Annotated in this window: 101 protein-coding genes and 2 pseudogenes (1 of these 103 only partly in view); 63 read left to right on the top strand and 40 right to left on the bottom strand. The window is 62.1% G+C overall.

Going from position 1 to position 114,390, the window contains the following annotated elements; genetic code table 11:
• Positions 1-384 carry the beginning of a GlxA family transcriptional regulator gene (locus AC1ECK_RS27095; RefSeq protein WP_480324651.1) on the bottom strand. Its footprint begins 576 nt before the window's first position, so 384 of the gene's 960 nt are visible here — the first part of the coding sequence; its start codon is at positions 382-384; its stop codon lies off the left edge, out of view.
• A gap of 238 nt (positions 385-622) precedes the next feature.
• Here AC1ECK_RS27095 and AC1ECK_RS27090 point away from each other — a divergent pair, with 238 nt between their 5' ends.
• Positions 623-1,261, top strand: coding sequence for an HD domain-containing protein (locus AC1ECK_RS27090; RefSeq protein ID WP_480324649.1), 639 nt, complete (start codon positions 623-625; stop codon positions 1,259-1,261).
• 383 nt (positions 1,262-1,644) lie between these two features.
• The gene (locus tag AC1ECK_RS27085; protein WP_480324647.1) at positions 1,645-1,938 is read left to right on the top strand and encodes a hypothetical protein; all 294 of its coding nucleotides are present in this window, start codon (positions 1,645-1,647) and stop codon (positions 1,936-1,938) included.
• 152 nt (positions 1,939-2,090) lie between these two features.
• Here the strand turns inward: AC1ECK_RS27085 and AC1ECK_RS27080 are convergent, their stop codons facing one another.
• The gene (locus tag AC1ECK_RS27080) at positions 2,091-2,816 is read right to left on the bottom strand and encodes a GntR family transcriptional regulator (RefSeq protein WP_480324645.1); all 726 of its coding nucleotides are present in this window, start codon (positions 2,814-2,816) and stop codon (positions 2,091-2,093) included.
• A 160-nt stretch (positions 2,817-2,976) separates the two neighbouring features.
• On the opposite strand from AC1ECK_RS27080, the gene AC1ECK_RS27075 reads away from it, so the two are divergent.
• The 4 genes from AC1ECK_RS27075 (at position 2,977) to AC1ECK_RS27060 (ending at position 9,543) form a co-directional block, all read left to right on the top strand.
• The gene (locus AC1ECK_RS27075) at positions 2,977-4,197 is read left to right on the top strand and encodes a pyridoxal-phosphate-dependent aminotransferase family protein (protein WP_480324643.1); all 1,221 of its coding nucleotides are present in this window, start codon (positions 2,977-2,979) and stop codon (positions 4,195-4,197) included.
• 162 nt (positions 4,198-4,359) lie between these two features.
• Positions 4,360-5,646, top strand: a complete 1,287-nt coding sequence (locus AC1ECK_RS27070; RefSeq protein WP_480324641.1) for an MFS transporter — start codon at positions 4,360-4,362, stop codon at positions 5,644-5,646.
• 51 nt (positions 5,647-5,697) lie between these two features.
• Positions 5,698-6,462 carry a 2-keto-4-pentenoate hydratase gene (locus AC1ECK_RS27065; RefSeq protein ID WP_480324639.1) on the top strand — a complete coding sequence of 255 codons (765 nt, stop codon included), beginning with the start codon at positions 5,698-5,700 and terminating at the stop codon, positions 6,460-6,462.
• Positions 6,463-6,483: 21 nt separating this feature from the next.
• Positions 6,484-9,543: an FAD-binding and (Fe-S)-binding domain-containing protein gene (locus AC1ECK_RS27060; RefSeq protein WP_480324637.1), complete on the top strand. Its 3,060-nt coding sequence runs from the start codon at positions 6,484-6,486 to the stop codon at positions 9,541-9,543.
• Between the two features lie 6 nt (positions 9,544-9,549).
• Here the strand turns inward: AC1ECK_RS27060 and AC1ECK_RS27055 are convergent, their stop codons facing one another.
• A complete protein-coding gene (locus AC1ECK_RS27055; protein WP_480324751.1) occupies positions 9,550-10,446 on the bottom strand; it encodes a helix-turn-helix domain-containing protein in 897 nt (298 codons plus the stop codon).
• 186 nt (positions 10,447-10,632) lie between these two features.
• Between AC1ECK_RS27055 and AC1ECK_RS27050 the strand changes: the two genes are divergently transcribed.
• From AC1ECK_RS27050 to AC1ECK_RS27040, 3 genes are all read left to right on the top strand, one after another.
• The gene (locus tag AC1ECK_RS27050; RefSeq protein WP_480324635.1) at positions 10,633-11,529 is read left to right on the top strand and encodes a DMT family transporter; all 897 of its coding nucleotides are present in this window, start codon (positions 10,633-10,635) and stop codon (positions 11,527-11,529) included.
• Positions 11,530-11,856: 327 nt separating this feature from the next.
• Complete coding sequence (locus AC1ECK_RS27045) at positions 11,857-14,046, top strand: NHL repeat-containing protein (RefSeq protein ID WP_480324633.1); 2,190 nt, start codon at positions 11,857-11,859, stop codon at positions 14,044-14,046.
• Positions 14,047-14,178: 132 nt separating this feature from the next.
• Positions 14,179-14,436, top strand: coding sequence for a hypothetical protein (locus tag AC1ECK_RS27040; protein ID WP_480324631.1), 258 nt, complete (start codon positions 14,179-14,181; stop codon positions 14,434-14,436).
• 15 nt (positions 14,437-14,451) lie between these two features.
• Here AC1ECK_RS27040 and AC1ECK_RS27035 read toward each other — a convergent pair whose 3' ends face one another.
• The 5 genes from AC1ECK_RS27035 to AC1ECK_RS27015 form a co-directional block, all read right to left on the bottom strand.
• A complete protein-coding gene (locus tag AC1ECK_RS27035; RefSeq protein WP_480324629.1) occupies positions 14,452-15,675 on the bottom strand; it encodes a winged helix-turn-helix domain-containing protein in 1,224 nt (407 codons plus the stop codon).
• The gene (locus tag AC1ECK_RS27030) at positions 15,672-17,381 is read right to left on the bottom strand and encodes an FAD-dependent oxidoreductase (RefSeq protein ID WP_480324627.1); all 1,710 of its coding nucleotides are present in this window, start codon (positions 17,379-17,381) and stop codon (positions 15,672-15,674) included. Before AC1ECK_RS27030 ends, AC1ECK_RS27035 begins: the two co-directional genes overlap by 4 nt.
• An 84-nt stretch (positions 17,382-17,465) precedes the next feature.
• Positions 17,466-18,452 (bottom strand): DedA family protein/thiosulfate sulfurtransferase GlpE, encoded by a 987-nt coding sequence (locus tag AC1ECK_RS27025; protein WP_480324625.1) that lies wholly within the window; start codon positions 18,450-18,452, stop codon positions 17,466-17,468.
• A gap of 244 nt (positions 18,453-18,696) precedes the next feature.
• Entirely contained in the window at positions 18,697-18,948 is a 252-nt protein-coding gene (locus AC1ECK_RS27020) for a hypothetical protein (protein WP_074266701.1), read from the bottom strand.
• Positions 18,949-19,571: 623 nt separating this feature from the next.
• Entirely contained in the window at positions 19,572-21,215 is a 1,644-nt protein-coding gene (locus tag AC1ECK_RS27015; protein WP_480324623.1) for a methyl-accepting chemotaxis protein, read from the bottom strand.
• Positions 21,216-21,898: 683 nt separating this feature from the next.
• On the opposite strand from AC1ECK_RS27015, the gene AC1ECK_RS27010 reads away from it, so the two are divergent.
• The 3 genes from AC1ECK_RS27010 to AC1ECK_RS27000 all read left to right on the top strand — a co-directional run bounded on the left by AC1ECK_RS27010 (position 21,899) and on the right by AC1ECK_RS27000 (position 23,851).
• Positions 21,899-22,552 carry a hypothetical protein gene (locus AC1ECK_RS27010; protein ID WP_480324621.1) on the top strand — a complete coding sequence of 218 codons (654 nt, stop codon included), beginning with the start codon at positions 21,899-21,901 and terminating at the stop codon, positions 22,550-22,552.
• Positions 22,553-22,654: 102 nt separating this feature from the next.
• Positions 22,655-23,269, top strand: coding sequence for a J domain-containing protein (locus tag AC1ECK_RS27005; RefSeq protein WP_480324619.1), 615 nt, complete (start codon positions 22,655-22,657; stop codon positions 23,267-23,269).
• A 243-nt stretch (positions 23,270-23,512) separates the two neighbouring features.
• Entirely contained in the window at positions 23,513-23,851 is a 339-nt protein-coding gene (locus tag AC1ECK_RS27000; RefSeq protein WP_480324617.1) for a hypothetical protein, read from the top strand.
• Positions 23,852-23,974: 123 nt separating this feature from the next.
• Here the strand turns inward: AC1ECK_RS27000 and phaP are convergent, their stop codons facing one another.
• Positions 23,975-24,469 carry a TIGR01841 family phasin gene (gene phaP, locus AC1ECK_RS26995; protein ID WP_480324615.1) on the bottom strand — a complete coding sequence of 165 codons (495 nt, stop codon included), beginning with the start codon at positions 24,467-24,469 and terminating at the stop codon, positions 23,975-23,977.
• Positions 24,470-24,718: 249 nt separating this feature from the next.
• Here phaP and AC1ECK_RS26990 point away from each other — a divergent pair, with 249 nt between their 5' ends.
• On the top strand, positions 24,719-25,792 hold the full coding sequence (locus AC1ECK_RS26990) for a DUF6765 family protein (protein ID WP_480324613.1): 1,074 nt from the start codon (positions 24,719-24,721) through the stop codon (positions 25,790-25,792).
• 133 nt (positions 25,793-25,925) lie between these two features.
• A complete protein-coding gene (locus AC1ECK_RS26985; protein WP_480324611.1) occupies positions 25,926-26,408 on the top strand; it encodes a hypothetical protein in 483 nt (160 codons plus the stop codon).
• A 244-nt stretch (positions 26,409-26,652) separates the two neighbouring features.
• Here AC1ECK_RS26985 and AC1ECK_RS26980 read toward each other — a convergent pair whose 3' ends face one another.
• Positions 26,653-28,053: a GntP family permease gene (locus AC1ECK_RS26980; protein WP_480324609.1), complete on the bottom strand. Its 1,401-nt coding sequence runs from the start codon at positions 28,051-28,053 to the stop codon at positions 26,653-26,655.
• 313 nt (positions 28,054-28,366) lie between these two features.
• Between AC1ECK_RS26980 and AC1ECK_RS26975 the strand changes: the two genes are divergently transcribed.
• The 10 genes from AC1ECK_RS26975 (at position 28,367) to AC1ECK_RS26930 (ending at position 39,300) form a co-directional block, all read left to right on the top strand.
• On the top strand, positions 28,367-29,890 hold the full coding sequence (locus AC1ECK_RS26975; RefSeq protein WP_480324607.1) for a sigma-54 interaction domain-containing protein: 1,524 nt from the start codon (positions 28,367-28,369) through the stop codon (positions 29,888-29,890).
• 86 nt (positions 29,891-29,976) lie between these two features.
• Positions 29,977-30,537 (top strand): BON domain-containing protein, encoded by a 561-nt coding sequence (locus AC1ECK_RS26970; protein ID WP_480324605.1) that lies wholly within the window; start codon positions 29,977-29,979, stop codon positions 30,535-30,537.
• 65 nt (positions 30,538-30,602) lie between these two features.
• Positions 30,603-30,914, top strand: a complete 312-nt coding sequence (locus tag AC1ECK_RS26965; RefSeq protein ID WP_480324603.1) for a hypothetical protein — start codon at positions 30,603-30,605, stop codon at positions 30,912-30,914.
• Between the two features lie 565 nt (positions 30,915-31,479).
• The gene (locus AC1ECK_RS26960) at positions 31,480-31,707 is read left to right on the top strand and encodes a hypothetical protein (RefSeq protein WP_480324601.1); all 228 of its coding nucleotides are present in this window, start codon (positions 31,480-31,482) and stop codon (positions 31,705-31,707) included.
• 146 nt (positions 31,708-31,853) lie between these two features.
• On the top strand, positions 31,854-33,053 hold the full coding sequence (locus AC1ECK_RS26955; protein WP_480324599.1) for a serine hydrolase domain-containing protein: 1,200 nt from the start codon (positions 31,854-31,856) through the stop codon (positions 33,051-33,053).
• Between the two features lie 117 nt (positions 33,054-33,170).
• Positions 33,171-33,461, top strand: coding sequence for an H-NS histone family protein (locus AC1ECK_RS26950; RefSeq protein ID WP_480324597.1), 291 nt, complete (start codon positions 33,171-33,173; stop codon positions 33,459-33,461).
• 609 nt (positions 33,462-34,070) lie between these two features.
• On the top strand, positions 34,071-34,595 hold the full coding sequence (gene fae, locus AC1ECK_RS26945) for a formaldehyde-activating enzyme (protein ID WP_480324595.1): 525 nt from the start codon (positions 34,071-34,073) through the stop codon (positions 34,593-34,595).
• A 185-nt stretch (positions 34,596-34,780) separates the two neighbouring features.
• A complete protein-coding gene (locus AC1ECK_RS26940; protein WP_480324593.1) occupies positions 34,781-35,818 on the top strand; it encodes an aldo/keto reductase in 1,038 nt (345 codons plus the stop codon).
• Positions 35,815-37,254 carry an NAD-dependent succinate-semialdehyde dehydrogenase gene (locus tag AC1ECK_RS26935; protein WP_480324591.1) on the top strand — a complete coding sequence of 480 codons (1,440 nt, stop codon included), beginning with the start codon at positions 35,815-35,817 and terminating at the stop codon, positions 37,252-37,254. The genes AC1ECK_RS26940 and AC1ECK_RS26935 overlap by 4 nt, the downstream gene beginning before the upstream one ends.
• Positions 37,255-37,698: 444 nt before the next feature.
• Positions 37,699-39,300, top strand: a complete 1,602-nt coding sequence (locus tag AC1ECK_RS26930) for a peptide chain release factor 3 (protein ID WP_480324589.1) — start codon at positions 37,699-37,701, stop codon at positions 39,298-39,300.
• Between the two features lie 527 nt (positions 39,301-39,827).
• Here the strand turns inward: AC1ECK_RS26930 and AC1ECK_RS26925 are convergent.
• The 4 genes from AC1ECK_RS26925 to AC1ECK_RS26910 form a co-directional block, all read right to left on the bottom strand.
• Entirely contained in the window at positions 39,828-41,027 is a 1,200-nt protein-coding gene (locus tag AC1ECK_RS26925; protein ID WP_480324587.1) for an MFS transporter, read from the bottom strand.
• A 105-nt stretch (positions 41,028-41,132) separates the two neighbouring features.
• Positions 41,133-44,177, bottom strand: coding sequence for an efflux RND transporter permease subunit (locus tag AC1ECK_RS26920; RefSeq protein ID WP_480324585.1), 3,045 nt, complete (start codon positions 44,175-44,177; stop codon positions 41,133-41,135).
• Between the two features lie 20 nt (positions 44,178-44,197).
• Positions 44,198-45,235: an efflux RND transporter periplasmic adaptor subunit gene (locus AC1ECK_RS26915; RefSeq protein ID WP_480324583.1), complete on the bottom strand. Its 1,038-nt coding sequence runs from the start codon at positions 45,233-45,235 to the stop codon at positions 44,198-44,200.
• Positions 45,232-46,608, bottom strand: coding sequence for a TolC family protein (locus AC1ECK_RS26910; protein ID WP_480324581.1), 1,377 nt, complete (start codon positions 46,606-46,608; stop codon positions 45,232-45,234). The genes AC1ECK_RS26915 and AC1ECK_RS26910 overlap by 4 nt, the downstream gene beginning before the upstream one ends.
• Before the next feature lie 90 nt (positions 46,609-46,698).
• On the opposite strand from AC1ECK_RS26910, the gene AC1ECK_RS26905 reads away from it, so the two are divergent.
• Complete coding sequence (locus AC1ECK_RS26905) at positions 46,699-47,373, top strand: response regulator (protein WP_480324579.1); 675 nt, start codon at positions 46,699-46,701, stop codon at positions 47,371-47,373.
• 29 nt (positions 47,374-47,402) lie between these two features.
• Positions 47,403-48,713, top strand: coding sequence for an ATP-binding protein (locus AC1ECK_RS26900; RefSeq protein WP_480324577.1), 1,311 nt, complete (start codon positions 47,403-47,405; stop codon positions 48,711-48,713).
• Between the two features lie 40 nt (positions 48,714-48,753).
• Here AC1ECK_RS26900 and AC1ECK_RS26895 read toward each other — a convergent pair whose 3' ends face one another.
• On the bottom strand, positions 48,754-49,215 hold the full coding sequence (locus tag AC1ECK_RS26895; protein WP_480324575.1) for a hypothetical protein: 462 nt from the start codon (positions 49,213-49,215) through the stop codon (positions 48,754-48,756).
• A 75-nt stretch (positions 49,216-49,290) separates the two neighbouring features.
• Entirely contained in the window at positions 49,291-50,160 is an 870-nt protein-coding gene (locus AC1ECK_RS26890; RefSeq protein ID WP_480324573.1) for a LysR family transcriptional regulator, read from the bottom strand.
• A gap of 448 nt (positions 50,161-50,608) precedes the next feature.
• Between AC1ECK_RS26890 and AC1ECK_RS26885 the strand changes: the two genes are divergently transcribed.
• Entirely contained in the window at positions 50,609-52,975 is a 2,367-nt protein-coding gene (locus AC1ECK_RS26885; protein ID WP_480324571.1) for a bifunctional acetate--CoA ligase family protein/GNAT family N-acetyltransferase, read from the top strand.
• Between the two features lie 177 nt (positions 52,976-53,152).
• On the opposite strand, the gene AC1ECK_RS26880 is transcribed toward AC1ECK_RS26885, so the two are convergent.
• The 4 genes from AC1ECK_RS26880 to AC1ECK_RS26865 all read right to left on the bottom strand — a co-directional run bounded on the left by AC1ECK_RS26880 (position 53,153) and on the right by AC1ECK_RS26865 (position 55,655).
• Complete coding sequence (locus AC1ECK_RS26880; RefSeq protein WP_480324569.1) at positions 53,153-53,695, bottom strand: hypothetical protein; 543 nt, start codon at positions 53,693-53,695, stop codon at positions 53,153-53,155.
• 153 nt (positions 53,696-53,848) lie between these two features.
• Positions 53,849-54,094, bottom strand: a complete 246-nt coding sequence (locus AC1ECK_RS26875) for a hypothetical protein (protein ID WP_480324567.1) — start codon at positions 54,092-54,094, stop codon at positions 53,849-53,851.
• Positions 54,095-54,201: 107 nt separating this feature from the next.
• On the bottom strand, positions 54,202-54,657 hold the full coding sequence (locus AC1ECK_RS26870) for a DUF3761 domain-containing protein (RefSeq protein ID WP_480324565.1): 456 nt from the start codon (positions 54,655-54,657) through the stop codon (positions 54,202-54,204).
• A gap of 209 nt (positions 54,658-54,866) precedes the next feature.
• Entirely contained in the window at positions 54,867-55,655 is a 789-nt protein-coding gene (locus AC1ECK_RS26865) for an IclR family transcriptional regulator (RefSeq protein WP_480324749.1), read from the bottom strand.
• Positions 55,656-56,035: 380 nt separating this feature from the next.
• On the opposite strand from AC1ECK_RS26865, the gene AC1ECK_RS26860 reads away from it, so the two are divergent.
• The 9 genes from AC1ECK_RS26860 (at position 56,036) to AC1ECK_RS26820 (ending at position 65,131) form a co-directional block, all read left to right on the top strand.
• The gene (locus AC1ECK_RS26860; RefSeq protein ID WP_480324563.1) at positions 56,036-57,085 is read left to right on the top strand and encodes a sugar ABC transporter substrate-binding protein; all 1,050 of its coding nucleotides are present in this window, start codon (positions 56,036-56,038) and stop codon (positions 57,083-57,085) included.
• A gap of 8 nt (positions 57,086-57,093) precedes the next feature.
• Positions 57,094-58,620: a sugar ABC transporter ATP-binding protein gene (locus tag AC1ECK_RS26855; protein WP_480324561.1), complete on the top strand. Its 1,527-nt coding sequence runs from the start codon at positions 57,094-57,096 to the stop codon at positions 58,618-58,620.
• The gene (locus tag AC1ECK_RS26850; protein ID WP_480324559.1) at positions 58,610-59,653 is read left to right on the top strand and encodes an ABC transporter permease; all 1,044 of its coding nucleotides are present in this window, start codon (positions 58,610-58,612) and stop codon (positions 59,651-59,653) included. Before AC1ECK_RS26855 ends, AC1ECK_RS26850 begins: the two co-directional genes overlap by 11 nt.
• Positions 59,654-59,678: 25 nt before the next feature.
• Positions 59,679-60,002, top strand: coding sequence for a UxaA family hydrolase (locus tag AC1ECK_RS26845; RefSeq protein ID WP_480324557.1), 324 nt, complete (start codon positions 59,679-59,681; stop codon positions 60,000-60,002).
• Positions 60,003-60,030: 28 nt separating this feature from the next.
• Positions 60,031-61,356, top strand: coding sequence for a UxaA family hydrolase (locus tag AC1ECK_RS26840; protein ID WP_480324555.1), 1,326 nt, complete (start codon positions 60,031-60,033; stop codon positions 61,354-61,356).
• Positions 61,357-61,514: 158 nt separating this feature from the next.
• A complete protein-coding gene (locus AC1ECK_RS26835) occupies positions 61,515-62,555 on the top strand; it encodes an aldo/keto reductase (protein WP_480324553.1) in 1,041 nt (346 codons plus the stop codon).
• Between the two features lie 6 nt (positions 62,556-62,561).
• The gene (locus AC1ECK_RS26830) at positions 62,562-63,392 is read left to right on the top strand and encodes an amidohydrolase family protein (RefSeq protein WP_480324551.1); all 831 of its coding nucleotides are present in this window, start codon (positions 62,562-62,564) and stop codon (positions 63,390-63,392) included.
• Between the two features lie 52 nt (positions 63,393-63,444).
• Positions 63,445-64,188, top strand: a complete 744-nt coding sequence (locus AC1ECK_RS26825; protein WP_480324549.1) for an SDR family oxidoreductase — start codon at positions 63,445-63,447, stop codon at positions 64,186-64,188.
• Between the two features lie 94 nt (positions 64,189-64,282).
• A complete protein-coding gene (locus AC1ECK_RS26820; RefSeq protein ID WP_480324547.1) occupies positions 64,283-65,131 on the top strand; it encodes an ureidoglycolate lyase in 849 nt (282 codons plus the stop codon).
• 4 nt (positions 65,132-65,135) lie between these two features.
• Here the strand turns inward: AC1ECK_RS26820 and AC1ECK_RS26815 are convergent, their stop codons facing one another.
• Complete coding sequence (locus tag AC1ECK_RS26815; protein ID WP_480324545.1) at positions 65,136-65,570, bottom strand: PaaI family thioesterase; 435 nt, start codon at positions 65,568-65,570, stop codon at positions 65,136-65,138.
• Positions 65,571-65,912: 342 nt separating this feature from the next.
• Here AC1ECK_RS26815 and AC1ECK_RS26810 point away from each other — a divergent pair, with 342 nt between their 5' ends.
• The 4 genes from AC1ECK_RS26810 to AC1ECK_RS26795 all read left to right on the top strand — a co-directional run bounded on the left by AC1ECK_RS26810 (position 65,913) and on the right by AC1ECK_RS26795 (position 69,168).
• A complete protein-coding gene (locus AC1ECK_RS26810) occupies positions 65,913-66,509 on the top strand; it encodes a hypothetical protein (RefSeq protein WP_480324543.1) in 597 nt (198 codons plus the stop codon).
• A 32-nt stretch (positions 66,510-66,541) separates the two neighbouring features.
• Positions 66,542-67,021 carry a hypothetical protein gene (locus AC1ECK_RS26805; RefSeq protein ID WP_480324541.1) on the top strand — a complete coding sequence of 160 codons (480 nt, stop codon included), beginning with the start codon at positions 66,542-66,544 and terminating at the stop codon, positions 67,019-67,021.
• Between the two features lie 242 nt (positions 67,022-67,263).
• Positions 67,264-67,959, top strand: a complete 696-nt coding sequence (locus tag AC1ECK_RS26800; protein ID WP_480324539.1) for a hypothetical protein — start codon at positions 67,264-67,266, stop codon at positions 67,957-67,959.
• A 72-nt stretch (positions 67,960-68,031) separates the two neighbouring features.
• On the top strand, positions 68,032-69,168 hold the full coding sequence (locus AC1ECK_RS26795) for an FRG domain-containing protein (protein WP_480324537.1): 1,137 nt from the start codon (positions 68,032-68,034) through the stop codon (positions 69,166-69,168).
• 10 nt (positions 69,169-69,178) lie between these two features.
• Here the strand turns inward: AC1ECK_RS26795 and AC1ECK_RS26790 are convergent, their stop codons facing one another.
• The 7 genes from AC1ECK_RS26790 to AC1ECK_RS26760 all read right to left on the bottom strand — a co-directional run bounded on the left by AC1ECK_RS26790 (position 69,179) and on the right by AC1ECK_RS26760 (position 72,262).
• Positions 69,179-69,433, bottom strand: coding sequence for a hypothetical protein (locus tag AC1ECK_RS26790; protein WP_480324535.1), 255 nt, complete (start codon positions 69,431-69,433; stop codon positions 69,179-69,181).
• A 160-nt stretch (positions 69,434-69,593) separates the two neighbouring features.
• A complete protein-coding gene (locus AC1ECK_RS26785) occupies positions 69,594-70,154 on the bottom strand; it encodes a hypothetical protein (RefSeq protein ID WP_480324533.1) in 561 nt (186 codons plus the stop codon).
• A 37-nt stretch (positions 70,155-70,191) separates the two neighbouring features.
• A complete protein-coding gene (locus AC1ECK_RS26780; protein ID WP_480324531.1) occupies positions 70,192-70,380 on the bottom strand; it encodes a hypothetical protein in 189 nt (62 codons plus the stop codon).
• Positions 70,381-70,432: 52 nt separating this feature from the next.
• The gene (locus AC1ECK_RS26775; protein ID WP_480324529.1) at positions 70,433-71,161 is read right to left on the bottom strand and encodes a hypothetical protein; all 729 of its coding nucleotides are present in this window, start codon (positions 71,159-71,161) and stop codon (positions 70,433-70,435) included.
• Between the two features lie 80 nt (positions 71,162-71,241).
• A complete protein-coding gene (locus AC1ECK_RS26770; RefSeq protein WP_480324527.1) occupies positions 71,242-71,475 on the bottom strand; it encodes a baseplate hub protein in 234 nt (77 codons plus the stop codon).
• Positions 71,472-71,759, bottom strand: coding sequence for a hypothetical protein (locus tag AC1ECK_RS26765; RefSeq protein ID WP_480324525.1), 288 nt, complete (start codon positions 71,757-71,759; stop codon positions 71,472-71,474). Before AC1ECK_RS26765 ends, AC1ECK_RS26770 begins: the two co-directional genes overlap by 4 nt.
• Positions 71,760-71,770: 11 nt before the next feature.
• Entirely contained in the window at positions 71,771-72,262 is a 492-nt protein-coding gene (locus AC1ECK_RS26760; protein WP_480324523.1) for a hypothetical protein, read from the bottom strand.
• 423 nt (positions 72,263-72,685) lie between these two features.
• Here AC1ECK_RS26760 and AC1ECK_RS26755 point away from each other — a divergent pair, with 423 nt between their 5' ends.
• The 7 genes from AC1ECK_RS26755 (at position 72,686) to AC1ECK_RS26725 (ending at position 79,999) form a co-directional block, all read left to right on the top strand.
• A complete protein-coding gene (locus AC1ECK_RS26755) occupies positions 72,686-73,270 on the top strand; it encodes a hypothetical protein (protein WP_480324521.1) in 585 nt (194 codons plus the stop codon).
• Positions 73,267-73,794, top strand: coding sequence for a hypothetical protein (locus AC1ECK_RS26750; RefSeq protein WP_480324519.1), 528 nt, complete (start codon positions 73,267-73,269; stop codon positions 73,792-73,794). The genes AC1ECK_RS26755 and AC1ECK_RS26750 overlap by 4 nt, the downstream gene beginning before the upstream one ends.
• Before the next feature lie 402 nt (positions 73,795-74,196).
• Positions 74,197-76,095 (top strand): VapE domain-containing protein, encoded by a 1,899-nt coding sequence (locus tag AC1ECK_RS26745; RefSeq protein WP_480324517.1) that lies wholly within the window; start codon positions 74,197-74,199, stop codon positions 76,093-76,095.
• A 754-nt stretch (positions 76,096-76,849) separates the two neighbouring features.
• The gene (locus AC1ECK_RS26740; RefSeq protein ID WP_480324515.1) at positions 76,850-77,290 is read left to right on the top strand and encodes a hypothetical protein; all 441 of its coding nucleotides are present in this window, start codon (positions 76,850-76,852) and stop codon (positions 77,288-77,290) included.
• Positions 77,287-77,877 carry a hypothetical protein gene (locus tag AC1ECK_RS26735; protein ID WP_480324513.1) on the top strand — a complete coding sequence of 197 codons (591 nt, stop codon included), beginning with the start codon at positions 77,287-77,289 and terminating at the stop codon, positions 77,875-77,877. The genes AC1ECK_RS26740 and AC1ECK_RS26735 overlap by 4 nt, the downstream gene beginning before the upstream one ends.
• A gap of 47 nt (positions 77,878-77,924) precedes the next feature.
• Positions 77,925-78,383 (top strand): hypothetical protein, encoded by a 459-nt coding sequence (locus tag AC1ECK_RS26730; RefSeq protein ID WP_480324511.1) that lies wholly within the window; start codon positions 77,925-77,927, stop codon positions 78,381-78,383.
• 65 nt (positions 78,384-78,448) lie between these two features.
• Complete coding sequence (locus AC1ECK_RS26725) at positions 78,449-79,999, top strand: phage terminase large subunit (protein WP_480324509.1); 1,551 nt, start codon at positions 78,449-78,451, stop codon at positions 79,997-79,999.
• Positions 80,000-80,068: 69 nt separating this feature from the next.
• Here the strand turns inward: AC1ECK_RS26725 and AC1ECK_RS26720 are convergent, their stop codons facing one another.
• Positions 80,069-81,103 (bottom strand): tyrosine-type recombinase/integrase, encoded by a 1,035-nt coding sequence (locus tag AC1ECK_RS26720; protein WP_480324507.1) that lies wholly within the window; start codon positions 81,101-81,103, stop codon positions 80,069-80,071.
• An 82-nt stretch (positions 81,104-81,185) separates the two neighbouring features.
• A pseudogene (locus AC1ECK_RS26715) lies at positions 81,186-81,269 on the bottom strand (PaaI family thioesterase); the annotation flags it as partial.
• A gap of 247 nt (positions 81,270-81,516) precedes the next feature.
• Between AC1ECK_RS26715 and AC1ECK_RS26710 the strand changes: the two are divergent.
• Entirely contained in the window at positions 81,517-83,133 is a 1,617-nt protein-coding gene (locus AC1ECK_RS26710; protein ID WP_480324505.1) for a methyl-accepting chemotaxis protein, read from the top strand.
• 172 nt (positions 83,134-83,305) lie between these two features.
• On the opposite strand, the gene AC1ECK_RS26705 is transcribed toward AC1ECK_RS26710, so the two are convergent.
• Positions 83,306-84,403, bottom strand: a complete 1,098-nt coding sequence (locus AC1ECK_RS26705) for an AGE family epimerase/isomerase (RefSeq protein WP_480324503.1) — start codon at positions 84,401-84,403, stop codon at positions 83,306-83,308.
• Between the two features lie 322 nt (positions 84,404-84,725).
• On the opposite strand from AC1ECK_RS26705, the gene AC1ECK_RS26700 reads away from it, so the two are divergent.
• From AC1ECK_RS26700 to AC1ECK_RS26675, 6 genes are all read left to right on the top strand, one after another.
• Positions 84,726-86,477 carry a hypothetical protein gene (locus tag AC1ECK_RS26700; protein ID WP_480324501.1) on the top strand — a complete coding sequence of 584 codons (1,752 nt, stop codon included), beginning with the start codon at positions 84,726-84,728 and terminating at the stop codon, positions 86,475-86,477.
• Positions 86,478-86,744: 267 nt separating this feature from the next.
• Positions 86,745-87,053, top strand: a complete 309-nt coding sequence (locus AC1ECK_RS26695) for a hypothetical protein (RefSeq protein WP_480324500.1) — start codon at positions 86,745-86,747, stop codon at positions 87,051-87,053.
• Positions 87,054-87,265: 212 nt separating this feature from the next.
• Complete coding sequence (locus tag AC1ECK_RS26690; protein ID WP_480324498.1) at positions 87,266-87,424, top strand: hypothetical protein; 159 nt, start codon at positions 87,266-87,268, stop codon at positions 87,422-87,424.
• Between the two features lie 454 nt (positions 87,425-87,878).
• Positions 87,879-88,190 carry a hypothetical protein gene (locus tag AC1ECK_RS26685; protein ID WP_480324496.1) on the top strand — a complete coding sequence of 104 codons (312 nt, stop codon included), beginning with the start codon at positions 87,879-87,881 and terminating at the stop codon, positions 88,188-88,190.
• Positions 88,191-88,319: 129 nt separating this feature from the next.
• Entirely contained in the window at positions 88,320-89,255 is a 936-nt protein-coding gene (locus tag AC1ECK_RS26680; RefSeq protein WP_480324494.1) for a 3-hydroxyacyl-CoA dehydrogenase family protein, read from the top strand.
• A 249-nt stretch (positions 89,256-89,504) separates the two neighbouring features.
• On the top strand, positions 89,505-89,939 hold the full coding sequence (locus tag AC1ECK_RS26675; RefSeq protein ID WP_480324492.1) for a cupin domain-containing protein: 435 nt from the start codon (positions 89,505-89,507) through the stop codon (positions 89,937-89,939).
• A gap of 21 nt (positions 89,940-89,960) precedes the next feature.
• Here the strand turns inward: AC1ECK_RS26675 and AC1ECK_RS26670 are convergent, their stop codons facing one another.
• Positions 89,961-91,340, bottom strand: coding sequence for a polyhydroxyalkanoate depolymerase (locus AC1ECK_RS26670; protein WP_480324490.1), 1,380 nt, complete (start codon positions 91,338-91,340; stop codon positions 89,961-89,963).
• Positions 91,341-91,568: 228 nt separating this feature from the next.
• Between AC1ECK_RS26670 and AC1ECK_RS26665 the strand changes: the two genes are divergently transcribed.
• A complete protein-coding gene (locus AC1ECK_RS26665) occupies positions 91,569-92,222 on the top strand; it encodes a glutathione S-transferase family protein (protein ID WP_480324488.1) in 654 nt (217 codons plus the stop codon).
• A gap of 31 nt (positions 92,223-92,253) precedes the next feature.
• Here the strand turns inward: AC1ECK_RS26665 and AC1ECK_RS26660 are convergent, their stop codons facing one another.
• Entirely contained in the window at positions 92,254-94,230 is a 1,977-nt protein-coding gene (locus AC1ECK_RS26660; RefSeq protein WP_480324486.1) for a methyl-accepting chemotaxis protein, read from the bottom strand.
• Positions 94,231-94,557: 327 nt separating this feature from the next.
• Between AC1ECK_RS26660 and AC1ECK_RS26655 the strand changes: the two genes are divergently transcribed.
• Positions 94,558-94,899, top strand: a complete 342-nt coding sequence (locus AC1ECK_RS26655) for a helix-turn-helix domain-containing protein (protein WP_480324484.1) — start codon at positions 94,558-94,560, stop codon at positions 94,897-94,899.
• Positions 94,880-96,187 (top strand): type II toxin-antitoxin system HipA family toxin, encoded by a 1,308-nt coding sequence (locus tag AC1ECK_RS26650; protein WP_480324482.1) that lies wholly within the window; start codon positions 94,880-94,882, stop codon positions 96,185-96,187. The genes AC1ECK_RS26655 and AC1ECK_RS26650 overlap by 20 nt, the downstream gene beginning before the upstream one ends.
• Here the strand turns inward: AC1ECK_RS26650 and AC1ECK_RS26645 are convergent.
• Together AC1ECK_RS26645 and AC1ECK_RS26640 are read right to left on the bottom strand one after the other, a co-directional pair.
• The gene (locus tag AC1ECK_RS26645) at positions 96,180-98,573 is read right to left on the bottom strand and encodes a heavy metal translocating P-type ATPase (RefSeq protein ID WP_480324480.1); all 2,394 of its coding nucleotides are present in this window, start codon (positions 98,571-98,573) and stop codon (positions 96,180-96,182) included. The genes AC1ECK_RS26650 and AC1ECK_RS26645 overlap by 8 nt on opposite strands.
• Before the next feature lie 240 nt (positions 98,574-98,813).
• Positions 98,814-99,455: an FMN-binding negative transcriptional regulator gene (locus tag AC1ECK_RS26640; protein ID WP_480324478.1), complete on the bottom strand. Its 642-nt coding sequence runs from the start codon at positions 99,453-99,455 to the stop codon at positions 98,814-98,816.
• Positions 99,456-99,661: 206 nt separating this feature from the next.
• Here AC1ECK_RS26640 and AC1ECK_RS26635 point away from each other — a divergent pair, with 206 nt between their 5' ends.
• Together AC1ECK_RS26635 and AC1ECK_RS26630 are read left to right on the top strand one after the other, a co-directional pair.
• On the top strand, positions 99,662-101,080 hold the full coding sequence (locus AC1ECK_RS26635) for a DUF1254 domain-containing protein (protein ID WP_480324476.1): 1,419 nt from the start codon (positions 99,662-99,664) through the stop codon (positions 101,078-101,080).
• A gap of 278 nt (positions 101,081-101,358) precedes the next feature.
• The gene (locus AC1ECK_RS26630) at positions 101,359-105,186 is read left to right on the top strand and encodes a DUF748 domain-containing protein (RefSeq protein ID WP_480324474.1); all 3,828 of its coding nucleotides are present in this window, start codon (positions 101,359-101,361) and stop codon (positions 105,184-105,186) included.
• 24 nt (positions 105,187-105,210) lie between these two features.
• Here the strand turns inward: AC1ECK_RS26630 and AC1ECK_RS26625 are convergent, their stop codons facing one another.
• The 5 genes from AC1ECK_RS26625 to AC1ECK_RS26605 are packed head-to-tail and all read right to left on the bottom strand — an operon-like array spanning position 105,211 to position 110,430.
• Entirely contained in the window at positions 105,211-106,671 is a 1,461-nt protein-coding gene (locus tag AC1ECK_RS26625) for an efflux transporter outer membrane subunit (RefSeq protein WP_480324472.1), read from the bottom strand.
• 12 nt (positions 106,672-106,683) lie between these two features.
• Positions 106,684-107,826 (bottom strand): ABC transporter permease, encoded by a 1,143-nt coding sequence (locus AC1ECK_RS26620; protein WP_480324470.1) that lies wholly within the window; start codon positions 107,824-107,826, stop codon positions 106,684-106,686.
• The gene (locus AC1ECK_RS26615) at positions 107,823-108,776 is read right to left on the bottom strand and encodes an ABC transporter ATP-binding protein (RefSeq protein ID WP_480324468.1); all 954 of its coding nucleotides are present in this window, start codon (positions 108,774-108,776) and stop codon (positions 107,823-107,825) included. Before AC1ECK_RS26615 ends, AC1ECK_RS26620 begins: the two co-directional genes overlap by 4 nt.
• Positions 108,773-109,732, bottom strand: coding sequence for an HlyD family secretion protein (locus tag AC1ECK_RS26610; protein ID WP_480324466.1), 960 nt, complete (start codon positions 109,730-109,732; stop codon positions 108,773-108,775). The genes AC1ECK_RS26615 and AC1ECK_RS26610 overlap by 4 nt, the downstream gene beginning before the upstream one ends.
• Positions 109,729-110,430 carry a TetR/AcrR family transcriptional regulator gene (locus AC1ECK_RS26605; RefSeq protein ID WP_480324464.1) on the bottom strand — a complete coding sequence of 234 codons (702 nt, stop codon included), beginning with the start codon at positions 110,428-110,430 and terminating at the stop codon, positions 109,729-109,731. Before AC1ECK_RS26605 ends, AC1ECK_RS26610 begins: the two co-directional genes overlap by 4 nt.
• Before the next feature lie 285 nt (positions 110,431-110,715).
• Here AC1ECK_RS26605 and AC1ECK_RS26600 point away from each other — a divergent pair, with 285 nt between their 5' ends.
• The 4 genes and pseudogenes from AC1ECK_RS26600 to AC1ECK_RS26585 form a co-directional block, all read left to right on the top strand.
• Positions 110,716-111,357, top strand: a complete 642-nt coding sequence (locus tag AC1ECK_RS26600; RefSeq protein WP_480324462.1) for a response regulator — start codon at positions 110,716-110,718, stop codon at positions 111,355-111,357.
• Between the two features lie 203 nt (positions 111,358-111,560).
• Positions 111,561-112,085, top strand: a complete 525-nt coding sequence (locus AC1ECK_RS26595; RefSeq protein ID WP_480324460.1) for an Hpt domain-containing protein — start codon at positions 111,561-111,563, stop codon at positions 112,083-112,085.
• 403 nt (positions 112,086-112,488) lie between these two features.
• Positions 112,489-112,560 (top strand): annotated as a pseudogene (locus tag AC1ECK_RS26590) (ESPR-type extended signal peptide-containing protein); the annotation flags it as partial.
• Between the two features lie 216 nt (positions 112,561-112,776).
• Positions 112,777-114,390: YadA family autotransporter adhesin (locus tag AC1ECK_RS26585; RefSeq protein ID WP_480324747.1), on the top strand; the 1,614-nt coding region annotated here is incomplete at its 3' end.

The following is a 114,390-nucleotide window of genomic DNA, read 5'->3' as shown; positions in this document are numbered from 1 at the left end:
GTGGGTCGTGACACTGCGCTCATTTAGCAAGCCTGCATGGCCGAGTGCGAAAGCGCCGGTACAGATCGACCCGTAGCGCTGGCAATGCGCGGCGGCGTTCGTGAGCCAGCGAGTCAGCCGCGGGTCGGGCTCGCTCTCCGGCAAGCTGGGACCGCCTGCTACCAGCGCCAGGTCGAAGGAGCGGCGTGCGCTCTCGAAGGTTTCGTCGGCGACCAGCGTCATGCCATTGGACGCGCGCAATGCGCCCGGTTCGGCGCTCAGCAAGGTCACGCTGTAGTGTGCCTCGGGGGCGAGAAACAGATTGGCTTCCGAAAACACGTCCACGGGTCCCGCGACGTCCAGCGCCTGCACTCCGGGAAAGATCGCGACGGCGACGGTTGGCATTCAATGACCTCATTGAGAACAGACTGCACCGACATCCAGTGGGCGGCTTGCGCGTCGGCGGCAGAAAGCACAGTGCGTTTGGCAGGGTTGAGCGGTCCGCGCTCGTTGCTCGCGCGAAGCGGCTGACCAATACTGAAGCTCGTCAGCCCGGCTCAGTAAACCGATCCAGGAACAGCATAGCAAACCGCTTGTGCGCATGGCTGGGCCCATTCAACCGCACTCCTCTGGAGACTCTCAAATGACCACGATTGCAGGCATCAAGATTCCCGATAGTCTGATGGCGCGAGAAGCAACGCAGCTTGTCAGGGACACCGAAACCGAGCTGCTGTATCACCACTCCCGGCGCGTGTTTCTGTTCGGTTCGCTCGCGGGCCAGCGCAAAGGCCTCAAATACGATCCGGAGCTGCTGTATATCGGCGCGATGTTTCACGACATGGGTCTCGTCGAGCCGTACAGCAGCGCGCACGACCGCTTCGAAGTGGATGGCGCGAACGCCGCGCGTGATTTCCTGCAACGTCATGGGATCGGCGAGGACGATATCGAGCAGGTCTGGAATTCGATCGCGTTGCACACCACGCCGGGCATTCCGCAATATATGAAACCGGTGGTGGCGCTGGTGACGGCGGGCGTCGAGATGGACGTGCTTGGGCTCGCCTACGACGAGTTCACGGAAGAGCAGCGTCATGACGTCGTGCATCACCATCCGCGCGGCGATCACTTCAAGGAAGGCATCATCGACGCCTTCGCGCAAGGCACGATCCACAAGCCCGAAACGACTTTCGGCAACGTCAAGGCCGATGTGCTGGCGCTGAAGGATCCGCATTATCACCGCGAGAACTTCTGCTCGATGATTTTGCACTCGTCGTGGAAGAGCTGAATCCGACGATGTGAACAAGCCCGCGTCATGCTGCCGACGCGGGCCGTTTTTCATCGGCCTATGGAAAAGGTGAGGATTTCCAGGGGTCTGATTTTGACGCTAAGGTGATCGATCTGCGGACGCGGTGCTCACGTGTGTCGTGATCCCGAATAGTCTCACCTTTGCGGACGCGTAGAAATTTTCACAAGTCCTGTCATTTCCAGTACGTGATTTCGACTAAGCCCATGAAACACCTTTCCAGCGTCTTGTGATCCGCCGGCCAGGTGTTGTGTTCGCAGACGTGGCGCGTGCATCGGCGAGACCGGCGCTGCTCTGCGCGGTTGCTTGTCCCTTCTGTGGCTGCGCTTTCAGCGCGGCTCGTCACGTGAAAACTGGAGACTCCTATGAAATCGATTCGAAGCATTATCGTGTGCGGCCTGCTGCCGTTGGCTCTGGCGGCAGGCTCAGTCCATGCACAGGGTATCGGGCGCAGCGGCACCTACACCATGCCGCCGAACTGGGGGATGATGATGGATAAGCTGACTCCCGAGCAGCGCACACAGGCCATCGGCATTCAGGAAAAGATGATGCAGATGGAGATGGACTATCAGGACACGATGGCCCAGATGGAAATGAAGCACGCGCACGAGATGATGCAGATGCAGGCGCAATTGCTCGATCTGTTCAAGGGGCATTGAGCGTCGGCACGTTCCACAACGGCACGCGCGGCGCCAAAGGTGAGGTTTTTCGGGAGGCGGGTTGCTTGCCGGTTGCCTGACCGCCCGAGGCGCCGCGAACAGCAGACCGGCAAACGCGGATCAACGGAGCCTGTGGCTCGTGATGACCAGCTTCACGCCTTCAGCGTCCCGCCCGACACGTCTTCCCGCGACTGCACCTGCAGCACCGCATCGCGCTTGTCCAGCAAGTGCTGCCGCAAGATCGCGCTGAGCCGCTTGCCGTCGCGCGCTTCCAGCGCCTCCAGCATCTCGCCGTGATCGTGAATCGCGCGGTCCCACTTCGGAATCTGGAAGTTCGACCGGAAGCGTAGCGCCTGCAACCTTCGGTTCACCGAAATATAGGTTTGCCGCAACGCCGAGTTGCGCGCCGCCTCATTGATTTTGTCGTGGATCGCCTGATTGCGGCTGTAGTATCCCGCCAGATCGTTCTGTGCGCGGCACGCCAGCATCGCATAGTGCAGCGCCTTGATCTCGGCCAGTTCGACCGCGGTGATCCGCTCGGCCGCCAGTTCACCCGAAAACGCCTCGAGCCCGCTCATCAGCTCGAAGGTCTCGCGCAACTCCGCCTCCGACATCTTCGACACCGACGCGCCCCGGTTCGGCCAGATCTCGATCAGCCCTTCCGCCGCGAGCACTTTCAGCGCTTCGCGCAACGGCGTACGGGAAATGCCGAGCGTCTCGCACAGCTCGCGCTCGTTGAGCTTCTTGCCCGGTTCCAGTACGCCTTCGACGATAAAGCGCCGGATGTGCTCGACCACGGTGTCGTGCAGCCGCTGCCGCTCAACCTTCGGCATCAGCGGGGTGCCGGCGGTGTCCGCTTCAAATTCCGAATTTTGCATACAAAAATCCTCACTATCACTGGAGGAGATTTTATAGGAAGCTGACGCATTAGTTAATATAACGGGTAAACACGGGTGTCATGGGACGACTTTAGCCTTGGGTTCGTCGTCGAACGTCTGATATAGTTTTTTGCATGCAAAATTCAAACGGAGAAGATCCATGCTGAAACTCGACTTTCATCCCGCTGGCCGTCACTTCCTGCAGATCCCGGGGCCGAGCCCTGTGCCCGACCGCATCCTGCGGGCGATGAGCTATCCCACCATCGATCACCGTGGCCCTGAATTCGGTGCGCTCGGGTTGAAGGTGCTCGACGGCATCAAGAAGATCTTCAAGACCCAGCAACCCGTGGTGATCTACCCGGCCTCGGGCACCGGCGCGTGGGAAGCCGCGCTGTCGAATACGTTGAGCCCCGGCGACCACGTGCTGATGTTCGAGACGGGGCACTTCGCCACGCTCTGGAAGAAGATGGCGGAAAGCCTGGGGCTCAAGCCTGAGTTTCTTGGTCTGCCTGGCATCGAAGGCTGGCGCCGCGGCGTGCAGCCGCAGATGATCGAAGCGCGTCTGCGCGAAGACACCCAGCATGCAATCAAGGCGGTTTGCGTGGTGCACAACGAGACCTCGACGGGCGTCACCTCGGATATCGCCGCCGTCCGGCGAGCGATCGACGCAGCCGGTCACCCGGCTCTGTTGCTGGTCGACACGATCTCGGGTCTGGCCTGCGCCGACTATCGCCATGACGAGTGGGGCGTCGACGTCACGGTGTCGGGCTCGCAGAAGGGTTTGATGTTGCCGCCGGGCATCAGCTTCAACGCGGTGTCGCCGAAGGCTATCGCCGCCGGCAAGACGGCAAAGCTGCCACGCAGCTTCTGGGACTGGACCGAGATCATCGAGATGAACAAGTCCGGCTACTGGCCGTACACGCCGAACACGAACCTGCTGTACGGCTTGTCGGAAGCGCTCGACATGATTCTCGGCGAAGGGCTCGACAACGTCTTCGCGCGCCACGAACGCCTGGCCGAAGCCTGCCGCCGTGCGGTGCGGGCGTGGGGCTTGGAGATCCAGTGTGCGGACCCCGCCGTGTATAGCCCGGTGCTGACGGGCGTGATGATGCCCGAGGGTATCGACGCCGACGCCGTGCGCAAGACCATCTACGAACGCTTCGACATGTCGCTCGGCACGGGCCTCGGCAAGATGAAAGGCCGCATGTTCCGCATCGGCCACCTGGGCGACTGCAACGACCTCACGCTGCTGGCGACGCTGGCGGGCTGTGAAATGGGCTTGCAACTGGCGGGCGTGCCGGTCGCGGCGAGCGGCTTGCCGGCCGCGATGGAATGGTTGACGGCCCAGGCGCAAACGGCCGGTCTGAAAGCCGCCGCCTGAGCAGCGCGCGGCCAGCGGTAAAGGGGAAGGTCAGGGGCCTTCCCCGGTGGTAACGGCTCGTGACGACCAGCAAAACGTCACGTCCATGCAGCGCACGCGAGGGGAACAACGACGCAGCGCGCCGCTCCCGGCACGCGGTCGATCCAGCAACGGAGACAGACGATGAAGCGGTTTCGTGTGACCAGTGCGAGCAGTATCGTTTTACTGATGTTATGCATCATGTATTTCATTACCTATCTGGACCGTGTCAACGTCAGTACCGCAGCCGCCGGATTTGGCAAGGAGTTCCAACTTTCGCATACGCAGATCGGCCTCGTCTTCTCGGCCTTCGCTTACCCGTACCTGGTGTTTCAGATCATCGGCGGCTGGGTGAGCGATCGCTTTGGCGCGAAGCGCACGCTGATCTGTTGCGGCGCGGTGTGGGCGGTGGCCACCATCCTCACCGGGCTCGCGAGCGGGCTGATCTCGCTGCTTGCCGCGCGCTTGCTGCTCGGCTTCGGTGAGGGCGCAACGTTTCCCGCAGCGACCGCCGCGATGGCGCGCTGGGTCGCGAAAGAAAAGCGCGGTTTTGCTCAAGGCATTACGCATGCGGCCTCGCGCATCGGCAATGCGGTGGCGCCCGGCGTGATCGTGCTGGTGATGGCCACGTGGGGCTGGCGCGAATCGTTCTATATCTGCGGCGTGTTCAGCATGCTGTGGGTGATCGTGTGGGCGATGACGTTTACCGAACATCCGAAAGACCATCGGCGCATCACGGCGGACGAACTCGACGTGCTGCCCGTGCCCAAGCCGAAAGCGGCCAACGTGCCGTGGAAAGCACTGTTTCGCCGCATGGCGCCGGTCACGATCGTCTACTTCTGCTACGGCTGGACGCTGTGGCTCTTCCTGAGCTGGATTCCCCAATACTTTCTGCATAGCTATCACCTCGACCTGCAGAAGTCGGCCATCTTCGCCTCGACGGTATTTTTCGCGGGTGTGCTTGGCGATACGCTCGGCGGCATCGTCACGGACAAGATCTACACCCGCACCGGCAGCCTGAAACGTGCACGTAGCTGGATGGTGTCGATCTGCATGCTACTGACGCTGGCCGTGCTGGTGCCGTTGATGTTTGCGCACAACCTGTACGTCTCGATGGCGTGTCTCTCGGCCGGCTTCTTCTTCGCGGAAATGACGATCGGTCCAATGTGGGCGATTCCGATGGACATTGCCCCGGAATACTCCGGCACCGCGAGCGGCATGATGAACACCGGCTCGGCGCTGGCCGCGATCATCTCGCCGGTCGCCGGCGGTTTTCTGATCGACCGCTTCGGTAGCTGGGAATTGCCGTTTGTCGGCAGCATGGTGTTGATGGCGATCGGTGTGGTGCTGGCCTTCCGCATGCAGCCGGAGAGCAAATTCGAACTGAACGCGGCATCGGGCGCGCATCCGGCGCCAGGTCTCAAGGTCTGAGCACGCGGCGCACGTTTGCACCGGGCTATTTCCAACCCTTCACTCTTCAAGATGAACCAACCCGATATTTCCACCTTGAGCCGGCGCGTCGCGGATGCACGCTCACATCACCAGACACTCGACAGCCTGCCGCCTGAACAGATACCGGCGGATGCCGACGCCGCCTACGCGATCCAGCACGAAATCCTGCGTCTGTCGGGCGCACGGATCGGTGGCTGGAAGATCGGCGCGAAGTCGGACACCGGACCGGTCCAGGGTGCGCCGCTGCCCGCAGCAGATGTTTACGGGAACGACGCGAGACTGCCGCGTGACGCCTTTACGCCGCTGGGCCTCGAACTGGAAATTGCCTTCCGTTTTGGCCGCCGTTTCGAACCGGCGCAGGAACCCTACAGCGAAGCCGAAGTGCTGGCGGGGATCGGATCGTTTGGGACAACGATAGAAATCGTCGCGAGCCGTTACGCCGCCTGGCCGAATGTGGACAAGCTCGCTCAACTTGCCGACCTGCAGAACAACGGTGCCCTCGTGGTGGGCGAATTCGAGCCGTATCGCGACGATTTTCCGTTTGTCGCGCCGTCGCTGCGCTTCAGTTTCGAGGGACGCGATGTCGTGCTCGCGGCTGCGGCGAACCCGGCTGGCGATCCGCGCCGGCTGCTCACCTGGCTCGTGAATCACTGTGCCGTGGAACACAGCCTAGCTGTGACCCCCGAGATGGTGATCACGACCGGCTCGTACACCGGCATGTTTTTCCCGCAAAGCGCAGGCACGGCAAGCGGCCGCATTGAAGGGCTCGCGCCCGTCGGCGTGACGCTTTACTAGACATTTCTTCAGGCCGACGCCATGACGAATGCCGCTTCCCCCATGCTCGTCAAACCGATTCATCTGGTGCCCTCCAGTGCCCGGATGACGACACCGCTCGCCAGGCGCCTGCGCGACGCCTTGCGCGGCGATGTACTGTTCGATGCCGCCAGCCGCGGCCGCTACGCCACGGATGCGTCGATCTACCAGATCACGCCGATTGGCGTCGTCGTGCCGCGTGACCAGGACGACCTGCGCATCGCGCTCGAAGTCGCACGCAGCGAAAAGGCGCCGCTGCTCGCGCGCGGCGCCGGCACGAGCCAGTGCGGGCAGACGGTCGGCGAGGCACTGGTGGTCGACACTACCAAGTGGCTGAACAACATCGTCGCGTTCGATGCCGATGCATGTACCGTGACGGTCGAACCAGGCGTCGTGCTCGATCACCTGAACGCCTGGCTCAAGCCGCACGGGCTATGGTTTCCGGTGGATGTTTCGACGGCGGCGCAATGCACGATCGGCGGCATGGCCGGCAACAACTCGTGCGGCTCGCGCTCCATCGAATACGGCAACATGGTGCACAACGTCGAGGCCATCGAGGCGATCCTCGCCGACGGCAGCGAGGCCCGCTTCGCGTCGCTGCGCGAGGCGCCGCAGGGCACGCGCTTGCAGGCGATCGTCGAGGGCGTGAAGCGCATCGCACTGCGCGAACGCGACGAGATCGTGGCGCGCGTGCCGAAGGTATTGCGGCGCGTTGCCGGCTACAACATCGACCTGTTCGATTGCCAGAATCCGCGCGCCTATACCGATGACGGCATCGCCAACCTCGCGCATCTGCTGGTCGGCTCGGAGGGCACGCTGGCGTTCAGCCGGCAGTTGACGTTGAAGCTCGTGCCGCTGCCCGCGCACAAGACACTTGGCGTGGTCAACTTCCCGACCTTCTGGCAGGCGATGGACCTGACGCAGCACATCGTCAAGCTGAAGCCCGTGGCGGTCGAACTGGTGGATCGCACGATGATCGATCTGGCGATCGGCAACCCGGCGTTCCGCCCGGTCATCGAGAAGGCGCTGGTGGGCCGTCCCGAAGCGATCCTGCTGGTCGAGTTCGCGGGCGAAAGCCGCGACGCGCAGTTGGCCGGTCTTAGGCAACTGACCGAGCTGATGGCCGACCTTGGCCTGCCCGATTCGGTTGTGCCGATGACGGACGCCAGCGAGCAGAAGGCCTTGTGGGAAGTCCGCAAGGCCGGGCTGAACATCATGATGAGCATGAAGGGCGACGGCAAGCCGGTGTCCTTCATCGAAGACTGCGCGGTGCCGCTCGAACACCTGGCCGAATACACCAGCAAGCTGACCGAGGTGTTTCATCGCCACGGCACGGAGGGCACGTGGTATGCCCATGCGAGCGTCGGCACGCTGCACGTGCGGCCGATTCTCGACATGCGGCGCGACGGTGCGCTGAAGATGCGGGCGATCGCCGAAGAAGCCGCGGCGCTGGTGCAGCAATACAAGGGCGCTTACTCGGGCGAGCACGGCGACGGATTGTGCCGCGGTGAATGGGTGGCATGGCAATACGGGCCGCGCCTAAACCAGGCATTCAGCGAGATCAAGGCGCTGTTCGACCCCGACAACCGCTTCAATCCGGACAAGATGGTGCGCCCGCCGAAGATGGACGACGCGCGCAATTTCCGCTTCGCGCCGGGCTATCGGGAACGGGCGCTGGAGACCGCGTTGGACTGGTCCGCCTGGAACGTCGAGCGCGATCCGCTCACCGGTGCGGAGTCGCTGCCGGGCACCGGCAACGACCTGTCCGGCGGCCTCGCGAAGGCCGTCGAGATGTGCAACAACAACGGCCATTGCCGCAAGTTCGATGCGGGCACGATGTGCCCGAGCTATCGCGTGACGAAGGACGAGCAGCACGTGACGCGCGGCCGGGCCAATACGCTGCGCCTCGCGATTTCAGGGCAGCTCGGTGAGGAAGGGTTGGCGAGCGACGACGTCAAGGAGACGCTCGACCTCTGCGTCTCGTGCAAGGGCTGCAAGCGCGATTGCCCGACCGGCGTCGATATGGCGAAGTTCAAGATCGAGGCGCGGGCGGCGCGCGTCAAGCGGCACGGCCTGAGCGTGCGCGACCGGCTGGTGGCGTTCATGCCGCGCTATGCGCCGTTTGCGAGCAAAGTGCCGGCTCTGATGGCGCTCGCCGAGAACGTGCCGGTGCTGTCGGCCTGGTTCAGGCGTGCGGTGGGTTTTGCGCCGCAACGCACCTTGCCGCGCTTTCGCAAGTCGTTCCTGGCGAGCGCAGTAGCGAGCGGGGCGGCAGCATCGGCCGGATCGGTGCGGGCGCGCACCAGCGTAGAAGGCACGGCGAAAATCAAGGAAGTCCTGTTGTTCGTCGATACCTTCAACAACCACATTGAGCCGGAGAATGCGCGCGCCGCGCAGCGGGTGCTGGAGGCCGCCGGTTACACGGTGCACTTCAATACCCGCGAAGGCGAACGGTCGGTGTGCTGCGGCCGCACGTTCCTCGCGGCGGGTCTGGTCGACGAAGCGAAACAGGAAGCACGGCGCATGCTGGACACGTTCCGGCCGTTTGTCGAACGCGGTGTGCCGATCGTCGGACTCGAACCGTCGTGTCTGCTGTCGTTGCGCGATGAGTTTCTGCACTATGGCTTCGGTGAAGAAGCGCAACGGCTCTCACAGTCCGCCTTCCTGTTCGAAGAGTTTCTGGTGCGCGAGCAGCAGGCGGGACGCCTTACGCTGGAACTCAAACCGTTGCCCACGCCGAACGCCCTGGTGCACGGCCATTGCCATCAGAAAGCGTTCGACGCCTTCACGCCGGTGCAAACCGTGCTGAAGTGGATTCCGCAACTGAAGGTGTCGACGGTCGAGTCATCGTGCTGCGGGATGGCCGGCAGCTTCGGTTACGAGGCCGAGCATTACGCGACCTCGCAGGCGATGGCTGAGCTGTCGTTGCTACCGGCGGTGCGCAAGATCGGCGCCGATACGGTGATGGTGGCCGACGGCACCAGTTGCCGCCATCAGATTCACGATGGCGCCGGTGTCGACGCAGTGCATGTGGCCCGTGTGCTGGCGATGGCGCTGAAGTAGCGGTTGCTACGCTGCCCGAACGGCTTGCCGGTACAGCATCGGCGCCACGCCCACCGCTTCGCGGAAGCGGTGGCTGAAGTGACTGGCATTCGCGTATCCGCAGCGCGCCGCGACCTGGGCGAGCGGTAGCGCGGTGGCGCGCAGCAGCACCCGCGCGCGCTCGACCCGCTGCTGGGCAATCCACGCAGCCGGCGGCAGGCCGAACGAGGTGCGGAACATGCGCGCCAGGTGGTACTCCGACAGACAGGCCACCTCGGCCAGATCGCCGAGTGTGATCGGCTGGGTCAAATGTTCGTCGATGTAATCGCGCAGCCGCCGGCGCGTCGCTACCGAGAGGCCGCCCGTGAGCCTCGCGTCCGCCCGGCTCACGCCTTGTGAGCGCAGCAGCAGGCTCAACACCTCATGGGCCGTTTCGTTGGCCCGTAGCAGGCCATCGGCGTCGTCCCAGCGTTCGTCGGTCAACGACTGGCACAGCGTGGCAATCCGCGCGTCTTCGAAATAGGTGCGATCGGCCAGCGTTACCTCACGGGGTTCGCGGTCCAGTTCCCGCACGGCGCGCTGCGTGAAGTGTTCGGGCAAGAAGTACAGGTGCATGAAATGCATCTGGCCGCGCACCCACCAGCGCGATTCGTGGTCGCCGGGCAGGGCGCAAAGCCGTGTCGGCGCGCCATATCGGCCTGGCAGCTTCTGGCGCTCGGTGCGGTATCCGCCGTCCAGGTAGCACGACAGCGTGTGATGCCCCGGACGGTCGTAGATGGTTTCGGCTTCCTTGGTCTCACGGGTCCACTCGGCCACTGCCAACTGGTCGCCGAGCCATGCGAAGCGCCGCAGTGTCGCGTTGGCGTCGCGCAGGGTGTGACACACCGATTGCAGGCCAAACGGCGTCCCGGCGGGTTCGATCATGGAGTCGGGCAGACGGGTGTTCACGGCTGAAAAAGTGGCGGATTGCATGGCTCGCAGTATAGAACGTGCGCCGCCGTCCCCGCTTGCCGCGACAAACAAGTGCGCAATCCTGGACAAGTGTTTGGCGCCTGGCGGGCGCATAGTCGGGTGGTCGAATCCCCGAATCTCACCGCTGCAAGCCTTGCCATGAATCTGTTTCTTTACGCGCTTACCGTTCTGATCTGGGGCACCACCTGGATCGCCATCAAGTGGCAACTCGGCGTAGTGCCGCCGCCGGTCTCGATTGCCTGGCGCTTTGGGCTCGCCGCGCTCATTCTGTTCGTGCTGCTGCGCGTCATGCGCCGGCCGATCTGGCCGCCGCGCGCCGCCTGGCGGTATCTGCTGGCCCAGGGCCTCGCGCTCTTCTGCTGTAACTTTCTGTGCTTCTACTACGCCGAACAGGTCGTGCCGAGCGGTCTGGTGGCGGTGATTTTCTCGATCGCGCCGCTGCTGAATTCGATCAATGGCCGCCTGTTCATGGGGCGCCCGCTGCAACCCACCGTCATTGTGGGCGCGCTGCTGGGTCTGGTCGGCATCCTGTGTCTGTTCGTGCCGCAGGTGGCAGGACACCTCGGCGATAACGCCGCATGGCTCGGGATGGCGGTCGCGTTGCTCGGCACCTTGTGCTTTTCGACCGGCAGCCTGCTGTCGAGCCGGATGCAGTCGATGGGCCTGCATCCGCTTGTCACCAATAGCTGGGCCATGCTGATCGGCGCCAGCATCCTGACGGTGGGCAGCGCCCTGGCAGGCTTGCCGTTCGCCGTCGAACCGGATGTGCGGTATCTCGGCGCGCTGGCGTATCTGGCCGTGTTCGGCTCGGTGGTGGGGTTTACGGCTTACCTGATGCTGGTGGGACGCATGGGACCGGAGCGCGCCGCTTACTGCACCGTGCTGTTTCCGATCGTGGCGCTGGCGGTCTCGACGGTGTTCGAGGGCTATCACTGGACCGTATTGGCGGTTGTCGGCCTGGTGCTGGTGGTGGCCGGCAATCTGGTGGCGTTCGATCTGACGCGGCGTCTGTTCGTGCGGCGCGCGGCGACGTAATACATGGGTGAGGGTCGCCGAGGCGCTGCTCGCACCCTTACCCCTTCAAGGTGAGTCTTTTCGGGAGTCAATTCGGCCGGGCACATTGCGTGGACCATCAAAGGTGAGAACTTTCGGGAGTCGTTTCGTGTAAGGCAAATTAACATTAATGCGAATTGCATTATTGGATTTCGTCCCGCTGCAAATAGAATTTTTGTCGATTAATTTTCCGAAAAATATGCGAGGATAAATCGCCGTAATTGAATTGACGCGCGATACCGGACTATCTGCGTCATGGTCGACGCACGCGTGGCACTTCACTCACCGTGCCGCGCTTCTCGCAAGGAAATGATCGTGAAACTCTCTTCCCGCATAGGCGCGGCCATGCTCGTTTTGCAGAGCATGGCGCCATGCGTTGCGTTTGCTCAATCGCAACTTACCTACACCACTTCCTGGATCGGCAATAGTTTCGGTTTTGGCGACGGCAAATGGATGCAGCAGGATATTCAGGCAATCAATGTCGCGCCGAATGGAACGGTATATACCGATTCGACATGGGATGAAAGCGGCAGTGAAATTGCTGCCTATCAGAATGGTAATAAACTCGCCGTGGCGGGCAATACGCATGGATGGGGTGCGGCCGGCGGCGATGCGGTCGCCGTCAATAGCACGTACCTGTACGCGGCGATGTCGATCGGCAACGAGAACAACGCGCTGGTGGGGGCCGACTATCCGCCGCAGAACCAGACGTGGTTCGGCATCACGCGGCGCCCGCTGTCGAACATCGCACTGGGTGCGCCGTTTGCGTACGGCATCGGCAATAGCGCCAACCCGACCAAGAACAGTTTTCTGCGCGTGCAGGCGGTGAATGCCAGCATCGATGCCGGCATTCGCGGACTCGCCGCCACCGATAGCGAAGTATACGTAGCCGATACGTACGGCAACCGCATCATCGTGCTCGACGCACAAACGATGCGGCAGTTGCGCTCATGGAGCGTGACGGCGCCGGGGCGCATTGTCATCGATACCGACACGACGCTCTGGGTCATCAGCGGCTTCGATTCGACGAGCCCAAGTGTCGTGCACTACTCGAACACCGGGGCGCCGCTGGCGGGCACCGCGACGCTGCCGGCAGGCACGATTCCCACCGCGCTCGCGCTGGCGCCCTCAGGGCAACTGCTGGTGGCGGACAACGGGCCGTCGCAGCAGATTCTCGTGTACAACAAGATCGCCGGCGGTCAGACGCAGCTTGGCGGCGCACTTGGCACGAACAACGGCATCTTCCATACGATCGATGGGAGGCCCGGCAACTGGCGTTTCAACGGCATCACCGGCATCGGCTTCGATCAGAGCGGCAATCTGTACGTAGGGCAGAACGGCGAGGGGCCGCGGCCGATCGGCTCGGCGACGGTCGGCCAGGGGGCAGTGCTGGAAAGCTATGGATTCGCGTCGCAGCAACTGAACTGGCGGCTATACGGACTCACCTTCGTCGATAGCGGCGCATTCGATCCGGCCAACCCCGCGAGCGTGTATAGCGGCTCGAAACGCTTCTCGCTCGATTACAGCCGGTCCACCGGTGAAGAATGGTCGTATGCGGCCTTTACTTTGGACCGCTTCGCTTACCCGGACGATCCGGCATCCCATCTGACGCGCGGCGTGCGCGGCGAGCCGATGGTCAGGCGCATCAACGGCCAGCCGTATCTCTACACGCTCGATCCGTACTCGCACTATCTGAGCGTGTACCGCTTCGACACCGCACACGGCGAAGCCGCGATCCCCTCCGGCCTGCTGGCGGAGAATCCGATCCCCGGCACCTGGCCGGTCGGCCAGCCTACCTACGGCGAATGGATGTGGCGTGACAGCAATGGCGACGGCGTGGTCCAGGCGAGCGAGATCACCAGCAACCCGTCCACCGGCAGCACGGTCGGCGACGGTTTCTGGTGGGTGGACAGCGCCAGCAACATCTGGCTCGCGACGCCGCTGAGCGGAATCCGTGAAATGCCGCTGCAGGGCCTGGATTCGTTCGGTAACCCGATCTACCAATACACAGGCGCGAAGATGTTTGCGATGCCCACGCAGTTCACCCGGCTCGGACGCATCGTCTATATCGCACAGACCGATACCATGTACGTGACCGGCTTTACCGCGGCCAATCCGTGGAACGCGACGCTCTGGAAAGAGGCCGGTCCGCTGCTCGCGCGCTACGACAACTGGAGCAGCGGCAATCCGCAACTGGTCTACACGGTTGCACTGCCATGGAATACGCAGAGCGATCCGCAGGTGACGACGGTGGGCGTGGCGGTGGCGGGCAACTATGTCTTCGTCGCTGAGCTGTTTACGCAGAAGATCGATGTATACGACGCACGCAGCGGCCAGGCGGTCGGCTATATGACGCCTGGCGCGAGCGTGGGCAATACGAGCGGCTGGGTGGATGTGTATCTCGGCATCAGCGCCGTGGAGCGCGCCAACGGCGAATACGACGTGCTGGTGGAGGACGATGCGCGCGCCAAGATCCTGCTGTACCGGTGGACGCCTTAGCACACGGTTTGGCGGCCGGGCATGCGGCGAATGGATGAATGGACGACCGATCGCGATCGGTATATAACAACATTAGAGATTCGTTCACACACCGCTGCCACGGCAGCAACCCTCTTGGAGAGACGCTCCACCATGACGCGTGATGTTTCGCAAAAGCAGGAAACGGACGAACGGCCTGACCTCGAACATCTCGACGAGGCGATCAGCCATGTCGACCAGTTGGTGAGTTCAGGCGGCATTGCAACGGGTGCCGCGAAGGGGTTGTTGTACAGCCTGATCGAGACGCTCGGCACGCTGGTGGGCGACCCGGATTTGCCGGAGCACGCCCGTTCCGGGTATGAAGGCTTGCTGGAAACGGCCCGTGAATTACGGGTCAAGCTCGAACGTTGAGATTGGTCGGGAGATTCACGCTTCCGCACTTTCCTGCGCCGCCAACGCTTCGAGCAGTTCCGGCGGCGCCGAGGCAATCTGCACCTCGGGCGTGCCATGCCAGTCCGCACAACGCTGGAAGGCACGCCGCAGATCCGCAGCGAGACGGCCGCTGACGCGCACCCCCGGTTCCAGATGAACGGCCTTCAGCTCGAAGATGCCGCTCGCGCGGTGCGCCTTCGCATCGGCGCGGCCAATCAGCTTGCCGCGGCTCAGGATCGGCAGCACGAAATAGCCGTATTTGCGCTTGGCCGCAGGCGTATAGCACTCGATCGCATAGTCGAAGTCGAACAGCGCAGCGGCGCGCTTGCGATCCCACACCACCGGGTCGAACGGCGACAGCAGGGTCGTCACCGTCGAGGCCAGTTTGCCGTTCACCGCATCGTCGATCAGCGGCGCGAATTCCTTATGCACGAACGTGTCCTGCTTCCAGCCGTCGACGCGAACCGGCATCAGTTCACCTTCGTCCGCCAGCGCGCGCAGCGCCTCGACATACGGCCGGCGCGGCAGCCGGTAGTAATCGGCAACCCAATCGGCGCGCACTACGCCTAAGGCGAGGCAAGTGCGCCGCAGCATTTCCTGCTCGGCCATTGCCGCCGGCTGCAGATCTCGCGCATCGTTCCAGCCCGGCAGCACCCGTTCAGTCAGATCGTAGACACGATGAAAATTGCGCCGCTCGGCCACCATCAACTCGCCAATCGCGAACAGCACTTCGAGGTGGCGCTTCTCCGGCTTCCAGTCCCACCAGCCGTTACTCTTGCCGGCCTCGCGAACGAAATCCGCCGAACGCACCGGCCCGTTCGCGCGAATCTGCTCGAGCAGGCGCGCGATCTCCTTGCGGTACTTCTTGTGCCATTCGGCCGCGTATTTCCAGCCCATGCCGCTCGGGTCGAGCATGCGATGGCGCAGCAGACCGTAGTCCTCGATCGGCACAAAGCAGGCCTCGTGCGACCAGTATTCGAACAGCTTGCCTTCGGCCAGATGCTCGTCGAGCCACTGCGGCGGGTAGGCGCCGAGCCGGCTGAACAGAACGAGGTAAGGGCTGCGCGCGACGACGTGAATCGTGTCGATCTGCAACTGCGCCATGCGGCGAACCACGTCGAGGACGTCGGCTTTGCTGGCTTTGCGCCGCGGCGGCGTGAGCAGGCCTTGTGCGGCTAAATGGAGGGTACGGGCGGCGGAGAATGGAAGTGTCGTCATGCGCCCAACGCCACCGCCTCGCCCGCGGCCACCGCGAGCATCTGATGGATCTGCGACACGACCGCGGCGCCCTCGCCGACGGCAGCAGCAACCCGCTTGGTTGAGCCCGCGCGCGCATCGCCGATTGCGAACACGCCATCGACCGAGGTGCCGAGGTCGCAGGTGGAGTTCAAGCCTTTCGCGCCGGTGAGCACGAAACCCTTCGGGTCGAGCTCCACGCCGCAGGTCCGCAGCCAATCGGTGTTCGGATCGGCGCCGGTGAAGAGGAACAGGTGACGGGATGCGAAGCGATCCGTGCCGCCCGGCAGCGCTCGCTTGAGGACGACCGACGACAGGCCGCTATCGTCCGCTTCGAGCCGGTCGATTTCCGAATGAGGATGCACGAAGACGTTCGGCAGCGAGCGGATCCGGTCGATCAGATAGCGCGACATGGTCGCTTCGAATCCGCTGCGGCGAATCAGGACATGCACTTTCGCCGCGTGCGTGGCGAGATAGACGATCGCCTGACCCGCGGAATTGCCGCCGCCCACCAGCACGATTTCTTCGCGCTTGCAGAGCTTCGCCTCGACCGGCGAAGCCCAGTAGTAGACGCCGCGTCCGTCGAAACGCTCGAGTCCTTCGATGTCGGGCCGCCGGTACACGGCGCCGCTCGCAATCACGATGCTGCGTGCTTTCACGCTGCCGCCGCACTTGAGTTCGAGCCGGTGCGGCGATTCCTCGCAATGCAGGGCTTTGACCTTGACCGGAATCGCGACGTGCGCGCCGAACTTCTGCGCTTGCACAAAGGCGCGCCCGGCCAGCGCCTGGCCGCTGATGCCGGTCGGAAAGCCCAGATAGTTTTCGATGCGCGAACTGGCGCCTGCCTGGCCGCCGGGCGCGCGGCTGTCGAGCACGATCACCGAGAGGCCTTCCGAGGCCGCATACACCGCGGTGGCGAGCCCTGCCGGGCCGGCGCCGACGATGGCCACGTCGTAGATGAACGAAGCGTCGAGCTCGGGCAGCATGCCGAGGCAGGTAGCGAGGTGGGGATCGCTCGGATGACGCAGCACGGAGCCGTCCGGACAGATCACCAGCGGCAGGTCTTCAGGCTGCGCGCCGAATTGCTCGATCAGACTCAATGCGTCCGCGTCGCGTTCGTCGATGACGGAATGCGGATGACCGTTGCGCGATAGAAAGCCTTGCAGCGAGACGAGCCGCGCGTCGTTGCTCTTGCCGATCAGGATCGGGCCGCCCGCGCCTTTCTCGATCAGCGAGACGCGCCGCAGGATCAGCGCACGCATGATGCGCTCGCCAAGCTCGGCTTCCGCCACGATCAGCGCGCGCAGGTTGATTGGCGGAATCAGCAACGCATCGACGGGTTCAAGCGCCACACCGCTGACGAGACACACACGGCCGGACAATTGACCCACTTCGGCGAGGAACTGCCTTTGGCCGCGCTCGGAGACAAGGCGCTCGCGCCCGAGTCCATCGCGTTGGAAAACCTTGACGCGTCCTTCCAGCAAAACGAACATGCCCGGGCCGATATGACCGGTTTCGAACAGCAGTTCACCGGGTTCCCAGTGATGCACTTCGCCGAATTTGCGCAGCCGGTTGATTTCTTCCCAGGTCAGTAAAGGGAACATCTGATGTTCCCGCGTCGCCAGCGAAGAGAAGGGCGCGTCGGCAACCACAGCTTGTTGTGCTTCAGCTTCTTGAATCTCAACCATCAAACCGCTCCTTCTGTCTTTTGGGTGCAGCAGGGCAGGCGTCCGGGCGTCCGGCGCGGCGTCATCAGCGAGCGGGCGGGCGCGCTAAACCGCCGGCGCCACGCCGGGGTGAACCTCATGAACCGGCTCGTCCTCGAGCGGCTCGATTTGCCGCCCCGCGTCACGCCATGCATCGAGGCCGCCGCGCAGCGGTAGCACGTCGCTGAAACCTGCTTCGTTGAGTTGCTTGGCCATCCACGCCGCGGAAATTTCATTCGGACACGAACAGTAGATCACCAGTTTTTGCTCCGGCGAGTACTTGGCGATGATGTCGTTGAGCTGACGCTCGTCGGCAAACTGGGTGCCGGGAATCACGAAAGGATCGAGCTTGCGCTTTTCGCGCGAACGGATATCGAACAGCACCGGCGGCTGGCCGGCTGTCATCAGCTTGTACAGCTCGTCCACCTCCATGCGGGCAGTCGCGAGCTTGTTGATGAGCTGACGCCGGCGGATCCAGCGGTACGTTGCATAGAGCAGCAGCAACGCGGCGATCACGACCCCCGCCATCTTGCCCAGCCGTCCGGCGCCCGCCAGCAACATGTCGATCTGCTGCGCGAACAGGGCGCCGATGATGAGACCGGTTCCAGACCACAAGGCCGCACCGACGCTGTCGTACGTCAGGAAGGTGCGATATTTGGTGCCCATCGCACCCGCCATTGGGATGGAGACAATCGACAGGCCCGGTACGAACTTCGCCACGGCGAGCACGCGCACGCCCCAGCGGCCGAAAAAGCGCTCGGTTTTCTTCACGCAGGTGTCGCGCGACAGCGACAGCTTGCACAGGGTCTTGAGCGTATTGCCGCCGTAGATGCGACCGGCGAGATACCACGCGCTGTCGCCGATCAGCGTCGCGAAGATCGCCAGGATCAGCACCGAGGCGAGCTGTGTGCCGACAGTGGCCGGATGCATGGCCGCCATCGCGCCGAACAGGACAAGACACGGCATCGCGGGCACGGGCAACCCGAGCGATGCGGCGAGCACATTGGCAAAGACTAGTGCAGGCCCGTACTGCTCCACGAGGTCATGTAGCATCGGCTTACTTCCGCGGCGTTTCCGGCGGGAAGGGGAGAGGTAACTCAACGATTATGGACGCATTTCCAAGACGTGCAAGCGTCTGGAAACGTAACGGATGAATGATGCGGGAGAAGCGTGGCTGGGTCAGGCGCCGCGGCTGGTCAAGGTGCCCGGGTTGATGCGCTGGGCGGCCGGCAACGCTGCGCGGCTGAGGCCTCGCGGCCGAGGAGCGGCATTCGCGTGTGCCAATGCCGCTGCCGTTTTACGTCCGGTGGTTGTGCTGTTCGCCCGGCAGTTCGGCGCCGTGCGCTCTAATCGCCGCAATCAGTTCCGCCGGCGTGATTTCATAACGGACTTCGCGGTGGATGCCCGGCTTGCGTTCGTCGACTTCGATCAGAAGAATACCCTTGCCGTCTTCTGTCGACTCGAGGCGCAGTGAGCGAAGTTCGCGCGCCGTTGCGTCGTCGAATTCGGTGAGCAGGGCCATTGACCCGGAAGACCCGGTAGTGCGCATCGAAGTTGTCCTCGTTCCGTTGTTGATCGAACCATTGTACGGGCAGCCTGACGCGCCGTGTGCCGCGCCCCGTTGACCCCGTGGTATCTCACCAGCCGCCGAGAGCCGCGCCACGCTTTGCGATGCGCGATACGACGGCGTCGTGTCAGCCAGTTTAACGCGACTCAATGTGTCGCCGGACGCATTTTTCATGCCCCGCCGCGGTGCAATCCTTCCTGACTGTTGTCACGGCCTTGACGCGTAGCCTGGTTAGGGCTTCGCGCTGCGAGCGTGCGTCGCGCAGCGCCGTTGCGCGTGGGTGAGGCGTCCTGTTGCTGTAAACGGTGCGCCCCCTGCCGCCGTTGACCGGCGCGTTGACGGCAGGGCTCTCAAGGTGGGTTTTTCGTGGCGGAGACGCCCGCAGGTATTTATTGCTGCTTCGCGTGTCTGGTGCGCCTACTGAAGTTCATAAATTGCCGCTTTTACGTGTGGCTGCGCACATAAAAAAATAGCCCGTCCTTGGCAGAGCGGGCTACTAAAACGCCGTTTTTACTCGGGTCAGCCGACCCCGCACACCGGGGCGCTGACGCAGTCATGCTGAGCCGCAGATGACCCTTTGTCGAGGTGGGAGTAACGCCGATCTATCAGACCAAAGTCGGTTCAGGCGACTCGGCGTGGCGGGCCGGCGCGTCGCTTTTCGAGGTGCGGCGGGGTGCAGGACCTGACGTCGGCTCGGCGACCGTGAACAGCCGCACGGCTTCATCGAGCACATCGGCCTGTTCCGCCAGGCGTTGCGCCGTCGCGGCGGCCTGCTCGACGAGCGTGGCGTTCTGCTGTGTCGCGCCATCGAGATGCGTGACGGCCTGATTCACCTGGCGGATGCCTTCGGCCTGCTCGCTACTTGCATTCGCCACCTCGACGATGATCGACGAGACGCGGCTGACCGCTTCGTCGATCACGCGCATCTGCGAGGTGGTGCGCGCCACCAGTTCGGTGCCTTGCGCGATTTCGGTGACGCTTGCTTCCACGACCGACTTGATCTCCTTCGACGAGGCCGCGCAGCGCTGTGCGAGTGTCCGCACCTCGCCGGCCACCACCGCGAACGAGCGGCCCGCTTCGCCCGCGCGGGCTGCTTCGACGGCTGCGTTGAGCGCCAGAATATTGGTCTGAAACGCGATGCCGTCGATCACGCCGGTGATGTCGGCGATGCGCCTGGAAGCCGCTGTGATGCCCGCCATGGTCCGCTCCACCTGGCCGGCGATCGTGCCGCCCACGGCCGCTGCGCTCTGCGCATCCTTGGCCAGATCGAGCGCCCGCACGCTGGCGTCGGCGTTGGCCTGCACGGTGGTCGTAAGCTGGTCCATGGTCGCGGCGGTTTCTTCCAGCGAGGCAGCCTGCAACTCGGTACGGCGCGCCAGATCGACGTTGCCGCTTGAGATCTCGCGGGCCGCATCGAGCATGCCGGTGATCTGCGAGCGCACGTCGGAGACGATCGCGGCAAGATTCGCTTTCAACTGATTGAGCGCCTGCAGCACTTCACCGAGGTCGTCATGACGCGCGATCACGAGATCCGTGGTCAGATCGCCGGCGGCCAGACGCGTGGCGAACCCCGACATGTCGCGCATGGGCTCGGCCAGATGGCGAGCCAGCAACTGCCATGAGACCACGCTGATCAGCGCGGTCACGCCGAAGGCAATCCAGAACGCCAGCGGCGGCGTTCCGCTCCACGCGACGAGGCCGGTCAGCAGCAAGGCGAGCGGCGCCAGCGCATAGCCGAACGCTGCGCGAGTCGCGACCGGCAGGCGCATCATCGCCTGCAAGCGGCCGGCGAGTCCGGTTCGCACGACGGTGCCGCGATGCAGCTTGTGCGAGCGCGACTTGCCCTCGCGAATCCTAGTGTAGAGCGCGTCGGCGGCGCGCACCGCCTCGCGCGACGGCTTGACACGGACGCTCAGATAGCCGACTACCGCGCCTTTTTCCACCACCGGCGTGACGCTGGCCCGCACCCAGTAGTGGTCGCCATTTTTGCGCCGGTTCTTGACCAATGCGGTCCACGGACGGCCGCTGCGAATCGTTGTCCACATGTCGGCGAAGGCCTCGCGCGGCATGTCTGGATGGCGGATCAGATTGTGCGGCTGGCCGATCAACTCGTCTTTCGCGTAGCCGGAAACGGCAATGAACGCTGGATTGCAGTACTCGATGCGGCCGGTCAGGTCGGTTGCAGACACGAGCATCTGCGAGGAGGGGAATTCGTACTCTTGCTGGGTAACAGGTTGGTTATTGCGCATGGCTTTCCTTGCAGGGCGGGCGCGCACACGGCGCGGTCCTTTCGTCGCTGCAGGTTTTAACGGCATTAACCTCATAAGATTTAGGGTTTTCCTGGTGTTCCACTCAAGTTTAGGGGACATCTGGCCGTTATTGGTCCGCCCTTGCCGATGCTGGTTGCATCGAACGCGCTGTATCGCGCCGGATAGTGCGGTAAGACTGCGGACCCGATTGCTTGCGAACCAGGTCAGTAGCGGTTTGGGCACATTCGAACAGGGGAATTATGTAGTTTTGCTAAGCGATTCGTTTGATGCCGGTCTGCCCAGGCTGTTGGCTATCGATGAGCGCTGCGACCGGGGCGCATAGCGCGACGGTGGTTTCCTGATCGTGGGGGAATCGCAGTTCTCGCTGCACCGACGAAGCATGAGCCACGCGCGCCACTCCAGATTCCGTAACACGCTCATGCGTCATCTGCAATCGTGCCTGTCATGTGGCGCAGCCGTAGCCCGGCGCTCGTCTGTTGCTCGGCCTGTTCGCCGGCGTCGGCAGCAGCTTCTTCGAAAGCCTATCTCAAGATTCCCGCGTGCAGGTCGTAAACGAGCTTGTCAGGGGACGTATGCATCTTACATACGCTCCCGTCCATCGGGTAGCAATGCCTGCCTCAGCCACCTCGTCACACTTAAAAACGCCACGGGAATTTTGTACGATGAAATGCTTGGTTGTCGCTTTGTTTGCAGGCCTTACCGCGCTGCATGGACCGCTCGCGATGGCGGATGAGGTGTATGGGCAGATCGGTACCGAAGGCGGCGGCATCGGCTACGGCCATCCGTTCGGCTCGCTCGCCAATGTGCGCGCCGAATTCAATGGCTTCAGTTTTTCGCATAGCTTCAATTCGGGCGGTCTGCACTACGACGGGACGGCAACGCTCGTGCATGCCGGTCTCTACGGCGACTTTTTCCCCGCGCCCAAGGTCGTGCCGTTTCGTTTCACCGCCGGCCTGCTGATCGGCAATGACAATGTCGATGCGACCGCAACCAGCATGTCCGGCACGTACACCATCAACGGTGTGGCGTATTCCACGCTCGGCGAGAGCATCCACGCGAAGGCCACGTTCCCGGCCGTGCGTCCGTACCTGGGGATCGGCTTCGGTCATTCGCCTCTCGCCAGCAAGGGCTTTTCGATGTTCTTCGATGCGGGCGTCGCTTACGGCAAGCCGCGGGTGGACTTCGACGTGCCGGCCAACATCGTCGCTGAAGCGGGCCAGGCGAATGTCGACGCCGAGAAGCAGTCGCTGCAGAACACCGCGGACCGCTTGCGCTTTTACCCGATCGTAAAGGTTGGCGTCACGTATCGCTTTTAAACATGCGGTTTTAAAAGCGCAACACGTCCCGCGTAATGTCACGCGGACGGCATTTTTCGCATGCTACGATGGCTCGCGATGTGACCGACGGTCGAGCGAGCGATGGCAACCCTTTACGACAAGCTTGGCGTTCAGCCGAACGCCACCAGCGACGAGATTAAGCGCGCGTACCGAAAGGCTGCGATGCGCTGGCATCCCGATCGCAACGTCGGCGCAGAAGATGTGGCGCGCAGCGCGTTTCAGGACATCAAAGACGCCTATAACATCTTGTCCGATGCGGCGCAGCGCAAGGTCTACGACAAGGTGTACGCCGAGCAGATGCGTTCATGGGAAGCCCGCCGGCAGCGTATGGAGCGGGAGAGGGCCGAGCGCGAAGAAGCGGCGCGGGCTGCCGAGCAGGCCGCTTACGCGAAGATGGTGGCGCTCGCGATGCGCTTCGCAGATGAAGGTTATAACCGCGACGTCGTGTTTGGCGTACTGCTCGGGCAGCAATGCGATGCCAGCCTCGCGGGGCGTATCGCGGACAGCGCGCTGGCGTTGCATGCATCCCGTCAGCAGCAAAGCGCGCCCGCCGAACCGGAGGTTGCTGAGCCGGTGTCCGTCGAACCTGCGCGGCCAGGCGAACCCGCCGTGGCGCGCAACGATCGTGAACCGGCCACGCACGGCAGTACCCTCAGTGGGCTGTGGTTTCAATTCCTGAACGGTCTGCGATTCTGATTCCAGGTCCCGTGGACGGTGCCAGCCGTTGCAAAAAGAGCGTCGCCAATGCGCTCCGATTGCTTATAGTAGAAGTGTGCCGGAGCAGCGCAGTCATCTTGCAGGGGATCGGAGTGCTTTGCATGGGACCAGAGTAAGTGCTAAAGAATCAACTCAGGCCGAGAGCTGAAGCGTTAACTCCGATCGACAAAAGACACGGGCCTGCCGTGTCTTGGCGCGTACATTTGATGGGGGAACGGTGCGATGACAACAGCATCCGGTTCAGCCTACGCGATGCGAACGAGCACGCCTGCATCGCTGCGGGAGCTTGCCAACTACCTCGAACTGGCGCTCGATGCCGGTCAGGCCGTGGTGGTGATGCGATATGGCGAGAATCACCGCTCGGTCTACATTGGCGACCCTGCTGATTCGCTGGACACCTTGTCGAGCAGCGAAGCGCTTGCGGCACACCTCGCCGACGAGATGCTGGCTTTGACCGCGCCGGGCTTGAACCGGATTACCGCCGACGGCCAGGTCTATCGGTTCACGCGCACCCATCGATATATCGAGGACCGGCAGGCGGTGATTTTTGCACCGGCTTGAGCGGACCGGCGGGCGTTATCGCCAACCCGCTCGAACAAAATCAAAAGGCGAACCGAAGTTCGCCTTTTTGCAATGATTCGCCGCTTGTTCGCCACCCGCGGCAGCGAACAAAACGCCACCGCGTTATACGCGGGCGGTGACGGTTGCCACGAATTGCTTTGCGGCCTTGCTGGCCGATTCGTAGGTGGCGTTGGCTGCCGAGAACGCCGAGTTCCATGCTGCCAGTGCGCCTTCGCTGCCGGCCGGTGCGTTCTTTGCCAGGCTTTCGATGAAGCCTTGTGCGTCTTTCTGGGCTTTCTGAAGCTGCGCGGTGGCGGCGCTCGAAAATTCGGCTTGTGCACCCGAGAGGATTTCATGCACATGACGGCCGTATGCAGCTGCCTTTTCCGATGCCGGTTGCGACAGGCTGGCCGAGAGTGCGACCAGTTCGCTCGGATCTTTCACCGAGAGGGCCTTGGTCAAGACTTCGTGCGTTTCGGCCAGCGCGGCCTTGCCGACTTGCAGATTCAGTGCAACCAGCTTTTCCACGTTTGCGAACGCTTGGTTCGCGAAGCCGAACAGGGTTTCGAGGCTGGCTTGCTGCGCGGCGATCAATTGTTGGGGGGTAGGCGTGCTCATCACTGCTCCAAAGGGTAAGGCGGCGAGTGCGAGAGGCTCTAGGTGACACAAGATCCGCGCGCCGCAACGGCTGAAAGTGGCTTGTTGCACTGCAACAAAAGCGATTGTACGGGGTAATTTCTGGAAGTCAATGGATTTCGTAAGGGGTGTGAAACAGGATTTACCGGTGCCCACAGTCCGGTTTTTGAAGTCTGGGTCCGCTTGGTCGTTTCACTCACAGGGATTCGTCTTGCTTGCGGAGAGCTGTCAATGAATATCGACTTTCACTATGGTGTTGTCTACGTCGTCGCCCGGGTCGGCGGATTGCCGCGCGATGCAGCGCAGACCGTGGCGCATGCGTGCCAGTACGTGGATGACGCAACGACGCCAGGCATCTTGCGCTTTGCCGGCGGCGAGACGTTTGAGCGCTTTGCGACTGCGCACAAGCTGATCGACTACTCCAATACGGAGAACGACAAGAACAGCTTGGTCTGGACGCCTTTCCACTTTCTTCCTGCCGGCGAGGGGGAAACGCTGCAGGAGAAGGCGGTATGCCGCCCGGACAGCGCAGTTGCGCGAGAGGTCATGCGGCGGGCGATTCGTCAAAGGAACGCCGACAATGCCTTGCATCGGCTCGGCGTGACGCTTCACACCTACGTGGATACCTGGGCGCATCAAGGATTTGCTGGGATTGAGTGCAGATTCAACCGGGTGTCCCGGCTCGAGGCCGTGGACTGCACGCCGGAGAGTTGGCTCGCGCGCCTCGCGGACGCCACCGGACGCCTGATTGAGCATATGGAGTCGGAACTGCTGTCGGAGAACCTGCCCGTCGGGCACGGCGCTGCGTTGCATTATCCCGACTTGCCGTGGGCGCAATGGAGCTATATCGATGGCACCGGCATGTCCGTGAACCGCCAGAATCTCGACGAGTTCGTCTGCGCGGCCGAGATGGCTTGCCGCGCCGTGCAGGCGTTTGTCGCGGGGACAGAGGCGTTCGAGTCTCAGCCTGGGCTGCCCGCCAACGTGAAGGACGCGCTGCGCGACCTGCTGCGCACCAACACGAGTACCGACGATCAGCAACGGTTGGCGGGAATTTGTGCCGCGGTGGGCGCGGGCCGCATACCGGGTGTGAACGAGGCGATTCCGGGCTATGTCGCAAAGGGGCCCGGGTCGTGGAAGTGGCAGGCGACCGGCCTGCTATCGGACGACGATCGTGGCGAGCGTCCACAGTGGAGCGAAACCTTCGAGCGAAGCGACTACCGGTGCTTCCATGACGCTGTGAAGGAGCATCGCTTTGTCGTCACACAGGAGATTCTGCCGGCGCATGGGTTGCGGATCGCCTGAAACAGGCGTGAAATGCGCAGGCGGCGAGGCGGCAGCAGACGTGAACAGGACGTGGCTGTAGCCGTCGCCGGACCGCCCGTGGCATAGTGCGGCCCATTCACAAGCGACTGCATCAAGGAGTAAAGCGAAGCAGATGACCAGCCCCCTCGATTCTTACCAGCAGGACCAGGTGGTTCTGCTGGACGACGTGCCCAGCCCCGCCGCCGACGCTCCAGAGCCGTTCGTCGTCGCGAATGAACGGCGAGTGGTGATCGCTTATCGGATCGCCGAGGCCGACTTCGAACGCTTCGGCCCGTTTGACGATGACGATGATCCGTTCTGCGTTGTCGAGTTTTCGGCGGCTGCGTTCCATCAATTCGGGCCGCCTGGCGACGAAGGCCTGTACGCGCACCCTTTGGCGCCGCAAGGCTTGCGGGGTTATTCGGCGCACGAAATCGTGAACTCGTCGCTGGTGATGGACTCGTGGGGACCGGACGCGGCGCAAGATGGACGGCGGCACTATGTCCTCACGTTTCAGGACAGCACGTATGAATGCGTGGCGGCCGATTGTACGGTTGTCGGCATCTACGGGAACGGCGATATTGCCGGCCGGGAGGCGTTCTCGCTGTGTAAGTGAGTCAGGACAAGCAGGTCGTGTGGCGGTGCGACGGCTTGCTTACGCAAGTCAAAGACGCATTGCGTATCGAGGCCATGTCAATGTAAGAGATATGTAGTTCGAAGTATTCGGCTAGGCAAGGTCATAGATTATCCCGCTACGCATTTCCCGTGAGGTCCTCCTGGAAATGAAAACGGCCCGATCAGCGTAAGCCAATCGGGCCGTTGTGCTTGGGCTGACCATCAGGGGCAGCCCCACCTGCCAATCAAACCAACCCAGTCGCGTAATACACCGCGATCACAAAGAACACCGCCAGCGTCTTGATGATCGTCACCGCGAAGATGTCGCGATACGACTCGCGGTGCGTCAGCCCCGTCACGGCCAGCAGCGTGATCACCGCGCCGTTGTGCGGCAGCGTATCCATCCCGCCGCTTGCCATTGCCACCACCCGGTGCAGCACGTCCATCGGAATATGCGCCGCGGTGGCCGCCTTGATGAAGGTGTCCGACATGGCAGCGAGCGCGATACTCATGCCGCCCGATGCCGAACCGGTAATCCCCGCGAGCGAGCTGACCGACACCGCCGCGTTGACGAGCGGGTTCGGAATGCTCTTGAGCGCGTCGCTCACCACCAGAAAGCCCGGCAGGGCGGCGATCACGCCGCCAAAGCCATATTCCGATGCGGTGTTGAGCGACGCCAGCAGCGCGCCCGAAACGGCGGCCTTGGTGCCGGTGGCGAAGCGCTCGCGCATGCGGCGAAACGCGGTCAGCATGACCAGCACGATGCCGAGCAGCAGCGCGCCTTCGACGGCCCAGATTCCGACCACTGCCTTGATCGTGGTCGTGACCGGCGCGTGAATGCCGGGCAGCACCTCCGGCGCAACGGTGTACGACGCGCCGTACCAGTCGGGGATCAGCTTGGTCAGCGCGAAGTTCGCCACGCCCACCAGCACGAGCGGCGCCACTGCCAGCAACGGATGCGGCAGTTGCTTCGATTCGATGCGCTCCGGCTCGTTGACGAGCGACGTGCCATAGCCTTCGCCCTTGGCCATCGCAGCGCGGCGCCGCCATTCCAGATAGGTCAGGCCGACGATGATGATGAACACCGAGCCGATCGTGCCGAGCGCCGGAGCCGCCCAAGAGGTCGTCTTGAAGAAGGTGGTCGGGATGATGTTCTGGATTTGCGGCGTACCCGGCAGCGAGTCCATCGTGAAGGAGAACGCCCCCAACGCGATCGCACCCGGCATCAGGCGCTTCGGGATATTGCTCTGGCGGTACAGCTCGGCCGCGAACGGATACACCGCGAACACGACCACGAACAGCGAGACGCCGCCGTAGGTGAGCAGCGCACACACCGCGACGATCACCGCATTGGCGCGCGAGCGGCCAATGTAGCGGATCGCAGCGGCGACGATCGACTCGGAGAAGCCCGACAGTTCAATGACTTTGCCGAACACGGCGCCGAGCATGAAGACTGGGAAGTAGAGCTTCACGAAGCCGACCATCTTCTCCATGAAGATGCCGGAGAACACGGGCGCAACCGCCGATGGGTCGGTCAGCAGCACCGCCCCGAGGGCGGCAATGGGCGCGACGAGAATCACGCTGTAGCCGCGATAGGCGGCAAACATCAGAAACGCCAGAGCGGCGAGGACGATTACAAAGGACATTGAGTCTCCGGAACTTGGTTGTTCTACGCGTTCGCGCACCTGATGGCACTGCGACCCGGGCCCGCGAACGCAGGTTTCGTGCCACATGTGCCTCGCCGGCCTCCTGCCTTGCCTGTCGGGCATGGCACCGGCGCGCGGTGCGAACGATTGTACAGAATCGTCTCCGTTTCGGGATGCAAGCCGCCAAAGTTCCCCCTGCATCCACCGGAAAGCCTTTATTGACAAGGCTTGCGGGCGATCTCGACATTGAGATAAGCTTGTCTCCAAATAGAGACAAACCATACGACAAAAGATATCTGGAGACAGAGACAGGATGATGAACGACTGGGCAGGCCTGCCTGCCACCTACAGCGATGTGCTGCGCCGGGCGATGGAATCGCTGTTTCGGACTTTCGAGAATTTCAGCGAGGGGACGTTCATTGTCGATGCCGATGCGCGCGTAGTCTGGATCAACAAACGCTACGCGGCCCGCTTTGGCTTTGCCGACCCGCAGCAGGCCATTGGCCGCGACTGCGAGGCGGTGATTCCCAATAGCCTGATGCGCGAGGTCGTCAAGACCGGCAAGCCGATTCTGCTCGATATCCTCGAGACGGACCGCGAGCCGCTCGTGGTCACGCGTTTGCCCTTGAAGGACGAGAGCGGCACGACGGTGGGCGCGGTGGGCTTTGCGCTGTTCGACGAGCTGAAGGCGTTGACGCCGCTTTTTTCACACTACTCGCGCTTGCAGCAGGAGTTGATCGCAACGCGTCAGTCGCTGGCGCAGGCGCGGCGGGCGAAGTACACCTTCGCGAGCTTTGTCGGCACCAGTGCGGCGAGTCTCGAGGTAAAGCGCCAGGGCCGCCGGGCCGCGCAGGTCGATTCGCCGGTGCTGCTGCTCGGCGAAACCGGCACCGGCAAGGAACTGCTGGCGCATGCGATCCACGGCGCGTCGGGGCGGGCCAACCAGCCGCTCGTTACCGTCAACGTGGCAGCGATTCCAGACACGCTGCTCGAAGTCGAATTCTTCGGCGCAGCGCCGGGCGCCTACACCGGCGCGGACCGCAAGGGCCGGGTCGGCAAGTTCGAACTGGCCAATCACGGCACGCTGTTTCTCGACGAGGTCGGCGATATGCCGTTGCCGTTGCAGGGCAAGCTGCTGCGCGTGCTGCAGGACAACGAGTTCGAGCCGCTCGGCTCGAACCGGATCGTGCGTGCCGACGTGCGCATCATCGCGGCCACCTCGGCCGATCTGCCGGCTCTGGTCGCAGCGGGGCGCTTCCGCGCGGATCTGTTCTATCGTCTCAATGTGCTGACGATCCACGCACCGCCGTTGCGCGAGCGGCTCGCAGATATCGAATCCCTCGCTTATGCCATGCTCGAAGACCTGTCCACGCGCGCGCATGGCGGCGACCATTTCGAGTTGCAGGAGGACGCTTTACGTCTGCTGTGTTCGCACGCGTGGCCCGGCAATGTGCGGGAATTGCGCAACACGCTGGAGCGGGCGGTGATGTTGTCCGATAGCGAACGCATCGATGCCGACGCGCTCGCGCCGTTCATCAGTCCGACGCAGGGGAACGGCCGCAGCGCCCTGGCGATGCCGTTCGCCGCGGGCCTGGCGGCTTCGGCCGTCGCAGCCGATGCGTCGCGCTCGGCGGACGCCCGGTTTGAGGCCGGGCAGCGGGGCGTAGAGGTCTCTGCGCCGTTGTCGTGGGCCGAGGCGATGGCCGGCTTCGAGAAGCGCTTTCTGTGCGAGGCGCTGCGCGCCAATGGCGGACGCGTGATCGAGGCAGCCGCGCAAATCGGCATGGGGCGCGCCACGCTTTATAAGAAAATCGCCACATACGGTATCGAGGTTTGAGCGAGGGGCGGCTGAACCCCGGGGTACGCTGACGGCGGCCCCGAACGATGGTTCGGGCGGTTCGTTCAATGCAGTCGGGAGGTGCGATGAAGTATTGGCTCGTCACGACGCTGCAGGTGGTGGTGCTGCTTCTGCCAGGCCTGCCGTTGCACGCGCAGGAGCGTGAACTCAAGAACTGGTACAACGATCCGTTCTTCACGCTCTCGCAGGGCTTTGCCGATTGCCCTGTGCCGCTCGGCCCGCTGATGACCCGTGCGCAAATGGAAGACGATGCGCACTACCGGGTCGAGCGTGGCACGACCTGCTGGCTTGCGCACAAGTGCTCGAAGCCGAACTCGTACCTCTACGACGCCCCGATCGCCGACGCGATCCGCGCGCATTTCGCCGATGCCCGTGGCTTTGATGGCGCCAGCATATGGATCACCGTGCAGCGCCGCTTCGTCTACGCCGAAGGATGCGCGCCGCGTTCGTTCGATCGTCGTGCGCTGCAACAGCAACTCGAAGCGATCCCCGATGTCGAGCAGGTTTTCATGCGGATCGGCACGGACGCGCAAGGGCCGCTTCCCTACAAAACGCTTGCTGCGCCGGATGCTCCTGTGAGCGACCCCGCAAGCGATCCCACCGGCGCATCCGCTGCTCACGAGTGACGCAGTGCAATGCGCGCATGGCACAATCGCTGGGTCGAAGAATTAGATAGGGATCGGGGTTCTCAATGAAACGCAGCTACTCATTCTCTGCACGAACGGAACAGGCGGCCTGCGCGAGCCGCATCACGCGTGCGGCGCTCGGCGCGGCCGCCGGAGTTGCCATGCTCGCGGCCATGGCCGGTTGCAGCAGCAGCCCGCCGCTGTTCTTGCCCGACGGCCGGCCCACCACGCTGGTCCAATGTCCGGAGGGCTCGGATTCGTGCGCGCAGCAGGCGCGCGCCAATTGCGGCGGCCAGTTCCAGACGGTGCGCCAGTCACGCGACGACGGCACGCTCAGCCTGATCTACGCTTGCCCGGTGAAGTCGAACGCCCAGTAGCCCTGGCCGTTCTTGAGTGACCCGCTGTCCGTGCTGCCAGGCGCGGCAGCGGCGGGCGAATCACCTCGGGTTGGCTCCGCTCGCCTCGACGGGCTGGTGCGTCGCCGCCCGCGCCCAGATCCGCGTCGAAAATCCCCATCCGTTCAAATCGTTCGTCGTGTCATAAATACATTGCACCATGCAGTCATATTGGTGGGCCTTAATACCGCTATGACTCCGGCGTTGGAGCGGCATGTCATGCACAATTCTTTAATCGTTGAATATTTATTCCGCGAACGAGCAATGCCTCAGGCGCTTTAGCCTCGCTATTCGCTTTCTCAGTATGTGTTATTACGGAGATCGCTCTATGGATAAACTCGCGTTTGTCGGTGCGGCGGGCAACGGACGCCTCACGCGCTTGCCTTTATCGTTACTGCTAGAGCGCCACCGCACTCATGCTCTCGTAAATCGGACGACGCCGATCTAACAAAATTAACCGGAAAATTTTCCGGATGCGGTGAAAGAAGCGCTGGGCGGCACGTTTCATGCTTTGTATTCGATTAGATAAATATTCCCGGGGAAAGTAATGAATCACCATCAACTCGAAAAAGATATTGAGCATCTCGAACACGTGATCACACGGATTTCCGCTACCGACCGCATTCCATTGTCATATTGGCGCAACCGGCTCAAATCGGTGGCGGACGTGGTTTTGGTGCCGTCGCAGATGAGCCGTGTCAGACGCCTCAACGAAGCGCTGAGCGCACTCGAAGCAGGGGGAGAACTGGCGCTCAGTCCGGCCAATGTGCGGTAACGTTTAAATGACAGACAGATAACGTTACGTATCATGCTTACCTGATCCGGTAACCCGCCGAGTGGAAGGAGCAGATTTCACCGACCGCCGTCGCGTTGCCGCTACGCCGCCAACGGTGCGCATGCGCCGTTCATTCAGGACTACGGATGCAAAAAGCAGGATTTTCCGCGGCGAGACTCGCGCAATTGACGGCCGCCATGCAGGGCTATGTGGAGCGTGGCGAAGTGGCAGGGGTGGTCACGCTGGCCTGGCGGCACGGCGAGATAGCGCACTTCGAGCCGTTAGGCTGGCGCGATGACGCCGAGCAACTTCCCATGCAGCGCGACACGTTGTTCCGGATCGCCTCGATGACCAAGCCGGTCACGAGCGTGGCCGTCATGATGTTGATCGAGCAGGATCGGCTCGCACTGGACACACCGGTTGCGCAGTGGCTTCCCGAACTGGCGGCTCCGCGCGTGCTGCGCGATGTTGCGGGCCCGCTCGATCGGACCGAGCCGGTGCGTGCGCCGATTACGGTGCTGGACCTGCTCACCCATCGCGCGGGCTTTGCTTACCACTTCACTGCCACCGGACCGATCGCCGAGGCGTACGAGGCCGTCTTCAACGGCTTTGAAGCGCAGGCGGGCCGCGATGCCTGGCTCGCGCGGGTGGCGACGCTGCCGCTGATGTTCCAGCCGGGCACGCGCTGGCATTACGGCATCGCCACGGACATCCTGGGTGTGCTGATTGAACGCGTCAGCGGCATGATGCTTGGCGAGTTTTTCCGCACCCGCATTTTCGAGCCGCTCGGCATGCGGGACACCGCGTTCTCTGTGCCCGCAACTCAACTCGCGCGGCTGGCGACGGCGTATGGCATCCACCCTGGCACGCGCGAGCGAATCGTCGAGGATCGGCCCGCGACGAGCCGTTGGGCTAACCCAAAGCGTTTTCAAGGCGGCGGTGGCGGGCTCGTCTCGACCGCCGAAGATTATCTGCAGTTCGCCCGTTTGCTGTTGGGGCGCGGCCGGGTCGGCGAGACCCGTCTGCTCTCGCATCGCTCGGTCGATCTGATGCGCTCCAACTTCCTGAGCCGCGATCAGCGCCGGGTGCCCGCCTTCGGACAGATCGTCTGGGCCGGCCAGGGCTTCGGACTGGGCTTGTCGATCGTCGACGATCCAGCGCAGCAGTTGCCGCACGGCTATCGCTCGACCGGCTCGTTCGGCTGGCCGGGCGCGTTTGGCACCAGTTGGTTCGCCGATCCGGTGGAAGACCTGATTGGTCTGATGTTGATTCAGCGTCGCTCGGTGGAGCCGTTTCCGATGTCGGTCGAGTTCGAACGCCGTCTGTATGACGCGATCGACGATTGATCAGACGGCATATTTCAGGCGCTGTCAGGCCGGAAATGCATCGACGGTGCTATCCGGCACTTTTTCGATCTGATAGGGTCACACTGCAGTTATCCACCCGACTGGAGACGACTCTTCATGGCCACTTATAAGCAATTGACTGCGCAGCTCGAAAAGCTTCACAAGGAAGTCGCACTCGCTCGTGAAAAAGAAATTGAGCAGGCGATTGCCGATATCAAGCAGAAGATTGTGGAGTACGGCATTACCGCAGAGGAACTTGGTTTCGCAAGCAAACGTGCGGCGTCAAAGAAGATCCCGCTGCCTGCGAAGTATCGCAATCCGAAGACCGGCGAAACATGGAGCGGCCGCGGCCGTTCGCCGGGGTGGCTCGCCGGTAAGAATCGCGAACGCTTCCTGATCACCGACTAGATCCCCGTATGGACGGTGCGCGCCCTTGTAGCGTGCTGTCCGTGACAAGTGAAGCGGCGGTGACATCTTTGCGCACCGCCGCGCCGGTCCCGAAAACTCTCACCTTTCCTCTTTGCCGCAGCCGCTGAATCCATGCGCGGCTGCGCTTCGCGTTGCTCAAGCGTTGTGTGTTCCGAGATACCTCTATTCACTCTGCACGGTTCGATCGTGCGGGGCTTGCCTGATATCGCAGGTGTTGAAGCGTTGTTGGTGAGAAGTCGGAGCGCCTTGTCCGGCAAGGGTTTGCGCGATTTATCGGCAGTCCGCGAGGCGCTGTTTGTGGGTCGACTGAGGGCGTTGCTTCCATCTTTCATGGCGCTTCGAACTGGCCCGGAGTCCAGAATGTCTGGTGCGTGCGTCATCCCGATATCCATCACCTCAAGCGCCTTGCGTCGTGGGTCCCGAAAACCCTCACCTTAGCGATGAAACCGTTGCCAATGCATCGATGCGCCTAGGAGAAACCCGGAGTTGAGCCCGTCTCATACCCCGGATCAAAAAACATCGATTCATGGTCGCCGATTCGCAATAGCACAATCCGCTCATCCACCCAAACCCTTGCTGGGATCAGACATGAGCGTATCGACGGAAAAGCAACTCTATATTGGCGAAGGCTTCGAAGGACCCGGCGTGAACCTCGCGCACATCAACGTCCTGGTCGGCCCGCGCAACGGCCCGGCCGGCCAGGCATTCGCCACCGCGCTGGCGACGCCGTCTGCCGGTCACGCGCCGTTTGTCGTGATTGCCCGGCCGGGTATCCCGACCAAGCCGCTGACGCTGTATGTGAACAAGGCGCAGATCGAAGGCGACTTCCATGGCAACGCCACGTGGGGCGCATCGCAAGCGGGTATCGCCAGGGCGGTGGCCGAATCGCTCGAGAACGGCACGTTGCCGCCGGAAGCGGAAAACGACTGGGTTGTCGTATCGGCCAACTGGGTCAATCCGAAGACGGACGATCTCGACGCGGTGTTCGAGAACAACTATCGCGCTTGCAAGAACGCGATCCTCGCTGCGATGAAAGGCTTGCCGCATCGCGACGAAGTGTTCGCCGCCGCGCGCGAGGTGTCGAATCCGTTCTATACCCCGAAGCAACGCTAAAACACCAAGCCGCTAACGCGCCGCCGTTCGCGCGCCATACGAAGTGCGCAACCGCCGTTATCAGCAATCAAATTGCATGGGACCAAAGTAAGGCGCTGAAGCGCCAACTCTGGTCGACCGCAGGTAACTGCATGGGATGGGAGTAAGCGCTGAAGCGCCAACTCCCATCGACAGGAGACAAAAAAATGGAATACGTTCGACTCGGCCAATCGGGCCTGAAAGTATCGCGTCTGTGCCTCGGCACGATGAACATGGGCACGCCCCAATGGAAGCCGTGGATTTTCGACGAAGCGCAAAGCGAACCGATCGTCCGTCACGCGCTGGAAGCGGGCGTCAACTTTATCGACCTCGCAGATTTCTACTCGACCGGCGTCGGTGAAGAAGTCGTGGGCCGGATTCTGAAGCGCATCGCGCGCCGTGAAGAGATCGTCGTGACGACCAAGGTCGGCTACGACATGGGCACGTATCAGAACGCCGGCGGCCATTCGCGCAAGCACATCATGGATGGCATCGACGGCTCGCTGGCGCGTCTCGGCATGGACTACGTCGATATCTACATGCTGCATTTCTTCGACGTCAATACGCCGGTCGAAGAAACCATGCGTGCGTTGAACGATATCGTACGGGCCGGCAAGGCGCGCTATATCGGCGTGTCGACGATGTACACGTGGCAGTTCGCCAAGATCATGCAGGTCTGCGAGCGCCACGGCTGGCACAAGCCGATCAACATGCAGTTGCAATTGAATCTGGCCTACCGCGAGGAAGAGCGCGAGATGATTCCGTATTGCGAGGATCAGGGCGTCGGCGTCTCGGTGTTCAGTCCGCTTGCACGCGGCCTGCTGACGAGCGATCCGAACTCGACGCGTAACCAGACCGATTTCTTCACCGCGCAAATGTACGGCGACGCGGCTTCGCGTGAGATTGCCGCTTCGGTGGCGCGGGTGGCGGCGGCTCGCGGTGTGCCGGCGGCGCAGATCGCGCAGGCGTGGGTGCTGAATCATGGCGGCGTCGCCAGCATGCTGGTGGGCGCCGATACGCCGGCGCAATTCGACAGCGCGCTCGCGGCCCTCGACACGAAGCTTTCTGCCGACGAACTCTACGAACTCGAACGCAACTACACGCCGTGCGATCTGATCAACGATTACACGGCGGGCAAGCGCATTGCCCGCGAACCGCGGCCGGCGCAAGGGGCGTTCGTCCAAACCCTGGATAAAGCAGCATGAGCGATTTTCTCCGTACCGGGCACTACATCAACGGCGAGTGGTATCAAGGCGCCGAGACGTATGCCGTTTTGAATCCGGCTAGTGGCGAACTGATCGCCAACGTGGCAAAGGGTGGCGCAGCAGAAACGCAGCAGGCGATCGCTGCTGCCGAGCGCGCCTTCCCGGCTTGGCGTGCGCTGACCGCGAAAGAGCGCGGCGCGCGCGTGAAACGCTGGGGCGAGCTGATGCTCGAGAACCGCGATGCGCTGGCTGAACTGATGTCGCGTGAGCAGGGTAAGCCGCTTGCGGAGGCCCGCGGTGAGGTGGGCTACGCGGCGAGCTTCCTGGAATGGTTCGCTGAGGAAGCGAAGCGCGCCTATGGCGACGTGATTCCGAGTCCGAATCCGAAGGCGAAGATCATCGTGACGCGCGAGCCGATTGGGGTGGTCGCGGCCATCACGCCGTGGAATTTCCCGCTGGCGATGATTACGCGCAAGGCAGGTCCGGCATTGGCCGCGGGCTGCACCATGGTGCTCAAGCCGTCGGAAGAAACGCCGTTGTCCGCGTTCGCGCTGGCTGTGCTGGCCGAGCAGGCGGGGATTCCCGCTGGCGTGTTCAATATCGTCTCCGGCGATGCGGTGGCGATTGGCGGCGCGCTGACGGAGTCGCCCGTGGTGCGCAAACTGTCGTTCACCGGTTCGACCCGTGTGGGCAAGCTGCTCGCGAAGCAATCCGCGGATACGCTCAAGAAGCTCTCGCTGGAACTCGGCGGCAATGCACCATTCATCGTGTTCGACGATGCGGATATCGAAGCCGCCGTGCAGGGCGCGATGGCTTCGAAGTTTCGCAACACCGGGCAGACCTGTGTGTGCGTCAACCGCTTCTACGTGCAGGACGGCGTCTACGACGCATTCACCCAGGCGCTGACGAAGGCGGTGCAGAAGATGCGCATCGGCAATGCGCTTGAAGGGGAAGTCGAGCAGGGCCCGCTGATCAACGCTGCGGCGTTGAGGAAAGTGGAATCGCACGTGGCCGATGCGTTGCAGAAAGGCGCCAAGGTGCTGACGGGCGCAAAGCGGCACAAGCTTGGCGGCACCTTCTACGAGCCGACGGTGCTGGCCGACGCGTCGAAGTCGATGCTGATTGCCGGCGAGGAAACGTTCGGCCCGGTGGCCGCATGCTTTCGCTTCAAGACGGAAGAAGAAGCGATCGCGGCCGCTAACGACACCCCGTTTGGTTTGTCCGCTTACTTCTACACGCGCGACCTCGGTCGGGCGTGGCGCGTCGCGGAGGCGCTGGAAAGCGGCATGGTGGCGGTGAACGAAGGCATCCTTTCGACCGAAGTGGCGCCGTTTGGCGGCGTCAAGGAATCGGGCTTGGGCCGCGAAGGTTCGAAGTACGGCCTCGATGAGTATATGGAACTGAAGTACATGATGATGGGCGGCCTCGGACGCTGAGCGTCGCATTAGCCGTCACGCTCCGCTTCGCGTTACGCACGCGAAGCGGAGGATGCAGCCGCGTGCGGTCTGCACGATGAGCCCGAACGGCGAGCCCACGCTTGGAAACCGCGACCACCGACCGGCTCCTGACGCCGTGTCCCGGAGCGCCCAAGGGCAAGTGCTGGATCCTCGCACGAGCGTCGCATCCGCCCCCCAAAAGTCCATTTCAATACGTCCGGGCGCATGACGTGTATCATTCGTTCCCTGCGCTGTTTTGTGCTGGCACTTCCCGTATTCTCGAACGCTCGTCCGCCGCGTCGCTACGACGTGGCGGCGTTGCCATTGTGACGCGGGTTTCAAGCCCAACTCCCGCAGCTCGACGCCGCCGCGCCAGACGTGGCAGACCAGAAGCCACAAGCTCCTGGGGACCGCCCGAACCCCTATTCGTGACCGCCCGTACAGATGTCAGTCTCCGAACTCAAACGCCGCCGCACGTTCGCGGTTATTTCCCACCCGGACGCGGGCAAGACCACGCTCACGGAAAAGCTGCTGCTGTTTTCAGGCGCGATCCAGATCGCCGGTACCGTGAAGGGCCGCAAAAGTAATCGCTACGCGACCTCTGACTGGATGGAGATCGAAAAGCAGCGCGGCATTTCGGTGGCCAGCTCGGTGATGCAGTTCGAGTACGGCGACGCGGTCATCAACCTGCTCGACACCCCAGGCCACGAAGACTTCTCCGAAGACACCTACCGTGTGCTGACCGCGGTGGACGCCGCCGTGATGGTGATTGACGGTGCAAACGGCGTCGAAGCGCAGACGCTGAAGCTGCTCGAAGTCTGCCGCAGCCGCAAGACGCCGATCGTCACCTTCATCAACAAGCTCGACCGCGAAGTGCGCGAGCCGCTCGAACTGCTCGACGAGATCGAACAGCATCTGGGCGTCGCGGCGATTCCGTTCACCTGGCCGATCGGCATGGGCAAGGAATTCCAGGGCGTCTACGACATCCAGCGCGACCAGGTGCGCCTGTTCCGCGCCGGGCAGGACAAGGCCGGCGGCGAGGTCGAAACCCTGCAGGCGCTCAGCGACGAAGAAGGCGAACGCCGCTTCGGTCATAGCTGGACCAAGGCGAAGGAAGAGATCGACCTGATCACCGGTGCGACGCCTGATTTCGACCGTGAGCAATTCCTCGCCGGTCAGCAATCGCCGGTGCTGTTCGGTTCGGCCATCAACAACTTCGGCGTGAAGGAAATTCTGGACGCGCTGGTCGATCTGGCGCCGCCGCCGTCGGCACGGATGGCGGTGCAGCGCTCGGTGGAGCCGGACGAGCCGAAGTTCACCGGCGTGGTGTTCAAGGTGCAGGCGAACATGGACCTGGCGCACCGCGATCGCGTGGCGTTTATCCGGGTCTGCTCGGGTCATTTCGAGCGCGGTATGGCGTTGAAGGTGAGTCGCTCGAACAAGACATTCCGTGCCAACAACGTGGTGACGTTCCTGTCGCAGCGGCGTGAGACGGTGAGCGAAGCGTATCCGGGGGATATCATCGGCATCCCGAACCACGGCACGTTAAGCCTTGGCGATACGCTGACGGAAGGCGAGACGTTGCAGTTCGTCGGCTTGCCGTTCTTCGCGCCGGAAATTTTCCAGACGGTCGAAGTGGTGGACCCGATGCGCGCCAAGCAACTCGGCGAAGCGCTAAAGCAACTTGGCGAAGAGGGCGCGATTCAGGTGTTCCGTCCGGTGGGCGGTGGTCTGATGATTCTGGGTGCGGTTGGGCAACTGCAATTTGAAGTGGTGTCGCACCGTTTGTCGACGGAGTACAAGGTCGACGTGCGGATGGCGCCGGCGCGCTACCGGATGTCGCGTTGGGTGACGTGCGACGACGCAGCGGAACTGCGCCGCTTCAACGATGCTTACGCTGCGCGGATCGCGCTCGACGCATCGAATGCGCCGACGTATCTTGCGTCGCACATCTCGGAGATCGAGGTTGCGCAGAAAGCGTGGCCGAAGATCGTCTTCAATGAACTGCGCGAGCATTCGGGTGCGCCGTTCAAGAAGGTGATGTAGCCGTTGTCTTTGTAGTTGGCATCGAACGCCGCGCTGCACGCAGCGGCGGAAGAACCACCTTCAAAGAACGTGCGCTTCGGATTGGCGTGCAATCCTCCGTTCAGATTACAAAAGGTTACAGGAGACGCTTCGCTGTTTCACCTGCCGATTGTTCCCTCATCTACCATTAGTTTTGGGAATGTAGCGGGCCGCTCAGGCGGACAGCGTAACTTGAACGGAAGAGCATTATGAAACGCGCGATGGTTTTGTCCGCTTTGGGAATTTGTGGTTTCTGCGCCTCAGGGCTAGCGTCGGCACATGTAGACGTCGGTGTCTTTCTTGGCGTGCCCGGTCCAGTATATGTAGCGCCGCCTCCCGTGGTCTATGAACCTCCTCCTCCAGTGGTCTATGCGCCGGTGCCTGTCTATGGCTACGGATATCAGGGGGAATACCGTGAAGAACATCGTCGTTGGCATGACAACGGCGAACACAGGGGCTGGTACAAGCATCACGGGGACGATGACGAATAATGAATGGTTGCGTAATCGTTATCGGCGTAATCCTCCGCCGATAGCCACAGCGCACAGGGTCAGCAAACAAAAACCCGCTCCCGCGTAGAACGTCGCGCCGGCCCCCAGGCGGTCCCACAACTCGCCCGCGACGACGCTCGCCACAAGCATCGCCAGGCCGCTCATCAAATTGAAGAACCCGAACGCGGTGCCTTTCAGGTCCGGCGGTGCTGTGTGCGCAACCATGGTTGCCAGCAGGCCCTGCGTGAGCCCCATATGCAGGCCCCACAACGCAACACCCAGCAGTACGACCGGCCAGTGGCTTCCGTGTGCGAGCACGACATCCGACGCAATCAGCACCACGAGTCCGATGGCCAGCAGTCTGGTGTGGCTCATCGAGTCAGCCAGTTTGCCAAAGGGATAGGCCGACGCGGAATACACGAGGTTCATTGCCACCATCACAAGCGGCACCAGCGCAATCGGTACACCGCCCTGCATGGCGCGCAAGACGAGGAATGCCTCGCTGAACCGCGCGAGCGTGAATACCGCCCCGATGAACACCACCCACCAATAAGAGCGGCTCAGCTTCTTCAGGCTTTCGAGCTTCATGGGGTTGACACGTTTCGTGTCCGAATGGTGCGCGGGTTCCTTGATGCCGAACACCAGCAACGCCACCGCGACGAGTCCGGGAATCACAGCCACCCAAAATACAAGACGAAAGTTGTTTGCCCACAGCAGCATCAGCCCGACGGCGAGCAACGGTCCGAGAAACGCGCCGACCGTGTCGAGCGATTGTCGCAAGCCATAGGCGGCGCCACGCAGGTGTGCCGGCGTGATATCCGCTACGAGTGCGTCGCGCGGCGCACCTCGCACACCTTTGCCGATTCTGTCCGCGACGCGCGCCGTCAAGACGATACCCGCCGTTGGTGCGAGCGCAAACAACGGTTTGCTCAACGCACCCATGCCGTATCCGATAACCGCCAGCCATTTTCGGTTGCCGAGGTAGTCGCTTACGGCACCGGAGAACATTTTCACGATAGGTGTAGTCGCTTCGGCGACGCCTTCAATCAGACCCACCATCATCGCGCTCGCACCTAAACTCGTCACCAGGAACATCGGCAGAAGGCTGTGAATGATTTCCGACGAAATGTCCATGAACATGCTGACGAAGCCGAGCATCCAGATACCACGGGGAATCTGGCTGAGCGTGCCGGTGCGTGGCGTGGTATTGGTCTGCATCTTTTCGAGATTCCGGGGTTGTCGGGTTCAACAGCAGTACGAGCGCACGCCAGCGTATCACCATCATAGGGTTGAGCCAATGACAGGCCGATGGTCTCGATGGACTCAACGCTTCCAGAGGGCTGTCCGAAGCTGCTTCTCGCGCTTGTACACATAAAGAGCCGGCAACAGGTTCGTACTGAGCAAGCCACTCCAGACTAATCCACCCAGTGTAACGATGGCCAATCCTTGTTCGGGCGCCGCGCCTTTGCCGAATCCCAGTGCAGTCGGCAATAGACCCAGCGACGCCGTCAGGACCGTCAGGAGAATCGGCCGGAAGCGCACCTCGACCGCGTCGCGCACGGCGTCGACTACAGACAGTCCCTGTGCTTCGTTTCGCTTCACCAGTTGCAGCAACACGATACCGTGATTCAAGCTAACCCCAACCAAGGTGAGAAAGGCAATCAACCCGATGGCGTTAAGACCAACACCGCTCACCACCAGGGCGATTGTCCCGCCTGAGAACGCCAGTGGCATTTGCAACAGCAGAAGACCAGGCACGAGTAGACCATCGAATTGCAGCGTCAAAATCCCGAGCATGAGCGCAAGCGCTACCGCCGACGCGACGCCTACGTTAAGGGCGGCGCGTTCTAGTTGCGGGTACAGGCCGCCAAATTTCACTTCGTAGCCTGTTGGCAATGACAGCGTCGCGAGCGCCTGTTTTGAGGCCGAAATCACCTGTCCGAGCGGAGCGGTGGGTGTCGCCAGTATCTCAATCGCACGCAGTCCGTTCAGATGCCTGATGACATTGGGCCCCGTCGACATGCGGACGTCTGCCACATCGCTCAGCGCGACCCATCCGCCAGCCATGACGGGAATCTGCTTGAGCTGCTCGACGGAAAGTTGCGTCGGGTCAGTCAATCTGACAAACACGTCCAGATGACCGTTGCCCTCTGGAACGGTGGCAACGGTTTGACCGGCCAGCAGAATGTGCAACTGCGTGAAAAGCTCTGCAGGTGTAATGCCATGTAGCGCAAGACCGCTCGGCTTGGGCGTAATTTGCAATTCAGTAATCGGATAACCGTCGTTGTTGAAGACGTCCGAGAGCTTGGGCACGCTAGCCAGCCGACGCGTGACTTCAGACGACAGCGACTGCAAGGTTGTGATGGAATCGCCGTACACGTCGATGACGAACGGCTGGGGCAATCCGGAAAGCGTCTCACCCACCCGCTCCAGGGTCGGCGTCCCAATCACGGTCTGCACGGCCGGCAGTTTCGACGCGTCTAGAACTTGCTGTCCGATTTTGTCGAGACTGCTGGCATTCACGTTCGGCTTCAGCGCAATCTGAATCTCCCCGGCGTACGCCGGCTCCGTGTACGATGTTCCCGACGCAGAGCCCACGCGTGAAAACACGTGCGCCACAGGTTCAAGACCGAGCAATCGGTAAGCGATGCGGTCTGCGGCATCCTGAGCATCATGCAGCGATGTTCCGGGCGGCAGCGTAAAGCTCTCGAGCAGCACGGCCTCGTTCGGCAGCGGCAGGAAATCGACTGGGACCAGCACAAGTCCAGCCACAGAGACCGCGAAAATGGCCACGCAAGCCCAGAGCGAGATCCGGGGGCGGCGCAGGGCAAAATCGAACAGGCGGAAATTACGACTCTTGAGCCACGCGACTGCGCGTGCCCCTGACGTCGCGCGCTTCTCGATGGGAGGCCCGATGAATCCCAGCACAAGCGGAATCAGGCTCAGCGAAATAACGAGTGACGCAATCAGGCTTACTGTCATCGCCAGAGAGAACGGAACAAAGAACAATCCTGCCAGACCGCCCACGAACGCAAGCGGCAAAAACACGGCAACGGTCGTCATCGTCCCGGAAATGTCGGGACCGGCAATGTCGCGTAAGCCACGCGCAACACCCTCCCACCGGCCGTCACCGGCCTCCCAACGGTGGTAGATGCTCTCCAGCACAATGATGGCGTCGTCGGCGAGCAAGCCTACGGCGACTGACAGGGCGCCGAATGTCAGTAAATTCAGTGTTTGCCCGGTCAGGTAGAGCCCAGCGATACCGAGCAGAAGCGACAGTGGAATACTCAAAGCGAGCGCCCATATTCCGCGACTGGCTCCCAGCATCCAGAACAGGACCGCAACGGCAAGTACGGCGCCGATGGCGAGATTTCTGCTTAAATCAGCGGCGACTACGCCGACGATATGCCCCTGACTGTAGATTCGCACGAAGCGTGTGCCACCGGGTAACTGAGGTTCGAGCTCATGCAGTGTCTTGTCGACCTCGTCGACGACGGGTAGTGTCGAGGCGTCCGGCTGTTTGAACACAATCAGCGCAATGGTCGGCTTGTTGTCGAGTTTGACCGAGTGATGAGATGGCAGCGCGGAGCGGACAATGTCCGCCATCGAGCCCAGCGGGACGGTGCCGCCAGGTGTTGAGACAGGCACAGCGGCATAGTCGGAAGGGTTCGCCGGCAGGCTTCTGCCTTCGATGAAAACATCCTGGTGTCCCAGGTCGACATATCCGCTCGGCACCATCGCAGTCGTCGCATCGAGCGATGCAGCAAGCGCCGATGCAGAGACGTTGAAACGCTGTAGCTTCGCAAGGTTGGGACGTACCCATATCGCATCCGCGCCCGGGCCCGCCACCGACACACGCTGTACGCCCGGAACCGCCCGGATGCGTGGCCCGAAATTTGACTCGACGATGCGCTGCACCTGCGACGCATCTACTCCATCGGGAATCTGGATGGCGTAATCCGCGACCTCGTTTATCGCGTTCCCGGAGATTTCCGTCGTAAGGCTCGTGCCCTTCGGAAGCGAACCGCCGACGCGCCCGATGATGCCGTTGACATCCTGCAGCGCGGTTGCTGCGGTAGTCCCTTCCGCGAATCGTGCTTCAATCTTGACGGAACCTTGACCTACGACGGTCCGCACGTCGCTCAACGACTGGAGCGACGACAGTTCGGTTTCGACAGGCCGGGCAATCAGCCCCTCCAGGTCCAGAGTCGTTGCTCCTGGCAACTGCGCGACGATGCTCACCTGCGGCATATTGAACTGCGGCAGTACTTCAGCGTGGATGTTGAGGAGCGCGTAGATGCCGTAGGCAATCAGGGCGGCATACAGCATGACCCAGAGCAGCGGCCGTTTGACGATATCTTTGAGCATGTTCTTGTCGGCAGGGAGCGTCAATCGGCTTGCTGGTAGCGCGTAGCGAAGTCCTGATGGAATAGAAGATAGGTGTCCTGCGTCACGACTCGCTCGCCCGGTGAGAGCCCTTTCCCGATCGAGGTCCAGCCACCATCGGATAGTCCGGGAACGACACGTCGCCGGTGGTTCCCGCTCTTGTCGTGCACCAATACCCACCATTGGGCGCCGTCGAGAATGAGCGCTGCGGCCGGAACGGCCAGGAGCTTGTCGTCAGATGTGGTGAGTGAGACTGTGCCAACGGTCCCTGCCACAAGGCTGCCGGCCGGCACGGCATCGAGCCAGACTTCCAGTTGACCAGGTGCGGTAACGCTCCACGACGTGTGTTGTACGGCTACGCCGATGGGCGCGTCAGTGCCTTCGCGAAGAAAGACGCCTTTCATTCCCGCAGTAACCGATGCGGCATCGCTTCCGTAAACATTCGCAACCACATGAAGGCCGCGCGACGATGCCACTGATACCAGTGCCTGCCCGGCATTCACATATTGACCGTCGGCGGCGTTGACAGCCGTCACCACGCCTGGCTCAGACGTCTCGATCGTGGCCAGGCTCGTGTAACTTCGGGCCGCTGTTTGTGCGGCGACGAGTTGCTGGCGCGCGGTGTCGAGTTCGGCGTGAGCGCGCGCGACAGCGTCGCGAGTGCTGAGTTGCTCGTCAAATTTCTGTTGCTCGATGGCGGCGGCTTGAGTGGCGGCGGACATACGTATCTGGGCCGACTTCAGGTCGGCCGCAAGGCGCGCGCGCTCAGTCGATACCGTTGGGCCGGTCAGATGCGCAATCGTCTGCCCAGACCGCACCACTTCCCCGGGAAGGACGCGCAGGCCGGAGACAATGCCGGCCGTAGACGCACTCAGCACGGTGTTCGAGGTCGCCTGCACACGTGCCGGCGCCGAGACCGTGACCACAACGCGCTTCTGCACTGCAGGCATCGTCACGACGTCTTGCGCGACCGCAAGATGACCTGCGACGGACCCAGTGCCGATGACTGCGGCAAGAATGAGCGCCCGAATGGAATTCATGGAATGTCCTGGCGAATCGATTGGTGGTCGATGGCGCTCACGCCTATCAAGGTGCAGAGCTCGACCTGCTGTTGAAGTACGGAATTCGCGAGCTTTGCTGTCGCGATGCGTTGGCTCATCAACCGGGATTCAAGGTCTGCCAATACCGGCAGCGTTACGTCGCCGGCGCCGGAGGCGACGCGCGCCTGCTTCACCGATCCCTCGAGCGCGGCCTCCATTGACTGCGCGTTACGAAGCTGTTCACCCAGCAGGCCGAGTTCAGATCTGATGCCCTCGACAGCGGTGTACGCGTCGTCAAGCCTTTGGCCGTACTCCTGAAAGAGACTCTCCCGGGTGGCACTTTCGACCGCGATATTTCCACGGTTGCCGTTGAACAAGGGAAGCGTCACCGAAACGGTAAGGCCCGAGGTGTAGATGGCGGACGTGTCCCGGCCTCGCGTGACTCCAATGTCCAGTCGAGGAAACTGTGCGAGTAGTGCTGCGCGATAGCGTTCGTCCTGTTCTGCGTACCCGGCACGCAGAGCCAGCAAATCGGGACGGCGCTGCCCGAGGTCGGCGAGTGCGCGTAACACCGCTTCCTCCGGGACTTCAAGCGGCTGTGGCGGAACCGCAAGCGTCAGGCGTGTCCCAGGGCGAAGTTCAAGCAGCGTGTCGAGTTCCTGTCCTGCTTTGAGGTGCTCCTCGCGCAGCGTACCAAGCTGTTGGATGCTGTCGCGGTACGCGGTTTCTGCCTGCACGGCGACGTCTCGGGTCACGTCGGAGCGTGCGAGGGCCTTTTGCATTCGTTCAGTGACACTTTTCTGATAGGCCACCAACTGCTCGACCTGCTTCTCGAGACGCTCGAGACTTACGGTGTTGACGTAGAGCGCATAGGCGTGATTCGCGACCTGCCATTTCGTCCATTCCAACACAAGCTGTTGCTTCTCAAGAGCCTTGTCTGCCTCCCGCTTCTTCGCGGGGCGGTCAACGAGTGCGGACACTTCATAGCTAAGCCCGACCATGAATGCAGGGACGAAGCCCTGTGTACCCGGGCGGTCAGTACTGAAGCTGAGTGTTGGGTCCGGTAGCAGGCCATCCGCGTATTGCCTGGCGGAAGCGATATCGAGCTCGCGTTCGGCACGATGGATATCCGGGCTATGCTCGAGCGCACGTTCGACCACCTGGTCCACGGTCAGCGGGGCGGCTGTTGACGCAATGTCATCCCGCCATTGAGGCGTGTCTGGAAGAGGTTTCGGTGCATACGCTGCGCAACCGCTCAACGCCACAGCCAGCGTGACAAACGCAACCCGTGCGCACGTGAGCGTGCCGGTACGTCGTCGACCAGTTGCGGGAATCCCGCTTTGCAACCTAATATCGTAAGCACCATGGGTCACGATGGATATCCGATGCAAAAAACGCTTCGGATGCTAATCCGCGAGACTTAGATTTGACTTAGCACGTTGCTTTCGACTCCGGTGAAACGCATGAGAATTCTGCTCGTGGAAGACGACGAAATGATTGGCAACGCAATCATCCAGGCGTTGAAGGATGCAGCGTATGCGGCCGACTGGGTGCGCGACGCCGAGTCTGCGATAGGGGCTCTACTGGGCCACGAGCACGATATCGTGCTGCTGGACCTGAATCTGCCGAAGCGCGATGGTATCGATGTACTGCGTTCCCTGAGAACCGACGGTAGCAAGACTCCTGTCCTCATTCTTACGGCGCGCGATAGCGTCGAGGACAGAATAGTCGGCCTAGACGCGGGCGCTGATGATTACCTTGTGAAGCCGTTCGAAATCAGCGAGCTGCTCGCGCGCCTTCGTGCTGTGACTCGACGACTCGGCGACCACGGCGATACCAGGATGACGAGCGGAAGCCTCACGCTGGACTCTGCTACGCATATCGCGGCGTACGGGAACGCCGAATGCCGGCTGACGAGTCGTGAGTTTGCCCTGTTGAGCGCGCTATTGATGAGGCCTGGAACGGTTCTGTCGCGAAGCGAGCTGGAGCGGAAACTTTATGCATGGCAGGAGCAGGTTGAAAGCAATGCCGTGGAAGTCGTGATTCACGGCATTCGGAAGAAGCTGGGTGCATCTGTCATTCGCAACGTGCGAGGTGTGGGATGGTTGGTAGACAAGGAAGACAATCACGCTCTCTGACGTTGCAACTGTCGGCGTGGATTGGTTGTGTGATTGTTGCAGTCGGGGTTCTCGCTTGCGGCTTTTCGTTCGCGTTTGCGTATCAGGAAGCCCGGGAGCTTCAGGATGGACAACTGAAGGAAATCGCTGCGCTGATTGATAGTCGCGCGTTGGCGTTCACCGGGCCTCGCCCGTCGGTCGAGAGTTCCCAGGATGCGGACGTCAAGGTGGTCATCGACAGGCTGAGCGACATAACGACGGGCGTCGCAGAGGCCGCCGGACTCGTGATTTCCACGGCGATGACTGACGGATTTCACGACTTGAACGGCAACGGGCAAAGCTGGCGCGTCAACATCCGGACGCTCCGTAGCGGCGAGCGAATTGCCGTGGCAGAACCCTCGGCATTGCGTGACGAGATTGCGCAGGATGGCGCAATGAGAACACTCGTGCCTATGCTCCTCCTGTTGCCAGGCCTATTCATCGTCATCGTGGTCATTGTCAAGACGAAGCTGGCGCCTCTTACACGTCTTGCGAGCGTGGTGGACCAACAGACCGATATGTCGCTCGAGCCGCTGCCTGAAGACGGCATAACGAATGAGGTATTGCCGTTTATCAGGTCGATTAACCGCCTGATTGCCCGACTGAAGGAGGCCATCGGTCATCAGCGCCGGTTTGTCGCGAGCGCCGCGCACGAATTGCGCTCGCCGCTGGCAGCGTTGTCTTTGCAGGCAGGAAATCTGGGGGCAACCATTACGTCGCCGGATGCCCGTGAACGGCTGATGGCCTTCCAGTCAGGATTGCGCCGTACCCACCGGCTCGTGGAGCAACTGCTCGCGTTGGCGAGGTCTGAGCAGGGAGCGCTGGAGCAGCCGGCTACGGTATCGCTACGAGCCGTGGCAACCGAGGTCATAAACGCCACGATTGGCCTGGCCTGCGAGAAGGATATCGACCTTGGGTTCGAGCACTTCGATGAGCTTGATGTCGTTGCCGACGTATCGTCACTCACGGTGGTGCTGAGGAACCTTGTCGATAATGCGGTGCGATATACGCCCAACGGCGGGAAGGTCGATGTGTCTGTCGTTCAGACAGACGGTGAGGTCATGTTCGAAGTCGCCGACTCGGGTCCCGGTATTCCGGACGACGAACTCGAACATGTGGTCGAGCCATTCTATCGCCTGAACAGTTCGGTTGCCTCAGGAAGCGGACTGGGTCTCTCCATCGTGTCGGAGATTGCACGTCGGACGGGCGGGCGTCTGATGCTCGAAAACATCGAAGGTGGATTTCGTGCCCGTTATTTCCAGCCGTTACGCCAGCACGGCGGATTCGGTGCATCCGTGCAGCTCGCGTCACGCGAGGAATGAACGCAGCGTCGCCGCTCCGTTGGGCGCGCCGCCGGACCAGTCAGTGTCTCGTCATCGTAGACGGCGCAAGAATCGTCACCTCGGAATCCACGTCCTCGTGATGCGCACGACGTAGTTCCCGCTTCAATATCTGCCCGTTGCGCAAGCCCTGGAAAAATTCAGCATCGAGCTGTGCATTGGCTTGCGCGCCAGCGGCTATTTCTTCAAACGCGAAGAGCAGCTTTGCGCGCCTTGCCGGCGACGAATTGCATTGTTCAATGGCCCGGGCCAGCGAGGCGAGCCTCGCGAACTGTTCGACAGTCTGTTGTGCTGCGGTGGCCGCTTTCTCGAGAATGCTATCGAGCAGTTGATCGCTGGCGGGGACTTCCAGCGCTTTGGGCATAGGAGACTTGTCTTCTGTCATGATCCGGCTGTCGTTGATGAGGGGTCTGCGCGTCGCTGTACACGTCAGCCCGTCAAACCCCGATGCCGTCACGTAAACGGCAACGAAAGTATAGAACATCGCGAATCTGTGGCTTTATTGATATGAGCCCGCGAGTGCACCGCGGCCGTTCTGAAAACTACGGACGCCGCCACCTCACCCCATGTTCAAGACCTCTTCCCGCAGCCACCCGGCAAACGCCTGCACATGCTCGAGCGCGGCATGCCGTGGCGCGATATCGAGCCAGTAACCAAACGGTCCGCTGACCTCGATCTCGGAAATACGCGCAAGGCTTCCGTCGGCCAGTTCCTCGACGATCATGTTGCGATCGACGATCGCCAATCCCGCGCCCTTACGCGCCGCATGAATCGCCTGCTCCAGGTTCGAAAACTCGATGCCGTTTTCCGCGTAATGCGCCGGCATGCCTGCGGTGGCGAGCCAGTTCGGCCACAAATCGAGCCGCGTCTCGTTATGCAGCACATGCAGTGCCGGCAGATGCGCGAGCAACGTGTCGAGCGGGCGCCCGAGCAGATGCGGCGCACCCACCAGCGTATGCCGCTCGATCATCAGCAACTCGGAATGCGCGTCCGGCAGCGCATCGCGGCCAAAGCGAATGTTGCAGTGGCAATCCTCGGTCGGCTCGGTGCGGATGGACAGTTCGACATCGGGCAGTTGCACCGCCAGCGAGCCGAGCCGCGGCGAGAACCATTGAGTCGCGAAGGTCGGCGGCACCGACAGAACGAGGCGGCGCCGGCCCGTGGAGGTGGTGATCTGGCGCGTGCCGCGCTCGATCGTATCGAACGCTTCGGACACGCACGGCAGCAACTGCAAACCCGCCGCCGTCAGCCGGATGCCCTTGTGGTCGCGCTCGAACAGCTTCGCGCCGAGCGACTCCTCCAGTATCTTGATCTGGCGGCTCACGGCGCCCTGTGTCACGCACAGCGCGCTCGCGGCGCGGTTGAAGCTCAAATGACGTGCTGTCTCTTCGAAGAAGCGCAACGCAATCAACGATGGCAAGCGCCGCATACCTTCACCTTCTGTCTTTTCTGGTCGTCCGGCGCCGCGCCGGGTTGGCGCGTCCTGCCGTCCGCAATGGTTGTCATCAATCTGCGACGGCCGCAGGCGTCTCGTCTCCAGAGCGCCGCGCGGCGATCGTACTGCAATCGGCGTGTCTGCCGGCCCGTCTCCAGGACCGCCTGCCGCCTCGCGGCATCTTACTGCCTTTGTGGCTCGACCGATGCCGTGCGATGCCGCGCCGTTTCCGACGCGCCTCATGGCGCGGATTGTCGCATTTCAGCGCGTATGTTGAGCGGGCGCAAACAACAAACGGTGCTCGCCAGGAAACAGGTCAAACGACGTGCTGTACAGACTGGGTTTCCTGATCCGGCTGCCGCGCAACAGGCCGAGATCGCCTATTCTGAGGGGGACGCGCGCTCGTCCTGAGCGCGCCCCTTTTCGACTCGCGGAGTGCCCCGTGACCGTTCGCAATCTCGATGCCGTGTTCCGCCCCAGATCCGTCGCAGTGATCGGCGCTTCGCGTCGGCCGCGCAGTACGGGCGCCATGGTGTGGGCGAGTGTGCTGGGGGGCGGCTTCGAAGGGCCGCTCTGGCCCGTGAATCCGAAATACGACGCGCTCGACGGCCGTCTGGTCGTGGCGGACGCCGGTGACCTGCCCGAAGCCCCCACGGTGGCGCTGATCTGCACACCTCCGGCGACATGGCCGGGCCTCATTCACAAACTCGGCGGTCTGGGCACGCGGGCGGCGATCATCGTAGGGGAAGTGCATAGCGACGAGGATCGCACCGCGCTTAGGCAAGCCCTCTCGGCGGCGCGGCCGCATCTGTTGCGAATCGTCGGACCGGGCAGTCTCGGCGTGGTGTCGCCGGCGCTGCGGGCGCATCTGGGTGCGCCATCGTCTCTCGTGAAAGCGGGCGGGGTGGCGTGGGTGTCGCAGTCGAATGCCCTGACGAATGCGGTGCTGGGCTGGGCGCATGCGCGCGGCCTGGGCTTTTCGCACGCGGTCGCGCTTGGCGGCGAGGCGGACGTGGACGCGGGCGACGTGCTCGACTACCTGGCGAGCGATCCCGGCACGCGCGCAATCCTGCTCGAACTCGACACGGTGCGCGCGGCCCGCAAGTTCATGTCGGCGGCGCGGGCGGCGGCGCGCAACAAGCCGGTTCTCGCACTGCGCTCGGGCCGCGCCGATCCCGCCGATGGCTTGTACACGGCGGCCTTCCGCCGCGCCGGGATGGTGCGCGTCGACTCGCTTGACGATCTGCTCGACGAAATCGAAACGCTCGGCGTGGGCCGCGTCGCGGCCGGGGCGACGGCGACGCTGATCACCGGCGACCGCGGCGTCGCAACCCTCGCCTGCGACGCGTTCGAGGCGGCGGGCGACACCCTCGCGCAATGGCCTGCCGAGACCACGGAAGCGGTCAGGCAGGCGTTGCCGCGCGCGGTCGCAGGCAACCCGCTGCAGCTCGGCGACGACGCGCGAGCCGAGCATTTCGGCACGGCCTTGCAGGTCCTCGCGCAGCATCGCGAGACCGGGACGGCGTTCGTCGTCCACGCGTCGACGCATAACGCGCCGGTCGGCGAGGTCGCACAGGCGCTGATCGCGAATCAGCGGTTCGCCTATCGCGGCGTGCTGGCGTGTTTCTTTGGCGGAGTGGACGCGGCGACGCGCGATGCGCTGCACGCCCAGGGCATCCCGGTCCATACGACGCCGCAGCGCCTCGCGCGAGCGTTCGCCCGCCTGGTCGATTACCGGCTGGGGCGCGAGTTGCTGATGCAGACGCCGGAGGGGCTGCCCGCGCAGGTCCCCGCCGAGATCGACGCCGCCCAGGCGCAAGCGCGCGCGGCCTTGGCGGCGGGCGAAGACACACTCACGGAGGCACACGCCGCGAGTCTGCTCGCGCATTTCGGGTTGCGCGTCGAGCCTCGCGAGGCGACCCAGGACAAGATCGTCGACATCGACGTCGAGCTGCACGACGACGACAACTTCGGTCCGGTGTTCCGCTTTACGACGCCCTCTGCGGATGGCGTGTCGGCGCCGCTGCGAGTCTTCGGCTTGCCGCCGCTCAATCCGACGCTGGCGCGCGATATGGTCACCCGCTCGCCGTACGCCCGGGTGGCCGCGCCTGAGCCCGTGCTGGCGGCTTTTACGGCGCTTTCGCAAGCGGTGTGCGATGTGCGCGAGATCGTCGGGTTGAAGCTCGCGCTGCGGGTATTCCGCGAGCACGCCTCAGTGGTGGCGCCGTGTATCCGGCTGGGCGCGAGGCGCAGCCGGCTCGCGATCATGCCGTATCCGCGCCGCTACGAGGAAACGCTCGACTGGCACGGTTTGCGCATCACGGTGCGGCCCATCCGCCCCGAAGACGAAGCGGCCCATCACGACTTCGTCGAAGCGATGACGCCGGACGATCTGCGTCTGCGCTTCTTCGGCGCGGTCGGCAGCTTCGATCACTCGCAACTCGCGCGGATGACGCAGATCGACTACGACCGGGAGATGGCGCTGATTGCGACGGTTCCGTGCGATGAGGGCTTTACGCGGACACTGGGCGTAGTGCGCGCTGTGGCGGACCCGGACAACGAAACCGCGGAGTTTGCGGTGGCGATCCGTTCGGATCAGAAGGGGCGACGCCTCGGCAGGCTGCTGATGGAGAAGATCATCGCGTATGCGCGCTCGCGCGGCACGCATTGGCTGGTCGGCGAAGCGCTGCGTGAGAACGCGCCGATGATCGCGTTGGCGAAGGCGTGCGGTTTTACGGTCACGCCGACGGAAGATCCCGCAGTGGTGGGGTTCAGGATGCCGCTGGACGAGGCGGAAGCGGTCGCTTGACCGGAGCCCGCTCGTCCTGCGGCACGAAGCGTTGCTGCAAGGCTGCCGCGACCTGCATCAGCGCCTGGTTGCGGCCGGCGGCCGTGATTGATAACGCTGGGAATGACAAAACAGGAAGCCCGCGGGCACATGCAGCCCGCCGGCAGAGAGCTATTTGCGGGCGGGAACGTGGCGCACTTAGGCCGGCAGCTTGGCCGCCGCTTCATCCACGAGGCTGCGCGTCACAGACAACTCTTCGAGCCATGCTTGCGCATAGACGGCACCGGTTTCACGTTCGAGGCGGGCGATCGTGGCTGCGCACCGATTCGCGTCCTTCGGCGTCGCGATGAAGTCCTTCACCGATTGCCCCGCCTTGAAGGCGTCGAACAGCGGCACGCGGATATCGTCGGGCAAGGCGCGCGTCCACTGGTATGGCTTGCCGTTGTACGTGAACGACGGCGGCAATACGCGTTCCTTCTTCGCGGCCGGAATCAGCCCGTAGGTGCGCGCGGCTTCGCCGATCTGCTCCGGCGAAAACAACTCGTCCGGGCTGATGTCGAATTGCTGGATATAGGCTTCCATTGCCTGCATGGCAGCAGCGCGGTCGTCGCGTTTTTGCTGCGCGCGGGCCACGATGTCGCGCAGTTCGTCGGCTTCTTCGGTGGTGATCGTGAAGCTCGCCTGCTTCTGCTGGAGTTCGGAAAAACGCTGGAATTCGGAATCGGTCAGAAGTTTCGCCATGAGGTATCGATAGCGCGCGCAGGTCGTTGCCCACGCGGCGACGTTTTTGAGAGGGTCGCCATTCTAAACCATGCGGACGGGGTGCGAGTCCGAGCCGGCGGGGGGAGGGCCGGCGCGCTGTCAGCGCACCTCATGCCGGTGCGCCGTTTCACTTCATTGGACTGGAGCGTTCTGCGCCCGAGCAGCCGCCTGCTGCTGCTCAGCGAGCTTCTTTTGCTTCGCCAGGTGGTGACCGACGATGCACCCGCCTACTGCACCGGCGACGGCATGATGACCCGCGTAGTGGCCCGCGACGCCACCGACCACGGCGCCCTTCAGGCAGCCCGCCGCGGAAGCGGAGCTGGCGAAACCCGCCAGCGTAAGCGCCAGCAAAACGAAAGTACAAAACGATTTCTTCATGGGATAGCGCGGGGGGAAAAACCTGGGATGCGAGGCGTTAGGGTGAGGCGCCCGATCCTGCGTCCGGCGCCAGTGGGCGCGAACGCAGGATGTGCGGCGGTGATGCGTTACTGGCAGGCCTTGCCGGCGTCGGCGCGGTAGCCCTTGGTCTTGGCGTCGGCTTCGCTCATGTACGAGCCGTGCTTCGTCTTGCCGTAGTACTTGTCACCCGGGCAGTGGTACACCTTGGTGCTGGTGTTGACCCACACCTGGCCGGGGCCGCCGCCGGGCGCGGCTGCCTTGGCGCTGCTGGCCGCGGCCGGCGCCATGGCGGGCGCTGCTGCCGGTGCCGATGCCGCGGCGGCCGGAGCGGTTGCCGCACCTGCCGCAGCCGATGCGCCGTACCACGTCTGGACACCCTTATGGCCCTTGCAGGCACCCTTCTTCGTCGCGCCCGAGTAGAACGAGCCGTCCTTGCACAGGCCAGTCGTGCCGGCCGGCGCGCTGGCGGGAACCTGCGCGTAGCTCGCGGTAGCTGCGAGCAGGCCGGCCACTGCGGCCATGGAGAGAATGAGCTTTTTCATCGTATTGATCCTATAGACCTGCAGCGGCGAAGCCGCGTTTATCGGTGGACGCAAACCATACGGCAACCTGAGCGGCCGTACGGCTCGCGATTCTTGTACGCGCGAGAGATGGCGCGCACAGGATAAAACGCGCCAGACCGCTGTTCGGCTGACGTCCTTATCTCTGTGAATTGTTAAATATTGCAAGTCTGGACGCGCGTACGGCGGGGCTAGCTTGCACCCTCCTGAAACAACGACAACGCTTCGACGGTCTCGCGCAGCAGCGCGGTCGCCGCTTCGAGCGTCGGTGCGACGTATTCGTCAATGCGCTTCAGATACGGGCAGGTCATCACGGCAATCGCTTGTCCGGATGGCCCGAGCAGGGGAAAGGTCAGATCGGTGACCCCGAAGATCTGCTGGCTGTCTTTTTGCGAATACCCTTTCTCGCGAATCTGCTCGCAGGTCTGCTCCAGCGCCTCGCGGTTGATGGTCACTTCGCCTTTCACCTTCGTGTGTTCGGCGAGCATGTGCGCACGCTGCTCGGCGGTTTGAAAGGCCAACATGACGCGGCCCGAGCCGGTGTCGATCAGCCCGACCCGCGAACCGAGCCGTACCGACATCCCCCACGTGCCCGGACCGTCGACCTGCGCAATCACCAACAGATTGCCGCGGTCGTACACCACCAGGTGACACGACTGTTCCGCGCGATCCGAAAAGCGCTGCATCAGCGGCAGCGCTTCGGAGATCAACCGGTTCATGGGCGGGTGACGGTGTGCCAGTGCGTACAGCTTCAGGCTCAGCGAATAGCGATCGCCCGCGGCCGAGCGCACCACATATTGGCGCGCCACCAGCCGTTCGAGCATCCGGTACATCTCGCTGGCATTGCGCCCGAGCAGCCTGGTGATTTCGGCTCGCGTCAGCCCCTCTTTCTGCTCGGCGAGCAGTTCGAGGATATCCAGACCTTTGTCCAGCGCGGGCGCGCGGTAACGGTCGGCGTCGTCTTTTTCTTCCGAATCCATCATCGGTGGGTTCCCCATGCAAAGCGCTTGCTCCGGTTCCATGCAAAGCGGTGCAGCGCTCATTGTTATCCGGCGCGTGAGTGTAGAGCGTACCTCGTTGAACACGGCCAGGGAAAACACGGACGGTTGGTGCAATGACATTGCTTGACTTCGAAAAGTCCGTATATGAATAATACGTTCATTGGTGAATGAACGCACACCAATATCGATAAGAAAGCGCAGGACGACGTTCCGGTTCCTCAGGGGCACGGTTCAGGTAGTTCAACAACGCATGGGACCGGAGCAGGTGCTAAAGCACCAACTCGGGTCGACCGCGATAAACCGCATGGGACCAGAGTAAGTGCTAAAGCACTAACTCTGGTCGACATAGGAGACAAGCAATGACGTTCGTAAAAGGATCCGGCGCGACCCGCCGCTTCATTCAGGGTGCTCTATCGGTAGGGGCTGCAGCCGCTTGCGTGGCCGGCCTCGTGACGAGTGGCGCCGCCCGCGCCGCCGAGTCCGGCAAGGTCGGCCTCGATCTGCCGCTTCTCACCTCGCCGTTCTGGCAGTCGTACAACAACTACCTGCCCGTGTACGCCAAACAGATGGGCCTCGATATCCTCGCGCCCGTCAATTCCAACGGTGACCCTGCGCAGCAGATCACCGACATGAACAACATCCTCAACCTGGGCGCGAAGGGCATTGTCGTGGGGCCGCTGGATTCGGCCGCGATCAGCCGCGCGCTCGATGCCGCGTCCACCAAGGACGTGCCGGTGGTGGCCGTGGACGTTGCCCCGACGCAAGGCAAGGTCGCGATGGTGGTGCGGGCCGACAACCATGCGTATGGCGAGATGGCCTGCAAGTACATCGGCGAGCATGTGAAGTCCGGCAAGGTTGTGCAGATCATGGGCGACCTGGCGTCGGTGAATGGGCGTGACCGTTCGGAAGCGTTTCGCGCCTGTCTGAAGCACTACCCGGCGCTCTCGCTACTGGAGATTCCGGCGGCTTGGAAGGGCGACGTCGCGGCGACCGCGCTGGACAGCCTGCTGACGGCGAACCCGGACGTAAAGGCGATCTACATGCAAGCGGGCGGGGTCTACCTGTCGCCGACGCTGCAAACGCTGCGCCGCAAGCAGATGCTGTTTCCGGTGGGCGATCCGAAACACGTCGTGATTGTGAGCAACGACGGCATTCCGCAGGAGTTCGAAGCGATTCGCAAGGGCGAGATCGACGCCACCGTTTCGCAGCCGGCCGACCTGTACGCGAAGTACGGTCTGTACTACATCAAGGCGGCGCTTGCTGGGCAAACCTTCAAGCCGGGTCCGACCGATCACGGCAGCACGATCATCCAGATCGCGCCGGGCATGCTGGAGGACCAGTTGCCTGCGCCGCTCGTGACGAAGGCGAATGTCGACGACAAGAACCTGTGGGGCAACACCGTCAAATGAGCGAGTCCATGCACGCGCCTGACAATGCGGTGGCCACAGCGGTAGTCGAAGCGCTGGAGGTCACCAAGCGCTTCGGCTCCTACGCCGCACTGAAAGACGTGAGCATCCGCGTGATGCCCGGCGAGTCGCATGCGCTCGTCGGGCGCAACGGGGCCGGCAAATCGACGCTGGTGTCGATTCTCACCGGCCTGCGCAAGCCGGACACCGGCGAGGTGCGCTTCGGCGGCGTGGCCGCGCCGTCGCTCACCGACCGTGACGCATGGCGCGAGCGGGTGGCCTGCGTCTATCAGCATTCGACGATCATCCGCGATCTCACTGTCGCGGAGAATCTGTTCATCAATCGCCAGCCCGAACGGCGCGGCATGATCGACTGGCAGGCCATGCGCCGCGATGCGCGCGAGCTGCTCGATCACTGGAAGATCGACGTGCGCGAAGACGCGCGCGCCGGCGATCTGAGCGTCGAGGCGCGGCAACTGGTGGAGATTGCGCGGGCGCTGTCGTACGGCGCACGCTTCATCATTCTCGACGAGCCGACCGCCCAACTCGACGGCGATGAAATCAAACGGCTGTTTCGCCGCATCACTGAGTTGCAGCGCGAAGGCGTGACGTTTCTGTTTATCTCGCACCATCTGCAGGAGGTGTACGAGATCTGTCAGGCGGTGACGGTGCTGCGCGATGCGCGGCATATCGTTAGCGCGCCGGTAGCTGCGTTGCCGCGCGAGCAGTTGATCGAAGCGATGACCGGCGAGCGCGGCGGCCTCGCGGTTGCCGACGCCGCTTCACGCGCGCCGCTGCCTGCCGATACGAAAGTGGCGCTGGAAGTCGCGGGTCTCGGTGGCGCGGACTATCAGGACGTGTCGTTCACCGTCAAACGCGGCGAGGTGATCGGCTTGACCGGCGCGACGAGCAGTGGCCGCACCAGCGTCGCCGAAGCGGTTGCGGGCCTGCGCTCGCCGACGCGTGGCGAGATTCGCGTAGCCGGCCAATCCTTGCCGCGTGGCGACGTGCCCGCAGCGTTGGCGGCGGGCGTCGGCTGCGTGCCGAAAGACCGCCATCACGAGGGCCTGGTGCTGACGCAATCGGTGGCGGAAAACGCTTCCATGACGATCACGCGTCTGCTCGGCAAGTTCGGCCTCACACCGCCCGCGAAGAAGAACGCCTTCGGCCAGAAGATGATCGACGCGCTCGACATCGTGACCCCGGGTCCCGAGCACGTCGTATCGGGGCTGTCCGGCGGCAATCAGCAGAAGGTCGTGATGGCGCGCGCGCTGGCGACCGATCCGAACGTGCTCGTGCTGATCGACCCCACGGCCGGCGTGGACGTCAAATCGAAAGAGGCGCTGCTGTCCGTCGTGGACCGCGTACGCGAAGAAGGCAAGGCGGTGCTCGTCGTCTCCGGCGAACTCGACGACCTGCGCACCTGTGACCGTGTGCTGGTCATGTTTCGTGGCCGCGTCGCGGCCGAATTTCCCGCGGGTTGGCAGGATCAGGACCTGATCGCATCCGTTGAAGGAGTCAGTCTCCATGAAGAATAGTTTGCCAAGCCCTGCATTCGGCGCGGCTCCAGGACCGGCCGGCGCGCCCGCACCGCGCGGCCGCAAGGTACGGATCGAATTCGCGCGGCTGCGCGATCTCGCATTGGTACCCGCGCTCGCGCTGCTGATCGTGATCGGCGCGTTCGTGAGCCCAAGCTTTCTGACGAAGGCGAATCTGATCAGCGTGCTCGGCGCCTCGGCGGCGCTTGCACTGGTCGTGCTCGCGGAATCGCTGATCGTGTTGACCGGCAAGTTCGATCTGTCGCTCGAATCGACGGTGGGAATTGCGCCCGCGGTCGGCGCGATGCTCGTGATGCCGGCGGCGTCGGCAGGTTTCGGCTGGCAGTGGCCGGCGGCGGCCGGCTTGCTGGCGATCCTCGTGGTCGGTGCGCTGATCGGTTTCATCAACGGCTTTCTGGTGGTTCGCTTGCGACTGAACGCGTTCATCGTCACGCTCGCCATGCTGATCGTGCTGCGCGGCATGCTGGTCGGCGCAACCAAGGGCGGCACGCTGTTCGACATGCCGCCGTCGTTCTTCACGCTCGCCACCACCATCGTGCTCGGCCTGCCGCTGTCGGTGTGGCTTGCTGCGGTGGCGTTCGCGGTGGCCGCTTTCATGCTGCGCTACCATCGGATTGGGCGCGCACTTTACGCAATTGGCGGCAATCCGGAGGCGGCGCGCGCCGCCGGGATTCGCGTCGAGCGCATCACGTGGGGCGTATTCGTGCTCGGTAGCGTGCTGGCGTCGATTGGCGGCCTGATCGTGACGGGCTATGTCGGTGCGATCAACGCGAACCAGGGCAACGGGATGATCTTCACCGTGTTCGCGGCGGCGGTGATCGGCGGCATTTCGCTCGACGGCGGCAAGGGCACGATGCTCGGCGCGCTGTCCGGCGTGCTGCTGCTTGGCGTGGTGCAGAACCTGCTGACGCTGGCGCAAGTGCCGTCGTTCTGGATTCAGGCCATCTACGGCGCGATCATTCTCGGCTCGCTGATGGTGGCGCGCCTCGCGAGCGGCGAAGGCCAGAATTGAACCCGCACGTTCACGGAGACCTATCTTGAGCAGCCCACTGCATACCGATGCCCGCCTGATCCTGCTGAGTCCACAGGACAACTGCCTGATTGCGGCGGCGCGGCTCGAAGCCGGCACCGTGGTCGAGATCGAAGGCGAAGCCGTCACGCTCGCCAGGACCATCGACCTCGGTCACAAGGTTGCGCGCGACGCGCTGGCGAAGGACGACAAAGTGCTGCGCTACGGCGCGGTCATCGGCCATGTGACCGAAGCCGTCGCGCGTGGCGAGCATCTGCACACCCACAACCTGGAAAGCGATTACCTGCCGACGTACACCCACGACGCAGGCCACGAATTTGTGCATCATTGATGCGGTGCGATGCCGCGCTGGAACGATCATGACCGACACTTCCGCAGCAACGATTTCCTCACTGGCCGGGTCGCAGCCGACGACGCTGCAAGGCTATCTGCGCAGCGATGGCCGCAAGGGCATCCGCAATGTGGTCGCGGTTGCCTATCTGGTCGAATGCGCGCATCACGTGGCGCGGGAAATCGTCACACAGTTTCGCGAGCCGCTCGATGCGTTTGACGATCCTACGGCCGAGCGCGAGCCGGCCGTGCATCTGATTGGCTTTCCCGGCTGCTATCCGAACAGCTATGCGGAGAAAATGCTCAAGCAGCTCACGACGCATCCGAACGTGGGCGCCGTGCTGTTCGTGTCGCTGGGCTGCGAGAGCATGAACAAGCACTATCTCGTGGATGTGGTGCGGGCAACCGGCCGGCCGGTCGAAGTGCTGACGATCCAGGAAAAAGGCGGCACGCGCAGCACGATTCAATACGGCGTCGACTGGGTGCGCGGCGCGCGCCGGCAACTGGCGGCGCAACAGCGCGTGCCGATGGCGCTCGACGAACTGGTGATCGGCACGATCTGCGGCGGCTCGGACGGGACCAGCGGCATCACCGCGAATCCTGCCGTGGGGCGCGCGTTCGATCATCTGATCGATGCCGGTGCAACCTGCATTTTCGAAGAGACGGGTGAGCTGGTCGGCTGCGAGTTTCATATGAAAACCCGTGCGGCGCGGCCGGAGCTAGGCGATGAAATCGTCGCATGCGTGGCCAAGGCGGCGCGTTATTACTCGATTCTCGGTCACGGCAGTTTTGCGGTGGGCAATGCGGACGGCGGTCTGACGACCCAGGAAGAGAAGTCGCTTGGCGCGTATGCAAAGAGCGGGGCGTCGCCGATTGTCGGCATCATCAAACCGGGCGATGTCCCGCCCACCGGCGGCCTCTATCTGCTCGACGTCGTGCCGGACGGCGAGCCGCGCTTCGGCTTTCCCAACATCAGCGACAACGCGGAGATTGGCGAGCTGATCGCCTGCGGTGCGCATGTGATCCTGTTCACGACTGGGCGCGGTTCGGTGGTGGGCTCGGCGATCTCGCCGGTGATCAAGGTGTGCGCGAATCCCGCCACTTATCGCAATCTCGCCGGCGACATGGATGTCGACGCGGGCCGGATTCTCGAGGGCCGCGGCACGCTGGAAGAAGTGGGTCGCGAAGTGTTCGAGCAGACGGTGGCCGTGGCGCAAGGCGCAGCATCGAAGTCCGAGACGCTTGGCCACCAGGAGTTTATTCTCACGTACAAGAGCTTCGAACCGGTGGGCCCGGCGTGCTTGCCGTCGAGCGCGGCGCCGGCGCAGCGGGTCGTCGAGATCGCATCGCATTGATCGACGCCGTGGTGCGATGGCACTATCGCACCACAACATCTCAGCATGGGCGGCGTCAGACCGCCCGGCGAATCGCGGCCGCGTCGCTGACTGCGCTGAACGTATGGTCTCGCCGCAAGACGACGCGCGCCACTGCATGAACATTAGGAGACTTCGGCATGACAGGCGCAGTTGATTCAAAAGTCGCAAAGCGCCGCCCGCTCGGCCGGCGCGGGCTGCAGGTGACGGGGCTGGGTCTCGGCACCGCGCCGCTCGGCGGCCTCTATCAGGATCTGTCGGACGAGGAGGCGCTCGATACGGTCGCCGCCGCATGGGATGCGGGCGTGCGCTACTTCGATACCGCACCGCTCTACGGCCATACCAAGGCCGAACACCGGCTGGGCGATGCGCTCCGCCGTTACCCGCGCGACCAATATGTGCTGTCCACCAAGGCCGGCCGCCGGTTTGTGCCGCGCACCACACCGTACGACGGCAGCGAAGGCTGGCAGAATCCGTTGCCGTTCGAGGCGATCTACGATTACACCCACGACGGCATCCTGCGCTCGTTCGAGGACAGCCAGCAGCGCCTGGGCATGGTCGAGATCGACATCCTGCTGATCCACGACATCGGCCGCGTGACGCACGGCGAGAAAAATCCGTTTTACTGGAAGCAACTGACCGAAGGCGGCGGCTTTCGCGCGCTCGACGAATTGCGCTCCACGGGCCTCGTGAAGGCCGTGGGCCTTGGGGTCAACGAAGGCGCGGCGATTCTGGAAGTGATGGCCGATTTCGATATCGACTGCGCACTGCTGGCCGGTCGCTATACACTGCTGGAGCAGGCCACGCTCGATGACCTGCTGCCTGCCTGCGAAGCGCGCGGCGTCGGCATCATGCTAGGCGGGGCGTTTAACTCGGGCATCCTGGCACGCGGCGTGCGTGGCGATCTGAAGTTCAACTACGGCGCCGCGCCGCAAGAGGTGATCGAACGCGTGGCCAAGCTGGACGCCGTATGCCGCGTGCACGATGTGCCGCTGGCCGCGGCGGCGTTGCAGTTTCCGTATGCTCATCCGGCCGTCGCAACGGTGCTGACCGGTGCGCGCAGCGTTGCAGAGTTGCGCGAGAACGTCGCGTCGTTCGAACGCCCGATTCCTGCCGAACTATGGACGGCATTGCGCGATAGAGGCCTGCTGGATCTGCGAGCGCCCGTGCCGGAGGATTGACCGATCATGCACATCGATGCCCACCAGCACTACTGGGACCCGGCTCGCGGCGATTACGGCTGGCTCACTCCCGAACTGAAAACGCTGTACCGGACCTTCGGCCCCGCGGACCTGGCTCCGTTGCGCGAACGGGCCGGCGTACAGCGTACGGTGGTGGTGCAGGCGGCGCCGAGCGTCGAGGAAACCCGCTATTTGCTGGATCTGGCGGCGGGTGAGGCGTCGATTGCGGGTGTGGTGGGATGGGTGCCGATGCTGCTGCGCGATGCCCCCGCCTTGATCGCCGAACTCGCACGCGACCCGAAATTCAAGGGCTTGCGGCCGATGCTGCAAGACCTGCCCGACGACACCTGGATCGCCAATCCCGATCTGGCGCCCGCCGTCGAAGCACTGATCGCGCACGACCTCGCCTTCGATGCGCTGATCTACACGCGCCACGTCGACGCCTTCGAAACGTTCGCGACGCGCTTTCCCAAGCTGCGGATCGTCGTCGATCACGGCGCGAAACCGCCCATCCGTTACGGCAAGGGCGGCTGGCAGAGCTGGGCGGACGGCATCACGCGCCTCGCGCGCTTGCCGCATGTGCATTGCAAGCTCTCGGGGCTCGCCACCGAAGCCCCGCTCGACTGGACCGAAGCGACCTTGCAGCCGTACGTCGATCATCTGTTGCAGGCGTTCGGCCCATCCCGTTTGATGTGGGGCAGCGACTGGCCGGTGCTCAACCTGAACGGCGACTATCTGCTGTGGCATTCGGTGGCCCATACCCTGCTCGCCGGACTGTCCGATGCGCAGCGCGAGGCGGTGTTCGGCGCCAACGCTGCCGCGTTCTACCGCTTGTGAAAGCCACTCGATTTCCGGTACGACTCACCTGCCATTTCAACTGGAGACATAGATGACACAAAGACTGGCCGGGAAGACGGCCCTGATTACCGCCGCCGGACAAGGTATCGGTCTCGCTACCGCAGAGTTGTTCGCACGTGAAGGGGCGCGCGTGATTGCGACCGATATCAAGCTCGATTCGCTCGCCGGCAAGCCGGTCGAAGCGCGCAAGCTCGACGTGCGCGACAGCGCTGCGATCAACGCGCTCGCCGCCGAACTGGGTGCGATCGACGTGCTGTTCAACTGCGCGGGCTATGTCCACGCCGGTTCGATTCTGGAAGCAACCGAAGAAGACTGGGACTTCGCCTTCGATCTGAACGCGAAAGCGATGTACCGCACGATTCGCGCGTTTTTGCCCGGCATGCTCGAAAAGGGCGGCGGTTCGATCATCAATATGTCGTCGGCGGCTTCGAGCGTGAAAGGCGTGCCGAACCGTTTCGTGTACGGCGCCTCGAAAGCGGCCGTGATCGGTTTGACGAAGGCTGTCGCTGCAGACTTCATCACACGTGGTGTACGCTGTAACGCGATCTGCCCGGGCACGGTGGCTTCGCCGTCGCTCGAACAGCGGATTGCGGCACAGGCTCAAGCGCAAGGCGCGACCATCGACGCGGTGCAGGCGGCTTTCGTCGCCCGCCAGCCGATGGGCCGCATCGGCAAGCCGGAAGAGATCGCTGCGCTGGCGCTGTATCTCGCCTCCGACGAGTCGGCTTTCACCACGGGCCATGCGCATGTGATCGACGGCGGCTGGTCGAACTAGCCGGCCGGATGCGGCTCGCTTGCAGGGCGCGTGCACGCACAGGGCCGCGCCTGTTTTCTTACTGAACACTCTGGATACATAGGGACGTGCAACGATGAAACTGCTTCGTTATGGACCGAAAGGTCAGGAAAAGCCCGGCTTGGTCGACGCGCAAGGCAAGCTTCGCGATCTGTCGAAGGTGGTGGCCGATATCGACGGTGCCACGCTGACGGATGCCGCGCTCGCCCAACTGCGCGCGCTCGATCCGGCTTCGCTGCCGCTGGTCGAAGGCAATCCGCGTCTCGGGCCGTGCGTCGGCAAGATCGGCAAGTTCATCTGCATCGGCTTGAATTACGCGGATCACGCGGCGGAGTCGAACCTGCCCGTGCCCACCGAGCCGGTGGTGTTCAACAAGTGGAACAGCGCAGTCAGCGGCCCGAACGACGACATCGAGATTCCGCGCGGCTCGAAGAAGACCGACTGGGAAGTCGAACTGGGCGTGGTGATCGGCAAGCCGGCCAAGTACATCGACGAAGCGAACGCGCTCGATTACGTGGCCGGTTACTGCGTGATCAACGATGTGTCCGAGCGCGAATGGCAGATCGAGCGCGGCGGCACCTGGGACAAGGGCAAAGGCTTCGACACCTTCGGCCCGATCGGCCCGTGGGTGGTGACGCGCGATGAAGTGGCCGATCCGCAGAACCTGAACCTGTGGCTCGAAGTGGACGGTCATCGCTATCAGAACGGCAGCACGAAGACGATGGTGTTCAGCGTCGCGAAACTCGTGTCGTATCTGTCGCAATGCATGAGCCTGCAACCGGGCGATGTGATTTCGACCGGCACGCCGCCGGGCGTCGGTATGGGCGTGAAGCCGAATCCGGTGTATCTGAAGCCGGGTCAGACGGTTCGCCTCGGCATCGAAGGCCTCGGCGAGCAGCAGCAGAAGACTTACGCCGCGGAGTAATGCGTCAATTGGTCGGCACGGTTTCCCCGCCGTCGCCGATCCGGTTGATCGTCCCTTGCGCGACGGCGACGAGCCGCTCGCGATCGCCGTCCATCACGAAGATATTGCACTGACAGGTCGCCTGGTGCCGCCCGGCATAGACGACCCGTGCCCGCGCCACCAGCATGCCGTTCACCGCCGGCCGCAGATAGTTGATCTTGTATTCGCCCGTGACGACCCGCGGCCCGAGCGCCAGCGCCCCGGCGAAGGTGAGCGCATTGTCGGCCAGATAACTGATCACACCCCCGTGGACGAAGCCGTGCTGTTGTCGCAGTTCATCGCGGATCGGCAGGCAGAGCGTCAGTTCGTTGTCGCTCGTGTGCATCAATTCAGCGCCAAGCAACACGCTGAACGGCTGGGCATGGAGTGCGCCGCGTGCCCGGTCCAGTAGATCTGTCATTGTCGAATCCTTCGGGGCGATGCCCGTGGTGGCGTCCCTACCCACTCTAGGGGGTCCGACTGTGATCAGCAAGCCCGAAGCCTTGATCTACCGTACCAAAATAGCCTGGTGACACGCGGCGATTGTCACTCAGTTGTCACCTTGCCCTAACGTGCCGCGCGGTGGCAATGATAGGGCAGTCGCGGGCGCGAAAGTTCGTATATAGGGTAAACCCTGAGCGGTCGCGAATGAACAGCACGGCGGCAGAGGCCATAAGTTCAATCGGCCTGACTCGATAGGCAGTTGCACGACCCTCGCTGATATCATGATCGACAGACCACGCGGCCAAGTAACGGAGAAAAGATGTCGCGACCCAAGCGCGCCAAAAGCAAAGCGTATCGTCGAGCGGGACGTCAGAAGCCCAAAGCAAGTGCACCGCCTCCCCAGCCCGCGCAGATAACGACTGTGGCGCATGCAAACCGGCTCTCGACTTTCCTGTCGGCCATGGGAAAGGTGCCACCAACGATCCGCAATATCATGTTGGTCGTAACCGTCCTAGGGGCCGGTGAGGCTCTGTTTGCCTCACCGGAAATCCACCTGACCGGCTCCGATCCTTCCTCGCCGTTCGTGTTCCCGCTTTCCCTGAAGAACGATAGCGCAGTGTTAACATTGGAAAACGTCGAGTGGGACTGCATTGTCCGCCACATGGAATTCATGAATGGCTCAACGATGGATGACGTAGGAGTTCGGATTCCCACCCAGCAACCCGACATAGCCGCTCGCGGCACGTCGAACCATCTCTGCCGCGTCATAAATCCAGGCGTCCCCATTCATAAGCTCGTTATGGACGTTAAGGTCGATTACACAATGCTTCACTATTGGAAGCGCGCGGCCGTAAAACGGCTAACTTGGATTGCGGACGGAGAACATTCCGCGTGGATAGAAGGTAACGTTGACTGACCGGCTTCGTCGAAACATATACGGGGGACCAAATGGCGGGTGATCCGCAATCTACCTGGACAACAGTTGTGCAGGCCAGCGCCGCTGCGCTGTCTCCAATCATCGCGGTGGTGGGCGGCTGGATCGCTTGGCAGCAGGTGCGCATAAACCGAAACAAGCTCAAACTCGACCGGTTCGATAAGCGCTATGAGGTCTATGAAGCGGCGATGAATTTTGCAGTGTCAATTATTGATAATGGCAAGCTGACCTCCGTTCCATACGAAGAGTTTTTGGTCCAGTCGCGCGGCGCACGATTCCTCTTGAGCAAAGAGATAGCCGGCTATCTGGAGCAACTAAGCGCGAACGCAGCCAAGTTGAACGGCGTACTGCACTCACTGGAACGCCCAACGATCACAGACGAGCAGCGGAAGAAGTACGGCGATCGCGTAACAGAAATCACGGAGTGGTTTCAGAAACAGCTAGAAGTGATCCCGGAAAAGTTCGGGCCTTTCCTCTCGGTTAAGGATATCTGACGTCGAGACACCGCCTTGCCACAAGAGCCAGTAGGCTGAATACCGAGCTTGCAACCAATTGCCGCATAGGAGCGTTTAGGCCGTGCTCACGGCACGGCGCCGGTGAGTGACGATAGGTCATACATTCGAGCGCGTCGCGCCGCCTCCCTAGCGTATCATCATCAAACAATCGGGGATACAAAATGGCGACATGCTGGGCAGGCTGTATCGGAGGATGCGACGGCGGATCATCGCGTGAGCATATGGTTTCCAAAAACCTTTTTCTCTCAGACGCAGTCAAGGTGCATGGATTTTCATGGTGTAAGGACGAGCCCAAAGAGATAGGTATAGAGTCGTTCACTAAAAAGATTTTATGTCGGGCGCACAACAGCCAACTGTCGCCTCTGGATACTGCCGCTGGCGAAGCATTCGACGTTCTTCGTGAACAAACGAAACTGGCTAACGAAAGAGCAAAGCTGGCTCCGAACACGCTGGTAAAGGCCGAACGATTTCATCTCAATGCCAAGTTATTAGAACGCTGGTTTCTTAAGACGCTTCTGAACCTGACCTGTGAAAGCGAATATCTCATTGGCATACATGGCACTGAACCCGGCGTTGCTCCGATAGACCTAGTTGAGATTTGCTACGGCCTAGAATCCTTTCCAGGCCAAGCGGGAATGTACGTTGCCGTCAATACAGGGATGGACTTAACCATGGAAGACGTCGTTAAATTCACCCCGTTTTTGACGGGCGATAGCACGCGTGTCGTTGGCGGGTTCTTCGAATTCCGTGGTATCAGGTTCTTTTTGGGCCTCACTCCCGATGGCTTGCAGCGTCCCTTGAATTCAATTCTTGGCCTGGACCCTCAGTGGAAAGACGCACAGTTATTGCGACCCTTCAAAAAACTTAGAGCGACAGTCGGTCGATACGTGTCTCACACCGTCCAATTTCACTGGTAACGGCGCATAGCAGCAGAGCGGTAAACCAAACGCTAGAATTGTCGGTGAGAGCCGACGCTAGGAAAGCGGAAAATGAATGGACAATGGCTAGGCATCAAACATGCGACCGGGCAAGGCAAGGACGCTAATCTGGTAATCAATTTAGACCGCGTTGGCGATGCGTATGAGGGGCTTGTGATTCACTGGCCCATCGTAAGCATCGGCCAGCCCGCGTTTGGCGCGGTGATTCCCATTCGCGTGCCAGCAGACCAGAACCCGTTCACTACTGAAGGAAACTTGCAAGCGTTTACCGGACAACCTGACGTTCCGTATCCGTTCGTTGACGCCAGCCTGGCTGTGTCAAATGCCACGAAAACCCCGCACTCGCTGACAAGACGCGTCTATATCGAAGGCGACTGGAATCAAGACCGCATGCGGTTGTCGTTTACGAGTGACTTGGGTTTTGCAGGGCATGCCATCGTTCATCGCATGGGCAAGCACCAAGAGAGCCGCGTGATTGCGCCGGTATTGAGTTGGAAAGAAATCAAGCATCGCTTTTTCGACTTACCATACCGCAAGTATATTTTCAGAGGTCATTCGAACTCGCTCTGGCCGCTACGATCCCTGTTTCATCGAGAGGGGCGCGCGGAACTCTATCGCTATTCCCAGCAAGACGTACAGATGATGTATCGTCGATTGAGCGGTGCGCTTTCCCAACCCCTCGACATAATTTCGAACGATGGGCGCGGCGCGTTCCTCCATTTGCTGCAACATCACGGCTACCCCACTCCATTGTTGGATTGGTCGTTCTCGCCATTCGTATCTGCCTTCTTCGCGTTCAGACACCACAGTCGCGCCGATTCGAGCAGTAGCGGATGCGTACGAATCTACAAACTTGACCATGAGGCTTGGACTACGACTATCGAACCGATACCGTTGCTCGCAACGCCTCGCAGCAACCTTTCGTTCCTGGAGTTCCAAACACAAAACAATCCGCGTGTTATCCCGCAGCATGCCCTCTCCAGTGTGACAAGCATGGATGACGTTGAAAGCTACATCGCCACGGTCGAGAAGAATTTCAATCGGCCATTTCTTGAGGCGTTCGACATCCCGATTAGCGAAGCGGTTGCGGCGCTAGACGATTTGCGCTTAATGGGGATTACGGCAGGATCGCTGTTTCCTGGCCTCGATGGAGCTTGCGAGGAAGTCCGCGCGATACGGTTCCCGTGAATGGCACAGATTAGTGTCGACGCCTCGTGCCGAGTATCGCGAGCGACGCCTTCTTGTTCTCGGCGTCACACTCGGAAATCTCTTCGGCCGTAGGCCGCATCGAGCGCAACGCCGTTTTCGTGATGTCTTCGCCACGCAACATACGCAAGGCCATCACGCGAAGGTTAGCGGACAGTGCATCCCCGGCGACCACTCGTTGAAGCGACTCACGTACCAACGGCAGCATCTCGGCCTTATCGCGTTCGGATTGTTCGGCATCGATCATTTCAGGTTCCTCTTGAACTTGGGTCTCAGGTGATTGAAGAGCGCCGTGCTGGCCGACCACACACGGAACATGGACTATGCCAGCATTAGCACCTGGATAGCATCGTGAACGATAGTCAACGGAAGTTGTGGCCCGCCCTGTTCGTTGTCGTGCCGCTCGATCATGCGGCGACCCGTTCCGATCCCGGAGCGTCCCACGACAGAAGCTCGACAAGCGACTGCTGCTTTTCGTCGGGGTCGAGGGGCGATCGTTGGATGAGATTTGCCGCCCATGCGTGGAATCCTGCGGCGGCCCCTGGCAGGTCATGACGCTGGCCCATTTTTGATTCGACCGCAAGCCGCACGCTTTCGTCGAACGAGGATCGGGGAAGATCGCCCCGTGCTACCAGGTGACCAAGAATCGCCATCATTGCGCGCAACTGGTTTTCGAGACTCACGGCACCGGTCACGGCCATCCGGTTATGAAGACCCGAAACCTGACGCGAACCGGCAAAGGCGATATAGAACGGCGACTGTATGCGGGAGTGGCCCTCCACGAAATGCCCACTGTATGAAACCAGCTTGCCTTCGGTCCCCCGCCCCGGCGATTTTTCACGGATTGAGTGCTGAAAGAACGTGACGTCGTTCAACGGAACGTACTCGACAATTTCGGCCGACCTGTGAAGCGTTGCGCGAAGTAGCGTGTACAGCGTGGCGCTGCGGCGTGAAAGGGAATTTGTCATTACGTTAGGAATCCGAAAATATTTAGATGTATGTCTGTCAGTCAATCGACAGCGGCAATTCAGCGAAATAACTCTTTAACAGCGCTGCGACGCGCTTCGCAATTTCCTCGTTCGGCAACTGCGAGTCGACCAGAGTGCCGATAGGTAACTCAAATTCGCGCCCGCCAAAACGACCCCTGTCGCAGTCATTTACGATAATGCGGGCCTTCAGGCTGATCTTTGTCATGGTCGTGTTGGGTGTCTGGCGCCGCTTCGTACTGACAGCCGCGAGTGTCGATTTACCGTGCGCGCTGATTCCACGACAGGCGCGGGTCGTTCATGTCCGTGAGCGGTTCGTCATCCATTCCGATAAGAACGCGCGCCGGATTGCGGGCGGCGAGGACTGCGGCCGCACGTTTGCGTGTCGCTTCCACGCGAAGGCCGTCGACAACGTACGGGTTTTCGAACGTGCCGGGGGCTGCGAGCGACACCTTGCCGACGTGATCCATAACGACGGTCTGGCCGGCATCCAACGCACCGGCCGACCCGTTTTCGCGCGGAACCTCACCCGTGTTCGTCTCGACGACACCTTCGCCGTCCGGTTGACCGGCCGTTGCATCGGTCGACTGCTCACCTTGCACCATCCCCGCGAGGTCCTGGGCGCCCGAAACGAGGCTTATGAGCTGGTCGACCAACGCCTGGCAAAGCTGCTCGGAGATCGCCGCGATCGCATCGTTGCCGGCATCTTGCGCAGCTTCGAGTGTTTTCAGACTGGCGTTCAGTGCATCGCTCGTTGCGCGGGCCGATTTAAGCCAGTCGCCAATAGCAGACTTCAGTCGTTTGCCACTGAGTTTGCCACTGAACTTCTCACCTTTTTCGGTCGTGCTCTTCGCCGGGCGTGGAGTGCTCGCGGCGTGCGGCTTACCGCTCTGCATGCCGGTCGTCGAAGGTGCAACGGTGCGGATGCCGACAGTCGACGGGTTCGCGACGTCTTTGGTCATGATCGAACGGTTTTGAATGATGGTCATCTGGTAGCACTCCTATATTGTTGAGGGTTGGGCGGCTTCATCACCGCACCGCGTTGACTAGAGAAGAAAAACGCTAACGTTTATGCAGCGGGCGCACCGTTCGCTTTGACGTAGAAGGGAACGTCGCGACTGGTTAGGTCGTATGACAGAGCGTAAACCACGTACCCGTACTTGTTCAGACTTGGGTTCATGGTCGAAACGAGAATCGCCTGGCATAGCTTGTTGAGAGAAACGACCGTCGAGCGCACAAGGCAGCGCATGTCGTCGAAGCTGTCGGACGGACCCTTGAAAACAGAGGTAAGAGATTCGTTCATTTTGATGCCTCATATTCAGCCAGCAACTCCTGCGCCACCGGCACAATAATCATGATCAGTCTGCGCAGCGAGATTGAGTACCGCACAACCTCGCCGCCCTTGGCCTCTTCGAAACCCATCTCACGCATCGCAGCGAAAACACGCTTTGCGCTCGCGAGTTCGACACCGATCGACGCGGCCGAATCCTTCAGCGTTTGATACGTGAATGTCAGCCGGCCGTCGTGCGTCGATCCCGGCGTCGAGCACGAAATGACAAGCCGCAAAAGCTTGATCTCGTCGGTCACGGTCGGTTACCTTAGCGCGAGATGTTGTCGAACGCGGCATACCTGGGCGCGTTGCCTTGCGGGCGCTTAGATTCGATCAGGGACGCGAAGCGACGTTTGGCCGACGTCCTCTTGTATTCCGAATATGGCGTCGCGGCGGCGAGTTCGACAAGCTTCGTATGCACCGCCATGAGCGTGTCACGTACAGGCGCCGCGTTGGCTTCCTTCTGACGATCCCAGGCGACGCGTACAGCCTTTTCGCCGATCGCTTCGACGACCGATTCAGCGAGCGCGGCGAATGCTTCGCTTTGACGGAGCAGTTCGATCACTTTTGCGAGCGCGCCGGGATGCCCGCTAACACCGTTGATCAATGCACCGGCTGCGGTATCGGAGAAGCCCGTGACAACAGCCGCGACGACGGTAAGCAACTGCTGTTTGTTCAAAATGCTGTGTTCGAGGTTTGCAGCTACCTCTTCAGCCGTGAACGATACTTCGTGCCCCTGGAGTTTGATTGAGAGAAGCATTTTGGATTCCTTAAATTTTTGATTTAAACGCCGACACGTGTTTGGTTGTGCATCGCTTGATTGAGATTTAAACACGGAAGGCGTGTTTTTAGATCACCTGCTAAGACGAATTCCAGATTTTTGGATTAGTGTGGAATAGCCGGCCTTGACCAGACGCATGGGTGTTTTCGGTATGCGTTGGAACGTTTCAGAAAAGATCGGGAACCGGCGATTGCGGGTTGGTGACTTGTAGCGTAAGGGTTCGGGACGACAGCGCGGCTTCTGATCTTGGTTTTCGGGTTAAGGATTGACCGATAGGCCGGTAAACTAGCGCCAGCACTCGACGAAAATCGACGGCACAAAAGGCGAAGGGCCAGCGCTACCCCGTCACGTACGACTGTTTGACCCTCGCCGCGCACCTTGTGAACAAACGGAGCTAACCAAATGACAGCAAAGAAAGATACTGTTTCCGCTGCCGTACCCGCCGGTATGAGCCGGCAATTCAGCGACGCGCTTTGGGGCATTGGCGGCTTGACGCCGTCGCTGGTAATCCGAACACTGGTACTGCACGTCGTCCGCACTGGCGGGCTGCCTGAAGGCCTGAACGTACCCAAAGACTTGAAGCGTGGGCGCGGCGCGATCGGTGCATCGGTCGAAGCTGAAGTTGCGACGACCAAGACACTGACCGATATCGTCGAGCGCGCAAAACAGCTTTACGACAAGGTCACGTTCGAAAGCATGCGCAAGAATCCGTATGAAGGCGCAGCCATGATTCCGAAGATCAACAGCGAGAACCTGGACATTGCGCTCGAAGCGATTTTCGAAGGCTTCGCGAACCGGCCTTACTTTGACGTGGCACGCGACAAGCATATCGACCATAGGGGCGTCGCGATCGACAGTCTGTACGATTCTCGCGCATACCTTCGCGCGCTTTCGGTGATTGGGTTCAAGGGGATCACGGACAGCCGCGTCGAAAAAGCCCTGAAGGATTATGCTTCAGCAGACCGGCGGGAAGGGGTGTCGCAATGAAACTGATTAATAGCCTGATTACTGTCGCCGTGCTCGCGACGGTGTTCGTCGGCCTTACCGCTGCGGTATTGCAGGGAAGTAAAAACGAGGTCAACGCACGGCGCGAAGCCGCAGAGGTAAGGCCGGAATGGTTCGAGACATATCAGACCTACGGTGACCCTGTGACCGGCAAAGGCAACGCCGTGACGACAAAGGCGCTCGACACAAAACACCTGACGCGCAACAGCGACGGCACCGTTACGGCGACCGTACGCACGTCGTACAGCGACGGCAACAGCGCCTTGAATCGCTCCGATAACTCAGCGGATTTGGTCTACAGCATGATCACGACCTATCGCCTGAAGTGCGACGATCAGGTTCAGTACAGGGTCGAGTCGAACGCCTTCTATTCTGATGATGGCCGCAAGGTTGGTGAAGATGCGGACCTCTCGAAACTGTTTAGTGACCTTGTCGGCAACGGAAACGACAGTACGTTGTCGCTCGCGTGCGACGTTGCGAACAATACGAAGGGGGCGTCACGATGAAACGGATTCCGTACGAAGAGGTACACAGACGGGCGTTGCCGCGACGTTTGAGTGTGTGTGAAAGCGTGTTTCCGATCAGAAATATTTGATGCTGATACGGTGTATTTTCGAAGATTTCGCGACGCGATGTTTGGATTAATGGACTGAGCGGCTCGCTGTAGAATTCACTGTCGACATTCGTCGAACCTCAAGAAAGACCGGCGGTTTAGTGCTGGTGCGGTCGGGTGATCGCGCTACGGTGGGTGACCGTAGTTGCCAAAAAAATGGCCCGACTAAGCGCTGCTAACGCCGTCGAGCCAAAATGTCTTGAGGTCTTTATCTTGCCCTTTTCCTCTCGCGCATGCAAGCGCAAAATTGTGAATTATGTTGCACTCCTAAACGCTGCGGCGATCGGAGGCAGCCATGTCTAAACGCGCCCCCAGGATCAAGACTCCTCCGCTCACCGGAGAAGCCGCAGCGAAAGCCGCTGAAGGCGTCAAGGCCCGTGCGCGTCGCACGAAAGCGCAGATTGAAGCGACGGCCAATGAATTTGAAAACGAATCGCAGGTATTTTCTGAAGCCGCAAACGAGGTTGCAGAAATACAGAAGGCGGCGCGTGCTGTTGCGGCTGGTGAGCGCGAAGATCGCGTCGAAGAGGCAACGAAGGTCGTCGACATTGTGGAGCGCGGCCGGATCATCGCGGGTGACGTGCGGTTTCCGAATATCAAAAAGGTGCGCCAGGGCGATCAATTTATCGCTCAGGCGTTGATGACCGATGGCAACAAGAATGCGGTTCTCGATACCCTGTTCGGACTCAATCGTTCGGACTTGAAGCAGGCATGCAAGGACCCGGCGCGGGCGGTCGACTTGATGTTCAATGGCCGGTTCCTGAAAGCCGCTGCGACCCCGAACCGGCCACATAAGGACACCTTCAGGGGGCGCATCGTCGACCATCAGAATCACGTAGTCGACATGGATTACCCGGTTGCCGACTGGATTGACTCGTTCAGCGCGGCCGGTCTTAGTGGCGTATCGGCCAAAGGTGCGCGCGAAGCCTTGCGCGAGTGGGCATTGCTCAACGAATGGAATGATCTTACCGAGTTCGTCAAAAGCGAAATGGCTGCGCGCACATGGGACGGCATCAAGCGGCTGGAGACGTGGATTATTGACCTTTTCAAATGCACTCCCTCAGAGGTCAATAAGGACGCGTCGAAATACCTAGCACTGTCACTGTTCATGCGAATCATGAAACCCGGCTGTCAGGCACCGATCGTTAGCTCTTTCGTCGGGCCGCAAAAATGTGGCAAGACATGGTTTCAGACGCTCATTTGCCGCACGCTTACCGGTAATGCCGACGCGGAACCTGTTCTGTTGAATCTGGCAGGAGATCGAAACGATTTCTTGCGTGCTGTGACTGGCGAAAGCATCATTGCATCCGTTTCGGAAATGGTAGGTCTTACGAACAGTGATCTTTCGAAGACGAAAGAGTTCGTCACGCGCGGCTCAGACCGCATGCACTTCAAGCATGAGAACCAGATTACCCAGCTTCGTCAATGGATTCCATGTCTAGATGGAAATCGGATGGCCGGTATCTTTCGTGACGATACGGGCGAGCGACGCTTTCACCCCTTTGTATGCTTCCAGGCGCATGATGAAAACGGCGAACCTTTGTGGGGTCCCGATGGACAGCCCGAATACACTGAAGGGAAGTCGACGGCCGATTTCACCGGGTTTAGCGAAACCCTCTGGCAAATCATGCTTGAGTGCGACGCGACGATCAGTGAAATGGGCGGCGAGAAAGGCTATGACGCTTTCGTGAGTCGCGTTATCGATTCTGTTTCGGAGAATGCGGCACGCTTGAAAGAGGTCGGTCGCGGCACGGTTGAGGATGTCGTCTATGACAACTTCGCGGCTGTCGCCTTGAAAGACGTTCCATTCACCTACAGGAAAAGCGGCAAGGGCGTTGTTCAGATTGACAAACGAAATGTGACTGTCGAAGAGTTCCCGGCGTGCGTGGTCGTGTATGTCGACGAATTCATCAATGCGCTCGAAAAGTCGGCCGGGAAGGCAAAAACGATGATCAATCCGGCCCGCACAAAGTTTCTGGCGTGGGGGAAAAGTCTTGGCGCGGTCGAAGCGCGGCTAAACAATAACCGGCGAGCGCTAGCGTTCGGCATCGGACACCAATGCAAGGGCGTTGTGTTTAAAGACTTTCTCGACGGCAAGCTGTCGCAGCATCAAGCGCCGGCCTCGATTGCCGATGCTGTCAAGACTGAGGCGCTAGGATATAACTGGAAGGGGGAGGCGAACGGCGGATTCTGAGTGATTGTTGCCGCGTTTTGGTTGCCGGGTCGCCGCGAATCTGCTGCGGCCTTTTTCGTTTCTGCATGCTTGCCGCGCAATTTGACCGGCAAAAAGTGATGGTTTGGGGGTTACGGTCACTTGCCGAAAATGCCGTCACTTTGCCGCGAGCCTTATCTGGCGGGGGCTCCGATAGAAAAACGTTACAAGTTACGTTACGGCAGAAACTTGCCATAGGCTAGGGGCTACTAATGTGCTTGAGGTCTATATCTTTACCTGTAACTTCATAACTCCATAACTAAAACCTAGCAAACCCTTGTCAGATAAGGGTTCCAGAAAGTGACGGGCAAAAGTGATGGTTTGACCCGTAACTCGCGGCCTTGTCCACCGACTCAAACAATGGGCGCGGCTAGATCACGACCGAATCTGAACGGCGCGGCTATATCCACCGCTCGCAATCCTGTCCGCCACGCCGTTAGAAGGCACGCGGCAATGCCAACGCACGCGGCAACACGAACCAGCCCGCTACAGCCCCGCCTATCGCGTCGACATCTAAGGGGCGCCGGGCACGTCGAAAGGGCACGCGGCGAGCGGGTTTGTCACCGCATTGCCACTCGCGGCAAGAACCCAACACACAAGCCAATGCGACTACCTACATGGGGAAGTGCGGGTATTTAGGCGGCACTAATCCGAATTCCCCAAATACCTATTGACGACCGGTAAGTTCCGTGTGTATGGAATGTATAATTTGGACTACTGATTAATGGAGAAAACCATGTCAAAAGTCAGCGCATTGCCTACCCCGGCATGGTTCGACGGGGTCACGCAGGAAAACAAGGATTTCTTCGAAGAGTACCTTGGGTACTGGTCGCGAGGCCTGTCGACATATCGCATTGCGCGACTCATGGGGTATCGGCCGGAAACCGCAGCCGAAAACTTCGACATTCTGGACAGGTCGCCATATGTGCAGTATCGCCAGCGCCAGATACTCGCCAACATGTCGTCTGCGGATTTCTGGCCGCGCAACCGTTCGCTGCTTGTGCTCGCGAGCATTGCGGACGACGAAGCGCAAATGACAAAAAATCGGATCGCTGCTGTGGCGCAAATCAACACCCTTCTTGGTTACGTCAAGGAACAGGAAGACCCGAACAAGGGCAAGTCGAAATCGACGCTGCTGGAGTTCGCGAAGAAGGCCGGGCTGGAGCTTGACGAATGATCGACGGAAAGGTACTGGCACACGTCCAGACGATCGCGAAGCAGCGTGGCAAGCGTGCAGCATTGCGCGCGTTGCATATCGCCGCGAATGGCGATCGCATGGTGACGCCAAGCCTTGTCGACCTGGGCAAGCAGTACGGCACGGACGACCCGCATCCTGAAGCCTTCGACTTTTTGGGTGTCAATCTGCGCACTGGCGGACGCTATGACCCGTTCGCATTGATCAAGCTGGCAACTGAGGTGTCCGGTAGTGAGCAACTGGCGAAGCGATGGGCCAGGGAACTAGGCGCGCTCAAGCCAGAACAGCGCACAGTGCTCGCGTCGTGCCTTGCCAGTAGCGAAGCATACGACGCAGCGCCGGAGCCCTTGCAAGCCTTTGTATCGAACTTGGCGGACAACGAGCCGGCGTCAATCGCCGTTATGTGGGTTCTGCTGTTCGGTCAGTTGCCCGTGCCGGTTCGTCCGCAAGGCAATGGCCTGGATCAGGAACCGTACATTGCCGAGTTGCTGGCGAATCACCTGGGTCTGACTGATGTCGATTTCACTTCAGACAACTTCACGGCCATGTGTGCCGATAGTGAAGACTAAGTAATCCTAAACGTTCCACGTGGAACGACCACACACAGGAAAACATCATGGCTAAATTCGGCAAGCGTGAACCAACGGAACAGGCATCGAAAGGCGTCATTGAAACGGTGAAGAGTGCAGCGTCCAGTGTCGCGGCAAAGGCTACAGGCGCGGGCGCGGATTTCTTCACGTCAGGTGTCGCGGACTTGAAGCGCAGGGGTAAGACGTGGAAGGTCGAACAGGCTGGCGTGCAGACCGATGAAAACGGCCGTCAGTACAGCGTCAACAGCGTGGGCGATCGTCAGTACAGCGACGGCTTTTTGCCAGGCGTCATGCAAGACCCGCGAGAGTTCAACGAGCCCGGCTCTATTGCACCGCTCACAACGAAGCCCGGCGGAATGTACTCGCGGCGAATGGCTATACGTAATCCGATCCTGACGACCGATCAACACAACGCCCGGCGCGGCATCGCCAGCCGCGCACAGGAATGGTTCGAAAACATCCTGTCGATTGGCGCCGGTCGATAGAAATGGCACCTCATTGGCACCAAGGCTCGAAGCCCATAGCCAACAGCACACGGACTACCTGAGAGATGAAGAGACAGACCGCACTAGCCAGGCTGATCCCGGATGAGCTTGGCTATCCCGTGCCGGCCGCAGTACATGAGCGGCTGGCGATCACCGAACTGATCAACGCCAACGCGTACGCTGGTATCGAGCCCGCGAACGAATCGCCGTTCGTGCTCAATGAAGCGCTGAAAGAGTCGTTTCTTGAGTTCACGAAGGCGCGCTGCATCACGATTCACGGGGGGCGGGCGAGTTCGAAGTCTACGGAATTTGCAAGCTGGTGCGTGATGATCGCGGCGAATTACACCGTCAAGATCATGTGCGCCCGGCAGTTTCAGGCGAACATCAACGAATCTGTGTATCCGCTGCTGAAGGCTCGTATTGAAGCTTCACCATGGCGCGCTGACTTCGTTATTCTGAAAACTTCGATTCGAAACAGGGTCACGGGTAGCGAGTTCCTGTTTTATGGTATCGAAAAGAACGTCGATTCGATCAAGTCGACTGAAGGCGTAGACATCCTTTGGCTTGAAGAGGCGCACTATCTAACGGCCGATCAATGGAAGCTTATCGAACCGACGATTCGCCGCAAGGGATCGAAGGTCTGTCTAGTTCTCAACCCCGGCGAGATTACCGATTTCGTCTATCAGACCTTCATCGTCAACAAGCCAGCCGACGGGATGGTGAGTGAGATAAATTGGGAATCCAATGTATTTTTGAACACGACAGCGCTCAAGGTGATCCTGGACAACTACAGCCGCGATCCCGCTGTGGCGCTGCACGTCTATGGCGGTGTTCCGGGTTCCGGCTCTTCGTCCGCCGTGATCCAGTTGCGCTTCGTGCTCGCATGTATCGACGCACACCTGAAGATGCCAGAATTCGACTGGTCGGAAGGCGATACGGTGACAGGGTTCGATCCGTCCGACGGTGGAGACAGCGCGGCAACGGTCACGAAAACCGGTCGCATTATCACGGGTATCGACGAATGGCGCGCAACTCAAGGTCAAATGCCAAAGTCATGCGCCCGTGCATGGAACACCGCGCACGCTGCTGGCGCCCGGATGCTGTTCGACGTGTGCGGGCTTGGCGCCATGGTCGGCAATGAACTGGAGCGCTATGGCCAGGAGAAGGGCGTAAGGATGAAGGTGAGCCCGTTTAACGCGGGGGATAAGGTAGTTGATCCTGACGAGATCGCCAGTAGCTTTTCGGGCTCGTTCGGATCGCTCGAACAGACCAATCAGCAAGCCTGGCTCAATGCGAAGGCTCAGGCGTGGGCACACGTTGCAAGGTGCATGCGCTCGACGTACTACGCCCTGAAGTATGGGCGCCGAGATGTTCCCGTGTCGCAACTGATCAGCATCGATTCGGCCAGCATTCCCAAAGACCTTCTGGAGCGCCTGAAGATCGAACTAAGCGTGTGTAAGCGGGCCGAGAGTGCCGGCAAGTTCAAGGTCGAGAGTAAGGACGATCTGAAACGGCGCGGCATCAAATCTCCAAACGTCGCGGACGCTGCGATTATGGCCGTATGGGGGCGTTCTAACATGTCGAAGAAAGACGCCGGGTTCTTTGACATGTGGTGACGCACTGCCCGCACAGGGAAGCCCGTTACAAGCGGATAGGCCCTGTGCGGGATAAGTGGAAATTGAGTGTCAGGGGAGCGCGTCAACAATCTGATCGGCGCGCATTCTCACGTACCGGTCGAGCATGTTCGACGTTGCATGTCCACTCACGAGCTTTAGCTTCTGCGTCGTCCATCCTTGTGTGGCCAGTCTCGAAAGACACGTTGCGCGTAGATCGTGGCAATGAGCGTCAACACCAACAGCGTCGCGCAATCTGATAAACCCTCGCTTCAGTCGTTCTCGGCTCAGACTAAAAACGGGATCACCCGGCGCATGCTTGACGGTTGATAGCCGCTCAAGGATTGCCATGGCGCGCTTGCCTAGAGGAACATCGCGGCCGACACCGGTCTTCGTGTGCCCGTCGTGAAGACGAGCAATGCGCCTTTCCATATCAACGTCTCGCCAAAGCAGCCCGCATGCTTCGCCGCTGCGCATGGCGGTGCATACAAGCCACTCGATCAGGTCAGCAAGGGCGTGATTACCGTCGAGCCTTGCGCGGTCGATCAACTGAGCTTCCTGTTCAGGCGTGACGATGGTGTCACGGGCTGGCGGGCTCTTTGGTCGCTTGACCTTGATGTCCCGGATCGGTGAGCCGGCTTCGCGGCTCGCGTTGATAGTGGCGAGCACGATATTAAGCTGGCGCGCGACAGTCGACGGCATGACTCCGCGCTTGGTCTCATGCTCACGGAACCATACGACCGCCGCAGCGTCGAGCCGATCGAGCGGCGTCTGTCTCCACGCGCTGTATTCGTCACGGGTAAGCCATCGCGTGATCAGGATGCGTTCGATCTTGCCGCTGCGGCGTTGGTCTTCCGTCTTTGCCCGTTCTCGAAGGATATCGGCCAACGTGCCGACAGGGCTGGCTCCTGAATCCGGCCGCTTGGCGCCGTTGGTTCGGCGTGGTTGATGCGTTGGTTCGGCGCCGTTCTCAATGGCCGATTCCTGAGCCCGTATCCATTTCTGAGCGTCTTTCTTCAGGTGAAACGTCTTGCTGATTCCCGCATGGCCCTGGCGCCTGACGCGTGCCAAAAACCGGTCGCCGTTGCTGGTTTTCTTGATTGTCACTGAGCCCACTTTTGTCACCCTATTGGAACCGGGCAAGGTGACACACAGGCTATTGATGGTCGGCGCAGCCCCGAAAGGCGCTCGTGTGCATCAATTCAGCGCCAAGCAACACGCTGAACGGCTGGGCATGGAGTGCGCCGCGTGCCCGGTCCAGTAGATCTGTCATTGTCGAATCCTTCGGGGCGATGCCCGTGGTGGCGTCCCTACCCACTCTAGGAAGCGCTTACGCGCCGCGTCAAGGTGAATCGCAAAAATGGCGCTCAGATTATTGTGTAAAACAATGTCAATAGATGCGTTGCGCGACGAAAGAGCACGTAAGAGGGTTTTTCGCAGCGTTTTGCTCAAGGGAACGTTGGCGTTGCCGTAAACATCGTCGTCACTCTCCGTCATTCAATGCAACTCAGGTGTTCACGATGTTTAGCAAGATCAAGGTCGCATCCGGCCTGTTGTGTGTTCTGGCCGCTTTTTGCTTGCTGCAGTTAGTGACGGAAGGGTTGGGTTTCTGGTCGCTGACGCGGACCCACGATGACGTTGGCGATTTGTCGAACGTCGCGTTGAAGCAGGTCGACGCGGTGAATCGCACCACCCAGGCGTTGATGGACGCGCGCATCAACCTGTCGCGCGCCGGCACGCGCATGGTGAAGGGCGGCGCCGAGCCGACCGAGATCGTTCAGCATGCGCGCGACCAGTTGGCGGTGGCGGAGCAGACGTTCAGCGCCTTTAACAGCTCGCCCAAGATCAGCGACGAAAACAGCGCCCGTGCCGCTGCGCTGGCCGAGCGCTATCAGAAGCTGCACGCCGCGCTGGGCGAGCTGGCGCAGGATCTCGACTCCGGCAACATCCAGGCCTTCCTCGACCAGCCGACGCAATCGTTCCAGGACGCCTATCTGACCGAGTTGCACAACTTCGTGCAGTTCGGCGACGCCGCGAGCCGGGCTTCGCTTGATTCGATCGACAGCCGTCTCGCGCTGTTCCGTAGCGTCGGCGTGGCGATCCTGCTGTTGCTGCTGGCGGGCACGGTGGGAGTGTACGTAGCGCTCAAGCGCGGCGTGGTCGCGCCGCTTGAAGAAGCGGGCCGCCATTTCGACCGGATTGCTCAAGGCCGGCTGGATCAGCCGATTGCCGCGCGCGGCAGCAACGAAATCGGCCATCTGTTTTCCGGGCTGGCGCGGATGCAGGCGAGCGTCGCGCGCACGGTGAAGACCGTGCGCGAATCGGCCGATTCGATCCACCTCGGCGCAGACGAAATTGCTACCGGCAACGCCGACTTGTCGGCGCGCACCGAGAACCAGGCAGCCTCGCTGGAAGAGACCGCTTCGAGCATGGAAGAGCTGACGGCCACGGTGCGGCAGAACGCGGATCATGCCCGCGAAGCCAACGCGCTGGCGCAGACCGCTTTGGACGCCACCGCGCGCGGCACCGAGGTGGTCAACCAGGTGGTCGACAAAATGCACGGGATCGCGCAAAGCTCGGACAAGATTGCGGAAATCATCTCGGTGATCGACGGCATCGCGTTCCAGACCAACATCCTCGCGCTGAACGCGGCCGTCGAAGCGGCGCGTGCCGGCGAGCAGGGGCGCGGCTTCGCGGTGGTGGCGGGCGAAGTGCGCGGGCTGGCCCAGCGCAGCGCGCAGTCGGCCAAGGAGATCAAGACGTTGATCAGCGAGTCGGTCACGGAGATCAAAGGCGGCTCGACGCTCGTCGAGCACGCGGGCGAAGCAATGCGCAACGTTTCGGCCTCGATCTCACGTGTGACACAGATGATGGCGGAGATCAGCGCGTCGTCGCTCGAACAGAGCACCGGTATCGAGCAGGTCAATCAGGCGGTGGTGCAGATGGACGAGATGACGCAGCAGAATGCCGCGCTCGTCGAACAAGCCGCCGCGGCCGCGGCCTCGTTACACCAGCAGACGCAGCAGTTGAAGCAGGCAGTGTCGGTGTTCGAGATTGCCGATGTCGTGCTGAGGACACAGCAGTTCGGCGCGGTGCAGGCGCACGATCAGGAGTTTTCGTTTGGAGCGGCAGATTAGGCAGGCTTCGGCGCTTCTGCTCACCCGGACATGGCAAGGCCCGCGAACTGTACGGTTTCGCGGGCCTTGTTCTTTGTGGCGAGATGAGCCGGTTGAGTTGGACTCGTCTGGTTGCCTCAATGTCGTGTTGGCTGCCGAACCGCCACGAGCGGCGGAGGCGGCAGCGCCCCGCTCAGACTGGCAGCGCGGCGTAGGCGGTGGCGAGATGGTACGGCGTCGTCGACGGCATGTCGGCGCGCGAAACATCGCCCGCAGCCGTCTTGCACTCGTACCACCCCTTCGCGTGCAGGAAGCGTTGCTGGAAGCGCTCGATCTGCATGGGCAATACGGCGCGCGCGGCATCGTCGTCGCGCGTGGCGAGGGCGCGCAGATATTCGCTCTGCGCCCAGATTCGCTGCGTGGCGTCCTTGATGGCGCCAGTTTCGTCGAGCGCGGCGCAGACCCCGCCCGTCACCGGATCGACGCCATGTTGCTGAGAGAAATCAAACGCACGCGAGAGCGCATCGTCAAGCCCCGAACCGCCCAGCAACGCGCCTGCCTGCTTGACCAGCCAGAACCATTCGAACTGGTGGCCCGGCTCCAGACGGTTGTCGTCGGCCCCGAGCGGCAACTCCGCGATACAGCCTGTGGGCGCATGCACGAAGGTGCGCTCGATGGCGTCGGCCAGCTTGGCAAGAGCGGTATCGAATGCGCTATCGCCGGTCGCCGCGCGTGCCGCGAGCCAGGCTTCGGTGAGGTGCATCAACGGGTTTTGGATCGGCGTGCCGGTGATGGTCGAGAAATCCGCATCGAGCGCGGCGTTCAGCAAGCCATCTTGTGCCGCAAAGCGGTCCTCGATCAGCGCCGAGGTGCTGTGAACCAGTTCGAGCGCGTCGCGATTGCCGGAGCGCGCGCCATATTCGGCGCACGCGAACACCAGAAACGCGTGGGTATAGAGGTCCTTGGTCGTGTCGAGCGGCGCGCCTTGCGCGTCGACGCTATAGACCCATCCGCCGCGCTCCTTGTCCTGGAAGTAGTGCACGAGGGCGTCGAACAGCACCTCGGCATGGGCTGTCTCGCCCGCCTGGGAGAACACGAACAACTGCCGCGCGCAGGCCATCGCCCGGTAACGCCCGGCCGGCAGCGGGTGGTGGTCGTCGGCGCTGACCGACTCGTAGGGCAGCTTCAACGCCTGGTTGAAGCCCGGTCCGCGCCAGATCGGCAGAACTACGCGTGCGAAATGATCGCGTAGCGTGGCGGCAAGGGTGAGCGCGGTGGCGGATGTGTTCATGCTGTGAATCGGCTTGGCTAAGGTCGTAAAAGTGCTCGGCGCCGGGTCCGGAGACAGCGGCGCGCGCCCAAGCATAAAGCAAACCGCTGGCGATGGCATGCCGCATCGCCCCCGAATCCGTTTCCATTGATATCCAGATTCGCGACCGCTTGCTGGATTTATTCTGCGTGAAGGAACTGCGTGAGGACGATCCGACCGTGTAAAACGGCGATGGGCCTTAGCGGGCGGGCGTGGCCATGAGACAATGCGGTCTCGAAAATACTGATGGCATTTTGTAGCGGTAGACGGCGCCCGGTGGCCGGCGACGACCGCTTCTTTCTCTATGGCAGATTCCGCAGCATCCTCGCAGTCCCGTACGACCCGCGCCCGCTCGACGAAGCGGCGCACCAGCACCGTCTCCACCGAGACCGAAAACAAACTGGCACGCGCTGCCCGCTCGGCACAGCGCCTAGCCCAACTGAGCGACGCGTCGCGCGACGACAGCACGCTCGATATGTTCCCCGACGATCCCACCCGCGCGACGCTGGAAGCGATGAATATCGATATCCGGCAGGGGACGCTGCACGGCTTTGAATTGCCGGATGTGGTGCTGGCCGCGGTCGGCGTGCCGGTGGGCCTGGACAGCGCTACGAATGCTTCGTCCGAGGCGCGGGCGGCGCGCCGTGCGCCGCGAGAGAAGACCGAGCCGGTCTACGCGTCGGTGCCGTTGGCCGGGTTTGAGCGTATCGAGCCGGCGCAAAACGCGAGCAAGCCGGGCGATGAGTCTGCCAATGCCGCGGGCTCGAGCGGTTCGCAGCCCGCCGAGGCGAGCGTCGGCGTTGCGTCGGCGGTTGAGTCGCAGATCTCGCAGCCTGTTGCGCCGACGCTGGTTTCGCCGTCGATGGCGGCAGCGAGTCTGGTGCGGAGCGTGACCACGCGGCGCCAGGAGGCCAACCCAGCCGTCGATCCGGCTGTCGTCGGCAAAGCGGGCGGAGTGCCGCCGCAGCGGCTTGCGGCGACCAACGCCCAGGCTGCGACGGCTTCGCGCGAGGTGATTGTCGCGAGCGGTGAGGCGTCGGATGGCGCGGCAGTGACGTCTGCTGCTGCGGGACAGGTCAAGCCGCGGCTTGACGAGCCGGCAGGCGTGGTCAAGACCTCGGCAATGACCGGCGTGGATCGGGCAGCGGATGCTGCCGCAGCCGTAGCGGCAGCCACGGGAGCTTCCGGGATAGCGGCTGCCGCGGCCACGACTGGTGCAGCTAGAGCGGCAACGGTGACGTCGGCAGTGAAGGCTACAGCGGGAGCCGCAGCCGCAACTGCTGCATTGGCGGCCAAAGCTCCAAACGCAGCAACAGCCGCGACGGCGTCCGCCGCTGCAACCGGGCTAACTGGAGCGGCGGCAACGACCGCAACCGGGATAACCGGAGCGAAGCCAGCAACAACCGGAACCGGGGCAACCGGAGCGAAGCCAGCAACGACCGTAACCGGCGCAACCGGAGCAAAGCCAGCAACGACCGCAACCGTGACAACCGAAACGAAGGCTGCAACCGACGCAACCGTGACAACCGGAGTAACCGCAGCGATGGCCGACTCCGCACGCAGTGCGACGCCCCCGCGCTCGAACGCGCCGTTCGCCGCGCCGCTGCATGAAGCGGCGCCCACCGTCCCCGAACTGGACCGTGCCCGCGCGACGGCGTTCGCCGATACGGTCGACGCGCTGTACGGCGTGATCTCCGACCAGCGCCGGGCAGCGACCGATCACTCGCGCCGGATGAAATGGATGCTGTCGATCGTGGTCGGCGCGCTGCTGATGACGGTGGCGATCGGCATTGCGCAGACGGTGCTGCTGATGCGTTTGACGCGCGAAACCACCGCGCAGCAACAACGCATCGAGCAGATGATGCAGAACCAGCAGACCGCGATGACGAGCCTGCTCGACGCCCATCTGGCGATGGCGAATACGGCCGCCGCCGCGCCGTCCGCTGCTTCGACGCCGGCTGTGACGACGCACCCGGTTGCCGTCGTCACTGCGCCTGCGACCAGGCGCAAAGCGCACACGCACGCTCACAAGCCCAAAGCGGTCCCCAGCCACTGATGTTACGGGGCCGGCCTGCGGCGGCGCTTTCGCCTCGCCGGCGACCGGCTCAGCCAGCCGTTTCTCCCCGTCCTTTCGAACTCTCGACGCGCTGCGCCTCGTCAATCAGGCACGGGACGCCGACGTCCCGCCGTCTGCCGTGATAGTTGCTGTAAGGCGAAGCCGAGCCGCTCGCACCTCCTCAAGCGAATCGCGGCATTTAAACTTTCCTTGATAAGACACAAACGATGGACCGGACCTCCGGCCAGCGTTCTGACGAGGGCAACGATGGCGACTAGCGAGCACAAGTTTTCGATCGACGAGCTGATTCAGGCGCTGCTGCGCGCCCAAGGCATCCACGAAGGTCACTGGGCATTGAACGTCGAGTTTCTGGCAACCGGCGCGGCCGCGAACTCGCCGGCCGGTCCCGGCAAGACGCTGCCGGCTTTGATCGTCTCGGTAGCGAGCGCGACGCTGATGCGCACCGAAGGCCCGGTGCAAGGCGCGATCGATGCGGCCATTGCCAACCCCCGCCGGCGCGTCGCGGAACCGAAACCCGTCCGTGCCAAGAAGCTGCACACCAGTACGTTGCAGTGACTTGACGGCGTGATGGGGACGCATCCGGGATGGCCGGAGCGCGCCCCCGGCTTGGCTTTCTTGTTGTAATGACGCAACGCAACATCCCACCAAAGCGATGTAACAGCGAGCCGCATCTAAAAAATGTTGCATCGCACTAGCTTTTTGCTAGGGAAAACCCTATACTGCTTCTTAAGGGAAAACCCTAGCACCAAATTTAACCGGGAGTCGCCATGAGCGTTATCTTTGCACTGTTCCAAAAGGTCAGCGACCTCTTTGCGTCGCCCCATCTGCCGCTGGATTCGGATTACTCGTACGAAGCGCGTCACCGCGAGGCTGAGCGCCAGCGTCGTGCGCAGGCTACGCTGTTCGGCGTCAAGCTGAGCGACTAAGTCGTCTGGTCTGGGCGCGGGGAACCGCGTCGGCTGCGCGCCCTTGCGGGCGCGTACTTGCTGTATTTAAGCCACGGTCTTGCCGTGGCTTTTGTTCGTTTACGGCCTGGGGGTTTGGGTCGTCTCGGGGTGCGGTTCGGGAAATCGTCATGGGAATGCGTGCTCAGCGCGAGCCGTTGCCGGATATTTCCACGCCGAAATGAATGTAACGATGGCTGACAGCAAATGCGGATCGGATTTGCCGGGCGGAATTTGCGGACACGCCGGGAGGCCGGCTTTCTCCCCGGCGCGCATCACCACGCATCGCGCCCCGAATTCGAAACGTCCTCTTACAAGCGCTCACGTATTTAAGCGATTCGCCCCGTTACAGTGGGTTCCAGGCGTACGGCGCCGGACATGGTGGCGATCAGCCAGTCAGTCTGGTCCGACACTCAACCTTGAACGGGAGATCATCATGAAAACCTTGAATAAGACATCGCGCACGATTCTCGCCACACTGTTGGCCGGCGGCGCACTGCTGAGCGCAGGCAGCGCGTTCGCCCAGGCGGAGCGGATCGTCATTTCGGCGCCGGGTCCGGTCGTCACTTACGAGCAGCCGCACATGATGCCGGTGGGCGTGCAGATCGACATTGGCTGGCACGGCGACCGTTACTGGGACGGCCACCGTTATTGGGCACACGACGATTGGATGCGCCACCATCCGCACGACCAGGACCCGCGTCACCACGACGACGACCATCGTCCGCCGCCCCCGCACGAGTATTAATGCGGCGGTAACGGCGCCTGTGGCGCTGTTGTGAGGTACGGCAAGGCCGGTCTTCCCGAAAGGGGGGCCGGCCTTGTTGCGTTGGGCTCGCAAATTTCCGCTCTGCGCTATCCTCGAACCCTTTCATCGATGATTCAGCGGGAGAGCAGCTTGGACAAGGCAGTAGTGGGGGTAGTAGGCACGGGCTTGATGGGCGTCGGGATTGCCACGCAGAGCGCATTGCACGGGCATCGGACCATCGTCCACGACGTCGATCCCGCGCGTCTTGCCAGCGTGGCGCCGAAGGCGGAAGCGGTGCTCGACGAACTGATCGACGCCGGCCGGATCGACGCGGCAGCCAGGCGTGCCGCGCTCGAGCGCATCGAAACGCACGCTACGCTCGAAACCATGGCGGGCGCGCAGTTCGTCATTGAAGCGATTCCCGAAGTCTTGGAGTTGAAGCACCGCTTATACGCGTCGCTCTCGCAACTGCTCGCCGACGATGCGATTCTCGCCAGCAACACCAGCGGCTTTCCGCCCGATCTATTGGCCGCCTCGTTGCGCGCAAAAGACCGCTTCCTGATCGCGCATTTCTGGAATCCCCCGCATATGATTCCACTCGTCGAAGTGGTGCCCGGCACGGCGACCGATCCACAGGTGACCGAGCAGACGGTCGCCTTGATGAGCGCGATCGGCATGGAACCGGTGGTGCTGGCCAAGGCCATTCCGGGATTTGTCGGTAATCGCCTGCAGTTCGCCGTGCTCCGCGAAGCGCTCAACATCGTGCGCTCAGGCGCGGCGACGCCGGAAGTGGTCGACCGGGTGATGAAGGCTTCGCTTGGGCGCCGTTGGGGCATTGTTGGCCCGCTCGAAGGTGCGGACCTGGGTGGGCTTGATACCTTCCTGGATATCTCCACGCACCTGATGCCCGAACTGGCAAAAGACGAAGGCGTGCTCGACCTGTTGCGTGAGCAGGTCGAAGCAGGGCGCGTCGGCGTGCGCGGCGGCGCCGGCTTCTATAATTGGGATGAGGTGCATCTGGCCCAGGTGAGAGAAGGGCGGAAACGGGTGATTAGCCGCGGCTGACCGCCGGCGTCCTAAACGCGATGCCCGAATACTCAGCGCGCCGTGTCCGCTAGCTCGACGTGACGCAGACATCGGGCGCAGCGCCCCGGCGAATCGCCTGACCTCGCAAGCCGCCGCGGTGCCTGTACGCGGTTGCCCACGCCTGGACGGATTTGACAATCGCCCGCGCGAAGCTGGAACGCTTGATGCTTGAAAACGGCGCTCACCGTGCCGTTTTCCTTGCCTCGTTCATCCTTCAGGAGCGTGATCATGTCTACCGAATTCGCCACGAAGTTCTCACATGTCCGTCCGCAAGACACTTCGTATCAGGACCAGGGGCTGCGTGACTTCTTCCTTTACCGAGATCTCGGCATCGCGCAAGCGACGGGCGGCAAGGTGCTCGCGCAGCTCGTCAAGGCGAACCATGCACCAGAGCAAGGCACCGGCTGGCACCGTCATGAGGCCGACTTTCACATTGTGATCATGCTGAAGGGCTGGGCGCGCTTCATGTACGGCGAAAAGGAGACGCTCGTCGCCGCGGGCGATTGCGTGCACCAGGCGCCCGGCATCGTTCACTATCTGTTCGATTACTCTGAAGATATGGAGTACATCGAAATAGTTTCGCCGGCGGATTTCAAATCGATTGACGTGGAGGGACCGTGCGAGGTTCCGGCTGTCACGCCGTGGAAAAGCGTGCCGGCTTGACGTGGCGACGGCCGCTTCCTCTCAAGCGGCGTTACTGCGAGGCGGTGTGAGCGCTGCGCCTGTAGATGACGCGTCAGCCGCGGCATCTGCTATCACAGCAGACGCGGCCGGCGCCGCTGCCGCCGGCACTGGCCGGATCGCCTGAGCACGTGCGCCGACCGATACCGCACGCGGCTCGTTGTCGTAGATGACAGCCCGCACGCGCGGATAGATGTGCCGCTCCCAGCGGTGGCCGTTGAACACGCCGTAGTGCCCGACACCTGTCTGCACATGATGGGTTTTCAGATAGGGGCGCAGCTTGTCGCACATATCCTGAGCGGCCAGCGTTTGCCCAACTGCGCAGATATCGTCCTTCTCGCCCTCCACGGTCAGCAGGGCCGTGCGGCGAATCTTCGACGGTTCGATCAGGCGCCCGCCCACCTTCAGCTCATGCAGCGGCAGCGCGTGCTGCTGGAACACGGTTTCGACAGTTTCCAGATAGAAATCCGCCGTCAGATCCATCGTGGCGAAATACTCCTCGTAGAAGATCCGGATGGTATCCGCCTTCACCGGATCGCCTTTGGCGCGTTCGTAGTGCATGGTTTCGAACGAGTCGAGGTGACGGCCGAGGTTCATCGCCATGAACGCGTTCAGTTGCACGAAACCTGGATAGACGCGCCGGTGCGCGCCTGCAAAGCCAACCGGCACCGCGCTGATCAGATTGCGCTCGAACCACTCGATCGGCTTGCTCTTGGCAAGCGCGTTGACCTTGGTCGGGTTGATGCGCGTGTCGAGCGGCCCGGCCATCAGCGTCATGCTCGCGGGTTGCGCGGGGTGGTCGTCGGCGGCCATCAGCGAGACCGCCGCGAGGGCGGCGACGGTTGGCTGGCACACCGCCAGCAGATGGGCGCCGGGGCCGATAACTTCAGTGAAATCGATGATGTGCTGGACGAATTCGTCAAAGCCGAAGCGCCCCTGCGACAGTGGTACGTCGCGCGGGTTGTGCCAATCCGTAATGTAGACGTCGTGCTCGGCGAGCATCGTCTTGACCGTGCCGCGTAGTAGCGTCGCGAAGTGGCCGGACATCGGCGCGATCACCAGCACGCGTGGCTGGGCGGGCGAGATCGCCGTATCCTTGCGGAAATGCAGCAACGAACAGAATGGCGTGTGCGCGGCCACATCCTCGACGATCTTGACCGGCTTGCCGTCCACCATTACCGAATCGAGTCCGAACGCTGGCCGCTTATGCGTGAGCCCCGCCAGCGTAATCAGCTCGCAGGAAGCACGCAGCGAGCGGCCGTGCGGTGTTTCGCCGAACGCGGGCCATGCGTTCAGCGAATGGTTGATAAGCGCAGCGCCGTGCCGGACCGGAAGCGTCAGGTCGGCAATCGCCTGGTAAGCGGGATATGCGAACAGGTTCATAGCCTTCGCACGAATGCCCAAAAGGAAGGAGCCCGAATAGAGGCAATACGTGTGCCAACGTCGTGCAGGACGTTCAATAGAGGTTCACGCTGGCATAGCATTTGCGCTGTTCCGACCAAGGTGCCGGTTTTGCCGCGATTTGGTGCGTTCGCGCACCAGCGCGTGCATGTGACCTGTTACGTTACGCCGTGTGGCACGAACGTGCGTCCGCTTCAGGAGGAGATTCGTATGGCGAATACGACGCTTACCATCAGCAGCAAGAACTATTCGTCCTGGTCGCTACGAGGCTGGTTGCTGACGAAGTTCAGCGGGTTGCCGTTCGAAGAGATCGTGATGCCGGTGGACGACCCCAGTGCGCGCGCGGAATTGCTGCTGCTGTCGCCCTCGATTCTGGTGCCGTGCCTGTTCCATGACGGTATCAAGGTCTGGGACACGCTGGCCATTGCCGAGTATCTCAACGAGGTGCAGCCCGACGCCAGATTGTTGCCGGGTGAGCGGCGTGCGCGGGCGCACTGCCGGGCCATCAGCGGCGAGATGCATTCGGGTTTTGGCTCGCTGCGTTCGGCCTTGCCGATGAACCTCAAGGCGCACTTCCCCGGCTTCAAGGTCTGGGCGCGCGCGCAGTCCGACATCGATCGGATCGTGACCATCTGGCGCGAGTGTCTCGAGCAGTATGGCGGCCCCTATCTGTTCGGCGAACGCAGCGCCGCCGATGCCATGTACGCACCGGTGGTGACGCGCTTTGTCACCTACGACGTCAAACTCGACCCGGATATCGTCGAATATGGGCAACGCATTCTCGCGCTGCCGGAGATGCAGCAATGGATCGCGGACGCGCAGCAGGAAGTCGACGAGATCGATGAACTGGACGTCGAATTCTGAGTGCGCCGGTTGGTCCTCCCTGGCGTCGGCGTCAATCTCGCTGCGTGGCGTCGAGCTTGAATACGCTGACCACCTGTGCGAGCCGCGCGGCCTGATCGCGCAGATCGGCGGCAGCATGTTCGGCGTTCCCAACAAGCGAGGCGTTTTGCTGTGTCGCTGCGCCAATCTGCGTGACGGCAATGTTCACCTGCTCGATGCCGCCGGACTGTTCGCGCGATGCCACGCTGATCTCACCCATGATGGCGCGCACCTGGCCGACCCGTTCGACGATGCTGTGCATTGTCGCGCTCGCTTCCTCGGCGATCTTGAAGCCGCTTTCGACACGCGCTGTCGATTCGCCGATTAGCGTTTCGATTTCCTTCGCGGCCGCTGCGCTGCGTTGCGCGAGGGCACGCACCTCCGAAGCTACGACGGCAAAGCCTCGCCCGTGTTCGCCCGCCCGCGCCGCCTCCACGGCGGCATTCAGCGCGAGGATGTTGGTCTGGAACGCGATGCCTTCGATCACGCTGGTGATATCCGAGATCTTTTGCGAGGAACGGCTGATCTCGCCCATTGTCGAGACGACGCGCTCCACTGCGCGGCCGCCTTCCAGCGCCGCTTCCGAGGCGCTCGTGACGAGCGTATTGGCTTGCGCCGCGTGATCCGCGTTCTGCTGCACGTTCGACGTCATCTGCTCCATGCTCGCGGCGGTTTCTTCGAGGCTGCTCGCTTGCGTGGCGATGCGCGAGGCGATATCGCCGCTGCCGGCGGCGATCCTGGCTGTACCTTGCGTCATATCGGACGACGCATTGCGCACCTGCGTCACGATTCGCGCAAGACCTTCGCCAATGCCGTCGATGGCTTGCACCAGGCGGCCGATTTCGTCGGTGCGCCGGTTGTTGCCATCCGCGAGCCGCACGCTCAGATCGCCCGCTGCGAGCCGCTCGGACGCTTTCGCCGCGGCCTCCAGCGGATGGCTCACGAGGCGTCGCACGGCGATCAGGAACAGCACGGCGAACGCTGCCACCAGCGCGAGCCCGATCAACAGGAAGTGATTGCGGGTGGCCGTGACCTCGGCCATCACCTCGTCGCGCGGCGCGACGCCGCCCACCAGCCAGTGCCATTCCGGCACCGTGGTGAACGACACGTATTTGTCGTGCGCGCTGGTCTCGCCAAGCGTGGCGTCAGCCGAGCTGTACTCGAGCTGGCCTTGCTGTATCTCGAGCATCTGCTTGTAGGGGGCGTTGGCATCGTCGGCGAGTTGGCCGGCGGCGGCCGGATGCACGAGGAACTTGCCGCGCTCGGCGCCGTTCGACGCATTGAGCACGAAGTAGTAGCCGCTGTCACCGATCTTCAGCTCGCGGATGCCGTCCTGGACCGACTGGATCTGTGCGCCGACGTCCACGCCGACGAACAGCGCGCCGATTATGCGGCCGCTTGCATCCATGATGGGCCGGTACTGGGTGATGTACCGCTTGCCGAATAGTGCGGCGAGGCCGGTATAGGGCTTGCCGGCAAGGATCAGCGCGTAAGCGGGGCCCTTGCGGTCGAGCAGGGTGCCGATCGCCCGGCTGCCGTCCTGCTTCTTCAATGAGGTGGTGACGCGCACGAAGTCGTCACCGGTGCGGGCGAACACCGTGGCGATGGCGCCGCTGTTCTGCAGAAACTCGTCGGGAATCGAAAAGTCCATGTTGAGGACTTTGTCGCCGGCCTTGATGGTGGGTGTGGCGGTGCCGTTGATCTCAACTTTCTGGGTCTCGTCGAGCGTGTAGGTGGCCGGCAGGAGACTGGCGAACAGAGTCATGGAACGGCCGACTTCGGCGGAAAGTCCCTTGTCGAACAGGGCGATCATCGCGGCGATCGAGCGGTTCTTGTCGGCCATGCGAGCCAGCACCTGCTCGCTGACCTGCGCGCCGGCCGAGCGGGTCAGCGCCCACGTGAAGGCGGCGAAGATCAGCGCCACCAGCGCGCATGAAAACACAGCGAGCCTGACGCCGACGCTGGCGCGACGCAAAGAGACGAATTCCATGGGGGGTTCTGCGTGTAAGGATGAGAGAAATGGCGCGTTCCGTGCGTCGCCGCGAAATGCGCCATTAATCGTTTTACGGCAGATGGGGGGAATTCTTGAGGTTGGAAACGTTTACGGGAGGTGGGCGGGAGGTTAAGGCAGACACAGCAGTTCGGGTGTGTTCGATGGACGGGATAGCGACTATTTCAGAGATATTTGGTCTATGTAGACCAAATAAGCCAAATATTTGGTCAGCATAGACAATCAGGTGTTAGTCAACAGCTTGAGAGTTTGTAAAATTTGGTCTATGTTGAGCAAATAAGCTATCTAATTTGTCAACATAGACCCATGCGACGCCAGAACAAGGAATTTGCCTCCTCGGATTTAATGCGACGCTCCGTAGCGTTAGGTGTAGCGATTGCCGCGGCCCGTATTGCTCGCAATATGAGCCGGCAAGACTTTTCCGAGAGGGCCAACATCAGCCCGAGCACCCTTGTGCGGATAGAAAAAGGTGACGTATCCGTCAACTTTCTGGCGTGGCTTCAGGCCTTGGAACGAGCCGGTTTGCTCGGGCTACTTGAGCCCCTGGCGAATCAGCAAGCTGACGTCGTAGGCGAGTCGAAACGAAAGGCCGAGGCGCGTAAACGGCCTCGCAGGAGCGACAAGAAGGATGATCCGTACGACTTCTAACACAACGGACTGGACGAAAACGGTCTTCATTTGCCTCGACGGCGAAAGTGAGGCGGTTCCTGCAGGCCTCCTTACCATCTACGAACAGGGCATCAAGCCGGTACGCTCGATGTTCGTCTACGGTAACCGATACCGGGAGCGCAAGAATGCACTTGCTGTCGACCCGGAAAGCCTTTCCCTGGTCGAAGCGAACAGAACAGGCAAACCCGTCACATTCGAGCCGCCAGCGGGGCTCGCGCTTTTCGGCGCCATCAGGGATTCGGCGCCCGACTCCTGGGGGCGGCGCGTGATCGAAAACAGTCTTCACGCCGAACCGAATGCGTTGCCGGAAACTAGCTACCTTGTCCACGCCGGTCCCCACAGAGCAGGCGCCCTCGACTTCCGGAGTTCTCCGACTGCGGCGGCGGAGAATGGCAAACTGCCCGACGCGAAGGATCTGAAGTATCTACTCGATGCGTCCTCGATGATTCAAGAAGGCAGGCCTGTGCCGAAGAATCTCGAGGCGTACTTTACGGTCGGCGCAACGTTTGGTGGCGCGCGTCCTAAAGCAGTCGTGCTCGACCAGGGGCGGCAGTGGGTGGCCAAGTTTCCCGCGCTCAGTGACGGCTTCAACGTGCCGCTGATCGAGCGGGCCACGCTGGAACTCGCGCGCCAATGCGGGCTGCGTGTGCCGGATCTTGCGCACGTGCGGCTTGCCGATGGGCGCGATGTCATGCTGATCGAGCGCTTCGACCGGCTGTTGTTGGCTACAGGGGCTTTTGCCCGCCGTCATATGGTCAGCGCCTTGACGATGTTGAGGCTAAATGAAAGCGATACTACGGCGGCCCGGTATGTCGATCTCGCCGAGGTTCTGAATAAGCATGGAGCTAGCGGTTTTGTTGCACTCGATAAGATCGAGCTCTTCAAGCGAATGGTGTTCAACGTCCTGGTCTCGAACGACGACGATCATCTGCGCAACCATGCGTTCGTTTGGGACGGTGCGCGTCGCGGGTGGAGGCTGAGCGATCTCTACGATGTCGTGCCGAAACCCCAAACCTCCTCGCAACGATATCTGGTTCTGGGCGTCGGTCAGAAAGGTCGTCTCGCTACGCTCGATAATGCGCTTTCGGCGGCCGGCCAGTTCGGTATCCTGGCCGCAGACGCCGTGACCTACATTAACGAGATCGCGAGCGTCGTGCGTGAATGGCGAACCTATTTCGATGAACTGGGGGTACCGCAAAACGAATGCGACAAAGTGGCCAGTGCCTTCCGCAACCCTAAAGACATCGGGCTCGCGCTCCTCAATTAGCCGCTTTCGCGCCCCGCCAGGTGCGTAACAACAGCGCATTCGTGACCACGCTCACGCTCGAAAAAGCCATCGCCGCGCCCGCCAGCATAGGATTCAGCAGGCCGAGCGCAGCAAGCGGAATTCCCACCAGGTTGTAGACGAAGGCCCAGAACAGGTTCTGCTGGATCTTGCGCCAGGTACGGCGCGAGATGTCGATCGCGTCGGCGACGAGCGCGGGGTCGCCGCGCATCAGCGTGATGCCGGCCGCGTGCATGGCGACATCGGTGCCGGTCGCCATGGCAATGCCCAGGTCGGCCGCGGCGAGGGCGGGGGCGTCGTTGATGCCGTCGCCCGCCATCGCCACGATACCCGTGGTGCGAATCTTCAGATCGCGGATCACGCGCGCTTTGTCCTCCGGCAGCACCTGGGCGTGGAATTCGTCGATGCCGAGCGCCGCCGCGACGCTGGCCGCGCTGCCCTTGTTGTCGCCGGTCAGCAGCACGCTGCGAACGCCCATTTGCTTCAGCCGCTCGATCGCGGCGCGTGCGCCCGGTTTTAGGGTGTCGCCGAAAGCGAGCAAGGCGAGCGCTTGCGGCGGCGTCGCGCTGTCGGGGGCCGGGTGGCTCATCAGCCATGACACTGTGTTGCCGGCGCTTTCGAGTTGTTCCGCGCGGGCGGCGAGTTCGGGCGTTGGAACGATCCCCAGTTCCTCGAGCCAACGGCTGCTGCCGATGGCCAAGGTGCGGCCGTCGATTTCGGCTTCTACGCCACGTCCCGGAACGGCGCGCGCTTTGGAGACTGCCCTCACAAGGTCAACGCTTTCGAAACCCTCGTTGGTGGCGATAACCGCAGCGCTGCCCCAGGACGTCTTGCTGGCAGTCGTTGAAGCTGCACCGTCGGCTGTCGCCAGTGCGCTTTCGCGGCCACCCGGCGCATCCTCGTAAGCCTTCACGACCGCCCGCGCCAGCGGGTGATCGCTGCCTCGCTGCACAGCCGCCGCGAGCGCCAGCGCCTCGTCCCGCTCGATGCCGATCGGCTCGAACGCCGTCAATGAAGGTTGTCCAACGGTCAGCGTCCCGGTTTTGTCGAACGCCACGAGATTGACACGATGCGCGATTTCAAGCGCTTCGGCATCCTTGATCAGCACGCCGTGGCGCGCGGCCACGCCGGTGCCGGCCATGATCGCCGCCGGCGTCGCCAGCCCGAGTGCGCACGGGCAGGCAATCACCAACACCGCGACGGCGTCGAGGATCGCTGTCTCGCCGCCCGCCCCTGCAATCAGCCACGCCGCCAGCGTGAGCAGCGCAATCACCAGAATCGCCGGCACGAAGATCTCGCTTACCCGGTCCACCAGTCGCTGAATCGGTGCCTTTTCTGCCTGTGCGGTTTCGACGAGGCGAATGATCCGCGCCAGCGTGGTTTCGGCGCCGATCGCTTTCGTCGTGACGGTAATCGCCCCTTCGCCGTTGATCGAACCCGCCGTGACCGGATCGTCCGGCTGCTTTGGCACAGGCAAACTCTCGCCGGTAATCAGAGATTCGTCGATGTGGGTCCGGCCTTCGAGTACCGCTCCGTCCACTGGAACCCGCTCGCCTGGCCGCACGACGACGATCATGCCGACCCGGACCTGCGCCAATGGCAACTCGTGTTCTGTGTCGCCGACACGAATGCGCGCGTGCTCGGGCCGCAACGCGTTCAGCGCGCGGATCGCATCGGTGGTCTGGCGCTTGGCGCGGGCTTCCAGCCATTTGCCGAAGCGCACCAGCGTGATGACCACCGCGGCAGCCTCGAAATACAGATGCATCGTATTGCCCGGATGCGCGATCAACTCGTAGACGCTGATGCCGTAAGCCGCCGACGTGCCGAGCGCGACCAGCAAATCCATGTTGCCCGCGCCGGCCCGCAGCGCCCGGTACGCCGCCCGGTAGAACCGCGCGCCGAAGCCGAACTGCACGAGCGTCGCGAGCCCGAACTGCAACCACGGAGGGACGATCGTCCCCATGCCGTGCGACGCCGAACTGCCGCCCAACCCTTCGCTGACCATCGGCAGCATGAGCGGCAGTGTCAGCAGCGCACAGATCACGACGGCTGCGAGTTCGCGGCGGGTTCGATCCTGGACCTGTTGTGCGCCGGACGCGGCGGCATCCGGGGCCACTTCCTCGACAATCGGCGTCGCCTGATAGCCCGCTTTGGTTACCGCGGCAACAAGCACATCGACGCCGGTGGCCGCATCGCTCAGGTTGACGGTCGCCTTTTCGGTCGCAAGATTCACGGACACGCTGGCGACCCCGGGCACCTTCGCCAGCGCCTTTTCGACCCGCATCGCGCATGACGCGCAGGTCATGCCGCTGATGTCGAGTTCCGCGCTGGCCTGCGCCGCGCGCTCAGGAATGGAAAGATCGGTCATGGTGGTATCGGCTCGGGCGGCATGAGGCCGCATCATGAGTCCAGTATTCACCTTCCCATGATGGGAAGGTCAAGGTCTCATGCCGGGACGGGAGAAAAAAGGGGAGTGCGGTTACCGCGCGAACGGTCACGTTCGCGCCGGCCAGCCTTTTTGACGCTGCGCCAGATTAGCGCCAGATCGGAGGATCCGCCTGGATATTGAGCAGGGCCAGAACACGCCTGGCCGCGTCCAGATACGGGTTTAAAACGACGGCGGCGCGCTCAGCATCGCCTCGGCGACGGCTTCCTGCGTCTCGCTGCCGCCGGCCAGCAAAGCTTCCGCCGCGCCACGGCGGTCGCGAGCTTCCTTGTTCTGACTCAGCTTCCACTTTCCGACCAGCCGCGTGACTTCGATTTCAATCCCGACAATCGCCCCCAGCATCTGCGAGATAAAGTCGGCCGGCGCGTCGCCCATCTTCCAAGGCTTCGGTTCGTTGGCTTCCATCGTGCGGGTGAGCCGCGCCACAAGACCGCGCACGAACGCTTCGTCATCGCGTACGACGATCTTGCCGTGCGCGTGAACCACCATATAGTTGTAGGTTGGCACCTGACGGTGGGTCTCGTGCTTGCTCGGATACCAGGTCGGCGAAATGTAGGCGGCCGGCCCCTGGAAAATCACCAGCGTGTCCGGCTGCGTGGCGACTTCCTGCCAGACCGGATTGGCGCGTGCCACGTGGGCCCGCAACGTGCCGTGCGGACCCTCGCCCGGCGCGAATTCGAACGGCAGATGATTCGCGTCGAGACCGTTGGGACCGATTGTCACGAGCGTGCCAAGCGGCTGGTCGACGATCAATTGATGAAGAACCTCGGGACGGTTCTCTTCGAAATGCGCGGGGACGTACATGAAGCGCTCCGTAGGCGAGAGGGCGGCGAGTTGCGCGAAAGGTGTGTTTGTGCCTTTGCGCTTGCTGGCTGTCAAGGATACGATACAACCCGTTGTTGTCGGGATCGAGATACGCGGCGCGCTTGCGGTGGGCTTGGGAACCACGTGAGCAGAGCACTCGCTGACCGACGCATCTTCCTGGACCGAACGTTCCGCCATCTGAACGAATGATAAAAACTCGCAGAGAACCGTTTTCGCTTCATTGGACCTGCGCTTCGCTCGCAGGCCTCGCATTCCTCGCCGGCTGTGCCGCGACCCCCGTCGACGCACCCAAGCCCACCGGCTGGATCAAGGACGAGGTGGCCGACTCCTATGTGTTTGGCTACCCGCTCGTGCTGATGGAAACGGCGCGCGACGCGGCAGTCGGCACCGATCCGGGCCAGGCGCCGATCAATACGCTGCGCCACGCGCAGGCGCTGCCGCCGGTCGGCTCGGCCAATCCGCCCACGCCGGGTATCGACACGCTCGACTCGAGCGGCTGGCTCGATCTGAGCGCCGAACCGGTGATCCTGACGCTGCCGGATTCGCACGGCCGTTATGTCGACGCTCGCGCGCTCGATATGTGGACCAACGTGGTCTGGTCGACCAGCGCGCAGATCGGACCGCGTGCCGGCGGGATCAGGGAGCAGGCGGTTGCGTTCGTCGGTCCCGGCTGGCAGGGCGATTTGCCGAAGAATGTCAAACGCGTCGACGTGCCGACCCGCAACGCCTGGGTGACGGTACGGGTCCAGTCGAACAACGGCCGCGATGTGACGGTGGTGCGCAAGCTGCAGCGCGGCATGCGTCTCGTGCCGTTGAGCGTCTACGCGAGCGATGCGCGTTCGGCTTCCGTCGCGCCGGGCGGCAATGCCGCCGCGGCCGCTGCATTGGCCACGTCCGGCACGCCGGCCGCGCAAGTCGCCGCGCTCGACGCAGGCGGCTTCTTCGACCGGCTGGCGCAGGGGCTGCAGGACAACCCGCCGGTACCCGACGATCCGCACGCGCTGAAGATCCTCGCCGACCTCGGCGTGAAGCCCGGCGAGCCTGTCAAACTGCCGGACGCCAACGACGTCATCACCGCGGGCCTCGCCGACGGCCGCGAGCGCGTGGTCACGCCGCCGCCCAATCTGCTGAGCGTCAATGGCTGGAGCTGGTTCGGCGATGGTGTAGGCAACTATGGGCCGGACTATGCGCTGCGTGCCTATGCGGCGTCCGCGCAGCCGGGCATCGGCACGAAAGACGACGAAGTGCGTGCCACCGTCACGATGGACAGCGACGGCCACGTGCTGAACGGCGCAAACCGCTATGTGATCCATTTCGCGCCAAACCAGTTGCCGCCGGTGCGCGGCTTCTGGACGATCACCGCTTATACGAAGGAAGGTGCGCTCGGCGAAAGCGCGCCGGCACGGCTGGCGGTGGGCGATCGCAATGGCGCGCGCCGCAATCGCGACGGCTCGCTCGACGTGGTGGTGTCGTCGGCCCGGACCCGCGCGGCGAACTGGCTGCCGGCGCCGCGCACTGACCTGCAACTCATGCTGCGGCTCTATGCGCCGAAGCCACAAGCTACCGACGGCACGTGGCAACCGCCCGCGGTTGTCCGTCAATGATGGAGACAGGCGCGCCGCCTGAAAGCGGCGTGCACCCTTGCGGGCGTCGAGGCGCGCGCAAGGCGATTGTTTCCGAACTCGCAACGCCGGTTCGCGACGATGCCGCGAGTGTCACAAACGTGTGGCTACACTTGGTTCGCACGTAGTTCATACGCGTCGGGCGATTGTCGGCTTGCAGCTTACATTTCTATCCCTGACAAGCCTCAAGACATATACTTGCCCGAGTCAGGACTCTAGTTATCGCGGCGGGCTTGCCGCCGCATCACCGGTCACCGAGCATGGCAAGCCTCAATAAAGCAACTATCGCATCTTCCCTGCAGGCCGTGCGCGGTGTCGCGCAGGCACGCCGTACACGACGTATCGTGATCGGCCTGCTGATCTTCCTCGTAGTGTTCGGTCTACTGGGCTTTTTCGCGGCGCCGCCGCTGATTCGCCACATCGCCGAACAGCAGCTCAGCGAGCAGCTCGACCGGCCGGCCACGATTGGCCGTATCGCACTCAATCCTTATACGCTCAGGTTCGAAGCCGATCGCGTTCATATCGGCGAGCGCGGTGGCCAGGGGGATTTCGTCGATATTTCCCGGTTAATCTTGCAGCCGTCGTGGAGCTCGCTGTTTCGCGGTGCGCCGATCGTCGACGAAGTGCAGCTCGATTCGCCGCGCTTCAACATCATTCGCTACGACGCGCAGCGCTTCAATTTCACTGACCTGATAGAGAAGTTCTCCAAGCAGCCGTCCAAGCCGAGCAGCAAGCCGACGCTGTTTTCGGTGTCGAACATCCGGCTCGAGAACGGGCAGATTACCTTCGACGACCGCCTGCTCGGCGTGAAGCACGTGATCGACCAGTGGAAGCTCGGTATCCCGTTTATCGCCACGCTGCCGTCGAAGACAGATATCTTCGTCGAACCGCTGCTGCGCGCGCGCATCGACGGCAGCCCGCTCGCCATCGACGGCAAGACCAAGCCGTTTGCCGCGTCGCGCGAGTCGGAGGTGTCGCTGCGTTTCGATGGGCTCGATGTGCCGCAGATCCTGTCATACGCGCCGGCGAAGCTGCCGGTGACGGTGCAGACGGGCAAGCTGTCCACGGACCTGAAGCTCAACTTCGCGATGTCGAATGACACGCCGTCGCTGAACGTGACTGGAACCGTCGACCTGAACGATGTCGGCGTGCTCGATGAGAACAAGCAGCCGTTTTTCGCGGCGCACGCGTTGCATGTCGCAGCGGCGACGCTCGAACCGCTAAAGAGCGTGTATCACTTCGACGAGATCCGCCTCGACGCGCCTACCGTCAATCTGGCTCGCGACAAAGACGGCGTGCTGAGTGTGGAGCGCACGTTTACGCCGGCGGCAGCGCCTGTGCCGGCCAGCGGGGAGACAGCAGCAACGAGTGCTGCCTCAGCAGGCGCGGCGAGTGCGCCTGAGGCAGCGTCGGCGGCGGAGGGGCAGGCAAAGGCGCCGGCTCCGCTCGATCTGGCGATCAAACGCTTCGCGCTGAACGACGGCACGGTCAACGTTCAGGATGACGCAGCGGCGAAGCCTGTCGCGCTGGGCCTGAAAAGCCTGGCGGTTTCGCTCGCGGATTTCTCGACGATCGCACCGGCGCCCGCGCACTACACGGTGAGCACGCAATTCAAGGACAACCCGGGCTCGCTGGATGCGGCGGGTTCGCTTGGCCTCGTGGCGAAGACCGCGGACTCGAAGATTGACCTCAAGACCTTGTCGCTGCCGATGTTGCAGCCGTATCTCGACAGCGTCACCGCCGCCCAGGTGACCGATGGCGCGCTCTCGACGACGGCCAATATCAGCGCCAACTGGGCGAAATCGCCGCCGGATATTCAGGTTGGCGAAACCCAACTGAATCTGCAATCGCTGAAGCTGGCGGCCCGCGGCAGCAAGGAGCCGGCCGTGGCGCTCGCACAGGGTCAGGTGAACGTGAAGGCGGTCGACGTATCGGGCCGCAATGCAGAGATTACCGGCGTCGATGCCACCGGCCTCGTGATCAATGCACAGCGTCTGAAGGACGGCAGCATCGATCTTGCTGCACTCGCCGGGCCGCACCAGGAAGCCCAGCAACACACGGCCATTCATGCGGCCAAGAAGGCGCAGGAACAGGGGCCGGCCTGGCACTACAAGATCGGCGAGTTGAGCCTGAAGGACGCGACAGCTAACTTCACCGACAACTCGACGCCGCATCCGGTCAAACTCAACATCTCGCCGCTGCAACTGAAGGTGCAGCAGATCAGCGATGACCTGAGCCGGCCATTGCCGGTCGATCTGCAGGCGACGCTCAACCGCAAAGGCACGCTCGGGGTGACCGGCAACGTCACCGCGACGCCGCTCAAACTGGCGTTGAAAGTGGATGCGAACCGGCTCGACGCGGCGGCGTTCGAACCGTACTTTGGCGGCGCGCTCAACGCGACGATTGCCAGTGCGCTGCTGAACATGAACGGCGATGTGGCGCTTTCGCAGGCGTCGAAAGCGCTGAAGGCGTCGTATCGCGGCAATGCGGCGTTGGTCGACGTGCGCATGCTCGACAAGGCGACCTCGGACTCATTCGCGGGATGGGGTTCGCTCGCGCTGACGAACCTGAAGGCCAGTTATGACGAGCACGGCACCGACGTGGACGCGGGGCGCGTCACGTTCTCGAATTTCTACGGCCGGGTGCTGCTGGATCCGCAGGGCAAGCTGAATCTCACCGACGTCGTCGCGCACGAAACCGGCGCGCCGCAGTCCCTGACCCGCAGCAAGAGTTCGACCGAGCCGGTGCCGTTGACGCCGGGCGCCGGGTCCGAGCCGGCGGCACCGGCTTCGGCCTCGGCTCCCGCAACGACGAGCGCGGCCGCAGCGCCTGCCAAGGCGGCTTCGGCGCCCGCCGCTGCTTCCAGCACGGTCACTGCCGCCACGCCGCCATCCAGCCCGGTCAAGCTGCACTTCGGTCAACTGGTGTTGCAGCAGGGCCGCGTGACGTACACGGATAACTTCATCAAGCCGAACTTCACGGCGAACCTGGTGGGCATCGAGGGAACGATTGGCGCGTTCGGCACGCAATCGACCGCCGCAGCGCCGGTGGATGTGTCCGCCAAGCTCGCGGCGAACGGTCCGCTGTCGATCCGGGGCAGCGTCAATCCGCTGATCGCCAAGCCGGCGCTCGACCTGACGGCGAGCGCGCACGACATCGAACTGACCAACCTCACGCCATACTCGGCGAAGTACGCGGGCTACCCGATCACGAAGGGCAAGCTCAACGTGGACCTGCACTACAAGCTCGATAACGACCAGTTGACCGCGAACAACCACCTTTTCATCGACCAGTTGACGTTCGGCGACCACGTGGAGAACGACACGGCGACCAAGCTGCCGGTGCGTTTTGCGATTTCGCTGCTGAAGAACTCAAAGGGCGAAATCGATGTGAACATTCCGGTGTCCGGGTCGTTGTCGAATCCGGAGTTCAGCATTGGCGGCCTGATCTGGCATGCGGTGCTGAATCTGCTCGAGAAGGCCGTGACGGCGCCGTTCTCGCTGCTCGCGAACGCGTTCGGCGGCAGCGGCGAGGAAATGGGCTACGTCGAATTCGACGCCGGTTCCGCGAAACTCTCGGATGCTGCGGACAAGAAACTCGACACCATTGCGAAGGCGCTGGCGGACAAGGCGTCGATCCGCATCGACCTGATTGGGCGCGTCGATCCGGCTGTCGATACGCCGGCGCTGCGCACGGCGTATGTGGAGAAGCTGGTCAAGCAGGAGAAGATCAAGGATGTGGTCGGCAATGGCGAAAGCGTCGATCTGTCGACAGTCAACGTGGATCCGAAGGAATACGACAAGTATCTGGCCAAGGCGTATAAGGACGCCGACTTCAAGAAGCCGCGCAATTTTGTCGGCCTGACCAAGACGCTGCCCGACGACGAGATGAAGAGCGCATTGGCCGAGCATGCGCCCGTGGATGACGCCAGCTTGCGCGAGCTTGCCCAACAGCGTGCGCAGAGCGTGCAGCAATACTTCGAAGGCAAGATCGACAGCAGCCGGGTGTTCGTCGTCGCACCGAAGCTCGACGCGCAAGGCATCAAGGACAAGGGCGCGACGACGCGGGTGGATTTTGGCTTGAAGTGATGCAGCGCAGAGCCGTGTGCGGCCTTATGGGGCGTGCGCCGTGTCCGGCGGCGCCCATCCTCCCCCCAGTGACTGAAACAGGGCCGCTGTATCGGCAAACCTGTCCGCCTGAGCGCGGGTTCGGTCCAGCGCGGTTTGCAAAACCTGCCGCTGCGTATCGAGCAGCCCAAACTGGCTGACACCACCCGCCGCATACTGCGTACGCGCGATGTCGAGGCTTGCCTGCGCCTGCTGTGCGGCGTCATCACGAGCCTGCAATGTGCGCGCATCGTTCTGCAGCGCCGTCAGCGTGTCCGCTACCTGTTGCAGTGCCTGTAGCACGGTCTGCTGATAGTCGGCGAGCGCCGCATCGTAAGCCGCTTGCGCCGACCGTTTCTTTGCGCGCAGTTCGCCGCCGTGGAAAATCGGTTGCGTGAGATTCAGGCCGACATTCCAGATATTCAGACCGCTCACCACATCCTGAATGCTGGTGCGCTCCGAGCCGATTCCGGCCGATAGCGCGAACTGCGGATAAAGGTTGGCCGTCGCCACGCCGACATTCGCGCTCGCCTGATGCAGCAACGCTTCCGAAGCGCGGATATCGGGCCGTTCGCGGGCGAGCGTCGATGGCAGCGTGAGTGGCACGGTATCCGGCAGATGCAGCGAATCGAGCCTAATGCCGGTGAAATCCACCTTGGATGGCGCGACGCCAAGCAGGATCGCGAGCTGATGATCGGCCTGCGCGAGTTGCGTTTCGAGCGGCGGCAACGACGCCCGCGTTTGCGCAAGCAGCGTGCGCTGGCTGCGCACATCGAGTTGCGAGACGCCGCCGGCTGCAAAACGTCTTTCGGCGATGGTGAGTTGTTGCGCCTGGGTATCGGCAAGACGTTGCGTCAGCACAATCTGCTGTTGCAGCGAGGCACGCCGAACCGCCGTCGAGACGACGTTGCCCGCGAGTGAGAGCCGCGCCGCTTCGAATTCGAACGATTGGTAGTCGACCTGTGCCATCAGCGCTTCGAGCGTCCGGCGATTGCCGCCGAAGATGTCGAGTGCATACGATACGCTGACCGACGCGTTATACAGCGTGAAGGGTCCCGGATTCGCTGCATTAGGAATGCCGAACTGCGCGATGTCGAGCCTTTGCCGCACACCGGATACGCTGGCGTCGACGCTTGGAAATTCGCTCGCACCGAATTGGGCGTTGTAGTTTTCGCGTGCCTCGACGAGTTTGGCGCGTGCTTGTGCGAGCGTCGGGCTTTGCTGCAACGCCTGGTCGACCAACTGGTCGAGCGCGTCGGACTGGAACTGTGTCCACCATAGCGGCAGGGCGTGTTGCGCAGCGACAAAAGTCTGTGACGTTCCCGCCGCGCCGCCGGCGGCTACAGTCGAGGCGGGCGCGGCGTCGCGCGTATAGGTCTGGCTATCCGGCGCCGCCGGCGGTTGAAAATCCGGTCCTACCGCGCAACCGCAGAGTGCGGCTACGCAAACCAAGGCGAGTGGCTTCATCGACCGGTCCTCCTAGTCGAGCGTGCGCCGGTAAAAGCGCAGTGCAATGCCCATCACGACGACCATGAACAGCGCCACCGGCCATACCGATGGCCACAGGTCCACCCAGCCGTTGCCCTTGAGCAGGATGCCGCGAATCAACCGGTTGAAATACGTGAGCGGCAGCAGATTGCCGATGAAGCGCGCCCACGCCGGCATGCCTGCGAACGGAAACATGAAGCCCGATAGCAGTATGTTTGGCAGAAAATAGAACACGGTCAGTTGCATCGCCTGCAACTGGTTTTGCGCCAGCGACGACAACGTAATACCCACGGTCAGATTCGCGGCGATAAAGAGCAGTGCGGCCAAGTAGATCGCCACTACGCTGCCGACGAACGGCACATGAAACACAAAGCGCGCCGCGGTGAGGATGATCGAGGCCTGAATCAGCCCGATCATCACATAAGGCACGATCTTGCCGGTCATCACTTCAATCGGTAGCACCGGCGTGGCCAGCAGGTTCTCCATCGTGCCGCGCTCGCGTTCGCGCGTGATCGCGAGACCGGTCATCATCACCATCGTCATGGTCAGGATCACGCCCATCAGACCCGGCACCACGTTGTATTGCGTGATGGCTTCCGGGTTGTACATCTCGTGGACCTGCACGTCGAAAGCGCCAGGGGTGCCGTTCAGGTGCGCGAGCGGCCCGGTAATGTCCTTGTCCGCCACCGGCTGCACGAGGCCGGGCAGGGCGGCCACGGCAGTGCTCGTGGCGGTGGGATCGGTGGCGTCCGCTTCGATCAGCAACGACGGGTGTTCGCCGCGCAGCAGACGCCGCGAGAAATCTACCGGCACGGACAGCACGAATTGCACGCGGCCTTGAGCAAGCGCGCGGCGGCCGGCTTCTTCGTTGGGCAGCGTCTCGACGATGTCGAAGTAGTCTGAATTCTTCATCGCCGCGACGAAGCTGCGCGAAAAGGGGCTCTCGTCGCCCATGATGACGGCGGTGGGCAGATGCTTGGGATTGGTGTTGATCGCGAAGCCGAACAGCGTCAACTGGATGATCGGCACGCCGACGATCATGGCGAACGTGACCCGGTCGCGCCGCAACTGCCGGAACTCCTTGAGCACGATGCTCCACCAGCGCGTCAGCGAGAAGAGCGTACGCGTGGTCACGACGAGACTCCGTAGTTGTCGGTCGAGTGGCTCATCAGATAGATGAACACGTCCTCCAGTCCGGTTTCGATCTGCTCGGCGCGTAGCGTCGTGCGCGCCGAGGCTCCGGTTGCCTGCCGGACGGCCGCTTCCAGCGCGGCATGGTCGCTGCCGGTCACGTGCAGGGCCGAACCGAACACGACGGTCTGATCGACACCGGGCGCCTTGCGCAGTTGCTCCGACAGCATGCTGAGCTGCTCGCCGTAGATTGCCCACGTGGCGAGGCTTTGCGATGCGATGACTTCGCGCGCCGTGCCTTTCGCGAGCAGCTTGCCGTACGCGATGTACGCGAGCTTGTGGCAACGCTCGGCTTCATCCATGTAGTGCGTGCTGACGAGAACCGAGATGCCGCGCGCCGCGAGCCGGTGCAGTTCTTCCCAGAATTGCCGGCGTGCGTTGGGGTCGACGCCGGCGGTCGGCTCATCGAGCAGCAGCAGTTGCGGCTCGTGCAGCATGCACGCCGCGAGCGCGAGGCGCTGCTTCCAGCCGCCCGAGAGCGCGCCCGTCAACTGATTGGCCCGGCTTTGCAAGCCAAGCGATTCCAGCGACCGTTCCACCGCCTCGCGCCGGTTCGGCATCTGATAGACGCGCGCGACAAAGTCGAGGTTCTCGCGGATGGTCAGATCGTCCCAATACGAGAAGCGCTGCGTCATGTAGCCGACGTTACGCTTGATCTGCGCGCTTTCCCGCACGATGTCGTAGCCAAGACACGTGCCGCTGCCCGAGTCGGGTGTCAGCAGGCCGCACATCAGGCGGATCGAAGTGGTCTTGCCGCTGCCGTTCGGTCCGAGAAAGCCGAAGATCTCACCGCGCGCCACCTGCAGCGATACGTCGTTGACGATATGCTTGTCGCCAAAGTGCTTGTTGAGCTTCTGCACGTCGATGGCGTATTGCGGAGCGGGCTGGTTCATTGCAGCGTTACCGCGATGGGTTGCCCAGGATGCAGTTTGACTGCGTCGGCCGCGGATGGATGGGCTTCAATCATGAATACCAGCTTCGCGCGGGTCTCGTTGCTGTAGATCACGGGAGGCGTGTATTCGGCCTGATTGGATATGTAGGTAATTTTCGCCTGAACGTCCGCAGCGCAGCCGTCGCAATGGATCATCAGCGCGTGCCCGACAGCAAGCTTGCCGACCACGGTTTCCGGTACGAAGAAGCGCACCTTGATGTTCTGCGGCGGCAACATCTGCACCACCGGATTGCCGGCCTGCACCCACTCGCCGACGCGATACAGCGTGTCGTAGACCAGCCCGTCGGCCGGTGCGCTGACATGCTTCTGGTCAAACTTCCATTGGGCTTGTGCGACGGCTGCTTGCGCGGCTTCAACCTGCGCAGTCTGAGCGAAGCGTTGCTGCGTGCGGCCAGGCAGGAGCGCGACGTCGACCTGGTTGCTCAGCTCGCGGACCTGGGCCGCGGTAGCGTCGGCATCCGCGCGTGAGTCGTCGAGCTGTGCCTTCGCGATGCCGCCCACGCGGTATTGCGCCTCATCGCGCGTCAGTTGCAGCGCGGCCTTGCGCGCATTGGCGACGGCTTGTGCGAGTTGCGCTCGCGTGACGTTCACTTCAGGTGGCCGCTTGCCGGTCTGAATGTCGGCCAGTTGTGCGCGGGCTGTGGCGAGTTGCTGTTGCGCTTGCTGCAGGGCGGCGGCCTCATCGGCGGATTCGAGGGTGAAGACCGGCGCGCTGGCAGCGACGGTTTGACCGCGCGTAACCGCCAGTTGTGTGAGCGTGCCGGATTGCGATGAGCCGAGGTAGACGAACTCGCCCTCGACATAACCTTGGTACGTGTTGTTGTTGTGCTGCGAGCAGGCTGCCAGAGTCGCGGTGGCGAACAGCAAACCCAAGCAGAGGCGCAAGGGACGGCTCATGACCTGCTCCTTGATGTCCCGCGACGCTTTGGCGGCGCTGCGTGCGACAGCGGCTGCATGCCGCCGGTCAGCAATGCGCTTACATGTCGGCGCAGCGCATCGCGTCCGATGACGGGCAAACCGCGTGCGCTTTGCCAGATCTTCGCCGTGGCGAGCGGCAGCATCACAAGCGCCAGAATCGAGTTGAACAGCAGCAGCGCTTCGAGTTCGGCATTGACGGTGCCGGCCTGCTGCGCCTGCGCCACGCGAGTACTGAAGCGTTTGATGTTGTCGAACGGAATGCGTTGCAGCATCCGCTCGCGCAGCAAGCCGCCCTCGTTGACGATCTCACGCATCCATAAGGACGGCAGCCACGGCATGCGCTCAGTCACATCGAACAGGCGCGCGACGAACGCCTGAACCAGCGCAAAGGGATCACTCGCAGCGTCTTCAGTCGCCGGTTGCCAGACGAAATCCGCCGCAGGGGCTAAACGTTCGTCAACCACCGCGTCGAGCAGTTTCTCCCGATTCGTGAAGTAATAGTGAACCAGTGCCGAGGTGACGCCGGCCTCAGCCGCGATCTGCGCAACGGTCGTGGCAGCGATGCCATGTTCGGCAAAGAGCCGGGTGGCCGTATCGAGCAAATGTACGCGGACGTCAAAATCGTCCACCGCCGGCCGACGGCCAAGGGGCTTCCTGGAAGAGCGGTTCGCGTTCATCTAATCATCCTAATTGATGAGTTAGTTAAATTCAAGATGACTTGATTCGACGCGATTGAGTGCGATTCGAGGTTATCTGACCCCACTCTAAGAATTTTCCCATTCCATGCTGATAAGCGTCTCTTCATACTCAACGCCTCCTACAAGACCTATGCGTTCCACTCAGAAAAACAATGGAATTTCAGCTAGCGGTGCTCGCTTTCGGGCTGGCCTTACCGGGTTGCGCGAGCCGGGCTTGCGGTGCGCAGGGGCCGCTCACAGGAATATCCTTAGGATAGCAACAGAATGACCAAAATCTTGATTGTGGATGATCACCCGGCGTTTCGGCTGGTCATCAAGACTCATCTCGTGCAACTGCTCGGAGTGACCGATGTCATCGAGGCAGAGAACGGACAGACGGCGGTCGAAATAGCGCGGCAGCAGATGCCAGACATGGCCATTCTCGACCTCGATATTCCCCGTATCAGCGGGCTCGAAGTCATCCCGCGTCTGAGGCTGGCTCATGCGTCGATGCGCGTGCTGGTTTTGTCGGGGCAAGAGGCAAGTACCTTCGCGCCACGCGCGATGCGAGCCGGCGCTCAGGGTTTCGTCGGCAAGTCGCAGGAGATGAAGGAAATCATGCGTGGCATCGAGGCTGTACTGGCGGGATACACCGTTTTTCCCATGGCCTCGGCCGGGACGGGTTGGGGCGCAGCCGCAGACGCTGTCGGCGAGGAGGACAAACTCAAGCTGCTGTCCGATAAGGAACTGATCATCCTGCAGATGCTGTCCAAAGGAATGTCGAACAAGACTATCGGCGACGCCCTGTTCATCAGCAACAAGACCGTGAGCAGCCATAAGACCCGCATCATGCAGAAGCTGCGCGTCAAGTCGCTGGTCGAGCTGATCGACTTTGCGCGGCGCTGTCACGTTTCACCCACTCAATGACGTGGACTTCTCTAACGGGTCACAGCATGAGCCACGCCTTGCTGGTGAGTGCTGATCCTGCCTGGGGGCGCGCAAGTGGCTTCGAGAGTATGCTCCACCGGCTTGGTTTTGCCGTGTGTGCCAACCCCGCAGCCGTGGCTGAGCTTCAGTCCATCCGCCTGGTGCTCGTGGATTGTTCGTCGGGCCAGCCTGGAGCGATAGCGATGCTCGACGGTGTTTCGTTGCCCGCGGCGAGTCTGCGCTTTGCAGTGGCGCCTGCTGACGCGGCTGCGCGGCCAGTTGCAGCAGGCTTGCACGGCGTACTGCCGACGCCGCTTGACGAGCGCACGCTAATTCTCGCGTTAGCTGCGCATCGCTATGTCGCGATCGCGGCAAGTGAGCACCATGCGCTTGGCGCGAAGCTCAACGAGCTTGCCTGTGGCGACAGGACCGTCGCGCTGCATTTAATCCGGCTGTTGATCGACACGAATGACATGACGCTCGCCGCGTTGCGCGATGCATTCCGCACCTTGTCGTGGGAGGAGGTGGCGGGTGCGGCTCACCGGATCGCTGGGTCCGCGCGCATGCTCGATTACTCCTGCATGATCGCATGGCTGGTGCGTCTGGAGACCGCCGCGCGCGAGCGCGAACTTGCACTGGCGGAGGCGATCCTGCAGGTTGTGGCCGATACGATCGGCAGTCTGGATGCGTCGCTCCGGGAATTGCTCGATGCGAGCGTGCCGTCCTGATTCAGCAGGACGGTTTGATCTCCCTTTTCACATTGTCCATCCAACCATTCGTTCCAGATTATTAGTTAGTTTTCCTATATCAATATTTTGTAGTTCGTTGCTGTTGCAACGGCGCCACGGCGATAACCCATAACCCGGTTTTCCGGCCGCGTCCGAACTAGCTCGGATTCAAGCTGGGTGCGGTGCTTCAGCTTGCCGTGGCTGATCTCGCGATCATTCGGAAAATTCCCGCGGACTTTTCACTTTTCCTGATTTTTAGGGATAGAGCGGCCAGTTAGATTGGGGACGCGTGAAAAATTTGAGTCGAGCCTTTAGGGTGCCGGCCAGTTTTTTTGCGGGGAGCGTGTACGCACGGTTCCTCAAATCGAACTGCAAGCGGCGCTTGCTTCTATTTAGGTAATTTATGAACAAATCATATATCAGCGTCTGGAACGACGCATCCGGAGCGTGGGTCGCTGCGCCCGAGACTGCCAGAACCCGCCGCGGTATGGGAGCTGCGTCCTCCTCTACGATCTCGTCAAACGGCAATGTGGCGGCCGGACCGGCAACTCGGTTGAAAGCCTCGTTTATGCCGATTGCTATGGCAATCGGTGCGGTCATGTTTCCGGGTATGGCTTCGGCCGGGTCTGCTGCAACCGGTAACGGTGGCCTTCAGTTATGCCCTGGGGGCGTAGGTGGTACCGGGACAGCAATGGGGATTTCTTCGACCACCGAGGTGCTTTGCAATGGCGCCAACGGTTCCGCCGGGATGTCGTTTTCGTTGAATAACGGCGCAAGCACCGATGGCGCATGGGGTTTCAACGACGACGCCATCACCGCACGCATAACGGGCTACGACGACGGCCGTCTCATGCTCGTGGGTGGCGCGGGCATCGCGATGATGAATACCGCCTACATGAACGGTAACAACATCACCGGGCTGGCACCAGGCGCCGTGGCGGCGTCGAGCACGGACGCGGTGAACGGCTCGCAACTCTACAACACGGCGAACAGCGTCACCGCGGCGCTGGGTGGCGGAACGACGGTGAGCAAGGACGGTACGATCACGGCGCCGTCTTATGTCCTCGGCGACGGTACTTACACGGATGTGGGTAGCGCGCTGGAGGCCATCAATACGGCCACTGGAGAGCTGGCCAACGCGTCGAAGTACATCAAGGTGGTTTCGACGGCGGACCAGGCGATGGCAGGCGGCGCCGAATCGATTGCCATCGGCGGCGCTGCGCTTGCTACGGGCGACAACTCGCTGGCAATCGGCTCAGGCGCGACTGCGGCGTACGACAACTCGATTGCCATCGGCGTGAATGCGAAGACGGACGCACCCAATACGCTGTCGGTCGGCAGGCGCGGTGCGGAAATGCGCATCACTAACGTGGCGGATGGCATCGACACAAGCGACGCGGCGACAGTGGGGCAACTGGGCGCGCTGCAGGCGGAATTCGCTCAACAGGCAAGCGGTATGAGAGCGCTGTTGATGGATCCCTCGCCGCTGCTCGACACCACGCCGGTGACCAACTACATCGCGGTGAGCCCGAACGTGACCGGTGGCACGGAGACCTCCGCCTCGAACCACCTGAACGCCATGGCAATCGGGCCGACGGCGGAGGCATCGGGCATCAATGCACTGGCCGTGGGCGCTGGCTCTGGCGCCGGTCACCACGGTACGACAGCGGTCGGCTCGAACGCAGGTGCGCTGTCGGTCAACTCCACCGTCGTCGGTACAGGCGCAACGGTCGGGGCCCTTTCCGATAACTCGTTGTCGATCGGCTACAACGCCCGCTCGATCAATCCCAACGCGACGTCGATTGGCTCGTTCGCGAGCGCATCAGCGACGGGCTCTGTCGCGATCGGTTATAACGTCTTCGTGACGCCAGCCGCTACGAACGCGATGGCAATCGGCGCCAACGCATCGGTGAGCCAGGCGGGTTCAATTGCGCTGGGTTACAACTCGTTTGCGGATCGCGGCAACGCAGTCTCGGTGGGCAATACCTCGACGCAACGTCAGATCATCCATGTGGCAGCCGGCACGAAGGCTACCGATGCGGCTAACGTCGGCCAGTTGAGCGGCGTAACGGCAGCACTTGGCGGTGGCGCAGCCGTAACCTCGACTGGTGCGATTCAGGCGCCGGCCTATACCGTTGGCGGTCAGACCTACTCGGATGTCGGCTCTGCCATTGCGGCGGCCGCAAGTGACGGTTCCGCCAATGCGGTGCAGTACGACACGAGCGCGCACAACAAGGTTACGCTGGGCGGTACAAGCTCGACCACGCCGGTCACGCTGTCGAACGTGGCGGCCGGGGTGGCGAAT

It is taken from the genome of Paraburkholderia sp. SSBN10T, from assembly GCF_056619545.1.
This window is presented reverse-complemented; position numbering and strand designations above follow the sequence as displayed.

Excerpts from the sequence above, each read along its gene's own strand:
- AC1ECK_RS27090 (WP_480324649.1), top strand. The coding sequence starts at position 623 with ATGACCACGATTGCAGGCATCAAGATTCCCGATAGTCTGATGGCGCGA.
- AC1ECK_RS27085 (WP_480324647.1), top strand. The coding sequence starts at position 1,645 with ATGAAATCGATTCGAAGCATTATCGTGTGCGGCCTGCTGCCGTTGGCT.
- AC1ECK_RS27080 (WP_480324645.1), bottom strand. The coding sequence starts at position 2,816 with ATGCAAAATTCGGAATTTGAAGCGGACACCGCCGGCACCCCGCTGATG.
- AC1ECK_RS27075 (WP_480324643.1), top strand. The coding sequence starts at position 2,977 with ATGCTGAAACTCGACTTTCATCCCGCTGGCCGTCACTTCCTGCAGATC.
- AC1ECK_RS27070 (WP_480324641.1), top strand. The coding sequence starts at position 4,360 with ATGAAGCGGTTTCGTGTGACCAGTGCGAGCAGTATCGTTTTACTGATG.
- AC1ECK_RS27065 (WP_480324639.1), top strand. The coding sequence starts at position 5,698 with ATGAACCAACCCGATATTTCCACCTTGAGCCGGCGCGTCGCGGATGCA.
- AC1ECK_RS27060 (WP_480324637.1), top strand. The coding sequence starts at position 6,484 with ATGACGAATGCCGCTTCCCCCATGCTCGTCAAACCGATTCATCTGGTG.
- AC1ECK_RS27055 (WP_480324751.1), bottom strand. The coding sequence starts at position 10,446 with ATGATCGAACCCGCCGGGACGCCGTTTGGCCTGCAATCGGTGTGTCAC.
- AC1ECK_RS27050 (WP_480324635.1), top strand. The coding sequence starts at position 10,633 with ATGAATCTGTTTCTTTACGCGCTTACCGTTCTGATCTGGGGCACCACC.
- AC1ECK_RS27045 (WP_480324633.1), top strand. The coding sequence starts at position 11,857 with ATGATCGTGAAACTCTCTTCCCGCATAGGCGCGGCCATGCTCGTTTTG.
- AC1ECK_RS27040 (WP_480324631.1), top strand. The coding sequence starts at position 14,179 with ATGACGCGTGATGTTTCGCAAAAGCAGGAAACGGACGAACGGCCTGAC.
- AC1ECK_RS27035 (WP_480324629.1), bottom strand. The coding sequence starts at position 15,675 with ATGACGACACTTCCATTCTCCGCCGCCCGTACCCTCCATTTAGCCGCA.
- AC1ECK_RS27030 (WP_480324627.1), bottom strand. The coding sequence starts at position 17,381 with ATGGTTGAGATTCAAGAAGCTGAAGCACAACAAGCTGTGGTTGCCGAC.
- AC1ECK_RS27025 (WP_480324625.1), bottom strand. The coding sequence starts at position 18,452 with ATGCTACATGACCTCGTGGAGCAGTACGGGCCTGCACTAGTCTTTGCC.
- AC1ECK_RS27020 (WP_074266701.1), bottom strand. The coding sequence starts at position 18,948 with ATGCGCACTACCGGGTCTTCCGGGTCAATGGCCCTGCTCACCGAATTC.
- AC1ECK_RS27015 (WP_480324623.1), bottom strand. The coding sequence starts at position 21,215 with ATGCGCAATAACCAACCTGTTACCCAGCAAGAGTACGAATTCCCCTCC.
- AC1ECK_RS27010 (WP_480324621.1), top strand. The coding sequence starts at position 21,899 with ATGAAATGCTTGGTTGTCGCTTTGTTTGCAGGCCTTACCGCGCTGCAT.
- AC1ECK_RS27005 (WP_480324619.1), top strand. The coding sequence starts at position 22,655 with ATGGCAACCCTTTACGACAAGCTTGGCGTTCAGCCGAACGCCACCAGC.
- AC1ECK_RS27000 (WP_480324617.1), top strand. The coding sequence starts at position 23,513 with ATGACAACAGCATCCGGTTCAGCCTACGCGATGCGAACGAGCACGCCT.
- phaP (WP_480324615.1), bottom strand. The coding sequence starts at position 24,469 with ATGAGCACGCCTACCCCCCAACAATTGATCGCCGCGCAGCAAGCCAGC.
- AC1ECK_RS26990 (WP_480324613.1), top strand. The coding sequence starts at position 24,719 with ATGAATATCGACTTTCACTATGGTGTTGTCTACGTCGTCGCCCGGGTC.
- AC1ECK_RS26985 (WP_480324611.1), top strand. The coding sequence starts at position 25,926 with ATGACCAGCCCCCTCGATTCTTACCAGCAGGACCAGGTGGTTCTGCTG.
- AC1ECK_RS26980 (WP_480324609.1), bottom strand. The coding sequence starts at position 28,053 with ATGTCCTTTGTAATCGTCCTCGCCGCTCTGGCGTTTCTGATGTTTGCC.
- AC1ECK_RS26975 (WP_480324607.1), top strand. The coding sequence starts at position 28,367 with ATGATGAACGACTGGGCAGGCCTGCCTGCCACCTACAGCGATGTGCTG.
- AC1ECK_RS26970 (WP_480324605.1), top strand. The coding sequence starts at position 29,977 with ATGAAGTATTGGCTCGTCACGACGCTGCAGGTGGTGGTGCTGCTTCTG.
- AC1ECK_RS26965 (WP_480324603.1), top strand. The coding sequence starts at position 30,603 with ATGAAACGCAGCTACTCATTCTCTGCACGAACGGAACAGGCGGCCTGC.
- AC1ECK_RS26960 (WP_480324601.1), top strand. The coding sequence starts at position 31,480 with ATGAATCACCATCAACTCGAAAAAGATATTGAGCATCTCGAACACGTG.
- AC1ECK_RS26955 (WP_480324599.1), top strand. The coding sequence starts at position 31,854 with ATGCAAAAAGCAGGATTTTCCGCGGCGAGACTCGCGCAATTGACGGCC.
- AC1ECK_RS26950 (WP_480324597.1), top strand. The coding sequence starts at position 33,171 with ATGGCCACTTATAAGCAATTGACTGCGCAGCTCGAAAAGCTTCACAAG.
- fae (WP_480324595.1), top strand. The coding sequence starts at position 34,071 with ATGAGCGTATCGACGGAAAAGCAACTCTATATTGGCGAAGGCTTCGAA.
- AC1ECK_RS26940 (WP_480324593.1), top strand. The coding sequence starts at position 34,781 with ATGGAATACGTTCGACTCGGCCAATCGGGCCTGAAAGTATCGCGTCTG.
- AC1ECK_RS26935 (WP_480324591.1), top strand. The coding sequence starts at position 35,815 with ATGAGCGATTTTCTCCGTACCGGGCACTACATCAACGGCGAGTGGTAT.
- AC1ECK_RS26930 (WP_480324589.1), top strand. The coding sequence starts at position 37,699 with ATGTCAGTCTCCGAACTCAAACGCCGCCGCACGTTCGCGGTTATTTCC.
- AC1ECK_RS26925 (WP_480324587.1), bottom strand. The coding sequence starts at position 41,027 with ATGCAGACCAATACCACGCCACGCACCGGCACGCTCAGCCAGATTCCC.
- AC1ECK_RS26920 (WP_480324585.1), bottom strand. The coding sequence starts at position 44,177 with ATGCTCAAAGATATCGTCAAACGGCCGCTGCTCTGGGTCATGCTGTAT.
- AC1ECK_RS26915 (WP_480324583.1), bottom strand. The coding sequence starts at position 45,235 with ATGAATTCCATTCGGGCGCTCATTCTTGCCGCAGTCATCGGCACTGGG.
- AC1ECK_RS26905 (WP_480324579.1), top strand. The coding sequence starts at position 46,699 with ATGAGAATTCTGCTCGTGGAAGACGACGAAATGATTGGCAACGCAATC.
- AC1ECK_RS26895 (WP_480324575.1), bottom strand. The coding sequence starts at position 49,215 with ATGTTCTATACTTTCGTTGCCGTTTACGTGACGGCATCGGGGTTTGAC.
- AC1ECK_RS26890 (WP_480324573.1), bottom strand. The coding sequence starts at position 50,160 with ATGCGGCGCTTGCCATCGTTGATTGCGTTGCGCTTCTTCGAAGAGACA.
- AC1ECK_RS26880 (WP_480324569.1), bottom strand. The coding sequence starts at position 53,695 with ATGGCGAAACTTCTGACCGATTCCGAATTCCAGCGTTTTTCCGAACTC.
- AC1ECK_RS26875 (WP_480324567.1), bottom strand. The coding sequence starts at position 54,094 with ATGAAGAAATCGTTTTGTACTTTCGTTTTGCTGGCGCTTACGCTGGCG.
- AC1ECK_RS26870 (WP_480324565.1), bottom strand. The coding sequence starts at position 54,657 with ATGAAAAAGCTCATTCTCTCCATGGCCGCAGTGGCCGGCCTGCTCGCA.
- AC1ECK_RS26865 (WP_480324749.1), bottom strand. The coding sequence starts at position 55,655 with ATGGATTCGGAAGAAAAAGACGACGCCGACCGTTACCGCGCGCCCGCG.
- AC1ECK_RS26860 (WP_480324563.1), top strand. The coding sequence starts at position 56,036 with ATGACGTTCGTAAAAGGATCCGGCGCGACCCGCCGCTTCATTCAGGGT.
- AC1ECK_RS26855 (WP_480324561.1), top strand. The coding sequence starts at position 57,094 with ATGCACGCGCCTGACAATGCGGTGGCCACAGCGGTAGTCGAAGCGCTG.
- AC1ECK_RS26850 (WP_480324559.1), top strand. The coding sequence starts at position 58,610 with ATGAAGAATAGTTTGCCAAGCCCTGCATTCGGCGCGGCTCCAGGACCG.
- AC1ECK_RS26840 (WP_480324555.1), top strand. The coding sequence starts at position 60,031 with ATGACCGACACTTCCGCAGCAACGATTTCCTCACTGGCCGGGTCGCAG.
- AC1ECK_RS26835 (WP_480324553.1), top strand. The coding sequence starts at position 61,515 with ATGACAGGCGCAGTTGATTCAAAAGTCGCAAAGCGCCGCCCGCTCGGC.
- AC1ECK_RS26830 (WP_480324551.1), top strand. The coding sequence starts at position 62,562 with ATGCACATCGATGCCCACCAGCACTACTGGGACCCGGCTCGCGGCGAT.
- AC1ECK_RS26825 (WP_480324549.1), top strand. The coding sequence starts at position 63,445 with ATGACACAAAGACTGGCCGGGAAGACGGCCCTGATTACCGCCGCCGGA.
- AC1ECK_RS26820 (WP_480324547.1), top strand. The coding sequence starts at position 64,283 with ATGAAACTGCTTCGTTATGGACCGAAAGGTCAGGAAAAGCCCGGCTTG.
- AC1ECK_RS26815 (WP_480324545.1), bottom strand. The coding sequence starts at position 65,570 with ATGACAGATCTACTGGACCGGGCACGCGGCGCACTCCATGCCCAGCCG.
- AC1ECK_RS26810 (WP_480324543.1), top strand. The coding sequence starts at position 65,913 with ATGTCGCGACCCAAGCGCGCCAAAAGCAAAGCGTATCGTCGAGCGGGA.
- AC1ECK_RS26805 (WP_480324541.1), top strand. The coding sequence starts at position 66,542 with ATGGCGGGTGATCCGCAATCTACCTGGACAACAGTTGTGCAGGCCAGC.
- AC1ECK_RS26800 (WP_480324539.1), top strand. The coding sequence starts at position 67,264 with ATGGTTTCCAAAAACCTTTTTCTCTCAGACGCAGTCAAGGTGCATGGA.
- AC1ECK_RS26795 (WP_480324537.1), top strand. The coding sequence starts at position 68,032 with ATGAATGGACAATGGCTAGGCATCAAACATGCGACCGGGCAAGGCAAG.
- AC1ECK_RS26790 (WP_480324535.1), bottom strand. The coding sequence starts at position 69,433 with ATGATCGATGCCGAACAATCCGAACGCGATAAGGCCGAGATGCTGCCG.
- AC1ECK_RS26785 (WP_480324533.1), bottom strand. The coding sequence starts at position 70,154 with ATGACAAATTCCCTTTCACGCCGCAGCGCCACGCTGTACACGCTACTT.
- AC1ECK_RS26780 (WP_480324531.1), bottom strand. The coding sequence starts at position 70,380 with ATGACAAAGATCAGCCTGAAGGCCCGCATTATCGTAAATGACTGCGAC.
- AC1ECK_RS26775 (WP_480324529.1), bottom strand. The coding sequence starts at position 71,161 with ATGACCATCATTCAAAACCGTTCGATCATGACCAAAGACGTCGCGAAC.
- AC1ECK_RS26770 (WP_480324527.1), bottom strand. The coding sequence starts at position 71,475 with ATGAACGAATCTCTTACCTCTGTTTTCAAGGGTCCGTCCGACAGCTTC.
- AC1ECK_RS26760 (WP_480324523.1), bottom strand. The coding sequence starts at position 72,262 with ATGCTTCTCTCAATCAAACTCCAGGGGCACGAAGTATCGTTCACGGCT.
- AC1ECK_RS26755 (WP_480324521.1), top strand. The coding sequence starts at position 72,686 with ATGACAGCAAAGAAAGATACTGTTTCCGCTGCCGTACCCGCCGGTATG.
- AC1ECK_RS26750 (WP_480324519.1), top strand. The coding sequence starts at position 73,267 with ATGAAACTGATTAATAGCCTGATTACTGTCGCCGTGCTCGCGACGGTG.
- AC1ECK_RS26745 (WP_480324517.1), top strand. The coding sequence starts at position 74,197 with ATGTCTAAACGCGCCCCCAGGATCAAGACTCCTCCGCTCACCGGAGAA.
- AC1ECK_RS26740 (WP_480324515.1), top strand. The coding sequence starts at position 76,850 with ATGTCAAAAGTCAGCGCATTGCCTACCCCGGCATGGTTCGACGGGGTC.
- AC1ECK_RS26735 (WP_480324513.1), top strand. The coding sequence starts at position 77,287 with ATGATCGACGGAAAGGTACTGGCACACGTCCAGACGATCGCGAAGCAG.
- AC1ECK_RS26730 (WP_480324511.1), top strand. The coding sequence starts at position 77,925 with ATGGCTAAATTCGGCAAGCGTGAACCAACGGAACAGGCATCGAAAGGC.
- AC1ECK_RS26725 (WP_480324509.1), top strand. The coding sequence starts at position 78,449 with ATGAAGAGACAGACCGCACTAGCCAGGCTGATCCCGGATGAGCTTGGC.
- AC1ECK_RS26710 (WP_480324505.1), top strand. The coding sequence starts at position 81,517 with ATGTTTAGCAAGATCAAGGTCGCATCCGGCCTGTTGTGTGTTCTGGCC.
- AC1ECK_RS26705 (WP_480324503.1), bottom strand. The coding sequence starts at position 84,403 with ATGAACACATCCGCCACCGCGCTCACCCTTGCCGCCACGCTACGCGAT.
- AC1ECK_RS26700 (WP_480324501.1), top strand. The coding sequence starts at position 84,726 with ATGGCAGATTCCGCAGCATCCTCGCAGTCCCGTACGACCCGCGCCCGC.
- AC1ECK_RS26695 (WP_480324500.1), top strand. The coding sequence starts at position 86,745 with ATGGCGACTAGCGAGCACAAGTTTTCGATCGACGAGCTGATTCAGGCG.
- AC1ECK_RS26690 (WP_480324498.1), top strand. The coding sequence starts at position 87,266 with ATGAGCGTTATCTTTGCACTGTTCCAAAAGGTCAGCGACCTCTTTGCG.
- AC1ECK_RS26685 (WP_480324496.1), top strand. The coding sequence starts at position 87,879 with ATGAAAACCTTGAATAAGACATCGCGCACGATTCTCGCCACACTGTTG.
- AC1ECK_RS26680 (WP_480324494.1), top strand. The coding sequence starts at position 88,320 with ATGATTCAGCGGGAGAGCAGCTTGGACAAGGCAGTAGTGGGGGTAGTA.
- AC1ECK_RS26675 (WP_480324492.1), top strand. The coding sequence starts at position 89,505 with ATGTCTACCGAATTCGCCACGAAGTTCTCACATGTCCGTCCGCAAGAC.
- AC1ECK_RS26670 (WP_480324490.1), bottom strand. The coding sequence starts at position 91,340 with ATGAACCTGTTCGCATATCCCGCTTACCAGGCGATTGCCGACCTGACG.
- AC1ECK_RS26665 (WP_480324488.1), top strand. The coding sequence starts at position 91,569 with ATGGCGAATACGACGCTTACCATCAGCAGCAAGAACTATTCGTCCTGG.
- AC1ECK_RS26660 (WP_480324486.1), bottom strand. The coding sequence starts at position 94,230 with ATGGAATTCGTCTCTTTGCGTCGCGCCAGCGTCGGCGTCAGGCTCGCT.
- AC1ECK_RS26655 (WP_480324484.1), top strand. The coding sequence starts at position 94,558 with ATGCGACGCCAGAACAAGGAATTTGCCTCCTCGGATTTAATGCGACGC.
- AC1ECK_RS26650 (WP_480324482.1), top strand. The coding sequence starts at position 94,880 with ATGATCCGTACGACTTCTAACACAACGGACTGGACGAAAACGGTCTTC.
- AC1ECK_RS26645 (WP_480324480.1), bottom strand. The coding sequence starts at position 98,573 with ATGACCGATCTTTCCATTCCTGAGCGCGCGGCGCAGGCCAGCGCGGAA.
- AC1ECK_RS26640 (WP_480324478.1), bottom strand. The coding sequence starts at position 99,455 with ATGTACGTCCCCGCGCATTTCGAAGAGAACCGTCCCGAGGTTCTTCAT.
- AC1ECK_RS26635 (WP_480324476.1), top strand. The coding sequence starts at position 99,662 with ATGATAAAAACTCGCAGAGAACCGTTTTCGCTTCATTGGACCTGCGCT.
- AC1ECK_RS26630 (WP_480324474.1), top strand. The coding sequence starts at position 101,359 with ATGGCAAGCCTCAATAAAGCAACTATCGCATCTTCCCTGCAGGCCGTG.
- AC1ECK_RS26625 (WP_480324472.1), bottom strand. The coding sequence starts at position 106,671 with ATGAAGCCACTCGCCTTGGTTTGCGTAGCCGCACTCTGCGGTTGCGCG.
- AC1ECK_RS26615 (WP_480324468.1), bottom strand. The coding sequence starts at position 108,776 with ATGAACCAGCCCGCTCCGCAATACGCCATCGACGTGCAGAAGCTCAAC.
- AC1ECK_RS26610 (WP_480324466.1), bottom strand. The coding sequence starts at position 109,732 with ATGAGCCGTCCCTTGCGCCTCTGCTTGGGTTTGCTGTTCGCCACCGCG.
- AC1ECK_RS26605 (WP_480324464.1), bottom strand. The coding sequence starts at position 110,430 with ATGAACGCGAACCGCTCTTCCAGGAAGCCCCTTGGCCGTCGGCCGGCG.
- AC1ECK_RS26600 (WP_480324462.1), top strand. The coding sequence starts at position 110,716 with ATGACCAAAATCTTGATTGTGGATGATCACCCGGCGTTTCGGCTGGTC.
- AC1ECK_RS26595 (WP_480324460.1), top strand. The coding sequence starts at position 111,561 with ATGCTCGACGGTGTTTCGTTGCCCGCGGCGAGTCTGCGCTTTGCAGTG.